The sequence below is a fragment of the Paenibacillus sp. HB172176 genome (assembly GCF_011947265.1).
Taxonomy (GTDB): Bacteria; Bacillota; Bacilli; order Paenibacillales; family Paenibacillaceae; genus Pristimantibacillus.
This window is the reverse complement of the sequence record NZ_JAATHD010000007.1, coordinates 92,070-207,412: the sequence shown is the minus strand read 5'-3', so window position 1 is coordinate 207,412 and position 115,343 is coordinate 92,070. Positions and strand designations below refer to the sequence as shown.

89 protein-coding genes (1 of these 89 only partly in view) are annotated in these 115,343 nt (G+C 52.2%); 27 read left to right on the top strand and 62 right to left on the bottom strand.

What is annotated here, in order from left to right:
• Window positions 1-1,957 carry the 5' portion of a glycoside hydrolase family 97 N-terminal domain-containing protein gene (locus HFP08_RS12325; RefSeq protein WP_168120895.1) on the bottom strand. 344 nt of this gene lie to the left of the window's left edge, so 1,957 of the gene's 2,301 nt are visible here — the first part of the coding sequence; the start codon lies at window positions 1,955-1,957; the stop codon falls past the left edge of the window.
• Window positions 1,958-2,297: 340 nt separating this feature from the next.
• Between HFP08_RS12325 and HFP08_RS12320 the strand changes: the two genes are divergently transcribed.
• The gene (locus tag HFP08_RS12320; RefSeq protein WP_240941321.1) at window positions 2,298-3,146 is read left to right on the top strand and encodes a DUF817 domain-containing protein; all 849 of its coding nucleotides are present in this window, start codon (window positions 2,298-2,300) and stop codon (window positions 3,144-3,146) included.
• Between the two features lie 89 nt (window positions 3,147-3,235).
• On the opposite strand, the gene HFP08_RS12315 is transcribed toward HFP08_RS12320, so the two are convergent.
• Window positions 3,236-4,006 (bottom strand): TerC family protein, encoded by a 771-nt coding sequence (locus HFP08_RS12315; protein WP_168120893.1) that lies wholly within the window; start codon window positions 4,004-4,006, stop codon window positions 3,236-3,238.
• A 213-nt stretch (window positions 4,007-4,219) separates the two neighbouring features.
• Between HFP08_RS12315 and HFP08_RS12310 the strand changes: the two genes are divergently transcribed.
• Genes HFP08_RS12310 through HFP08_RS12295 form a run of 4 tightly spaced genes read left to right on the top strand, consistent with a single transcriptional unit; the run spans window position 4,220 to window position 8,260 of the window.
• On the top strand, window positions 4,220-5,344 hold the full coding sequence (locus HFP08_RS12310; protein ID WP_168120892.1) for an iron-siderophore ABC transporter substrate-binding protein: 1,125 nt from the start codon (window positions 4,220-4,222) through the stop codon (window positions 5,342-5,344).
• Window positions 5,337-6,377, top strand: a complete 1,041-nt coding sequence (locus tag HFP08_RS12305; protein WP_168120891.1) for a FecCD family ABC transporter permease — start codon at window positions 5,337-5,339, stop codon at window positions 6,375-6,377. Before HFP08_RS12310 ends, HFP08_RS12305 begins: the two co-directional genes overlap by 8 nt.
• On the top strand, window positions 6,374-7,405 hold the full coding sequence (locus HFP08_RS12300; RefSeq protein ID WP_168120890.1) for a FecCD family ABC transporter permease: 1,032 nt from the start codon (window positions 6,374-6,376) through the stop codon (window positions 7,403-7,405). The genes HFP08_RS12305 and HFP08_RS12300 overlap by 4 nt, the downstream gene beginning before the upstream one ends.
• Window positions 7,406-8,260, top strand: coding sequence for an ABC transporter ATP-binding protein (locus HFP08_RS12295; protein WP_168120889.1), 855 nt, complete (start codon window positions 7,406-7,408; stop codon window positions 8,258-8,260).
• 282 nt (window positions 8,261-8,542) lie between these two features.
• On the opposite strand, the gene HFP08_RS12290 is transcribed toward HFP08_RS12295, so the two are convergent.
• From HFP08_RS12290 to HFP08_RS12280, 3 genes are all read right to left on the bottom strand, one after another.
• Window positions 8,543-9,166 (bottom strand): DUF2812 domain-containing protein, encoded by a 624-nt coding sequence (locus HFP08_RS12290; RefSeq protein ID WP_168120888.1) that lies wholly within the window; start codon window positions 9,164-9,166, stop codon window positions 8,543-8,545.
• Between the two features lie 41 nt (window positions 9,167-9,207).
• The gene (locus tag HFP08_RS12285; RefSeq protein WP_168120887.1) at window positions 9,208-9,519 is read right to left on the bottom strand and encodes a PadR family transcriptional regulator; all 312 of its coding nucleotides are present in this window, start codon (window positions 9,517-9,519) and stop codon (window positions 9,208-9,210) included.
• Between the two features lie 169 nt (window positions 9,520-9,688).
• Window positions 9,689-10,141 (bottom strand): helix-turn-helix domain-containing protein, encoded by a 453-nt coding sequence (locus HFP08_RS12280; RefSeq protein WP_168120886.1) that lies wholly within the window; start codon window positions 10,139-10,141, stop codon window positions 9,689-9,691.
• Between the two features lie 566 nt (window positions 10,142-10,707).
• Between HFP08_RS12280 and HFP08_RS12275 the strand changes: the two genes are divergently transcribed.
• A complete protein-coding gene (locus HFP08_RS12275; protein ID WP_168120885.1) occupies window positions 10,708-11,313 on the top strand; it encodes a DUF2087 domain-containing protein in 606 nt (201 codons plus the stop codon).
• Window positions 11,314-11,369: 56 nt separating this feature from the next.
• On the opposite strand, the gene HFP08_RS12270 is transcribed toward HFP08_RS12275, so the two are convergent.
• From HFP08_RS12270 to HFP08_RS12260, 3 genes are all read right to left on the bottom strand, one after another.
• Window positions 11,370-11,768 (bottom strand): DUF1398 family protein, encoded by a 399-nt coding sequence (locus HFP08_RS12270; RefSeq protein WP_168120884.1) that lies wholly within the window; start codon window positions 11,766-11,768, stop codon window positions 11,370-11,372.
• A gap of 120 nt (window positions 11,769-11,888) precedes the next feature.
• Window positions 11,889-12,650: a helix-turn-helix domain-containing protein gene (locus HFP08_RS12265; RefSeq protein WP_168120883.1), complete on the bottom strand. Its 762-nt coding sequence runs from the start codon at window positions 12,648-12,650 to the stop codon at window positions 11,889-11,891.
• Window positions 12,651-12,764: 114 nt separating this feature from the next.
• Entirely contained in the window at window positions 12,765-13,733 is a 969-nt protein-coding gene (locus HFP08_RS12260; protein ID WP_168120882.1) for a right-handed parallel beta-helix repeat-containing protein, read from the bottom strand.
• A 295-nt stretch (window positions 13,734-14,028) separates the two neighbouring features.
• Between HFP08_RS12260 and HFP08_RS12255 the strand changes: the two genes are divergently transcribed.
• Entirely contained in the window at window positions 14,029-15,576 is a 1,548-nt protein-coding gene (locus tag HFP08_RS12255; protein WP_168120881.1) for a right-handed parallel beta-helix repeat-containing protein, read from the top strand.
• On the opposite strand, the gene HFP08_RS12250 is transcribed toward HFP08_RS12255, so the two are convergent.
• The 15 genes from HFP08_RS12250 to HFP08_RS12180 all read right to left on the bottom strand — a co-directional run bounded on the left by HFP08_RS12250 (window position 15,570) and on the right by HFP08_RS12180 (window position 39,804).
• On the bottom strand, window positions 15,570-15,914 hold the full coding sequence (locus tag HFP08_RS12250) for a helix-turn-helix transcriptional regulator (RefSeq protein WP_206109236.1): 345 nt from the start codon (window positions 15,912-15,914) through the stop codon (window positions 15,570-15,572). The two genes, HFP08_RS12255 and HFP08_RS12250, sit on opposite strands and share 7 nt — an antisense overlap.
• Window positions 15,915-15,999: 85 nt before the next feature.
• Entirely contained in the window at window positions 16,000-22,824 is a 6,825-nt protein-coding gene (locus HFP08_RS12245) for a polysaccharide lyase family 8 super-sandwich domain-containing protein (RefSeq protein ID WP_168120879.1), read from the bottom strand.
• 113 nt (window positions 22,825-22,937) lie between these two features.
• The gene (locus HFP08_RS12240) at window positions 22,938-23,123 is read right to left on the bottom strand and encodes a hypothetical protein (RefSeq protein WP_168120878.1); all 186 of its coding nucleotides are present in this window, start codon (window positions 23,121-23,123) and stop codon (window positions 22,938-22,940) included.
• Window positions 23,124-23,261: 138 nt separating this feature from the next.
• The gene (locus HFP08_RS12235) at window positions 23,262-24,854 is read right to left on the bottom strand and encodes a type 2 periplasmic-binding domain-containing protein (protein ID WP_168120877.1); all 1,593 of its coding nucleotides are present in this window, start codon (window positions 24,852-24,854) and stop codon (window positions 23,262-23,264) included.
• A gap of 144 nt (window positions 24,855-24,998) precedes the next feature.
• Window positions 24,999-25,865 (bottom strand): carbohydrate ABC transporter permease, encoded by an 867-nt coding sequence (locus HFP08_RS12230; RefSeq protein ID WP_168120876.1) that lies wholly within the window; start codon window positions 25,863-25,865, stop codon window positions 24,999-25,001.
• Window positions 25,866-25,867: 2 nt separating this feature from the next.
• A complete protein-coding gene (locus tag HFP08_RS12225) occupies window positions 25,868-26,749 on the bottom strand; it encodes an ABC transporter permease subunit (protein WP_168120943.1) in 882 nt (293 codons plus the stop codon).
• 479 nt (window positions 26,750-27,228) lie between these two features.
• Window positions 27,229-28,029 (bottom strand): polysaccharide deacetylase family protein, encoded by an 801-nt coding sequence (locus tag HFP08_RS12220; protein WP_168120875.1) that lies wholly within the window; start codon window positions 28,027-28,029, stop codon window positions 27,229-27,231.
• Between the two features lie 8 nt (window positions 28,030-28,037).
• Complete coding sequence (locus tag HFP08_RS12215; protein WP_240941319.1) at window positions 28,038-28,937, bottom strand: carbohydrate ABC transporter permease; 900 nt, start codon at window positions 28,935-28,937, stop codon at window positions 28,038-28,040.
• Window position 28,938: 1 nt separating this feature from the next.
• A complete protein-coding gene (locus HFP08_RS12210) occupies window positions 28,939-29,892 on the bottom strand; it encodes an ABC transporter permease (RefSeq protein ID WP_168120874.1) in 954 nt (317 codons plus the stop codon).
• 26 nt (window positions 29,893-29,918) lie between these two features.
• Window positions 29,919-31,604: a type 2 periplasmic-binding domain-containing protein gene (locus HFP08_RS12205; RefSeq protein WP_168120873.1), complete on the bottom strand. Its 1,686-nt coding sequence runs from the start codon at window positions 31,602-31,604 to the stop codon at window positions 29,919-29,921.
• A gap of 127 nt (window positions 31,605-31,731) precedes the next feature.
• The gene (locus HFP08_RS12200) at window positions 31,732-34,452 is read right to left on the bottom strand and encodes a sensor histidine kinase (RefSeq protein WP_168120872.1); all 2,721 of its coding nucleotides are present in this window, start codon (window positions 34,450-34,452) and stop codon (window positions 31,732-31,734) included.
• Window positions 34,449-35,216 (bottom strand): response regulator transcription factor, encoded by a 768-nt coding sequence (locus HFP08_RS12195; protein WP_168120871.1) that lies wholly within the window; start codon window positions 35,214-35,216, stop codon window positions 34,449-34,451. Before HFP08_RS12195 ends, HFP08_RS12200 begins: the two co-directional genes overlap by 4 nt.
• A 55-nt stretch (window positions 35,217-35,271) precedes the next feature.
• Window positions 35,272-36,348, bottom strand: a complete 1,077-nt coding sequence (locus HFP08_RS12190; protein ID WP_168120870.1) for a sialidase family protein — start codon at window positions 36,346-36,348, stop codon at window positions 35,272-35,274.
• 100 nt (window positions 36,349-36,448) lie between these two features.
• A complete protein-coding gene (locus HFP08_RS12185) occupies window positions 36,449-37,975 on the bottom strand; it encodes a helix-turn-helix domain-containing protein (RefSeq protein ID WP_168120869.1) in 1,527 nt (508 codons plus the stop codon).
• On the bottom strand, window positions 37,972-39,804 hold the full coding sequence (locus tag HFP08_RS12180; RefSeq protein WP_240941317.1) for a cache domain-containing sensor histidine kinase: 1,833 nt from the start codon (window positions 39,802-39,804) through the stop codon (window positions 37,972-37,974). The genes HFP08_RS12185 and HFP08_RS12180 overlap by 4 nt, the downstream gene beginning before the upstream one ends.
• A 382-nt stretch (window positions 39,805-40,186) precedes the next feature.
• Between HFP08_RS12180 and HFP08_RS12175 the strand changes: the two genes are divergently transcribed.
• Entirely contained in the window at window positions 40,187-41,080 is an 894-nt protein-coding gene (locus HFP08_RS12175; protein WP_168120868.1) for an Rpn family recombination-promoting nuclease/putative transposase, read from the top strand.
• A 72-nt stretch (window positions 41,081-41,152) separates the two neighbouring features.
• Here HFP08_RS12175 and HFP08_RS12170 read toward each other — a convergent pair whose 3' ends face one another.
• Entirely contained in the window at window positions 41,153-44,479 is a 3,327-nt protein-coding gene (locus HFP08_RS12170; RefSeq protein ID WP_168120867.1) for a DEAD/DEAH box helicase, read from the bottom strand.
• Window positions 44,480-44,697: 218 nt separating this feature from the next.
• On the opposite strand from HFP08_RS12170, the gene HFP08_RS12165 reads away from it, so the two are divergent.
• Window positions 44,698-46,227 (top strand): MDR family MFS transporter, encoded by a 1,530-nt coding sequence (locus tag HFP08_RS12165; RefSeq protein WP_168120940.1) that lies wholly within the window; start codon window positions 44,698-44,700, stop codon window positions 46,225-46,227.
• A gap of 68 nt (window positions 46,228-46,295) precedes the next feature.
• Window positions 46,296-47,276: a helix-turn-helix transcriptional regulator gene (locus HFP08_RS12160; protein ID WP_168120866.1), complete on the top strand. Its 981-nt coding sequence runs from the start codon at window positions 46,296-46,298 to the stop codon at window positions 47,274-47,276.
• 29 nt (window positions 47,277-47,305) lie between these two features.
• Here the strand turns inward: HFP08_RS12160 and HFP08_RS12155 are convergent, their stop codons facing one another.
• Both HFP08_RS12155 and HFP08_RS12150 read right to left on the bottom strand, forming a co-directional pair.
• Entirely contained in the window at window positions 47,306-48,052 is a 747-nt protein-coding gene (locus tag HFP08_RS12155; RefSeq protein WP_168120865.1) for a type II toxin-antitoxin system Phd/YefM family antitoxin, read from the bottom strand.
• Window positions 48,053-48,148: 96 nt separating this feature from the next.
• Entirely contained in the window at window positions 48,149-49,114 is a 966-nt protein-coding gene (locus HFP08_RS12150; protein WP_168120864.1) for a DMT family transporter, read from the bottom strand.
• A gap of 177 nt (window positions 49,115-49,291) precedes the next feature.
• On the opposite strand from HFP08_RS12150, the gene HFP08_RS12145 reads away from it, so the two are divergent.
• Window positions 49,292-50,650 (top strand): aminotransferase-like domain-containing protein, encoded by a 1,359-nt coding sequence (locus tag HFP08_RS12145; protein ID WP_168120863.1) that lies wholly within the window; start codon window positions 49,292-49,294, stop codon window positions 50,648-50,650.
• Between the two features lie 173 nt (window positions 50,651-50,823).
• Here the strand turns inward: HFP08_RS12145 and HFP08_RS12140 are convergent, their stop codons facing one another.
• Window positions 50,824-52,581: a glycoside hydrolase family 35 protein gene (locus HFP08_RS12140; protein WP_168120862.1), complete on the bottom strand. Its 1,758-nt coding sequence runs from the start codon at window positions 52,579-52,581 to the stop codon at window positions 50,824-50,826.
• A 215-nt stretch (window positions 52,582-52,796) separates the two neighbouring features.
• Between HFP08_RS12140 and HFP08_RS12135 the strand changes: the two genes are divergently transcribed.
• Together HFP08_RS12135 and HFP08_RS12130 are read left to right on the top strand one after the other, a co-directional pair.
• Window positions 52,797-53,681 (top strand): AraC family transcriptional regulator, encoded by an 885-nt coding sequence (locus tag HFP08_RS12135; RefSeq protein WP_168120861.1) that lies wholly within the window; start codon window positions 52,797-52,799, stop codon window positions 53,679-53,681.
• A 640-nt stretch (window positions 53,682-54,321) separates the two neighbouring features.
• Window positions 54,322-55,983 carry a beta/gamma crystallin-related protein gene (locus HFP08_RS12130; protein ID WP_206109235.1) on the top strand — a complete coding sequence of 554 codons (1,662 nt, stop codon included), beginning with the start codon at window positions 54,322-54,324 and terminating at the stop codon, window positions 55,981-55,983.
• Window positions 55,984-56,190: 207 nt separating this feature from the next.
• Here the strand turns inward: HFP08_RS12130 and HFP08_RS29695 are convergent, their stop codons facing one another.
• The 16 genes from HFP08_RS29695 to HFP08_RS12050 all read right to left on the bottom strand — a co-directional run bounded on the left by HFP08_RS29695 (window position 56,191) and on the right by HFP08_RS12050 (window position 76,249).
• Window positions 56,191-56,571 carry a helix-turn-helix transcriptional regulator gene (locus HFP08_RS29695; RefSeq protein WP_481856566.1) on the bottom strand — a complete coding sequence of 127 codons (381 nt, stop codon included), beginning with the start codon at window positions 56,569-56,571 and terminating at the stop codon, window positions 56,191-56,193.
• An 8-nt stretch (window positions 56,572-56,579) separates the two neighbouring features.
• Complete coding sequence (locus HFP08_RS12120) at window positions 56,580-61,730, bottom strand: polysaccharide lyase family 8 super-sandwich domain-containing protein (protein WP_206109234.1); 5,151 nt, start codon at window positions 61,728-61,730, stop codon at window positions 56,580-56,582.
• 11 nt (window positions 61,731-61,741) lie between these two features.
• Window positions 61,742-62,623, bottom strand: coding sequence for a carbohydrate ABC transporter permease (locus HFP08_RS12115; protein WP_168120857.1), 882 nt, complete (start codon window positions 62,621-62,623; stop codon window positions 61,742-61,744).
• 15 nt (window positions 62,624-62,638) lie between these two features.
• Window positions 62,639-63,553, bottom strand: coding sequence for an ABC transporter permease (locus HFP08_RS12110; RefSeq protein WP_168120939.1), 915 nt, complete (start codon window positions 63,551-63,553; stop codon window positions 62,639-62,641).
• 149 nt (window positions 63,554-63,702) lie between these two features.
• Window positions 63,703-65,361 carry an extracellular solute-binding protein gene (locus HFP08_RS12105; protein ID WP_168120856.1) on the bottom strand — a complete coding sequence of 553 codons (1,659 nt, stop codon included), beginning with the start codon at window positions 65,359-65,361 and terminating at the stop codon, window positions 63,703-63,705.
• 179 nt (window positions 65,362-65,540) lie between these two features.
• Window positions 65,541-67,895 (bottom strand): AraC family transcriptional regulator, encoded by a 2,355-nt coding sequence (locus tag HFP08_RS12100; protein ID WP_168120855.1) that lies wholly within the window; start codon window positions 67,893-67,895, stop codon window positions 65,541-65,543.
• Between the two features lie 416 nt (window positions 67,896-68,311).
• Entirely contained in the window at window positions 68,312-69,241 is a 930-nt protein-coding gene (locus HFP08_RS12095) for a metallophosphoesterase family protein (RefSeq protein ID WP_168120854.1), read from the bottom strand.
• Entirely contained in the window at window positions 69,238-70,032 is a 795-nt protein-coding gene (locus HFP08_RS12090) for an MgtC/SapB family protein (RefSeq protein WP_168120853.1), read from the bottom strand. The genes HFP08_RS12095 and HFP08_RS12090 overlap by 4 nt, the downstream gene beginning before the upstream one ends.
• Window positions 70,033-70,060: 28 nt before the next feature.
• Entirely contained in the window at window positions 70,061-70,831 is a 771-nt protein-coding gene (locus HFP08_RS12085) for a DeoR/GlpR family DNA-binding transcription regulator (RefSeq protein ID WP_481856561.1), read from the bottom strand.
• 23 nt (window positions 70,832-70,854) lie between these two features.
• The gene (locus HFP08_RS12080; RefSeq protein WP_168120852.1) at window positions 70,855-71,667 is read right to left on the bottom strand and encodes an HAD family hydrolase; all 813 of its coding nucleotides are present in this window, start codon (window positions 71,665-71,667) and stop codon (window positions 70,855-70,857) included.
• A gap of 562 nt (window positions 71,668-72,229) precedes the next feature.
• Window positions 72,230-72,673: an SRPBCC family protein gene (locus HFP08_RS12075; RefSeq protein ID WP_168120851.1), complete on the bottom strand. Its 444-nt coding sequence runs from the start codon at window positions 72,671-72,673 to the stop codon at window positions 72,230-72,232.
• 26 nt (window positions 72,674-72,699) lie between these two features.
• A complete protein-coding gene (locus tag HFP08_RS12070) occupies window positions 72,700-73,182 on the bottom strand; it encodes a MerR family transcriptional regulator (RefSeq protein WP_168120850.1) in 483 nt (160 codons plus the stop codon).
• Window positions 73,183-73,335: 153 nt separating this feature from the next.
• Window positions 73,336-73,707, bottom strand: coding sequence for a GntR family transcriptional regulator (locus HFP08_RS12065; protein WP_168120849.1), 372 nt, complete (start codon window positions 73,705-73,707; stop codon window positions 73,336-73,338).
• Window positions 73,704-74,360, bottom strand: a complete 657-nt coding sequence (locus HFP08_RS12060) for an ABC-2 transporter permease (protein ID WP_168120848.1) — start codon at window positions 74,358-74,360, stop codon at window positions 73,704-73,706. Before HFP08_RS12060 ends, HFP08_RS12065 begins: the two co-directional genes overlap by 4 nt.
• A complete protein-coding gene (locus HFP08_RS12055) occupies window positions 74,353-75,210 on the bottom strand; it encodes an ABC transporter ATP-binding protein (RefSeq protein WP_168120847.1) in 858 nt (285 codons plus the stop codon). The genes HFP08_RS12060 and HFP08_RS12055 overlap by 8 nt, the downstream gene beginning before the upstream one ends.
• Window positions 75,211-75,655: 445 nt before the next feature.
• On the bottom strand, window positions 75,656-76,249 hold the full coding sequence (locus HFP08_RS12050) for a pyridoxamine 5'-phosphate oxidase family protein (RefSeq protein WP_168120846.1): 594 nt from the start codon (window positions 76,247-76,249) through the stop codon (window positions 75,656-75,658).
• A 310-nt stretch (window positions 76,250-76,559) separates the two neighbouring features.
• On the opposite strand from HFP08_RS12050, the gene HFP08_RS12045 reads away from it, so the two are divergent.
• Complete coding sequence (locus tag HFP08_RS12045) at window positions 76,560-78,710, top strand: polysaccharide lyase (RefSeq protein ID WP_168120845.1); 2,151 nt, start codon at window positions 76,560-76,562, stop codon at window positions 78,708-78,710.
• 371 nt (window positions 78,711-79,081) lie between these two features.
• On the opposite strand, the gene HFP08_RS12040 is transcribed toward HFP08_RS12045, so the two are convergent.
• Window positions 79,082-79,876 (bottom strand): alpha/beta fold hydrolase, encoded by a 795-nt coding sequence (locus HFP08_RS12040; protein ID WP_168120844.1) that lies wholly within the window; start codon window positions 79,874-79,876, stop codon window positions 79,082-79,084.
• Window positions 79,877-79,997: 121 nt separating this feature from the next.
• The gene (locus tag HFP08_RS12035) at window positions 79,998-80,402 is read right to left on the bottom strand and encodes a CBS domain-containing protein (RefSeq protein ID WP_168120843.1); all 405 of its coding nucleotides are present in this window, start codon (window positions 80,400-80,402) and stop codon (window positions 79,998-80,000) included.
• Between the two features lie 178 nt (window positions 80,403-80,580).
• On the opposite strand from HFP08_RS12035, the gene HFP08_RS12030 reads away from it, so the two are divergent.
• Both HFP08_RS12030 and HFP08_RS12025 read left to right on the top strand, forming a co-directional pair.
• Window positions 80,581-81,015, top strand: a complete 435-nt coding sequence (locus HFP08_RS12030) for a MerR family transcriptional regulator (RefSeq protein WP_168120842.1) — start codon at window positions 80,581-80,583, stop codon at window positions 81,013-81,015.
• Window positions 81,015-81,776: an SDR family oxidoreductase gene (locus tag HFP08_RS12025; protein WP_168120841.1), complete on the top strand. Its 762-nt coding sequence runs from the start codon at window positions 81,015-81,017 to the stop codon at window positions 81,774-81,776. The genes HFP08_RS12030 and HFP08_RS12025 overlap by 1 nt, the downstream gene beginning before the upstream one ends.
• Before the next feature lie 55 nt (window positions 81,777-81,831).
• On the opposite strand, the gene HFP08_RS12020 is transcribed toward HFP08_RS12025, so the two are convergent.
• The 4 genes from HFP08_RS12020 to HFP08_RS12005 form a co-directional block, all read right to left on the bottom strand.
• Window positions 81,832-83,841: a methyl-accepting chemotaxis protein gene (locus HFP08_RS12020; RefSeq protein ID WP_168120840.1), complete on the bottom strand. Its 2,010-nt coding sequence runs from the start codon at window positions 83,839-83,841 to the stop codon at window positions 81,832-81,834.
• A gap of 201 nt (window positions 83,842-84,042) precedes the next feature.
• Window positions 84,043-84,507, bottom strand: a complete 465-nt coding sequence (locus HFP08_RS12015) for a phage tail protein (RefSeq protein WP_168120839.1) — start codon at window positions 84,505-84,507, stop codon at window positions 84,043-84,045.
• A gap of 47 nt (window positions 84,508-84,554) precedes the next feature.
• Window positions 84,555-85,442, bottom strand: a complete 888-nt coding sequence (locus HFP08_RS12010; RefSeq protein ID WP_168120838.1) for a hypothetical protein — start codon at window positions 85,440-85,442, stop codon at window positions 84,555-84,557.
• 298 nt (window positions 85,443-85,740) lie between these two features.
• Window positions 85,741-86,622, bottom strand: coding sequence for a MerR family transcriptional regulator (locus tag HFP08_RS12005; RefSeq protein ID WP_168120837.1), 882 nt, complete (start codon window positions 86,620-86,622; stop codon window positions 85,741-85,743).
• 123 nt (window positions 86,623-86,745) lie between these two features.
• On the opposite strand from HFP08_RS12005, the gene HFP08_RS29510 reads away from it, so the two are divergent.
• Window positions 86,746-87,678, top strand: a complete 933-nt coding sequence (locus tag HFP08_RS29510; protein ID WP_277345853.1) for a methyl-accepting chemotaxis protein — start codon at window positions 86,746-86,748, stop codon at window positions 87,676-87,678.
• Window positions 87,679-87,695: 17 nt separating this feature from the next.
• Here HFP08_RS29510 and HFP08_RS11995 read toward each other — a convergent pair whose 3' ends face one another.
• Together HFP08_RS11995 and HFP08_RS11990 are read right to left on the bottom strand one after the other, a co-directional pair.
• Window positions 87,696-88,013 (bottom strand): hypothetical protein, encoded by a 318-nt coding sequence (locus HFP08_RS11995; protein WP_168120836.1) that lies wholly within the window; start codon window positions 88,011-88,013, stop codon window positions 87,696-87,698.
• Window positions 88,014-88,199: 186 nt separating this feature from the next.
• Window positions 88,200-88,532 (bottom strand): winged helix-turn-helix transcriptional regulator, encoded by a 333-nt coding sequence (locus tag HFP08_RS11990; protein ID WP_168120835.1) that lies wholly within the window; start codon window positions 88,530-88,532, stop codon window positions 88,200-88,202.
• A gap of 126 nt (window positions 88,533-88,658) precedes the next feature.
• Between HFP08_RS11990 and HFP08_RS11985 the strand changes: the two genes are divergently transcribed.
• The gene (locus HFP08_RS11985) at window positions 88,659-89,105 is read left to right on the top strand and encodes a DUF2269 family protein (RefSeq protein ID WP_168120834.1); all 447 of its coding nucleotides are present in this window, start codon (window positions 88,659-88,661) and stop codon (window positions 89,103-89,105) included.
• Between the two features lie 49 nt (window positions 89,106-89,154).
• On the opposite strand, the gene HFP08_RS11980 is transcribed toward HFP08_RS11985, so the two are convergent.
• From HFP08_RS11980 to HFP08_RS11970, 3 genes are all read right to left on the bottom strand, one after another.
• A complete protein-coding gene (locus HFP08_RS11980) occupies window positions 89,155-89,760 on the bottom strand; it encodes a class I SAM-dependent methyltransferase (RefSeq protein WP_168120833.1) in 606 nt (201 codons plus the stop codon).
• A 54-nt stretch (window positions 89,761-89,814) separates the two neighbouring features.
• Window positions 89,815-90,825, bottom strand: coding sequence for a DUF7309 domain-containing protein (locus tag HFP08_RS11975; protein ID WP_168120832.1), 1,011 nt, complete (start codon window positions 90,823-90,825; stop codon window positions 89,815-89,817).
• Between the two features lie 101 nt (window positions 90,826-90,926).
• Complete coding sequence (locus HFP08_RS11970; protein WP_168120831.1) at window positions 90,927-92,354, bottom strand: MDR family MFS transporter; 1,428 nt, start codon at window positions 92,352-92,354, stop codon at window positions 90,927-90,929.
• Between the two features lie 141 nt (window positions 92,355-92,495).
• Here HFP08_RS11970 and HFP08_RS11965 point away from each other — a divergent pair, with 141 nt between their 5' ends.
• Entirely contained in the window at window positions 92,496-93,137 is a 642-nt protein-coding gene (locus HFP08_RS11965) for a TetR/AcrR family transcriptional regulator (RefSeq protein WP_168120830.1), read from the top strand.
• A gap of 38 nt (window positions 93,138-93,175) precedes the next feature.
• Here the strand turns inward: HFP08_RS11965 and HFP08_RS11960 are convergent, their stop codons facing one another.
• Window positions 93,176-94,072, bottom strand: a complete 897-nt coding sequence (locus HFP08_RS11960; protein WP_168120829.1) for a hypothetical protein — start codon at window positions 94,070-94,072, stop codon at window positions 93,176-93,178.
• A 119-nt stretch (window positions 94,073-94,191) separates the two neighbouring features.
• Window positions 94,192-94,872 (bottom strand): TetR/AcrR family transcriptional regulator, encoded by a 681-nt coding sequence (locus HFP08_RS11955; RefSeq protein WP_481856560.1) that lies wholly within the window; start codon window positions 94,870-94,872, stop codon window positions 94,192-94,194.
• A 154-nt stretch (window positions 94,873-95,026) separates the two neighbouring features.
• Between HFP08_RS11955 and HFP08_RS11950 the strand changes: the two genes are divergently transcribed.
• Window positions 95,027-96,379: an MATE family efflux transporter gene (locus tag HFP08_RS11950; protein WP_168120827.1), complete on the top strand. Its 1,353-nt coding sequence runs from the start codon at window positions 95,027-95,029 to the stop codon at window positions 96,377-96,379.
• Window positions 96,380-96,450: 71 nt separating this feature from the next.
• Complete coding sequence (locus HFP08_RS11945; protein ID WP_168120826.1) at window positions 96,451-97,131, top strand: DUF421 domain-containing protein; 681 nt, start codon at window positions 96,451-96,453, stop codon at window positions 97,129-97,131.
• A gap of 12 nt (window positions 97,132-97,143) precedes the next feature.
• Here HFP08_RS11945 and HFP08_RS11940 read toward each other — a convergent pair whose 3' ends face one another.
• The 3 genes from HFP08_RS11940 to HFP08_RS11930 form a co-directional block, all read right to left on the bottom strand.
• Complete coding sequence (locus HFP08_RS11940; protein WP_168120825.1) at window positions 97,144-97,536, bottom strand: type II toxin-antitoxin system HicB family antitoxin; 393 nt, start codon at window positions 97,534-97,536, stop codon at window positions 97,144-97,146.
• Window positions 97,533-97,802 (bottom strand): type II toxin-antitoxin system HicA family toxin, encoded by a 270-nt coding sequence (locus HFP08_RS11935; RefSeq protein WP_240941316.1) that lies wholly within the window; start codon window positions 97,800-97,802, stop codon window positions 97,533-97,535. Before HFP08_RS11935 ends, HFP08_RS11940 begins: the two co-directional genes overlap by 4 nt.
• A gap of 83 nt (window positions 97,803-97,885) precedes the next feature.
• The gene (locus tag HFP08_RS11930) at window positions 97,886-98,779 is read right to left on the bottom strand and encodes an AraC family transcriptional regulator (RefSeq protein WP_168120824.1); all 894 of its coding nucleotides are present in this window, start codon (window positions 98,777-98,779) and stop codon (window positions 97,886-97,888) included.
• A 169-nt stretch (window positions 98,780-98,948) separates the two neighbouring features.
• Between HFP08_RS11930 and HFP08_RS11925 the strand changes: the two genes are divergently transcribed.
• Window positions 98,949-101,879 (top strand): glycoside hydrolase family 2 TIM barrel-domain containing protein, encoded by a 2,931-nt coding sequence (locus HFP08_RS11925; RefSeq protein ID WP_168120823.1) that lies wholly within the window; start codon window positions 98,949-98,951, stop codon window positions 101,877-101,879.
• Window positions 101,880-101,901: 22 nt separating this feature from the next.
• Here HFP08_RS11925 and HFP08_RS11920 read toward each other — a convergent pair whose 3' ends face one another.
• Window positions 101,902-104,151 (bottom strand): helix-turn-helix transcriptional regulator, encoded by a 2,250-nt coding sequence (locus tag HFP08_RS11920; RefSeq protein WP_168120822.1) that lies wholly within the window; start codon window positions 104,149-104,151, stop codon window positions 101,902-101,904.
• Between the two features lie 334 nt (window positions 104,152-104,485).
• On the opposite strand from HFP08_RS11920, the gene HFP08_RS11915 reads away from it, so the two are divergent.
• From HFP08_RS11915 to HFP08_RS11895, 5 genes are all read left to right on the top strand, one after another.
• A complete protein-coding gene (locus HFP08_RS11915) occupies window positions 104,486-105,343 on the top strand; it encodes an ABC transporter permease (protein ID WP_240941330.1) in 858 nt (285 codons plus the stop codon).
• Between the two features lie 11 nt (window positions 105,344-105,354).
• Window positions 105,355-106,221 carry a carbohydrate ABC transporter permease gene (locus HFP08_RS11910; protein ID WP_168120820.1) on the top strand — a complete coding sequence of 289 codons (867 nt, stop codon included), beginning with the start codon at window positions 105,355-105,357 and terminating at the stop codon, window positions 106,219-106,221.
• Between the two features lie 48 nt (window positions 106,222-106,269).
• Window positions 106,270-107,802: an extracellular solute-binding protein gene (locus tag HFP08_RS11905; protein WP_168120819.1), complete on the top strand. Its 1,533-nt coding sequence runs from the start codon at window positions 106,270-106,272 to the stop codon at window positions 107,800-107,802.
• Window positions 107,803-107,867: 65 nt separating this feature from the next.
• Window positions 107,868-110,576, top strand: a complete 2,709-nt coding sequence (locus HFP08_RS11900; protein ID WP_168120818.1) for a LamG-like jellyroll fold domain-containing protein — start codon at window positions 107,868-107,870, stop codon at window positions 110,574-110,576.
• Between the two features lie 35 nt (window positions 110,577-110,611).
• Window positions 110,612-112,147, top strand: coding sequence for a sulfatase family protein (locus tag HFP08_RS11895; RefSeq protein WP_168120817.1), 1,536 nt, complete (start codon window positions 110,612-110,614; stop codon window positions 112,145-112,147).
• A 96-nt stretch (window positions 112,148-112,243) separates the two neighbouring features.
• Here the strand turns inward: HFP08_RS11895 and HFP08_RS11890 are convergent, their stop codons facing one another.
• Window positions 112,244-113,629: an FAD-binding oxidoreductase gene (locus HFP08_RS11890; RefSeq protein ID WP_168120816.1), complete on the bottom strand. Its 1,386-nt coding sequence runs from the start codon at window positions 113,627-113,629 to the stop codon at window positions 112,244-112,246.
• 55 nt (window positions 113,630-113,684) lie between these two features.
• On the bottom strand, window positions 113,685-115,343 hold a 1,659-nt coding region (locus HFP08_RS11885), incomplete at its 5' end, for an S-layer homology domain-containing protein (RefSeq protein WP_168120815.1).

The window sequence follows — 115,343 nt, the reverse complement described above, 5'->3', positions numbered from 1 at the left end:
GGGTAGCGCTTTCCGCTTCATAGTAAGTATAAGGATCATCAGGCATACTCGGTACGGTGGTCTTGGAAATCAAAACCGCGGCTCCTCCGGTTGCCAAAAGCGGGATCGTCAGCGTTGAAGCGGATGTCACCGTGCTTACATCTTTACTTATGGATTCTCCCGTCGCTCCGTCCTTATAGACATAAGCCGTGTAGCTGCCGGGATCAAGGTTCAAGCTTGAAAGGGGAATCGATAATGTTCTCGCGTCAACGGTCATCGCCCCAATATACCAGTCCGAACCGCTTCGCCTTGCCATAACAGCATGGCTCCCAGGGAAACCGTCAAGGAGCTTCGTCTCGTCCCAAGAGGCCGGCACAACCCGCAGAAGCTCAGTGCCTATCCAGTTTGCGTAGATGTCTATGGAGTCGGCATAGTTTTGAATTTTGGTCTCATAGACGATAGACATCGCGAGCTGGTGGCCCTGTGTCGTGTTTTTGTTCGTGTTGCTAAGAGCAACAGGCGTATAGTCCATGGAGCCCAGCACGTTTCTTGTGAATGGAAGCGTAGTATTGTGAACAGCGGTTGGAGCCGGCGGCCAATACAGCTTATAGCGCTCGGAGCCAAGCACCGCTTCCGAGCCTATTATATTAGGCCAAGTACGCTCTTCTCCGCCCGGTTTTGTGGCATTGTGAAAATAGACCATAAGCTCGAGCTCGGCGCAATAATCGGCTGTCGACTCCAGAAAGCTCATCCCGACCTGGGAATCATTTGCCGTCATGTCCACTTTTACGCCTTTAATGCCCCAGCTCGCCCATTTGCGTAAATTCATTCTGCTCGCGCCATAGGGGGTATGGACATACGGACTCGCCCATATGAATATGCCTACATCCTTCGTCTCGGCATAATCGACCAGATCCGCGATCGTGCCGTCGGTCCATTTCACCCATCCGGCGTCAACGGTCACATACTCCCATCCCATGGAAGCCGCAAAATCCACATAATCCTTTTGCCGCTCGTAGGAATAGGGCACTTCACGATAGCCTTCGGGAACATTCGGGTCGCCGTAATAGTCCTCACTCCACCAGGACCACGCGGCGATACCCGGTTTGATCCAACTGGTGTCGGCGATTTTGGACTCCGGGTTCAGGTTTTGCACTAAGGTTGAATTGACCAAATCATTAAGATTGTCGGTGACTACCACTGCCCTGTAAGGGGTCTGGAACGGCAAAGCGGCTTGCATCGTTGCTCCAAAGTTGGATTGGTCTTCTGCGCATGACAATCTCATATTCTGTCCCGAGCTTCCAGTGAGAATCGAGGGGCAATAAGTCCCATCGGCGTTATATACATTCGCTTCTGTAAATAGAGCCCAATAAGAGTTGTTGTCAATCGAGGCCAAAAAAGGCATCGAAACCGTACTGGAGTTTAACGATGTGGAACTGTAATATTCCCAGGTCCCCTCGTAAGTGTTTACCGGATCAAATCCCCATCCGCCTGTTCCGTCAGGGAAATTGTATTCGGTATATTCCTCTTCGATGATGGTCTCGCCCATCCCGGGAATATAATATCTGAAACCGAATCCATCATCGTATACCCTCATGTATATTTTTAGCTGTGCCGCGCCTTTCGAAACGACATATTCCCTTTGCACCGCGTTGTCCTGGTTTACGCTTTTTTTGCCCCCCGGTATCGAATAGGTATTGTTCCACGAGCTTGTGCTGGTTGATACAAACGACATTCCCGAGTAGAAATCCACAGCTTCGGTCTCCAGGCCCATCCGTGATTTCTCGACGATCGTATCGCCATTTTTGGTAACGGTGTAGAATAATTCCCCGCCTTCCAGGTACATCGTCGCCGTGAGTGTGCCATCAGGGGACGATGTGGAGTACTGCGTTCCGGCATCAATCGCAAAAGCTGAAGGAACCGACGTAAGCATAATAGCCATTACCATGATAAAACTTACTACTCTCTTAAATGACATTATTATTCCTCCTCCATTCATCATTCAAATCTAAGACCGATCACCTGACTCTATTATCGGGGGAAGGAAGAAATATATTCCATAACAATTTCCTCTGAATTCTATCCGAAACAAACGAACTTACCATCGGAACTCACTGTCGACTTTTCCAAATAGCAGCTCGGCAAACAAACTTTCAAATCAAATGTAATGATAAATATATCAATTATCGTTAATAATTTATTGTAAAACAATAATAATTATGCTAACATGATATTCACCATTAACCAACCGAGACGCTTATTCGTGAAGCGAGAAACACTCCTGTTGATGGCCGTTCAGAAAGGTGTGAATGATACTCATGCTTAGTCCCCTACGGGATCTCTCCCGTCAGCTCATTCGCTTCGGCTGGCAGCAGGCGCTGTCCTGCCTATTTCCCGTGGTCATCTTCGCCTCGCTTGCTTTGACAAGGCTGGCGCCTCTGCCCTGGCTTTATCGGTACGACTGGCTGCTCGTCATTTGCCTGGCCATGCAGGTTTGGATGCTGCGCTCGGGTCTCGAAACGCGCGACGAGCTGAAGGTCATTACCGTTTTCCATGGGATTGGCCTTTCGCTTGAGCTGTTCAAGGTGCATATGGGGTCCTGGTCGTATCCCGAGGAAGGCTGGACGAAGCTTGGCGGGGTGCCGCTCTACAGCGGATTTATGTACGCCAGCGTAGCGAGCTATCTTTGCCAAGCCTGGCGACGGCTCCAGGTTGAGCTAAGGCAATTTCCGCCGCTCTGGCTGGTTGCTCCGCTCGCCGCGGCCATCTATCTCAACTTCTTCACCCATCATTATTGGATCGACATCCGCTGGTGGCTGTCTGCTCTCGTGCTGCTCGCATTCTGGCGATCGTCCGTAACCTATACCATCGGACACCGCCGTTACGCCATGCCGCTGCCGCTGGCTTTCGCTCTGATCGGCTTCTTCATCTGGATTGCGGAGAATATCGCCACGTACTTCCATGCCTGGCAATATCCGAATCAAGAGCAGACCTGGCATCTCGTGCATTTGAGCAAAATAAGCTCCTGGCTCCTGCTCGTCATTGTCAGCTTCCTGATCGTCGCCTCGCTCAAGCAAGTCAAAGAGCAGCGACCGTCGGTTAACCCGACGGCCGCTGCTCCATCTGAAAAGCCTAAATTTATAGATGGGATTGAAACGGGCGTTTGAATGCCTTCATCATAATCCGTCCTTTAAATAAGAACAACTCGATGCGTTCCGTTCTGTTCGCGTTCTGATCAACAGCCTTAAAAAACATCTTAAGCGCTGCCCGCCTTGGACCGCTTGTTGCTGGGAGCGAACCAGCCGAGCAGAGCGATCGCCACCAGAACGATATAGAACACGGAAGTCCATCCCGTGCTGTGAGGGAAGTGATGATCCAGCACCCCGACATCCTCATGGGCAAGCGTAATGACGGCAAGCTTGACCCCCACCCAGGCTACGATAGCGTAGGCGGTCGTCTCGAGCGACGGCCGCTGCGCCAGCAGCTTCACGAACCAGGTCGCGGCGAATTTGATCAGAATCAAGCCCGCGATTCCGCCAAGCAGCACGACAATGAATTGCCCGCCGTCCATGCCGCCGAACTCGCCAAGCGGGGAATCCGGAAGTCCGAGCGCAAGCGCCACCGCCGCCAGAATGGAGTCGATCGCGAAGGCAAGATCCGCCAGCGCGATCTTTCCCACGGTAGGCCAGAAGCCCGCTCCCGAGCCTTCCTCCTTCGCCCCGTGTTCCCCTCCGTTTTCCTTCGAAAGCTTCGTCTGAATAATATGCTTTAACCCCAAGTACAGCAGATACGCCGCTCCGACGGCTTGTACCAGCCACATATCCGCGATGAACGAGATCGCGAAGAGCGCCGCGAAGCGAAAGCCGAAGGCCATCAGAATGCCGTAATTAATCGCCCTCTTCTTCTGTTCATCAGGCAGCGGCTTCGCAATGACCGCCAGCACCAGCGCGTTGTCCGCCGATAACAAGCCTTCAAGTCCAATAAGAATAAGCAATGCCCACGCATACTCTAACCACATCGTATCCAACTTGATTCTCTCCTCTACAAGCTTAATAAGTATAATCAGCCGTAGTCTACAGTAACATGTACATACTCGGCAATAGATATACGCATAAAGCGGCAATTTGATTTCATCTTTTTTTCAAAATAAGATTGACTGCCCAGGAAAGAGGAAATATAATATTTGATATTGATAATTATTATCAATGATAAAATTCATATTAAGGCAGGTTACTTACTCATGCACACGAAACATGCGGCTTCATCCAAAATATGGTTCATTTCCATCATTCTCATTCTGTCTCTCGTCGCATTAGTCGGATGCTCGAATAACAATTCGAATAATACTACGAATGCCAGTACAGAACCGACAGCGACAGCCGATGCAACAGCTCCGGCAACCGACAAAACAACAGCAACGGAAACGCCTGCTTCTAACGAAGAAGCGACTTCATATCCGATTACCATCAAACATGCTTTCGGCGAAACCGTCATTGAAAGCAAGCCGGAGCGCGTGGCGACCATCCAATGGGCGAATCATGATGTCGCGCTAGCGCTGGGCGTCGTGCCCGTAGGCTTCTCGGCGGCGAACTACGGCGTTCAGGACGACAGCGGGCTTCTGCCTTGGACGGCTGCGAAGCTGAAGGATCTGGGCGTCTCGGACCCTAACATCTTCCAGGATACGGACGGTCTTGATTTCGAAGCGATCTCCGATTCGAATCCGGATGTTATCCTTGCCGCCTATTCCGGCATTACGCAAGAAGATTATGACACGCTCAGCCAAATCGCTCCGGTTGTCCCTTACCAAACCAAGCCTTGGGTGACCACTTGGCGCGAGCAGGTGCTCTTCAACGCGGAAGGCATGGGCATGAAGGCCGAGGGCGAGCAGTTAATTAAAGACACAGAAGATTTGATCAAGGAAAAAGCAAGCGCCTATCCGCAAATTCAAGGCAAGAAGGTCGCATTCGCCAACTTCTCGGCCAAGGATCTGTCCAAGATCAATATCTATACCCCTGCCGATCCGCGCGGCGCGTTCCTGGAAGAGCTCGGCATGACTTATCCAGACGGGGTAACGAAGCTCATTACAGATGACACCAGTTACAATCTCAAGCTTAGCGCCGAGAATGCGGATGCGCTGTACGACGCGGATATCCTGGTCGGCTATGGCGATGACAGCCTGCTCGAAGCGGTGAAAGCCGATCCGGTGCTTGGCAAAATCCCTGCAATCGAGAGAGGCTCCGTCGTCTTCATCGGCAATGGCACGCCGCTGGCCGCCTCCGGCAATCCGAATCCGCTTTCGATCGCTTATACGATTGACGAATATCTGAAGTTAATCGGGGACGCTGTCGACAAAATAAATGAATAATCTCACGGAAACAGAACAAAAGCGGCTGCATTCCACTATTCCGAAGCATTTCAAAACGGTTCTGGCCTTATGCCTTCTCCTGCTCGCGCTAAGCGTAATCGCTTCGCTCGTCTTCGGCTCCAGGATGGTAAGCTTCCAAGGGCTTATTGACGGAATCTTCCACAAGAACGCGGACAGCTTCGAAGCAAGCATCATCCATAAACGGATTTCCAGAACCGTGTTCGGCTTGTGCTGCGGCGCCGCGCTTGGCGTGTCCGGGTCGCTGATGCAGGCAGTCACCCGCAATCCAATTGCGGATCCGAGCATCCTTGGTGTGAACACCGGCGCAGCCTTGTTCGTCGTATGCGGCATCGCATTCCTGAACATCTCCACGGCGAATCAATATATATGGCTGGCCCTGGCCGGAGCTGCAATAAGCGCCATATTCGTATTCGGAATCGGCTCCATGGGGCGTGGCGGAGCCACCCCCATTAAGCTCGTTCTGGCGGGAGCGGCTACCAGCGCCGCTCTCGCTTCGCTCGTCAGCGCTATTATGATTCCACGCTCTTATGTGATGGATCAATTCCGATTTTGGCAAGTCGGCAGCGTCGGCTCTGCCACCTGGGATGGTCTTGCCACGTTCGCCCCGTTCCTGATTGTTGGCTTGATTGCAGGCATTGCCTCCGCTCCGGCGCTTAACGCGCTCGCGCTCGGAGACGATGTCGCGACGGGACTCGGCGTTCGGAAGGGAATGCTGCGCCTTGTGGCGGCATTCGCCGGCGTCGTCTTATGCGGCGCGGCGACGGCGCTGGCCGGACCGATCGGATTCATCGGGCTGCTGGCCACCCATGCCATGCGCCTTGTGCTCGGTCCCGACCTTCGCTTCATCATTCCGATGTCGGCGATTGCCGGCGCCGCCATCTTGACGATATCCGATGTAATCGGAAGGGTTATCGGCAGCCCCGGAGAGGTTGAAGTCGGCATCGTAACCGCATTTATTGGAGCTCCGATCTTGATCTTGCTGGCCATGAAGTCGAAAGGGAGTTCCTTATGAAGCAAGATACTGTTGCCTATATACAGGCAGGAAGAAGACAGAGGCGCCGCCGATGGCTGCTCGTTACTTCACTGCTTGCGCTCCTGTCGATCCTGCTTTGCTGCGCCATGCTTCTGCTTGGCAACACGATCTATCCGGTCGACGAAGTCGTTCGCACGCTGATGGGAGAACAATTGAAAGGCGTGTCCTTCGCCGTGAATACGATACGTCTGCCGCGAATGCTCGCGGGATTGTTCGCCGGCTTCGCCTTCGGCCTTGCGGGCAATACGTTCCAGACGTTGCTGCGCAACCCGCTCGCCAATCCGAATGTCATCGGGATAACCGCCGGTTCCAGCGCGGCTGCCGTATTCTGCATCCTTATCTTGCATGCCGGCAGAGCCTATGTGTCTGCCGCCTCCCTAGCAGGCGGTCTGATTACCGTCATCATTATCTATCTGTTATCCAAGGGCAAGTCATTCTCGATTGGAAGATTGATTCTGGTCGGCATCGGCATACAAGCGATGCTGAACTCAGTCATCTCCTATCTGCTTCTGATTGGCTCGCAGCAGGATATTCCCGCAGCGTTCAGATGGCTGAGCGGAAGTCTCAACGGCGTGCAGATGGATGAGCTTCCGCCGCTCATGATCGCCGTGCTGATCTTCGTTCCCGTTACCGTCCTGCTTAGCAAGTCTCTAAGCATACTCGAGCTTGGGGAGAAGTCGGCGACAACGCTCGGCGTAGGCACGGACAGAACCCGACTTCTTCTTATTCTAAGCGCCGTCATCATGATCGCTTTCGCCACTTCGACGACAGGTCCGATCGCCTTCGTTGCCTTCCTGTCGGGACCGATCGCGAAGCGGCTCGTCGGAGTCGGCTTCTCGAACGTTATTCCTGCGGGCCTGGTTGGCGTCGTCCTGGTGCTGGCATCCGATCTCATCGGGCAATTCGCATTCGAAACCAGATATCCCGTTGGCATTATAACAGGCATACTCGGTGCGCCGTATCTGATTTTCTTGCTGATTCGAATGAATCGAAAGGGGGCTTTCTAAGTGACGAATACACATGTCTTTCAAGCAGAGGAAACTGTAGCGGGCTATGATCACAAGACGATTGTGCATGGGGTAAGCCTGACGCTTCCGAGCAATCGGATCAGCGTCATTATCGGGGCGAACGCCTGCGGCAAGTCAACGCTTCTGAACACGCTCGCCAGACTGATCAAGCCCACCTCGGGCCAAATCACGCTCGACGGCAAGCAAATCTCCCAAATTCCGCCGAAGCAATTAGCCCGGGTGCTTGGTCTGCTGCCGCAGTCGCCAATTGTGCCGGAGGGCATCTCCGTCGCGGACCTGGTGGGACGGGGCAGATTCCCGCATCAATCCTTGATCGGCGGATGGTCGAAGAAGGATTACGAGGCCGTTGCCGAGGCGATGGAGATTATGAAGATTACCGAGCTCGCCAACCAGCATATCGACGAGCTATCCGGCGGTCAGCGTCAGCGCGTGTGGATCGCCATGGCGCTGGCGCAGCAGACCGACATCCTGTTCCTCGACGAACCGACCACGTTCCTCGATATTACGTATCAGGTCGAAATTCTCGATCTGCTCACGGACCTGAACCGGAAGCACGGCACAACGATTGTGATGGTGCTTCACGACATCAACCTGTCCGCGCGCTACGCCGATTATATCTTCGCGCTTCGCGCCGGCAGGCTGGTAGCGGAGGGCAAGCCGTCCGAGGTCATCACCTCCTCGCTCATCAAGGACGTATTCGGCATGGATTGCGCCGTAATCGATGATCCCGTGTCGGGCTCGCCGTTAATCGTGCCGAAGGGGCGTTACCATGTGAATAAGGACGAACAGTCACGGCCCAAGACGGCGGATGACCTGCTGTTGTCCACGATTTAAGTCGCTGTCATGGCCTTCCCATTGGCCCAAGAAATAAACAGGCGGACACAGAGGACGCTATTTTTGAAAAATAAGAAATTTGTTCGTTTTGTCGGACACAGGAGACACTATTTCCTCAAAAACCCCCAAAAAAATGCTTTCTTATCGCATATAGAGTCATCTGTGTCCGCGAAATCATGAAAACAGCTCATTTTGTTGAAATAACGCATCTACGGTCCGCTGCGATCATGCGCAACCATAGACAGGCCCCTATCTTGTCCGGACTCTTCCTGCAACGCCGGCTTATCGCTCCTCCTTCGCCAGCTTATGCTGCCTATGCGCCTTCATAGCGAAGTACAGATACAAGATGATCATAATGGGAAATACCGTCCACACTAAGCCGCGAAGCAGAGCGAACGGCGTCTCGAAGAGGAAGGCCCGCCAGAAATCTCCGCCGCTGCGCTCCCACAGCCCGGGCGTGTAATACAACAATTTCGGATTCTGAAATACAGCCGGGTCGATCGCCTCGGTGGAGATAAGCGCGGCCATTATCGGGATGAAGCAGCACGCCAGCGTCACCCACATATCCATGAGACGCTTGTATCGGCCAGCCTTGGAAGCGGCATCCGAGAAGATCTCTTCGCTTCCGAGTGGATCCGCTCTCCTGAAATACTGGTAGCCCGAGCTCTTCGTGCCCGCGACATGCTCCCAGCCGCTGTCCTCGAATAGCGCTTTATAATCCTCGAAGTCCTCCCGCTTCTTGAAGCTGCGATAATCCATTCTAATCTTGGCGGGAGAAGAAGAGCCGTCCCTTTCAAAGCGATAACCGTACAGCTTCTTCTCCGCAAGGAGGCAGCCTCGCCCTGCCATTTCATTCAACCAATTCTCTTCCTTCTCCAGATTCGTAAAAAACTTATATACGTTCATTCCCGATTCCTCCATCCTCTTGTCCATGCTATTCCCAAGGCTTAAGCCAATTGATCATTGGCCGCGTTTATCATATGCTTCATCCGTTCCATATCCGATTGCAAAATATTCAGCCCCATGCCGGTAATGGCATAAACCTTGCGTCGTCCGTCTTCGCTTGCGACGGGCTGGATGAATCCGAGCTTCAGCAAATTCTCGATCGCGCCGTACAGCGTGCCGGCCGCCATTCGCACCTGTCCGCCGCTCAGCTCCTCGACCTTCTGCATAATGAGATACCCGTGCGCCGGCTTGATCAGGGCGAGCAAAATGTAATACACCGTTTCCGTCAACGGCAAATGTTTGTCTCTCTTCATATTCATCCTCCAGGCAGATAATGATGTTCTTATTCAACTATATCGTTAAAATATATCGTCAAACTGTATAGTTAAACTATATACAGTTTCGCGATATATTGCAACAAAAAAGAGAACAATCTCTCCAAATGGATGATTGCCCGCCCAACCCCTGCTACCTGTCCCATGTTCAGTCTTGTTTATACTGATCCTTCACAATCCCCGAGCCGATGCCCGCTCCCACCATGAGAATCAGCGATCCGAAGTTCCACAGGAACGAACCTCCGGCCAGCGTCACATCGAGCGAAGTCGTCTTGTTCAGGAAGAGAACAATGAGCTTGATCACCAGCAGCAGGACGCCCGCCAGGAAGAGGATATCGAATAATGCCTTAAGCCTCGGATAAGCCAAATGCTTGCTCTCCTCAATCACCTTATTCGTCAACTCCTTATCGCTTCTTAGCAGCTCATCAATCGACACCTCGAACAGGTCGCTTAATTTAATAATGATTTCGATGCTCGGGTAGTTCTGGCCATTCTCCCATTTCGAGACCGACTGCCGGCTAACGAACAGCTTCTCCGCCAGCTCCTCCTGCGACCAGCCCTTCTTGTTCCTCTCACTCTTCAGCTTCTCGGCAAAAATCAATGCAGCCCCGCCTTTCTGTACGGTATACGCCTATCTTGATTCAAACGCATGTAGAAGTAAAGAACGCGTTGGTTGCCCCTTCGCCGCATGTTCGCGGCACCGTCCATGTTACCGCCGATTCCCTCCGCAACACCTGGTTGCGGGCCCGTCCTACCGTCAGTTTCATAGAAAAAACGCCAGATGGCGTTTTTGAAAACAACGATCTGCTCTGTAACGGACATCTGTTCCTCTTACACGGCTTTTGGGGCTGTCTGATTGCTCTAAGGGACATTTGGTCACCTTAGCGACTCCATCTAGGGAACAAACAACTGATTTTACCCGCTAAGCGGATCAAATGTCCGTTACAGCTGCAAGCCGATTCGTCCATCTCATCAATTTCTGCCGGAGCATATTGTATTCTACTCGGTGACGGCATCGATTTTCCTCCTCATTCCCGCCATCACTTCCTCCCTATCAAGCAATACTTCTCCCTCGGCTGCCTGCCCATTGACTTGCGAATCTAATTATATTATTATCTAATTAGTTAATTATCTAATTTACATTAACAAAGGCGGTGAATCCCCCACATGCAATTAGAAAAAGCGGTCGCTTACCATAAAGCGCTTGGAGATCCGACGCGGATCAAGCTATTGATGCTGCTGGCCGAGGGCGAGCTCAGCGGCCAGGAGCTGGCGGAGAAGCTGGGCGTATCTGCAGCGACGATCACTCATCATGCAGCGAAGCTTCGGGAAGCAAGCTTGCTGAATGAACGTCGCGACAAGAACACGATCTTCTTTTCGCTGAATCATTATTTTGTGAAAAATGGCGCCCTGGCTTCTACGGAACTGATCTATCGAAACGCAAAAGGAACGGGAGGTGAATCGATTATGGAGGACAAGAACATGCGGCTGAAGGAATCCGTGCTGAAGAACTTCTTCACGCAAGACGGGAAGCTGAAGCATATTCCCGCGCAATTGAAGAAGAAGCTGATCGCGCTCGAGCATATGGTGTCGCAAGTGGAACGGGGCCGAACGTATACCGAGAAGGAGATCAACGCGTTCATTGGGCAATTTCACGAGGATTCCTCCACGCTGCGAAGGGAATTTATTATGCATCAATATATGTATAGAGACAATGGAATCTACGAGCTGAACCCGACTGAGCTATGGACGAAGTGGGAGACGCTGTCCTAATGACCGAGGCTGCGCGAATAGTCGCGCAGCACGTCTCCCCGAGCAATTCATTCCAGTTAATTGAGCAGCGGGATGGTCTCACTATAAGATTCTTCAGCCCTTCCGCTGGTATAACAAATGGCCCGAGCGCTCATATTCACTTCGTAGAACTGAACGCCGGCTTCCGCCATGTCCTTAAGGAAATCGAAATAAGAGGTGCGGTGCTTCTGATGATGCTCAAGCCCCTTCCTAACGGCATCCGCTTGGAACAGCTCCGCTACTTCAAGCGTGGAAGCCAATGCGCCATCCCTGTCCTCATACTGACTATTCTCCCCCTCATACACCGTATGATTATTGGATACGCTTGTCCGGTAGCTCGTCACGCCCGCTTCGAGCAAGGCATGAAATGTTTTGGGATAAGGCCATTTATCCCGCTTCGATTCTATGCTGATTCGTTTCACTTCTTCTACATTCATCTCATCATCTCTCCTTTCACAGTTAGGATAACCCGGAAGAGATGGCTTTCATTGTACAAATGCGACATGCCGCTCCAAACATTCATGAAGCTGTATATCACCTTGCGCATCCTGCAAATTTCAAAAATCCCGCAGTTGGCCCGGCGTTACTCCGCTTTTCTTGCGAAATTCTCTAATGAAATGGGCTTGATCGTAATAATTCGCTTCATGCGCCAGGTGAGTGAGTGCTGAGGGCCGATTATCGGCTTTCAGAGTCTGCAGGGCATGCTGGAACTTCACTATCTGCGCCAACGACTTGGCGGACACCCCGATCCTCTCAATGAACCGTCGTTCGAACTGCCTTCTGCTCAGCACCGCTTCTTCTGCTAATTGACCGATCCGTATAATCCCTCTCGTGGATTGGATTTGGTCTATCGCCCATACAGCCCAGCGGTCTGTCTCCGTATCCGCAAACATACGCCAGAGCAGCTCTTCAATCACGACCAGCCATTCCCGAGGATTGGCTGCCAGTCGAGGATCCAGCACGCGATTCCATGCCGAAACGGGCTTACCCAGATCAATCAGCGAGACGCTCCGAGCCGCTATTTCCCTTGGGCTGCACAAGCTCCATCTATATAAGGCAGCCGGCTTGAAATAGATAAGAACGGAGGACAACGAGGCGCTAGCCTGGAACAGCTTCTGATTATGATGAATCCCGGTTAGTCCGGCAGAATCGAGAAGCTGCTGCTGCCCGTCATTCACAATCGTCATATGGCCAATATTCTGAATGCCCATGACATGATGAATATCCGGATATACGATGAAGGGTTCAGCGGAACCATTCCCTATCCAGACCATCTTCTCTACATAAGGAGCTAACCGCTCGGGCCGCCATGTAATCATATTTCCGCCTCTTCCGTTGTGCGTGCTGTTCAGCTTGATCGGTTTGCTGCCAGTCCTTCGCGAACAGCCTCATTATCTCTCATATTGAAATAATACCAGCATTCCTCCAAACAATCATTCGTTCTGAATACTATTATTATTGACGCCGTCATCCTTCAAATTCTGCGGGCGGTTATGCTGCAGCCGATTCTCAAATACGAGATTGGCCGTATGCGGAGCCTGAATCCATATGCCGTTCTTGTTGTTGCGAGCCACTGCATTCTCTAGCATATCGTTAAAATCGGATATTACGATCATTCCGCTTTGCTCGTTAGCCTGAATATGATTGAACCCTGCCAGATTATAGTTGGAATCAAGCAATAGTCCGTTGCCATGGTTCCCTTGCGCGCTGCCGTTCAAAATGTAGTTGTTCGTGCTCTGCGCATGGAAGCCGTTACGACCATTGTTATGGAGTTGATTTTCAAGAATTAGATTATTATCCGATCTTCTGATGACGATGCCATTCCCCTTATTTCTCGAGATGCGGTTACCCGCGATGGCGTTATGATGGCTGACCAGAATCTCAATGCCGTGCGAGGCGTTATGCTGCAGTTTATTTTGAACAATCCAGTTGCCCATGCCGCCTCTGAGCCCGATTCCCCTGCCGCTGAGAACATCCGAACTCGCGCTTCCAATCTGCTCGATCGTATTCCTCATGATCAAATTGCCCACCGAATGCTTGATCACGATGCCCATGGGCTGCTTCTCTCCGTCAATCGCTTCTATTTCGTTATGAAGAATGCGATTGGACTTGCCGCGGCATACGCGAATGCCGCTCGATCTGTAGCTCGAGATGCGGAACCCTTCGATAACCACACCGGCAACCCCTTTTAACGCGAAGGCTTCAGATAGAGAGGAGTTTCCGCTCAGAACTGCCCGATGCCGCTCCTTCGCAAGGATGCGGATATTGTTTTTCGCGCCTGAAATTTGCACATTTTCACAGTATACACCTCTATGCACCAGAAGCACATCGCCTTCATTAGCAGCGGATACCGCATCCTGTATTGCTGTCTTGCCGCCCGGATACACATCAATAATCGCCAATTTCGATCACTCCAATCTGCGCAAGCTCATTCCTCTTCTCTAATGCAGTACATGCATGTCATGCAGGATTGGCAAGGAACACGAGCGGATTTGCCAAGAAATCTTCAATACATGACGTTGATGGCGGGCGGTCCAACCTCCCTCGTTGCAGCCTTTGAAATATTGGAATTTACGTTGCCTCGCTGACCGTTTATCGTAGAAGGTGATTCACGATTCATACTTTCAACTGGCGAAAGGGGAAATGATGATGCTCGCAAGGATGGTAACGCAATTGGGATTCAGGAGAGAAAGGCGAATGAACAGCGGTATAACGAATAACGGCAATAGGAGGAGCGGCACGACAAGGAGCAGTACGAGAAGAATCAGTACGAGAAGGACAATGACGCCGCGAAAAGGAACAACCTTTGTTTCATGCTTACTCGTTTTCGTATTGACCATTTTGATAGCGCTTCCAATTCAAGTGTTGGCTGCTGCTCCGCCGACGGGCAAGGCTCGCCTCAGCTTTGGCAGCACTCCCTACTATGCCGAATTAACGTCAACGGCAGACTGGAGCAACGTGAACAATTACAGTTACGATGACACGCAGGGCGGCAGCGTATGGGAAATCACCAGTCTCGGGAGCGGCAAATACAAGATTGAATCCGCAGGCGGAGCGCTCACCTTGAACAGCTCCACGGATTGGCAGCCCGTGAAAACTGCCGCCTACAGCGGCTGGACCACGCAGCAATGGACGATCACGGATCTCGGCAGCGGGAAATTTAAGCTTGAATGCAATGGCAAGGCGCTGACCGGGGATAACGCGGGCAATGGCAGCACGGTCAAATCAGCCGCATACAGCAGCTACACGACCCAGCAATGGAGCATAGCCTCCGTGGATACGTCGTCCTGGCCTGCCGGCACGTGGGATTGGGTCTATCAGAATGTGGACAAGTCCTCTCGTCTCGAAGTGGCGGACCGGGAGAACATTCTCATCATCGGCACGACGATTCACGATGTGATCAATGATATGGGCATGTATATTGCCCGCTCCTCCAATGTCCGCATCGAAGATACGATTGTGGAGGATGTGACCGACAGCGGCTCTTACGGCATGGCCGTCTATCTGTATCGATCCGACGAAATTATTATGAATGAGTCGATCATCCGGGAGCAGGTGTGGATGGGCACAACGGAGCATGCCCACGCGCTTCACATCTATGCCGGAAGCGATATTACGATCGAGCATTCGGATATCTACAATGTAGACGGGAACGGTATTACGATCGAAGCCGAGAATGACAATATCGTCATCGACGACAATGATATCTATAACACCGGGAGCAGACCGTACTCCGCCAGCGCGCCTTATCACGGCATCTACTCCAAAGCGCCCGATGTCCTCATCGAGAACAACCGCATTCACGACAGTCTGGACGGCTCCGCAATTTCGATGCGCAGCACGGGCGTTGTGCAAGGCAACACGTTGTACAACAACAAGCATGCCTCCATCGCGTATTGGCCGGATTACGCCAAGGGCTCGAGCAACGCCTTGACCATCGAGGACAATACGATCTGGCAGGACAACTATACGACGTCGAACTCCAAGGCTTCCGGCATCTCGATCAACTATACGACGGGCAAGCCTGCCGAGAATTATTTTGACAACTTCTATCTTACAGGCAATGATCTGACGATCTCGGACGGCAACAGCTACGGGGTCATCACCTGCTTCGAAGCCACCGGCACCTGGTCGATCGCCAACGTGCAAGTGACGGACAACACGATTACGGACCTGAGAAGCTCCACGAACTATCTCGATGGAGAGACGCTGATGAATGTCATTTCCGGCAATGTGTATCAATGAGCTTTCATAACCAGCCAGCGTCTATATTGACCTGGAGTAACCTCCATCCTTTCCTTGAAAATATGGATAAAATATCTCGCGTTGCGAAAGCCCGTCATCTCCGCAATCTCCTGTACCGTTAACGGGGTCTGTCGCAGATAGGCGCAAGCCTTGCGAATTCGGATCTCTCTAAGAGCCAAGGTGAAGGTCAAGCCGGTCCGGCTCTTGAGAATCCGGTTAATCGAGGTCGCGCTTAGCGACATCTCCAGGCAGAGCTGCTCCAGCGACAGATCAGCAGTATAATTCACCTCCAATACATGCATAATTCGGCGGAAATAATGTTGGTCTCTGTCCATCATGCTCCCTCCTCCGCAGAGAATGAGCCGCATCTTGGTTGACAAGATGCGGCTCTTCGCTTTTCTACTTATAAGACAAATGCAGTCGTTAGTTAATAAAATTCAGCTTCTGCAGCACGCGCAGCAAGGTTGTTGCCGTCTGCGCTCTGGTTGCTTGCGCCGAAGGAAGGAACGCATTCTCGGCCATGCCGTTCATTAGGCCCATCGCGACAGCCTTCTTCACGGCCGGCAGCGCCCAGCTTGAGATGTTCTCGCGATCGCCGAATGGCAAGAGCGTCGCATCGCCAGCTTCGACTGCCGTGTCGCCCGAAACCCAATCTACCGCGCGGATAAGCATGACTGCCATCTGTTCACGAGTCAATGTGGCATCGGGTCTGAAGGCGCCGTCCTCATAGCCTTGAACCAGACCGGCTCGCACAGCCGCTCCAACCGCACCGGCATACCACTCATCGCCGACGATATCCGTGAACGCGGGCGCGTCCCCGTCCTCTGAAAGTCCGAGACCTCGAACCAGCAAGGCGGCGAATTCGGCGCGAGTTATCGTTCGCTCAGGCTCGAAAGCCTCCTCGCTGACGCCGTTCACGATCAGCTTTGAGGCAAGCTGCTCGATATCCCCCCTCGCCCAGTGCCCGATCAAATCCGGAAAGCTGCGAGGATTCTCGCCAATCGCATAGATACTATTGCCATTTCGAATGAGAGTGGCGATTGTCTTGCCATCCTCTTCCGTGAACGTTGCCGGCACGAAGGAGAAGGTTCCGCTCGCCGGGTTATACAGATAAGCTCCGGCTTGCGAGGCATTGACCGTGTCGTCCAAGACGATCGTTCTTGCTACATACGCGCTGCCGAAATCGTCGATGATTCGCTCCTCCCCGTCTCCGACCAAGCTGAGACGGAAGTCAATCGGCGTGTGCAGCAGCTGAATGCCTGCCTCTTGCGCCTGATTGTTAATCGCCTGTCCATCCGCCTCGCCGACAGTTTCAATGGAGAGAAGGAGCTTGGGCTCCTCCGAGCCGCCGAGCGTCAGCCAACCTGCTTCGACCGCCTTGCGCAGCGCCTGCAACGGCAGCTTGTAAGCGAACGCTCCCGCTTCAATCGACAGCACCGCATGAGGCGCGCGCTCAAGCGCATCCTCGATGGATGAGGCCGGCATTTCCAGATTCAAGCCCGCTTCGCTTGCATGAGCTTCGATGGCAATGATCTGATGCTCTTGCCCTTCAATCATCTCGAGTGCTTGTTCCAAAATATCGGCGTCGACCTGTAATTTGACCGCTTCGCCTTCGACGGTCTCCGACTTCATCGCGGCCTTCAGGCTTACGCCATTCCCGTTCGCGACAGGAGATTGATCAGAGTCGCCGTCGTTGTCACCCGGGTCCTCCCCGGAAGAGCCGTCTGAATCCGAGCCTGATCCGGGATCGGAGTTATCATCTTCAGAGCCGGTACCCGAATCTGTATCCGCCGCCTCAATGTCTATCGCAAGCTCCGCATTCGCCCCCGCGTTGAACGCAAAAGCCAGCTCCAACGCTCCCGCTGACTGTGCGGCGAGATATTCCTTCGTCAGCGTGATCCGATTGCCGACAACCGTATAATCCGTCCCTTCCTGCAGGCTTGACGAGCCTTGCATGATGCTCTCCAGGCTGTTGCCGTTCCAGGATACGGTCACTACGATATCCTTGTAGTCGGCTGAATTCGTGTCCTTACTAAAGTCCTTCGTCGCTGGATCAATTGAGGAGTCCTGCTCATTCGCCGCGAACTGGTGGGTGATAATCTCCAGATACGGCTGCTTGCCTGAATTCTCGCTGGCATACACATACATCTTCCGCCCGACAAGCACATCCTGCGCCAGCGCAAGATCAACCGTCGCGCCTTGCTTCATCTGCTCTCTGGCGTATTCGGTAATATCGAAGCTTGCCTCGCTATCCGTGCCCGTGAAGGTTGCGGGCTCGCCCAGCGCCTTGCCTAACAACGGCTTGTTCGCATAAGCGGTCGCTCCTTCCTCCCAGCCGCCGAGCACCGGCTTCACGACCGTGTCGACGAAGGTGCCGCCCGAATCCTCCAGTTTGCCTGTCGCATGGAAGCGAACCGCTTCAATCTCGCCTTCAATACCGCTCAGATCGAAGGTGAAATAGGCTTCCCGGTAATCATCGCCTCCGGCATTCTTCACATATAACTTCGTATCATTATCGTAGCTGTCTTCTTTGTAAATGCCTGAGCGAACGAAGGTGTCCTTCACCGGCTGCAGCGTCGCAGTGGAAGGCTCCTCTGTAGGAACCATGATCTGAAGCATCGCCGTCTTCGTGACGCCATTCAACGTTATGGCCGCCGTAATCCGGGCCTCGCCCGGAGCAACTCCCGCGACAGTGCCGTTCGAATCGACGGTCGCCACGCTCTCATTGCTGCTCGAATACCATATGCTCGCCGCGCTGAGCTCCGCTTCGCTATTATCGTCCATCTTCGCGATGAAGCCCGGTTCCGCTTCACTGCCGGCAGCCACTACCGCGAACGCATCCTCGAAGCTGACCGATTCCAGCACCGGTACCGAGAAATCCGCCGCTTCCGCCGCCGGATCATAGGCGAATACGACATGATGCGTTTTTCCCGGATCCCCTGTTACATCCACCTTGAATTTAATCGTAGGCGACAATTGAAGCACCGTCACCGTGCTGTCCTTGCTAATCACACTGGCGCCCGGCTTCTTAATCTCGAAGGAGATCGCGTCCTGCTTCTGAGTCGGATCGGACACTGCCAGTTTCAGCGTATTGTCCCCCTCCTCCATCATGATCGAGGACGGCTGGTTCGCCTTCACGCTGTCCAAAATGCCGCTTTTCCAGAAGTTCATGCCCGTAACCCCGAGCGTCGTATCTGCTGCAGCCTGCACCTCGTCCGTATTGGCCAGAATAACGGCATCCGGCTGCGCGCTGTAGGCGGCAACCTCCGCAGCGTCCTGCTTCGGAAGCTGAATGTAGCTGTAGGTCTCATCCTGAGGCTGAATGCCATGCTCCAGCCACAGCGTCATGTAGTTGCGGGTATGCAGCAGATGGAAGTAGTCAAAGCTTGCTGTCGCTTCCGCCGCGCCTCCGCTTCCGTTCTGCGCATAGAGTCCCATCATCAGGCCCGTATTCAACCGGTCGTCGCCCGCCATCCCGTTCGTGAAGGTGTATAGCGGCTCGCCCCATGAAGCCTCGCTGTCGCTCCCATAGACGGTATAACGATCGCCGCTCTTGTCGAGCTTCAGGAACAGCTCCCCGCTTGCAGGGAGAGGGAAGTCCATGATTTGTGCGATTCCGTCGACTTCATTCACGGCGATGATGCGATCTTCATTCGCCGCCGTTCTGCCCATGGCGAGGGATACATAGTTATCATCATCCTTGCGAATAAGGATTCCCGCTTCCTGCTCCGCCTGCGCTGGAGCGAAATCCACGGCCGTCGTCACGTAGAAGTCTTCCTTCGGCGCGGAGGTCTGCAACAGGTTCGAGGTGGAGTTCGCGCTCCCCTTCAGCGTTCCCGGCTGCGCGGCGATTTGCAGCTTGCTGCCCGTCAAACCATGATGCGAGCCATCCTCGCGAATCCAAGACCAGGAGGTCGATTGGACGGTGCTGTTGAATTCGTCATTGCCGGGAATGATAAACCTTTGATTAATGTCGGTCGACTTGCCTTCCCGCTCCTCGCGCAGCATCTGCACATCCGCGCCATTCGGGAACACATAGCCTCCCGTGCCTTCGAGTTGAATCCAATTGGTGTCGCCAAGCGTTGACTGCACGCCCATTGGCGTTCCGTCGATCTCGCCGTCCACCGTCAGCTTGTTGTCTCCGGCCGAGTTCAAGGTGCGGTTCTCGACGATCGTCTCGATCTCTCTGTCCGACGAGCTGTTGATGCCGGCGCCGAGCGCCACAATCTCATCATCGAACATGAACCAGGATTTCTTCGCGGAAACATCCATGTCCGAGTAATCATGCTGCTTGAAGTCCATGCCGGCCGTGCCGTACAAGCCGTCCAGCGAAACGCCCCCGGTCCAGCTGTTCTCCATCAATTCCCCATCGCCCGCATACTTGCTGCTGTCGACGTAAGGACGATTCTCGTTTGTCGCAGGGGGACGGTTCTCATCCCGGTCGACGGTAATGCCGGGCAATCGGCTCGGATCGACCGTTATCCAGAACAAGGAGAGATAATCGAGCGGATCGAGATACAGCTGCGTCATGCCGTCCGCCTCGTACCAGCCCTTCAAATTCTCGTTGTTCACCGTTTCATAATTGGCCATCCGATCGGAATGCATCGAGATGCTGTACAGCCAGTCCTCCCCCCTCTGAACGACATTATCCTGGTTGTAGAACAGGAAGTTGCCCTCAGGCGGTGCATAGGTCTGAACATCCGGATCGTTCAGCAGCTTTTTCGCCTGCTGGATATTCCAGATCGTCCCCGTGCTGAGGAAGGAATCAACGCTGCCGCTCTCCAGATGATGCTTGATCGCGCTGCGCTGCTTCTCCGCATAAGGATTGCCCGCCATTTCCGTCTGCAGCAGCAAGGCGTTCATAATGGCATAGCCGCCGAAATTATAATCGCGGGAAATTTCCCTGCCGTCGATCGCGTTAATGATTTGCCCGTTGAACAGATTGGGCTCGAAGGCGTTGAAATACCAATCGAAGATATTCGTCTTCTGCGGGTCGACATTATCCCACGGACTGCCGCTTACCAGCCACAGCGCTTCGGTCAAATCCTGAAGAAGCGCCTTGCCGTAACCGCCGGCATAAGGGAAATAATCATGCTGAATGAACGAGCCGTCGTCATAGAAGCCGTCGCCCGATGTCACATTTGGGAAGACCTCCGACAAGCCGGCCGAGCCCGCCGCAATCTTATTGCTATCCTTGCCGGTAATTCCTCTCAGCATCATCACTTTGCTGATATAGATGCGATTGGCTCCCGTGCGCGTCACGACGGGATTGAAGGTATCAATCGCCCGGTTCAGCTTGTCGATGAGATCGGGATGCTCGCTGTAAGGGATCGCGTCATACATTAGAATCATCGAATCATTAATGTTGTTCGGCACATTGACCAGGAAGTCGAACCAGTTGCCGGACATGCTCGTATTCTCGTTATAATACGTCGTATAGAATCGATTCCAGGCCTCAAGCATGTCGCCTAGCATCGCTTCGTCAAGGTACACGGAGGTGCCGTACGTAGCCCAAGCCTTCGCCATCGCTCTCAGCCGCGCCGCCGCCGTCGACAAATCGCCGGATTTGGTCGCGGGGGACAGATCGCCCCACATAAAGCTGGTCTTGTCCATCGCTTCCCAATATTTGCGGGCATCCCCGTCCAGCTTCTCGATTACGCCTCGCACATCCGGGTCGAACACGCTGTACGGCTCATCGGGATCATAGCCTGTCAGGCGCTCTCCGTACTTGATCCGCAGCGCGTCGAATTCGTCTTGCGCGGACGGATAGACGCGCACCAGCACGGGCGCCGATTCACGCGTCACCCCATCCAGCGTTGCAACGGCATGAATCCTCGCCGCTCCCGCATAGACCGCGTCGGCCACGCTCGCGCCGCTGTCCGTGAAGACCAGACTGCCGCTGTCGCTGACATAGGCGACTTCGGCAGAAGACAAATCAGCCTCCTGGCCGCTCTTCATCGTCCCCGTCACCGAGAAGGAGACAGACTCGCCCGGCTTCACAACTCCGGCGCTCGCTGTCAGAGTCACTTCGTCCAGCACATTCGGCTCCTCGTAGACGAATGAATAAGGCGTGCCGGTCGAGAGATTGCCTGCCTCATCCAACGTTCGGAACAGGAAGGTGTAGGACTCGCCTGCTGTCAGGCCAGTCGGCATGAACGACGTCTCGCCCGCTTCGGCGGAACCGACGAGCTCGTCCCCGTCATAGATGCGCACTCCCGCAAAATCATCATCCGAAGGATTCGTCCAGCTTAGCGTATATTCGCCATTGCTTACGCCTCCGGCGAGATTCGCTAACTCCCCCGGAGGAAATCCGTCCGCAAGAAGCGTTAGCGTTGCCGTCTTCGTATATCCGTCCAATGTGACCGACGCGGTTATAACCGCGCTGCCGCCAGACACGGCTCTGGCCGCGCCTGCTGCCGCGTCGTCAATGACGAAGCTGGCATTGTCGCTGGCGTAAGTAATAGCCGCTTCGGACAAGTCTGCCGCCGCATTCGTATCCAGCATGCCCGAGACGGACAGATTGATCGTCTCTCCAAGGCCTGCCGACGGCCTGTCCGCGGTCAGCACGACCGACTTCAAGGCAGGCGTGCCGTGTATCACGAGATAAGGCTTCGCTTTATTGCCCGACGAATCATTAATATAAGTGGATCGCGATTCAATCCGCGTTAATGCATCCGTGCCCGCCACCGCGAAGGAAGCGATTTTGTCTGAGCCAAGCTGACTTTGAATGTATGCGGTTACATCAAGGGCTGTCCAATTCGGGCTTGCCTTGCCTGGGAAGGTCATCGTTCCCAATTGATTGCTGCCAAGCCCCGGCTTTGTGTTCCAGGTGACCGTGCTTTCGTTCCAATCATCTGCTCCCGGCATATCCAGCCCGTACACATTAGCCGTTACCGTATTCGTCGAGCTCTCTCCGTTATTTCCATATAAGTACAATTCAGCCGAGGTAATATGCTCGGGATAATCGGCGAGATCGAATTGCAAATAAGCTTCCCTTGGCGACGATGTATTGATTCCCTTCACATTCAGGTAAGCTGCCTTGGCGGTCTCGCCCCCATTGGTCATATTGCTGTAATCGGGACCTGTAGACGCTGATTTTCTCACAAAATTGTCCTGTGACGCGATTACCGTATAGGATTGCTCGGCAGCCTTCGCTGCGGGAGTCCCGACAGAATATAGCAAATTGCTGATCAGTATCATTGCGAGCGCGAGAGACAAGCCTCTTCTCCCAGACCTTGTCCTTGCCATTGGTTCATCCCTGCTTTCATATGTTGTATAAGGCTATGTTACAAGTGTTGCTTTTCTTCCGGTGTTGCTCAGCGGCTCCACTTCAAGTGTTGCTAGGTGTTACGTTGTATGTTTCAGTGTTTCAATGTTTCAGTGCTGCCGCTAGTGCATAACCATAAATTGTAAGCGTTATCACCTTGAGTTGTATCGGCCTTTCCAAATTCTCCAACGCTGGTTTTCAGCTCTGGCAGACATTCGACCGACTCCATTTCGCCCTCCAACGCTGATTTCCAGCTCTGCAGGTACTCGACCGACTCCATTCCGCCCTCCAACGCTGGTTTCCAGCGCTGCAGCTCCTCACTATCAGCGATCTACTCTCCAAAAATCCATCAACTGCCTTGCCTTGGTAAAGGGAGAGGCAGTCCAGCTTGCAGGACCGCCTCCCTATACGCTTCAAATTAGTTCTTCACCTTCGCATACCATTCTCTTGCGCGCTTGGTGACCTCTTCGCCGCCCGACTCGTTCCACTTCTTCACGAATTCATCGAACTTGTCGATCGAATATTGCCCCAGAATGATCTTCGTCGCATACTCGACATACAGCGTGCGGTTGTTAATATCCGCGTATCCGTCATAGATGCTCGCTGGCAATCCATCTCCGGCAATCGTCTTCACATACTTCTGATTTTCTTCCATATTGCGAATGTTCTGTCCGAGCGCCCATTCTCTCTCCTCGGACATGGCGTTCTTCAGCAGATTCGACTTGTACTCCAGCGTATCGAGATCGTTGAACGGCTGGAACAGCTTGTTCTCCTGTGTACTCTTATCCGGAGCGATCGACACCTTCTTGCCATCCTTCACCGTATGATGCATGCCTTCCGCGCCGTAGAACAGATCCTCCCACTTGCTCTTGTCGTACAGATTGTTCAGCAGCTTCATCGTGGCGAGAAGCTTCTCCTCATCCTTGTTGTTCTTCACGACCCATACCGGACTCTGCATCTTCTTGAGCGTATAGAAGCCTTGCCCCTCGTAGCCCGGCACCTCCGGAATCGGCATAACGGCATAGTCGCCCTTCACGTTCGTGTTTTTGAAAATTTTCTCGATATGTCCGCCCGCATCCTCGGCCCAGTGATAGTAGTTGCCCACTTTGTCGGAATCGATCTTGCCGTCCCAAGCCGCTTTATTGTTCAGCAGCGTCTCCGGATCGATCAAGCCTCTCTTGTACAGATCGGCGATAAAGGCCAGCGCGTCCTTCATGTTCTGGGTCACGGCGGAATAAGTCAGCTCGCCGTTGTAAATATCCCAGTCGGGCTTGCCTTCATTCATCGCAATGCCGTACATCGCGAACAGATGATCCATCCATTTCGCTTCCTCGCGGCCGCCCGTCGGAATTTCATCCTTCACGCCATTGCCGTTCGGATCCCCATCGCGGAATGCTTCGAGCACCTTCACATACTCCTCCTGCGTCTTCGGCATCGACAGGCCCAGCTTCTCCAGCCAGTCCGTGCGGATCAGCCCGCCCATTCTTCCGTAATCGAGCACGCCCGGCACATAATAGATTCGGCCCTGGCCCGTCGGATCATTCGCCTTCACGATATTCCAGACATCCTGCGGAATCGCGTTCCACAGGTTCGGCGCGTACTTCGGCAGCAGCTCGGTCAGATCCGCGATGGCGCCGTTCTTCGCGAGGCTCGCTTCAATGCCTTGCTGCGGGTAGAACAGATCCGGCATTTCATTGGCTGCGATCTTCATATTGAGCTGATTCAGATATGTCGTACCGCCATTCCATTCCACGTACGGATGAATAATGCCGACGCCAAGCTCATCCTTGTAGAAGTTATAGAGCACGCTTCCCTTCTCAATCGGCTTATAGCCCAGATTCGTGTACCAGACTTCCAGATCGACCACTTCATCCGAAGCGGTCCCTTCGCCGGCAGCGTTCGCGTTTCCCGTATTCGTCGTCTCGTTGTCGTTCTTGCTACCGCATCCGCTAATGACGGACACCAGCAGGACTGCCGTTAAGATGAGCGTAGATAATTTCCTCCAAGACATGATGTAATCCCCCTACTATCATTTTTTATAGCCCCGCCGCCAAAGGACGGCGCAGCCGTTTCACCTTGCTATTTCAAAAGCCTCTCGGCCTCCAAAATCAGAATGGATTGAACCCCGTACCGCACATTAGCCCTTCACTGATCCTTAACCCTTCACCGAACCGATCATAGCGCCCTTCACAAAATACTTCTGCAGGAACGGGTAGACGAGAATGACCGGAATGACGGCGAATACGACTGTCGCGGACTTCAGCGTGCGTTCATTGTAGTTGATATCCATAATGGATTCGATAAACGGCATTTCGTTCGGATCCGTAATGAACTGTCTGATCTTCAACTGAAGCGGAAACCAGTCCGTATCCTGAATGAACAGCAGCGGATGCTGGAACTGATTCCAGACCACCACGCCATAGAACAACGCCAGCGTGGCAAGCACCGCCTTGGACAGCGGCAGCACGAATTGGAACAGCAGACGGAAGTATCCGCAGCCTTCCATGAACGCCGCCTCCTCGAGCTCCTTCGGAAACTGCTTGAAGAACGTTCGCATAATGATCAGATTGAACGGATTCAAGACATGCGGAATGATGAGCACCAGCGGATTGTCGTACAGCCCGATGCTGCGAACCGTCAAAAAATACGGAACAATCGGCGCCTTGAACACCAGCGTAATCACGACAGCGACCATGAGAATGCCCGCCGGCAGAAACTCCTTCTTCGACAACGGATACGCCAGCAGCGCGGTGACCAGCAAGGCTAGCACCGTAGCGATCACGGTCGTGCATACCGTTATGGCAAAGGATTTCCAAAGATCCGCGCGTCCAATCAGATAGCTCCACGAATCGAACGTGAACTCCTTCGGCCAGATCGTCACCAGATTCAGATCGACGGCCCGACTCGAGCTGAACGACACCGAGATCACCGACAGAAGCGGAATAAGCGCGATGAGGGACAGTACGCACAGAATGATAACCACGCCAATTTCCCAGGCCTTCTCGCTTTTGGATATCGACATTTTCACCATAACCCCCCATCGGAAACCTTCTTCGACACTCGGTTGAACGTATAGACGAGAACAAAGCCGATAACGGCCTGGAACAATCCCACGGCTGTCGCAAAGCTGTACTGAGCTTGCTGGATGCCCGTTCGGAATACATACGTGTCGAGAATATCGCCCTTGTCGTACGTCATAGGCGTAAGCAGATTATACACATGCTCGAAGCCAAGCTCCATGAAATTGCCGATCTCCAGCAAGAACAGGATAACGACCGTCGGCAAGAGCAGCGGGAACGTAATATGCCGAATCTGCTTGAAGCGCGAAGCCCCGTCCATCATAGCCGATTCGTATAATTGCGGATCGATCGAGCTGATCGCCGCCATATAGACGACCGTTCCCCAGCCCGCGTCCTTCCATAAGCCGGTCAGCACATAGATCGGTCTGAAATAGTCGCTGTCCTGCATGATGAGAACCGGCGCATGACCGAACCATCCCATTACGACATTGTACAAGCCGCCGATCGCGAACAGATCGAAGGTAATGCCCGCCACGATAACCCAGGACAGGAAATGCGGAATGTACAAGGCGGTCTGAATGCCCTTCTTCAGCAGCGCCTTCCTCACCTCGTTAATCATGAGCGCGAGCAGCACCGGAACCGGGAAGACGAACACCGTCTTCAAGACGCCGAGCACGAAGGTGTTGACGAACACACGCCGGAAGCCCGCATAATCAATCAAGGCCTGAAAATGCTTAAAGCCCACCCACGGGCTGTGCAAGAAGCCTTGAAAGACGTTGTAGTCCTGAAAGGCGATAACCGAGCCGGCCAGAGGGATATATTTGAAAATAACAAGAAAGATAACTCCCGGAATCGCCATGATATAGAGCGGCCAATATCTAAGCATGTTGCTCCAAATTCTGCTCCCCGTTCGCTGTCTCGCGCGTGTGTCCAATCCCCCCCTGCTTTGAGCGGAAATCGTGTTTTGCATGCTTGCTCCACATCCTTTTGTTTGTCTGTTTCTAGAGGTTGTTCAAAAAGCCCAATTTCAATAACGAAGTGAAACTGTAAGCAACTCGACATCGGATATTGAATTCAGCCGAAAGTTCCGTTGCTCACGTAGGCTCACCTACGCTCCGCTACTCACTTTCTAGCTTCATCCAATCTCCTCGATTCTTGAAACCAGACTTTTTGAACACGCACTTCTAGTGAATCCGTTTTCATGTTTATAACTATATGCTCTTTCAAGAGAACGCTCAAAGGGGGGAATTTAAGGTTTCTCCATGGTTCATTTTAGGTTTCCTGCAAAATGCACAGAAAAAAGCCCCTTACCCATTGCAGGGGAAGGGACGTTGCTTGAGATATTCGGACTGTATAAGCTTCACATCATTGGATTTGCATCGTTTCTCCAGGTTTCACTGCTACGATTTCGCCATCCGCGCTGAACCATACGGCAAGAGCTGACGGATTGTGGACAATCGTTCCGCAGACCGAGAAGCGCAAGTCGTGGAGCGCTTTCCTGTATTGCGCCAATTCCATGTTCGTCGCGTACCAGATGTCGGGACGACCGCCGATGGATTCGCAGAATCGTTCCAAATCTGCCCAGTTGCCCTGGTTGTCGAATTCATAGCTGTGCCCCCATACATACAGCAGGGACATCGCGGAATGCCGCGGCCGATCATCGAGAAAGCGTTGGCCGACAGCCAGCATGTCGCGATGATGGCAGGTGGGTGACCAGGCCAGCAGTTCGTCCGGCATATCGAATCGTCCGTGACAAATCGTCGTTCTCGCGTATTCAATGCCCAATGCGGGCAGCATGCCGACTACGCGATCGTTCCAGGCCCCGTACGGATACGACATTCCCTTGACGGGATAGCCCGCCAGCCGTTCCAATTGTTCGCGGTCCCGCAGCACCTCGTCCGCAATTCTGTCCGCCGGGCTCCTCGTCAGGAACGGATGCGTTGCCGTATGGGCCGATATCTCGTGTCCCGCATACAACGTCCCGACCTCGGAACGCTCGACATAGCCGGGCTTCCCCAGATTTGAGGAATTGAGATGGAAGGCGCCGCGTATCCCGGCTGCATTCAGGATTTCGATCAACCGGCGGTCCTGCTCTCTTCCGTCGTCATAGCTTAGCGTTAACGCTTTTCTCTTCCCCTCCGGGAAGCAGTCGAACACGATCTTCATGTCTCTCTTCACCCTTTCACGGAGCCCAGCATGATTCCTTTCACGAAGTACCGCTGCAGCCATGGATAGACCAGCACGATAGGTCCGATAGACAGCAGCGCGATTGCCGAACGGACATTGTTCATCGCAAGCTGCGCCTGCTTGGTGCTGTTATTGTTTATGATCAGTTCGTTGCTGACGTCGCTGACCGAGGTAAGCATCTCTCTCATAATGACTTGAATGACGGTCAAATTCCGGTCCCTGATGTAGATCATCGCGTCGAACCAGGCATTCCAATGCTCGACCGCCGCCCAGAGAGCGATCGTCGCCAGAACCGGCGTCGAGATTGGAAGGATGATTCGGAACAGCATTGTGATATAGCCGGCCCCATCCATCAGAGCCGATTCTTCGATGGCGGCGTCAAGCGACATGAAGTAGTTCCGCATGATAATGACGCTGAATACGGCAACCGCCCCGGGGAGCAGCAGCACCAGGAAGTTGTCGAGAAGCCCCAGGCTGCGAATAATCAGGTAAGTCGGAATCAGCCCGCCGCCGAAAAACATCGGAATGAGAAAATAAGTCGTCAGCCATCCTCGAAACGGAAGCTCCCGTTTCGCCAGCGGATACGCCGCCAGGATGGTGAACGAAACCTCCAATACCGTGCCGAAAATCGTCCGCAGGACGGAATTCCAATACGGCCGAACGATCTCTCCCGATGACAGCAGGAAGCGGTACGCTTCGAACGACCAGCTCTGCGGCCACAAATGAAAGCCAAGCGTTGTGGCTTCCCTTCCGTCGGAGAAGGACAACAAGAACACCTGCCAGAACGGATAGAGGATGAGCAGCGTGAACAGAATCATGAACGCGCCGTTTAGCAGATCGAACCAGGCTACTTCTCGGCGCGCTTTCCGCAATTGTATAGCTCTCATTTCACCACACTCCGTAATCATTGTATTTCCGAACGATCCGATTCACCGTAACGAGCAGGGTGATGCCCACTACGTTCTTGAATAAACCCACCGCCGCGGAGTAATCCATCCTGAACTCGACAAGTCCGGTGCGGAACACGTACGTATCGATAATATCCCCGACCTCATAGACCAGGGGACTATACATATTCAAGATCTGATCGAAGCCCCCCGAGAGTATATGCCCCAGCCGAAGCAAGAACAGGATCGTAATGACGGGCACGAGCGCAGGCAACGTGATATGAAACATTTTGCGAAATCGGTTCGCCCCGTCCGTTTCAGCGGCTTCGTAAATTTCCGGCGAAATCGACGAGATGGAAGCGAGATAGAGAATGGAAGCCCAGCCAACCTCTTTCCATGCATCCGAAATGAGCAATATCGGTATGAAGAAGAGCTTGCTTGACAAGAAGTTGATCGGGTCTCCGCCGAATAAGGTAATGATGTAATTGACAATGCCGCGCTCGGGCGAGAACACCTCCACAACCATGCCCGCTATAATCACCCAGGACATGAAATGGGGGAAATACGATATGCTTTGCACCGTGCGCTTAAATCTCGCCGCCCGTATTTCATTGATCAGCAAAGCGAATACGATCGGAAATGTAAAGCCGACGATCAGCCTCGACACGCTGATGATAAGGGTATTGCGGAGCGCGCGCAAAAACACGAAATCATGATACATGCTTTTAAAATGACCGAATTGATTCCATGCGCTGTCCCAAATGCCGAGCCCCGGTTTGAAATCCTTGAAAGCGATAATGACGCCATACAACGGCGCGTAATGAAAAACAGCCAGATTCAGCGCAGGCAACAGCAGCAGCAGATAAAGCATTTTCATGCGTTTCATCTGTTTCCAGAGATGCGGTCTGGAGGCGCCTTTCTTCCCAATGGATGTTGTTTTGACCAGATCGGCCATGCGTAAACCGCCTTCCTCGTCCGATCTTATTTGCGCAGATCGGTTACTTTGGGCGCTTTTTCAAGCTCGGCAAGAATTTTGTCTCCTCCGCTGTCGCGCCAGTTCTTCACGTAAGCATCCCATCCCGCATTCACGTCCACTTCGCCGGTAATCGATTTGAACAGGAATTCATCCGTGATCGTTTTCAACTGCGCGGCATAAGTCGCATTCATCTCCGCGTAATCCGTTTCATTGAAATAATCCCAACGATACGGGCGGTAAGCCATAGCCTTGCCTTCATCGGTGCCGAATAAGAGCTGGGTCAGCTTTTTCACCCCCGCATTCGAAAAATAGTCGGCGACGTTTCCATGTTGAATCGACAGATTGTAGTACCCGATGCCGTCCTTTTCGCCTTGGGTCGTTTCGGTTGGCACGACGGCAGATTCGTAAGGCTCGCCTTCCCATGTATAATCCGTGCCTTCATCGCCAAATTGAGAAAGCATCAAACCCTCTTTGTCGAAATTGATGTAATCGAAAATTTGCAGAATGCGGGCCAGCTTCTCGTCGGATACGTCCTTCTTGACCACCATGGCGTAGCCAAAGCCGTCGACCTGTCTGTAAGCGGCCGATCCCTGCTGCCCGTCGGCCCCGATCGGAGGCGGGGTGAACAGGAATTTGGCATTCGGATCCTTCTGGATCAGATTGCCCGGGGGACGGTTGAACGTGAAGGGCAGCAGCCCTGCGGCTTGAACCTGCACCTGAGCAACGCCGTATTTCCCCGCCGCGAATTTCTCCCAGCTCTTGGCCAGATTGAGCGTCGTAAATTCAGGATCGATATACCCTTTCCTGTACAGCGATGCGATATAGCTCAGGAAGCTCTTGTAATTGTCGCTGATCGCGTAATCAACCACGTTCCCGTTTGCGTCCGCGAGATTATAATCCCACCCGAATCCGAAGGCCCCGGCCTCCGAGTTCAAAGCCCAGTTCGCATTGCTGTTGTTGAGCAGCAAGCCGTAAGTATCCTTCTTCCCGTTGCCGTCCGGGTCATCGTGCACGAATTTCTCGAATATCGCTTGCTCTTCGTCGAGCGTGAACGCTTCCTTCGAATAGAAAATGCGTTCCAATCCGTCGGCGTCTCCGACCTGCACAAGCTCGCCCTTCGGCGCTATGCCGAGCTTCTCCAACCAATCGAGCCGATACACCTGGCCCCAGATGAGATTGTCCCACTCTTCCTTATATCCGGTAAGGGCGTAATATTCTCCGTCCTTCCCTTCAATCCGATTGACTTTCCAACCCGTTGATTCGCTGTCCAGCATCTTCGCGTAATTCGGGGCATACTTCTCGATCATCGCTCTCGGTACGCTTCGCGTCACCGCATCGTTATACAGCTTGACCGGGTCGTCCATGTACGCCACATCCGGCAATTCGCCGGAGGCCAGCATCAGATTGCGCTGTTCCTTGTTATTCACGTCGACTTTCAGATTGGACAGCTTCACATTGAATTTCGATTCGATGGCTTGCTGCACTTTATTATTGTCCTCTATCTTGCCTCTGGCGCCTTGGCCGATCCAACTAATATCGAGCGTCTTGCCGGACTCTTCGGTCGGGCTTGCGCCCGGAGCTCCGGTGGAGCCGCCTTCATTCGCCGCGTTGCCGCCATTGCCCGAGCATGCCGCCGCCGTCAAGACAATAACGGACGCAAGCAGCGCCATTCCTGCTTTTCTGATTGCCATGTTCATCCCCCATACCTCTCATATTGGCCTTGCATGTTCATTATATAAAAGGAACCCCTGCGACTCGTAACAGAATCATCAGGGGTTTATAATACGATTCTCAGCGATTTGAATACGCTTCCATACTTTATGCTTCCCGGCAGGGAAGATGCAAGGTCACCGTCGTTCCGCCTCCGCTTTCTCCGCATTCGATCCGCAATCCGTACGGCTCGCCGAAATGAAGCTTGATCCGGCTGTTAATGTTGTAGAGACCGACTTGTCCGCGATCCCTTCGCTGCAGGCGGCTGCGAATTTCTGCCAGCTTGCGGGCGTTGATGCCGGGTCCGTTGTCATGGACGGCAATCTCCATTCCGCCAGCCGTTTTTTGGCAAGCGACCCCAATGACAACATGCCCGGCTTTCGGCATGCCGTATTGAATGGCGTTTTCGATAATCGGCTGAAGCAGCATCTTAATGACGACGCATCCTTGCATCTCCGGGTCGATTGCCCAGTCGCATCGTATCCGATCCTTGTATCTGCCGTTCATTATTTTCACGTACGATTTGGCATAGGCCATCTCCTCTCCGAGCGTCGCAAACGGACTCTCCTTGCCCATGGCATACCGGAAGAGGCGGCTTAGCAGCCCTATTGTTTCAACGGCCGGCTCGCTGTCGCCCTTTTCGATCATATAGATGATATTCTCCATCGTATTATAGAGGAAATGAGGCGATATTTGCGCTTGAAGCGCCTCAAGATGCAGCTCTTTCTTCTCGAACTCCAGCGCAAGCCGCTGCTCTCTGGCGTCCACCGTATCCTGCACAAGCTGATGGATTCGGCCCATCATCGCATTGAACGACAGCCGCAGCTGCTCCACCTCGTCGACCGAATAGGCATGCTCTTCCCCTTTATGCCAAACATTCTCCGTTTCGATGTTCCAGTATCGGCTATGCAAGGAAGCGAGCGGCTTCACCAGGTATTGGGACATCGAATAAGAAAAGAGCAGCGTAAGCAAAAACAATATCAACAGCAAATAAATATCGTCGAAGAATAGCCGAAGCACCTGATCCTGAATCGCCGAGACATCATACTTCGCAACCAGATACCAAGGCAAAGAGCTGATTCTCGCCGTATAATAGACGGCGTCGCCCGTCAGGATCGCGTTCTTCGACATTTCGTCGATCCGGAATGGAAGCTCCACGCTCTGCCCGATTCGCTCCGCGTCGGGATGGGAGATAACCAGGCCGTTCCCGTCTACGATGTACGCCTCGCTGCCATCTCCCTTTAATTCTCCGTACAAGTCCGTCAGGAAAACGCCGGCAATATCCGTTTTGATATAGCCGAACGACCGGGAATCCTGATTTAGATCGACGATTCCGACGGCCAGGCTGACCGTTGAGGATACGGAGCCCGACGGCAGCCAGTAGAACATGTTTTTGCGGCTGCTCTGCATTTTCCCGAAAAAAACGGGATCGATCTGAGGCGCTTGCTTGAAGCGATTGCTATAAATGAGCTCATTTCGAATGCTGTACAAGCCGACGGCATCCTCGCTCAATGTCGGAAACGTCGTATCGAACAGAAATTGATCCATTTCATCTCGCCGCGCGCCGCCGGAATCCGACACATAGGAAACCGTAAAGGGGTCATAGGCCGCGCGCGCCATGGCCGATTCCTTCTGATCGACGAACCGTTCGATCCGATGCGCGGTCTTGGTGAACAACACGGAGAAAGATTCCTCCAATTCGCGAGTCATAATGCGGGAGGAATTCATGTAGGTCATCGTAACGAACACCGTGACGGGAAGCAGAATCGTCAGCAGGAAATAGATCAGGAAGCGGTCTCTCATCGTCAGCTTCCGTCGATCCCCGCCCTTGTCCTCCTTTGGCATCCACCTGTCCTCGAGCGAGCGATGCCTCCCGATCCATTGAACCAGGCTATGCAGCGGGAACAGCGCCTTGCGGCTGATGGCTTGGGACAGGAAAAAAGCCAGCGCTGCGCTGACGGTCAGAATAATGAGCATATTGCCGACGAGAGAGAGAAGCTGCGTGTTGCGAAAACGCTGGTTTTCGAAGGCCAACGCGACCTGAATGCCTTGAAATCCGATCTCGCGGACGGAAGCCCCTCCCGTGTCGATTCGACTCACGGCCCGTGGACCGCTGAACAGCAGCTTCCCGTCGGCATCGAACAAGGACAGCGAATCGCCATAAGGAAGAATGTCCAGAAGCGCGTCGAGCCTCAAACTCATGCGCAAGACGCCAAGCACACCCTCGGGGCCTTCAACGGGACACAAGAAATAACTGGAGCGATTCCAGTCTGCCAGCAGCTGCGACAGCGCCTCATCGTTGATATGTCCGGGATAAAGGTCATCGAATGTGCGATTCTCGGCTATGAATTGTATGCCTTCGCCAAACTGCTCCAGCGACAGCCGATAGCCCTCGAAGTAGTAGGAGGCATAATCCGACTTGGAGCTGTACTCTCCGTCTCCCGTCCAAACGACGATGCTGTCGATCAAATCATTCCCTTTATTCAAATTAAACAAGGAGGATTCGAGATTGCGGGACTGCAGCACCTTCTCGTAGGACGTCGTTTGTCCTCCGCCCAGCTTGGCCAGGGTCTCAATCAATGTCGAGGAATGGCTGAGACTGTCCATGATCTGATAGACATCCTCGAACTGCTTGCGAACATCAGCGGCGTTCTGGTTCATCTGCATATCCTGCATTTGCTCGGTTATGGCCCCAATATACCTTTCGGTCTTGACATAGAGCAGGCAGCCGGTGGCGAAAATCATCAGAAAGACCGCCGACAGGGAGAAGAGCATCAGAAACCGGTTCAGCTTTATCGTTTTTCGTTTCGCCGCATCGCTCTTTCTCATGAACGGCTCGAGCCTTCGCGTTCCCTGTACGTTTGCGGCGTCATGCCGTTCAATCGCTTGAATATTTTGTTATAATACGAGAAATTGCCGTAGCCGACGAGCATCGATATTTCGAATACTTTATAATCCGTTTGAAGCAGCAATTTACGGGATTCGGCTATGCGGACTTCGTTCAAATAATCAATGAAATTTTTTCCCATTTCCCGTTTGAACAAGGAGCTGAAATAATTCGCGTTGACGTGCAGCAGCTCCGAGACATCCTCAAGCCTGATTTTCTCCGCATAGTTGTCCGCGATAAATTGTTCGGCCCTCGCAATGTAAGCATTGCGATCCTTCTGAACGGCTGTGGAGGCTAGCGCCGTCCTTGCTCCCGGCCGCCGATCCGTCTCTTCCTCGATCGACCTTGCCACCTCGCGGAATAAATCCAGAAATTCATCCTTGATTACCGGTTTGAGCAGATAGCCCTTCACGCCATAGCGAATCGCTTCCTTGGCATAATGAAAGTCGTCATACGCGCTCATCAATGCGACCTTAATCCGGGGATATTCGGTCTTCAGCCGCTGCGCGAGTTCCAGGCCCGTCATATTCGGCATCCGGATATCGGTAAGAACGACATCGGGAGGACAATGCCGCACCCTGTCCAGAGCCGCCTCGCCATCCGCCACGCAGCCTGCCACTTCGAATCCGATCTCCTGCCAGGGCATATTGCAGCGGACTCTCTCGCGAATCAATTCCTCGTCGTCGGCAATCAATACCTTAATCATGGAACCCCTCCTTAAAAGCGCTTTCATGAATGAGAAACCGCTATCGTTCATGCCGCTATTCGCTCGCATTCAACAGCTCTTCCGTTTCCATTAAAGCCGCCTTCAGATGCATGCCGTCCCGTTTGAAAGGGGGATCGCCCTCCAGCTCGAACGCCGGATCTTCGACTTGCGTATAGGTGATAATCGCTCGTCCCGAACGCGTAAAGCTGCAATTCAAATTCATATATTCATATGGGCCGCCGGCAATATCGCCGATCTTCCTCCAGGATGCGCCGCCATCCCGCGAAACTGCAGCGCTTAGCGGCGTACGTCGGCCGAAATGATGCTTGCCCGGCTCGTAGAGGCTGTCATTCCACAGAAGAAGGAGGGCGTTCGTGCCTGGAATTCTGCGCAGGGATGTACAGGACTCGGGCGACTTCAATCCGCTTGCCTGCGGCAAGCTCCAGTTGTCCCCGCCGTCGAAGGAATGGCACAGAAACACCGAACCAAGCTGGGATCTTAGCGACATCAAGAGCGATCCGTCCTCCCGTTCGGCGACGGACGCCTCCATCGCGCCTCTCATGGGCAAATCAACCGTATCCCCTGAACGCGACCATGTAAGCCCTTGATCGTCGCTGAAGTAGCAGCCGACCGAATTATGCTGATCGCCCTGATGGCCGCTGCCGAAGTGGAAGGGCAGCAGCAAGCGGCCGCCGGCCAACCGATTCATATGATTCGCCCCTCCTTGCAGCCATTGGCCTTGCGTCCGTTCCCATATCCGCGATCGCAGCGCCCAGGATTCGCCTCCGTCAGCCGAGGCATACACCTCCATGGTCGAGCTGGAGCCGCCCCGATGACCCCGCAAGCAATGAAGCAGCAGCTCGCCTCCGGGAAGCGCGCAGAGCCCGGGGGCTTGTACATTATAATCGTCTCCTTGCCGATCGATCAGCAATCTCTCCCGTCCCCATGTCTTCCCGCCGTCGCAAGACGATTTGGCATAAATTCGGCACAGACCGAAATCGCTTCCTTCAGAACCTTCATATTTCTGCCAAGCCGCCAGTAATGTTCCGTCTTCCAGCTCTGCGACCGAAGCCGTATCATTTCTCGGATTAGCGGCGGAAGCCTCCGCAAGCATCACAATCGTCGAACGCATGATGACCTTCCCCCCGTTGTCGGTTTGCTTCTATTATAAGGCAAGAACCCGACCGCTCCATAACAATATTCACAGCATTCCGCTAAGACAAATCTCACATCTATTTCCGATACTCGCTCGGAGTCGCCCCGAACATTTTCTCGAAAACCTTGCTGAAATGATTGGTATCGGCGTAGCCGACTTTCCTGCATATCTCGTACACCTTGAGATCCGTCTCGCCCAGCAGCTCCCTGGCTTTGTTCATTCGGATTGCCGTCAGATAGCTTTGATAGGTTTCTCCGGTTTTTTCCTTGAACAGCTGGCTTAAGTAGAAGGGATTGAGGTAGAACTTGGCCGACAAATCCGCCAGCGTAATCTTGCTGTCATAATACGCCTCCATGTAATTCTTAACCTCCGAGATGACATCCGTCTTCTTCGCCGCGCCGCGGGATCTCTTCTGCTCAATCACGCCGAGGATGACCTTCTTCACCCACTGCTCCAATTGGGACAGCGTCTGGAAGCGCGATATGCCGTCCAGCAACAGGAGCTGCTCGCTCAGATCCTCGTTCGACTGCAGCTGCAGGATAGACATTCGGCGCATGCTCGACAGAAGAATGATCAGCACTTGATTCTGAAGCTCGGCAAGATGAAGCTCGCCATGCTCCCCCAGCCTCTGGAAGATAGCCCCGATGAGAGCCTCAGCTCCCTTCTCATCCATGCTCTCGATACATTTATCGAGCCGACTCATCTCCTCCTCCGAGACAATGCCCGAGCTGCCGACCAGATGTGTTGTCTCCTGATAGGCCATTACGGCATTTGCTCCCTTGATCATCTTGTAACGCAAGGCCTGCTTCGCCTCCGTGAAAGAAGCCGCAATGCCGGACAATGAAGCATAGGTCTGTCCCACTCCGATTGACAATGGCAGCTCCCATTCCCGATTAAGGCTTGACCGCAGCTTCTTCAGATGCTCCACGAGCTCCTCGGTGTCGACACTCCCTTCATGCAGGACGAGGACCGCATACTGCGCCCCTTCATAGCGATAGACATGAATACTGCTGAAAGCCTTTAGACCGTTCGCGCATTTGATGCGGATCATCTCCTCCTGCGACTCTTCGAGCTCATGACTGAATTCAAGCAGCGCGCAAGCGCAATGCAGCTCCTTCACAGGCAGCCGCAGCGTATGCAGCATATGCTTCTCATGCTGTGCCGGGGAATAGCCGTTCTCCATCATCTCCCTGAGCATGAATTCGTTCCATTGCCTCGCCTGGGAATGCTCGGTCTCAACCTCAGCCTCGACTTTATTCATGCAGGCAATGAGCTCCTCCACCTCGACAGGCTTGTTCAGATAGAACCTTACGCCCAGCTCCATGCCCTTGCGCGCGTATTCATATTCGGCATAGCCGCTTAGCATGATGAATTTGGCCTTGCAGCCATGCTCGAGTAACTCCCTGATCATGTCGAGGCCGTCCGACTGCGGCATCCGAATATCCGTCAAGACGACATCCGGCATGGTCTCCAGAATGATGCGGCAGCCGTCAATTCCGTTGTAGGCGACCCCAACGACTTCATGCGCGGGCAGGTGGCGGCGAATAATCGCCTTGAGGCCGTCTATAATTCCCTTCTCGTCATCCACGATAACCAGTCTCATTGTTCACTCTCCCCTTCCGGCAAATAAGGCAGGAGCAATTCGACAAGGGTGCCGCCGCCCCGCCGCGAATCGATCGTGAGGCCGTATTGATCGCCGTAATGCAGCTTGATTCGCTCCGCGATATTCTTGAGCCCGATGCTTCCGGTCGCGCTATCCGCTCTTTCATTCAGCTTGCGCTTGTCCGTTTCCGCTTCCGCCAGACTCTGTCTGAGCTCCTCCAGACGCTCCGGCTCCATGCCGCTTCCGTCATCCCGAATTCGAATCCGCAGCAGCTCCCCGTCTTCCGACCTGTCGCCCTCCAGGCTTATATTCATCGTCCTGCTATAATCCACGAAGCCATGATTGATGCTGTTCTCCACGATAGGCTGGAAAATCAGCGGGAGAATGGCGCATTGCAATGCTTCCTCCGCTATCGCTATATGCAGCTTGAAGCAGTGATCGTAACGGATATTTTGCAGCTTCATATAGTTCGTCGTATATTCCACTTCGTGCTTCACCGAATGTCTGTGCCCTTCCTTGCCGAGCGACAGCCGGAACATCCGCGCAAGAATGGTGATCATGTCCGCGATCTCGTCCTGCTCCTTCACAATGGCCTTCATGCGGATCGATTCAAGCGTGTTGTAGAGCATATGGGGGTTAATCTGATGCTGCAGCGAGAGAAACTTGGCGTGCTTCTGCTTGATCTCGGCCATATAGACCTCCTCGATGAGCGTTCGAATCGTAACAACCATCTTGTTATAGCTGTGCACCAGGCTTCCGATCTCGTCGCTCGGCATTTGAACGTCGATCGGCAGATATTGCCCTGCCTCCGTCTGCTTCATGCTCCGTCGCAGCTTCATAATCGGCTTGGTGATATAAGAGCTCATGGCATAGGAAATCGCCACGACGAATACGAGCGTGCATGCGATCACAATAAGGGTCGTCACTCTCATATTGCCGATCTTAAGCAGCAGCTTGTCGCGCGGAATCTCGGTTCTCACATTCAGCTGCCCGGTTTCTGTCCTGCCGGTAAGCACGATTAAATCATCGTTGTTCCGATTCGCTTCTATTTGATCATGAGTGCTGGTATATTCCTTCCAATTCGTCTTCCCGGTCGTAAGATCGGAATGATAGACAATCCCTCCTGCTTGCGTACTAATGATGACACGCATATCATAGCGATCTCGCGCCACGAGGAAGTCGCCGCTTAGCTTCAGCAGCTGCGAGGGGTCGAGATCCATGAGCAGCACGCCGGCATAGGTGCCGTTCGAATGGAGCAGCACGCGCCCCACCGTGAACACCGCCCCTTCGCCTTTGTCCTCGTAATAGGAACGGTCATGCAGCGGGGTAATGAACAAGGTGTCCTCCGGATTCCGCCCCAGGTTGTACCAGTTCTCTTCAAGCAACGCCTGCTCATTCACTATGCTCGACGAATTGGAGAATTGATACACATACCCCGCTCTTGAGATCAGCATCAGATTGCCGATCTCCGGCTTCAATACCGAAATTCGCATGAGCAGACGATTCATCGTGTTCTTGTAGAGAATCCGATCCACCATGGGAAGCTGGTTCTCCTCCCCGAGTCGCGCGATGATATCATTGTCGATAAAGACGGATTTGGTTATGCGGTCATATTCGTGAATGAATTCGTTCATGGAGGACTCGATCTCGGACGTATACAGCGACGCGAATTCACGTGAAGCGCCTTCGAGACTGGTAGCCGCTTGATGATAGATTATAACGCTTACAAACAAGAGAGGAAGCAGACATACCACCAGATAGCTTGTCATGAACTTGCGATTCAGCTTCATATTCTGAAGCTTCGACAGCAGGGATTGGAATCGTTTCATAGGCTCCTCCGGGCTTTCTCTAAGACATGGATGACAGGCCGAAATTTGTCACCATCGTAACACAGGCTGAATGAAGGGCACAATAAGAAGGCGGCGCATCTGCAATCCTGCAAATATCCATTAATTTTACGCTTATGCCCATAATGGGGAAAATTGCTGCGAAAATCCATGCTTTTTGTGCGATACCGACATTTGAACGCCCACACTCTCTAAATGGATGGATTTTTGCATCTTTCCTTCCCATTCCAGGGAATACGGCAATAATTGCTGTATATACGCATCAATTTATACTTTCAAGCCATCTCTCCATATGTGCTGAGCTGCGCGCTGTGTCTAAGAACCTTGCTGCGTGATATAATAAATAAGAAAGGAGTTGCTGCGGATGAACGATCTGCTCGATCCGCGAAATGATTTTCTGTTTAAGCGCATCTTCGGCAGCGAAGAGAACAGGGATGTGCTGCTCGCGTTCCTAAACACGGCATTTATTGATGCTGGAAGGCCGCCGCTAACAGAAATCATTTTGCTTAATCCTTATACTGAAAAGGATTCTCCCCGCGATAAACAATCCATTCTCGACATCCGTGGAAAAACAGCTTCAGGAGAGCTTATTAATGTTGAGATGCAATTATTTAATAAGTATGATACCGAGAAACGAACATTGTTTTACTGGAGCAAACTATACAGTGGGCAATTGCAAGAGGGCCAGTCCTATAAGATGTTGAAGAAGTGTGTTACCATCAACCTATTAAATTATTCATTTCTTGCAAACGATCATTACCATAATGTGTTTCGATTACGCGAGGATCGTACTGGCATTCCTCTTATTGATGATATAGAACTGCATTTTCTTGAATTGCCAAAGCTCAGTGAACATGCCGCCCCGATTGAAAGCGGCGGGTTGGTGAACTGGCTGCTATTCCTGAAAGGTGTAGATAAATCTAATTGGGAGGTATTGAAGATGAACGAACCCGTTTTGAAGAAGGCCATGGACACTCTGGAATTTCTTAGTCAGGATGCTGAAGCTCGCCGGCTTTATGAAGACAGACAAAAGTTTTTGCATGATGAGGCTTCCATGATTGAGGGTGCGCTAGCCGAGGGCGAAGCTCGCGGTGAAGCCCGCGGTGAAGCTCGCGGTGAAGCTCGCGGTGAGCGAAAGAAAGCAGTTGAAATGGCGGCAGAGCTACTCGCTCTTGGTGTCGAAGTCTCTATTATTGCCAAAGCCTCCGGGTTGCCGGAGTCTGAAATTTCAGCCATGAAGAACAAGAAGGGGACCTAACCAGGTCCCCTCCTGCATACGCTATGGGGCTAAAAACTCGAATTAATGAACATGTGCTTATAGCGGTGCTCTTTAGAGCGCCAGCAACTCACGAATATCCTGCTCGGACAGGGAGGACAGCTGTTCCTCGCCCGGCTGCACCACCTTGTCGATCAAATCCCGCTTCTGCTGCTGCAGCTCGTACATCTTCTCCTCGATCGTTCCTTCGGTCATCATACGAATGACTTGAACGACATTCTTCTGCCCCATCCGATGCGCGCGGTCGGCCGCTTGCTGCTCGACGGCGGGATTCCACCAAAGATCATACAGAATGACGGTATCCGCTCCCGTCAAATTCAGCCCCGTGCCTCCGGCCTTGAGCGAAATAAGGAACATATCCCTCTCGCCGTCATTGAATTGCTTGCACAGCTCGACTCTCTCGCTCGACTTTGTGGAGCCGTCCAGATAGAAGTACGAACGCCCCCGCTTGTTCAGCTCTTCGCGAAGGATAGACAGCATGCCCGTGAATTGGGAGAAAATAAGCATTCTTCGACCCCCATCCTTGCATTCTTCAACCAGCTCCAGCAGTTGCTCCAGCTTCCCCGAGCCTCCGTCGTAATTCTCGACGAACAAAGAGGGATGGCAGCATAGCTGGCGAAGCCGCGTCAAGCCCGCCAGTATTTTCATCCGGCTCCGCTGGAAGCCTTCCGCTTCAAGCTGCTGCGCGGTCTCTTGCTTTAGCTGCAGGAGATAGGCCATATACAGCTTCTTCTGCTCGGGAAGCAGCTCCGTCGTTTGCAGCGTCTCGATCTTGTCCGGCAGCTCTGTGAGCACGTCGCGCTTAAGCCTTCTTAGCATGAACGGTCGAATCTTGCGCGCCACCTGCTCCGGTGTGAGATCCGAGAAGGACTTCTTGCCCGCGAACAGCTCCGGGAATACGGCGCTGTAGATCGACCACAGCTCCTCCAGCCTGTTCTCAACGGGCGTGCCGGTTAAAGCGAAGCGATGCGCCGCAGAAATGGCTTTAACCGATTGAGCGGTTTGCGTCGCATGGTTCTTAATCGCCTGCGCCTCGTCCAGAATCATGCAATGAAACTGGCAATGTTCGTACAAATCCGCATCTCTGCGGAGCAATGGATACGAAGTGATAATCACGTCGGCGTCAATGCCCTCTCCCAGAATCGCTTCCCGCTCCGAGCGGGAGCCCGTCATGACCAGGCAATTCAGCTCCGGTGCGAATCTTGCCAGCTCATGCTTCCAATTATAGACCAGCGACGCCGGGCAAATAATAATGGAGCTTCCCTTCCGCTCGCCCCGCGCCTCTCGCTCCGAGAGCAGGTAGGCGATGCTTTGCAGTGTTTTGCCGAGTCCCATATCATCTGCCAGAATGCCTCCGAAGCCGTAATAGCTAAGCGTCTTCATCCACTGGAAGCCTGCCGACTGATAGTCTCGCAGTATGCTCGTCAGTGTTCCCGGCGGCTCGAAGTCCAGATTATCGGGATTATTCAGATTGCTCAGAAGACGCTTGAACGATTTGCCAAGCTTCACATGAGCCAGCTCCCCCGAGGTTGCCTCTGTCAAAGCAAGCCCGCGAACCAATGGCAGCCGCATCGCTCCGCTCTTAAGCTCCGATTTCGTAATGCCAAGATTGTCGAACAGCTCTCCGATCTGCCTGAAGCCTTCATCCTCAAGCGACACGAATGCCCCGTCAGAGAGGCGATGATATGTCTTCTTCTCCCGAATCGACTGCAGCAGACGCAGGAGCTCCTTCTGATCCACATCCTCCATATCGAAGGTCACATGAAGCCAATCCATCCCCTCATCCATATCAACAGAGAGCTTTGGAAGAACGCTTCTTGGCACCTGCATGGACTTCACAGCATTCGTGGCGAACACTTCGGCGATTTCTTGAAGCGCCTCCAGCCTTTCATACAAGAAGCTGTATTGCTCTTGTTCGGTATGGAGCAAGAGCATGCTTCCCGATTCCTTGAAGCCCGCTTGCTTCAGCAGTAGAAGCACCTCTAGCTCTTCCTCCTGCTGCCGCATGACAACCGCGCCGCCATCCATCTTCTCATTCGTTCGCCCCGGATGAAGAATATGTCTGCCATAATGAAATTCCACCTTGGCCGTAAGAGCATCTTCCCTGGCGTCCAGATATACCTTCGCCTGCAGCGGCTCGCTGACGATAGCTTCCTCCACGCTCGGGTCGATGGTCAGCTTCCCGAAATGACGCAGCTCCGGAATCACTTGATTCACATAATCGTTCACATGAGACGCGGCGATAGCGATTTTGCCTTGCTCTGCCGGCTGGATAATCTTCTTCATTCGTTCGAGCTTGTCAATCTCGGATTTATTCATTCTGTACCATTTGCCCTGATTCGATAGGACAAGCCCGTACGCGGGAAGAGATTGGAGCCGATCAAGCCCTTCCATCTCCAGTAAGTACTGATCGGGTGTGCGGCCTTTGGTCAAGCGAAATTGCGCAGGCAGCGAATCATCTTGTTCATCGAGCGATGGACAGCTCTGGCCATTCAACAGGAAAGTGGTCTCCGTGCCTCGAAGCCGCTCAAGCAGCGTATCCCAGAAGGCGGGCGGAATATACAGCGAACGTTCGTTGTGACGGGAACCGTAATAATAGCCTGAGCGCTGTCTGTAGCTTTGCTCAACATTTCCTATGCTCTGCAGAAGCTGCAGCGCCTCCTCGTCCTGCTTCCGAAACCGGTGCTTGGAGGGATCGAGGATGAACAGCTTCGTGAATGAATGAGGTTGACCTTCCGACAGCTTCGTCAGAAAGTCCGTTATCTTCTGCACGACGTACACTCTGGACGGCCCCACTTTCAACTCAACCGATACCGCAGCCGCATAGCCCGTGCTAATATGACAAATGAATTCTACTTTCATCTCTTCATGCTCATTCTGCGCGATTGCCGCTGATCTAGATAGGGTCGCACTATTCGAGCCAAACAAAGAGAGCAGTTCATTGGCTATGCGCTTCTCCTGTGAAGAGAGTCCATGACTGGACGAAGGAGTGAGAAAACCGTCAACAGCCTTAGCCTTTGTCTTTGTCATTGCTTTCGCTTGCGAGGACTGATATTTGCTCGCTTGTCCCATTGTGCCTTGCAGCCGCACCAGCTCCTCGATTTCAAGCAGAACAGCCGCCACATGCTTGCAATAATAGTCATATTCGAAATAAGCCGGACAGTTGCAGACGATCTCATGAGCTTCTCCATCTTCATCTATAATCGCGGACACTTGGTAAGTCCTGCTGCCCTTCACCTCAGCTGTGTACTCGCATAACTCGGGATTATAGCTCAGCTTGCGCACCTTGCGCATCAGCTGATAATTCTGACCTCTCGTATAGAAGGTCGAACCGCAAATTTCTTTAATTTCGCTCTTTGGAAGCGACGCTCCCATCAACATTTCTTTCACAACCTTTGCAGAAAAATATTTCAGATTCCGTTGTCATCCTTTTTCTATATTGTAGCATAGCTCGTTACAGTCGGACTTCACCATTTATTTCAACATGGTATATCTCCCTGACATACAGTTGTCAACAATGATCCCTTATGATGGTTTCAAACGGTTGCTGCGCAATCCAAAACGAGAACAAGGAAGGGAATGGGATTAGAATGACAAGAATGCAAAACAAGCTGGGAGTTATCGTTGTCGGACTGCTGCTCGCGATACTCATGGCATCGATGGACAACACGATTGTTGCGACAGCCATGGGAACAATCGTCGGAGAGATGGGGGGCCTCGACAAGTTCGTCTGGGTCACCACCGCGTATATGGTTGCGGAGATGGCGTGCATGCCGATTTTCGGCAAGCTGTCGGATATGTACGGACGCAAGCGCTTCTTCATCTTTGGGATTATCGTATTCATGATCGGATCGGCCTTATGCGGGATGGCAGGCACCATCGTGGAGCTCAGCTTATATCGGGCGGTTCAAGGCGTCGGAGCCGGGGCGATGGTATCGATCGCCTTCACGATTCTGTTCGATGTCGTCCCGCCCAAGGATCGCGGGAAAATGATGGGCGCATTCGGAGCGGTGTTCGGCCTGTCGAGCGTGCTGGGGCCGCTGCTAGGCGGGTACATTACCGATCATGTCAACTGGTCGTGGATCTTCTACATGAACTTGCCGCTCGGCATCCTTGCTTTGCTGATGCTTGCCTTGTTCTACAAGGAGTCCTCGGAGCATTCGAAGCAGAAGATCGATTGGGCGGGCTCGTTGCTGCTCGTCGGCGCTGTCGTGTGCTGCATCTTCGGGCTTGAACTTGGCGGCAAAACCTATGCTTGGGACTCACCGCAAATTATCGGCTTGTTCGCCGGCTTCGTCTTGCTTGCTCTGCTGCTCCTCGCTGTGGAGAAGAGGGCCGCGGAGCCGATCATTTCCTTCCGTTTGTTCCGCAGCAGATTGTACACAACGAGCAATCTGGTCGCCATGCTCAGCGGAGCCGCTTATATGACGGCGGCAATCTTCATCCCGATCTATGTGCAAGGCGTACTTGGCGGTTCGGCCTCGAATTCGGGCCTGACCCTGCTGCCGATGATGATCGGTTCGGTCGTGACCGCGACGCTAGGCGGCTTCCTTATGACGAAGCTGCAGTACCGCACCATCATGATGGGAACTCTGGCCCTGCTGCTGACAGGTCTTGCTCTTCTGTCGCAAATTGATGTAGACTCTTCTCGACTTCTCATTACGATTATTATGATTCTGATCGGTCTTGGCATTGGCGCTTCCTTCTCCGTATTAAGCACGGCTGTGCTTCATTCCTTCCCTGCGAAGGAACGCGGGGCGGCAAGCTCGACGCTCAATTTCAACCGATCGCTCGGCATGGCGCTTGGCATTACGATCTTCGGCATCGTGCAGAGCCACAGCCTGCTGAGGAAGTTGAGCGATTCGCTAGGCGGCAACGAAGACGCGCTTCCGCAAGGACTTACTCTAAGCGATCCGCATGCCTTGCTGAATCCTGCGTTTCGCGAATCGGTGGATGCTCAGCTTCTCGACATCATTTCAGACGGATTGTCGAGCTCCATTGGCGCAACCTTTGCCTGGAGCCTCGTCCCCGCCGTGCTCGCGCTGATCGCCGCAGGGCTGATGACGAAGGATAAGATGGAGCCTGTCGCGGAGGAAGAGACCGGAGAAGCATACGCGGCAGCGCATTGATTGAGTCGAAACGCACGGTCCGCATGGAAGCTGGGCCGTGCGTAAATTCCGTTCCGGGAGAGATGGCAATGAAGCTTGAACGATTAATGACGATTACGATTCTGCTGTTGAATCGAAAGCGGGTACAGGCTCAGGAGCTTGCCGAACGTCTCGAGGTATCTCTGCGCACCGTGTATCGCGACCTGGAGACGCTCGGCCAAGCCGGCATCCCCATCGTCTCCTATACCGGCATGGATGGCGGGTATGAGATTATGGAGAGCTTCCGGCTCGATCGGCAATTGCTGTCCTTCGAAGAGCTGACTGCGCTCTCTACCGCTCTTCGCGGCCTTCAATCGACGAGAGCCTATGATCAATCGCCCATGGATCTTCTTCTTGGCAAAGTAGGCGCGATGGTCGCGCAAGCGGAGCAAGGGCGAATCGGTGTAAACGAAGGCGAACGCATTCAAATTGATTTCACGCCTTGGCAGAATAGCAAAGAAGCACGAGCGCGGTACGAGACGCTTCGCCAGGCGGTGGATGAGCGGAGGCTTATTCGTTTCACCTATACGAGCAGGCAGGGAGAGAAGCACGAGCGCGAGGTCGAGCCGATGGCGCTGGTGCTCAAGAGCTATTCCTGGTATCTGCAAGGCTACTGCCGCTTGCGCGAGGATTATCGCATCTTCAAGCTGTCTCGCATTCGGGAGCTGGACGTACAGCTTGGCCGCTTTGAACGACGGACGGGATCGCTGCCGGAGTTGAATGACAAATGGAGGACCCCTGCGGCGCGTCAAGAGAAGCTCCCCGTTGTCCTGCAGTTCAAGACATCCGCCGCCGTGTCCGTGATGGACCGTTTCGATGAGAAGGATATCGAGCGGCTGACAGATGGAACAATCATGGTGAGGATGACCTGTGGGAATGAGCAATGGCTGATACGGAATCTGCTCCATTACCGAACGGACGTGATTGTGGTGGAGCCGGCCGGGTTGGCCGCGAAAGTGCGGCAGGCTGCGCTGGACATTGCGGCGCAATATGCCTGCCCGCCTCTAACAGAAGGACTTGTAATGGAGTAACCGCCTCCCTCAACCATTAGAAGTATTCATCAAGACTCGAAGATGTCACCGACCGGAATCCGCAACGCTTTGAACGTAACGGATTGCAAGATATCTCCTTCTTTATAAGACATATACTCCTCAATCGAGCAATCCTGAAAGCCGTATACGATAACGGTGCGTTTGTCAGGATCCACAATCCAGAATTCCTTCACGCCGGACAACATAAACGTATTCAGTTTGTCCACCATGTCTTTGGTCCGGGTGCTCTTGGACAATATTTCGATACATAGTTCAGGCGTGCCCATATACCGCCCTTTTTCATTCACGGTCTTTTCCGTATCGCAAGCAATGAGCAAGTCGGGCTGCATCACATCAGGCGTATCGAAATCTTTTTTGAAAAAATGAACATCGAACGGCGCAAAGAACACCTTGCACGCGCCGCCCTTCAAGAACGATCGCAAAATGACATGCAAATTGCCGGCTATGTCCTGATGAAACGTATTCGGGGACGCAAGCAAAACGATTTCGCCGTTAATAAACTCCATTCTCAAATCGCTTTTCTCATAAATCTCCATAAATTCTTCATAGGAAACTTTCTTGCCTCCGTATTGATAATCCAAGGATCGTTCCTTGACCGTAAAATATCGTTCGATATCCGTCAAATACGGGGTCAATCGCACGAACTTATTCCCGTTTTTCGTGATGACGACTTCGTTGTTCTCCGCGACATAATCGAGATATTTGCCTAGATTCGTTTTGAGCTCTGTAGCCGTTATTACTTTTGTTGTATCCATATTCTCCATCACCTCGTACGATAATCATATAATATCGTACGATTTATATCAATATTTTATTTTTTTCGTACGAAATATTAGGCACCTCTTTAGCAATTAGCGAAGGGTCAGCCCCTTGCCGACTTTCTCTGCCAATACTGCTTCTCCTCTTCGCATGCGCCCCGCCAGGTTCACGCCCACCACGCCGACCAGAACCATGCAAGCTCCAATTATGTGATAATAAGCGAGCGATTCGTCCAGGAAAAAGACTCCGGCGAGAATCGTAATAACGGTGGCTGCATTGTTGAAGAGACTCATGCGCAAGGCCTCCATTCGCGTCAGAATAAAGCTGGTCAGCAATGCGGTGCCCGCCGTCGAAGGAATGCCTAAGTACAGGATGGACCATAAAAAGCTCGGCGTCCCCAAGCTGTCGAAGTAGCTCGGCAATGTGCCCTCGGCGGCATGGTGCGCGACCGACAGCGCATTAAACACGATGAATCCAGCGAGCAGAATCACAAACGTCAGATCGAGAAAGTGATGCCGAAGCGTCAGCTTGCGCGTCAGAATGCTGTAAGCCGACAGCGCAAGCGCCGACAGCATAATAAGCACAATGCCGCGTATGCCCGATGCTTGAAAATTCGCGCCCTTCATCAAGAAAATAAATACGACCCCGCTCACCGTAAGCAGCGTGAACAGCTTCTGCAGCAGACTGGCTCTCTCCCTCAGGAAAAAAGACGCAAGCAGCATCGTGAATATCGGCACCGTGGCGTTGACGATGCCCGCCTCGCCTGATGTGGTGTACTCTAGACCGTAAGTCTGCAACAAGAAAAAGAGGAACGGGTAGAAGAGGACGAGCGGCAGCAGGGACAGCAGCTGCTTCCCGCCGATCAAGCTTATTCGGCGGCGCAGAATGAGAAACAATATTGAGATAGCGGCGAAAGCCACCGTGAACCGATGCGCAAGCGCGTCAATCGGGTCAGCCGATTCCAGCGACAGCTTGATAAACAAGAACGCAAATCCGATAATGAGCATGTAACAGACAGCCGCAGCATACACGATGCCCGCAGTTGAACCTTTTCCCATACGAAAATCTCCCTTCCCTCGCGAAACGACGCCTCTGCAGAGCGGCTGCTCCTCCAGAGAAAAGCCGCAGCCGTTTCGTCCTTCTCTATCGTAATGCCTCTCTCTATCTGCTACAATTGACTTTATAGCCATCTGTACCGGTACAGAATAGGCATCATCAGAAGGGAGAACGAGACGATGCACAAATATGAACAGCTGCTCGTCCGATTGGAAGCTCAAATTCAAAGCGGGGCGCTAAAACAAGGCGGAAAGCTGCCCTCCATTCGCAGCCTGTCCCGGCAGTACAGCTGCAGCAAGAGCACCGCCATCGCCGCGCTTGAGGAGCTGGAGCGCCGGCATCTCATCTACTCCATTCCGCGCAGCGGCTATTATGTCGTTCAAATCAGTCCGACGAGCCCAGAGTCCAATCGCAATCCATTGATCGACTTTGTCGCTTCGGCGCCGGATCCCGCGCTATTCCCTTATCTCGACTTTCAACACTGCATCAATAAGGCGATCGACACGTACAAGAATGACTTGTTCGCCTATGGTTCAACCGAGGGTCTGCCTTCTCTGCTCTCCGTCCTAACGAAGCAGCTCGCTTCCTCGCAAGTGTTCACGACGGAGCGGAATATCGCCGTCACATCCGGCGTTCAGCAAGCGCTGGCCATTCTTGCGGCAACCGAATTCCCTGACGGCAAGTCTGTCGTGCTCGTCGAGCAGCCCACCTATCACCTATTCATCGCCCACCTGCTGGAGCTAGGCATTCCGGTGCGCGGAATCAGGCGAACGGCGGACGGAATCGATCTCGATGAGCTGGAGCGGCAATTCCGTTTGGGGGACATTAAGTTCTTCTACACCATTCCGCGGTTCCACGCTCCGCTCGGCTCCTCCTACACGACAGCTCAGAAGAAGCGCATCGTCGAGCTTGCCCGCAAGTACGAGGTGTATATCGCCGAGGATGATTATATGGCGGATCTGGAGACGGACAGCAAGGGGGATCCGCTTCATGCTCTCGATGTTCACGAGAGGGTTATCTACCTGAAGAGCTATTCCAAAATTATTTTTCCAGGCCTGCGAGCCGGAGCAACCGTCCTTCCCCAGGCGCTCGTCAAGCCCTTCGAGCGAATCAAGCGTTCCTGGGATATCAGCAGCTCCTTGCTGTCGCAAGGCGCGCTGGAGATTTATTTGAAAAGCCGCATGTTCGAGCGCCATCGGCACATGATTCGGGATTCGTACGCAAGGCGTGCGGAGAAGCTCGCAGAAACGCTGCGAGAGGAGGAGAAGCTCAGCGGAGACGCTTTCCGCTTTCCGCAGACGAAGCATCCCACCATCCACATGCATCTGGTGCTTAATAAGCGCGTTTCGGTGCCGCAAGCCATTCATAGACTTCGCAAGGAAGTCGTTCTGGATAAGCTCGACAAGCACTGCTTGCCTGGCATGATGGAGAAGCATTTGCTCAAGCTGAACGCGACGACAGTGCGGGAGGAAGACATCGAGCGAGGCATTCGCTTGATCGGGGCGGAGCTTCGGAGGCAACTCGGCAGGCGGGGATGAGGGTTGGGTAACGTTTGCATGCGGAGAGGAATGCTGCGGTGACTAAGCCCCACAAGGTCGATGTAGGTATCTCCTAATTACACTGTCCAATAGACCATACGGATGGTCACCCTGGCATTCCAACCCTTGTTGTCATGATCTTTGCACATATTGTGAAAAGTAAAATTCAATCTTCATTGGGATGCGATGCTTAATACAGGACGATCCTGCAATTCAACAGCTGCGGCCGCGCATCCGTGCAATTCAAATAGGATAAGCACGTTGCGGCCCGCATTCAGAAGCGGAGCCGGAATATACAGGGCGCATTGCGGCCCACGTTCCCAGTATCGTCCGAGATTGAAGCCATTCACATAAGCAACGCCCTTGGTCCATCCCTTCATATTCAGGAACGTATCCGCCGGCTCATCCACCTCGAATTCCCCCCGGAAAAACGCCGGTCCGCTCGGGGCTGTCTCATCCTTCTCGAAGATAAGCTTCGACAGGTCATCCAGCGGCAGCGGATAGATCGTCCAATCAAATAAAAACTGCTGACCATGTAGAACGCCCTCCGTTATTCCCTTGGAATCCTTAAGAAAAGGCCCATAGTTGACACGTCCCATATTCTCAACGAGCAACGTCAGCGTGCAACCCTCAGCAGGAACAGCAAATGAAATGCCTTCTCCCTCGTTCCATCGTTCAATAACGCCCCGATACCCGCCATCAACGTAAACCATCCCACGATCATGCATATCTCGCACATGAAGCTTGGCCTCCTGACGAGGGCCCGAGATATAAGTTGTATAGACTATAAAACCGTAGTTCTGCCCCACCCGCTCCATCGGCTCCGGACAAGCCCGTTGAACCGGAGAGGATAACTGAGGCAACGAATGAAACAAGGACACTGTTTCCGTAAGCGCGACTGTGCCATAGCTTCTCTTCGCAATCGGCTCTGGAAGCTCCAGCGGTCCGAGCTCCTGATACCTAGACAATACATCTCTCACCGCGTAGAACTTCTCAGTCACATCGCCGCATTCGCTTAAAGGCGCATCATAATCATAGCTCGTAATAGTCGGCTCGTATTGCAATTGATGATTGGCGCCGTTATAAAATCCGAAATTGGTGCCCCCATGAAACATATAAAAATTTACCGAGCCCCCCGCCGCCAGCATATCATCGAATACTTGCGCCACATCAGCCGTTTCTCTCGTGTGATGCTCTTCCATCCAATGATCAAACCAGCCATTCCAATATTCCATGCACATCAGCGGTTGTCCCGGCTGATATTCCGCCAGCTTCTCGAAGCCCTCCTTCGCCCGCGCTCCGAAGTTGGCGGTAGCCCATACTCCATCAACCATCCCGCCTTGAAGCATGAAATCCGTTGGCCCGTCCGATGTGAATAACAACACATCAATGCCGCCTTCTAGCATACGCTGCTTGATATGATTCAAATAAGTCTTGTCATTGCCATAGCTGCCGTATTCATTCTCAATCTGCATGGCAATGATCGGACCGCCGTTCGTGGACAGCCAGGACCTGAATTTAGGCAACAGCACCTCGTAATACGCATCCACCTTCTCCAGAAACCTTTCGTCCGCGCAGCGCAGACGCATATTGGCATCAGCAAGCAGCCAAGCGGGCAGACCGCCAAATTCCCACTCGGCACAAATATAAGGACTGGGTCTCACAATAACATACAATCCCAGCTCGCCGGCCGTTCGAATGAAGTTCTCGATATCGGCTATGCCCTCGAATACAAATTGCCCTTCATTCGGCTCATGAAGATTCCACGGAACATAGGTTTCTACCGTATTGAAACCGCAAGCCTTCAGCTTCTGCAGCCGATCCTTCCAATATTCAGGAACCACCCTGAAATAATGCACAGCTCCGGAAATAATACGTACGGGATCGTTCCCCAGCATGAGTCGATTGCCTGATATGCTTAGATTGTCCATTTGCCGAACCTCCTATATGATGAATACCTTCATATTAGCAATCGAAGCAGCGGCTGGACAATGCACAAAAGCATTAATTAGTTAACCTTTTGTGCATGAAACATCTCTGAAACGAACCGTTATGATATAATTCATTTCAAATCAAGCATACTTCCACAACTTCCTGCATGGAATAGGAGCTGTTTACCCTGGATACCACCATCGGCTTTCAGAATATGACGCAAACGCTGCAAATTTCAGGATGCCATTTCGGCATTAAGCCGAAGCATTGGTCCTTTCCAAAGCATCATCATCACTTGTATGAGCTTCTGTATTGCATGTCGGGCGGAGCGCAGCATGACATTAACAATCAACAAGCTGAGCTTCAGGAGGGGGATTGGATTCTGTTGAAGTCGGGAGTCAATCATTCCGTAGCGAATGCGCTGCCCACTCCTTACAGCTTCTTCAATATCCATTTCGATCTCGACGACCATGATATCCATCATCATCTTGGCGGTTCTGCATTCCGCATTATCCCGAAACGCTATGCGGAAGAAAGCAAGCTTGATTCTTATGTTGCAAGCCTGGAAGAGCTCATGCAGCACGAAATCGTTCGCAACGCCAGCATAGACGCCGACATATCCATGCGCAACAAAATCGAGCTTTCGCTTCCTCTACAAGAACGCCTGCATCTGCACATAAATGCGCTCCTGATTATTCAAGAGATTCTCCTGTTGCTCGATCGCCTGAATGCTGATGTCGATGCGCAAGCCGTCGTCTTGACTTCAGCGTATGAAACGGATATTGCTCATACCGTTGAAGCGAGGCTCTCAGCGGATCTCGCTGCTCCTCCCTCTATTGCAACCATCGCCAAGGAATTAAATATTAGCCGGAGTCAGTGCTCCCGAATATTCTCCAAGGTCTACGGCATATCTCCACGGCAATACCTCAGTCGACTGCAACTGCGCAGAGCGAAAGAGCTGCTAACCACATCGAATTTGTCCATTCAAGCGATAGCGGATCGGCTTGGCTTCAGCTCCGTCCATCATTTCTCCAGACAATTCCGCCGCTGGACGAGCGTATCGCCCAATCAGTATCGACGCGGCATTTCCTCGCATTAAAGTCCTTCGCCTCACCGCTCCCTCGGCCATGTCGCTTTCTGCTACGATAATAGCAGAAGCGAATACACCATAGTTCAGCTGTCCCTAAATGTATTGAATTAAGAACTTCCTTAGAAAAAAGCATCAACACGGGGAGGGGAAAGGCATCAGCAACCTACTACTCCGTAACATCTAAATTACAGGGTACTTGTAGAACAAGTTCTGCAAGATGTATTGCTTCTCACGTATCAAAATCAAGAGTCAATTGAAAGCGTATGCATTAAAGACGCTTGAGGAGTGACGCTTTGTGTGTAGTAATCATAGCCGAATGATTGGCATATTTCTTGGCACATAGAACAGCAGACCAACAGCATAAATGGGAGGTGAGTAGCTAAGCATGTCAAATCCAATTCAATTGCACAAGCATGAATCGTTTGCATATCTAAAATTTACACATGTAAGGATCTCAGTTACTCTGTGTAATGAGTCCAGATCTCAAATGCGCAGCAAGGCCGAATCTAAGCCTGTTTATATTCAAGGCATTAAGAATGATGTTATTTCCGTATTAAGCGTTCTGGCGAGAGCTCCTCCGTGCAGTGGAATGAGTCAGAACAGGATACAGTTGGAAAAAGAGATCCTATTTTAAAATAACGGAGGTTGTATGATGTTTAGACGAATTAGTTTGACACACAAAAGCATCATGTCCATCTTGCTTGGAACAGTATTACTGGCATCCGCCATTGTATATCCGGACCCGGTGCCTGTACAGGCCGCCGTATTCGTTCATCCCGGATTGCTGAATACACAAACGTCGCTCGAAAGAATGAGAGATATTGCGAATGCTGATAGCTTCTCCGCTATGAATCAGGGCTATAGCAAGATGACGGAAGATAGGCATGCGAAAACTTCATACGCACAACAGGCATATGCCGTAGTGGATGCCGTTGCAGCGGGATCCAGTTCGTCGGAAATTCGTTTCCGCGACGATGCGCAAGCAGTGTATGCCATGGCCCTGGAATGGGTCAAGACGGGCAACAGCACTTATCTGAACAAAAGCAAGCAAATATTGAACGACTGGGCAAGCACATTTACACAAATGACTTCCACGTCTACTGTGCAGCCGGCTTTGGAGGCATCCTGGGCATTACCCATATGGGTGAATGCGGCAGAAATAATAAGACACTTCGGCAATGGTTCAGGAGGGTGGTCCTCCTCTGAAATTGCGGCTTTTGAAAGTTTCGTCCGCAAAGTCATGACTTATGTCGATGGGCCTTATTCAAACGTGCCCAACTGGAGAGCCTCCATAGCGTTGGCTCGCATGAGCGCCGGGGTGTTCCTCAATGACACAACGATTTATAATAGAGGACTGGGCAACATGGAAGATGAAATCAATATTATTGGCAGCGATGGAACTCCTCCGGAAAACACCCGTGATCTTCCACATAGCCAAGCCAATATTATTGCAACGGCGCAAGGGGCAGAAACTGCGTATAACCAAGGGGACAGTTCATTGTTCTTGCAAGGGGCGTCTTCAACGCAAATGCCGCTTCTGTGGCGGCAATCCGAATATTATGTCAAGGAACTGATGGGAACCGGAGGCGCAGTCAATTATTCAAGCGATGTTGCGACACTGAACAGATTTGGCGATCCGCCGTACGAGATCTTACTGTCTCGTTACAAGCATACATTTAATATGCCAATTCCCGATACCGAAAACTGGGTGCTTCAAGCTAATCGGCCGAACTATATGGGGGAATCTTATTTTATTAACTGGCTCACTGCAACGCATGCGGCAGTTCCCGCAAAAGTATTCGTCAACGTGAATTACACTGGGACCAGCGCGGAATTGCCGGCCGGCGCCTACACATTATCACAATTGCTTGCATTGGGTATTCCTAATGATTCCATTTCTTCGATCATGGTCTCACCAGGTTACAGACTTATTGGATACCAGAATTACGATTTCTCGGGCACTTCAAGTACATTCAATTCCGATGATGACTCCCTGGTCGATGATGGATACAATGATGAATGGAGTTCAATTAAAGTAGAAGTAATACCGCCAAGAGTATATACCGATGTAAACTATTCGGGGAATAGCATTGAACTGCCAATCGGTACCTATACGATGTCTCAGCTTATAGCACGTGGAATTGCAAACGATTCCATTTCTTCGCTGCGGGTGCCTTACGGCTTCCGAGTAACTGGATATGCCAATGACAACTTTACTGGAGATGTCATGGTATTTACCCAGAACGACTCAACTTTAGTGGATAATGGCTTTAACGACAAGCTAAGCTCAATTCGCGTCGAGCCCTTGTAATCTAAAGCTATTCTTTGGGAACTTGATTCTTTTAACCTATATCTATTCAAGAACTAATAGCTAAACAGATAGCGGTTTCATTCATATTAAATTCTAAGACTGCCGCTGTCCTTCTGAGGTGGATAATCTAGACCTATACCAAGAAACCTTTCCTTTGGACCGAATGGGTGAATAACCTGCCATTTTGCCAAGGAAAGGTTTATTTTTTCACGTTAAGTTTCTTCCTACACGTGAATGTTCTATTCGATGTTCATTCCATCGAGCCTTACAATAGTCGGAAGGCGTAACGCCTGCATACTGCTTGAACGCATGCGTAAAATATCTTCTCTCCTGATAGGAGAGCGACTCCGCAATATCCTGTATGGATCTCCCTTCAAGCAGCATAAGCTTGGCGCATTCCATCCGCTCGCACAGGATGAAACGCTGCACCGTACAGCGTTTCACCTTCTTGAACAGTGCAGCGAAATAGTTAGGGCTCAGATGGACATGTCTAGCGCAAAGCTCTACTGTTATTCTACGAGCAAGGTTCTCTTTGATGAAGCTGACAGATTGATCAATGATCCGCTCCGCATCAGACCGAGTCCCCATCTCTCGCATCAGTCAGCAAGCATTCTATACAGCAATACAGCCGCCTCTGCTCGTGTAGTGGTACGCAACGGCGCAAGTTGCTCGTTATAGCCCTGAATATAGCCCGAGCTTATCAAGGATGCAACCGCCGATTGCGCATAGTTCGCTAACTGATCTACATCCTTGTAGGCTTGCAAATCATTCATTTGACCACTCTCAAGACCTTTGTCCGCAAGCAGGAGGGCTCGATGAGCAAGGACCATCATCTCTTGTCTCGTTATCTCCTCCTCTGGAGCAAAGCGATTATCCCCTCTGCCGTTCACCAAACCGGCAGCTCTTGCAATGCCTAGCTCTTCATAATAATAATCTCCTGGCCGAACATCCGCGAATGGTTCCGATTCTTCAGCCTGAAGCTCCAGCGCTCTGACAAGCAGAAGAACGAAGTCAGCTCTTGTAATAGCCTCGCCAGGAGCAAAGGAGCTTGCCGTAACGCCATTAATGATTCCTTTCGAAGCCAACACTTCAATTTCCTTCTCTGCCCAAGCATACTTCCCGGTATCCAGAAAGGATTTCTGCACAAAGGCCACGGCGTATTGACTGAAGTGAGTCGTTGTGAATGACATTTCCTGCTTATCCGCATCATATTTGCCATTAGGGACAGGAATGGCTTCGCCTTGCTCATTTAGATACAATACGACAAGATGCTCATGCTCCACCAATTCTTGCGGACTCGGATCGAGCGGAAGCATGACCGTTACGGCAGCGTCCGGGTTCGTCCATGCAACCGGCTCCGCTCCCAGTTCCACATGCAATTCTATTACAGGCTTATCGCCAATCGACGTGAGAAGCTGCGATTCAATTACCGACTTATCTACCGCGTCAATAACGATGCTGACAAATGGTTGGCCGCCAATATCCATTCCCGCAAGCATGTGAGCAGGAATGACGACCGCCCCAATTGGAGTCTCCAGGCGAATTCTCTTATTCCATTCGTTTGAGCTGAGCCACTCCGCCGGTAATTGCTGAACATATTGCGCTGCTCCATCTACAGTCGATACCTTGACAATCGTCTCCAATATCCCTTTTGAATCCGGAGTCGCTTGCTCGAATGCTTCCTTCAGGATATCATCGGTCAATTTCGTTACAGCTCGACCATCCGTAAGCTCTGGTATGGACCTGATTGCGCCTTGAGAATACGTCAAGGAGGAAGAGCCTGGCGTATTGACCACAGGATTGGAAGGCGTGCCGGAGCCTCCATCCGGGTTCTCTCCAGATTCTGAATCCGAATCTGCAACCAACTTAAGCTTGCCTGTCAACGACTCTCCCATAGCTCCTTCTACATCAACGGAAAGCTTGATTGTCGGGCTCAACTGAATGACTTCGATCCTCGAATCCATACTCACGACGGATGCCGCCGACTTATCCAGTTGAAGCTCGATCGTCGTTTGCTTCTGCGTAGGATCCGATACCGAGAAGCTTAAGCTATTATCAGATGTTTCCTGAACCATAACGGATGCAGGATCATTGGATGTAATAAGGCCAGCCTTACCCGCCGTCCAGAAATTGGCCGCTGTGATGCCGAGGCTGCTCTCTTGCACAGCATGGACCTCGCTTGTCTGGCTTAGAATCGTCACATCCGGATGTTTGCTGTAATTCGCCGTTTGCTCCGAGGATTTGCCTGGCAGCAGAATATAGGCATAAGAGCCGTTAACCGGACTGTCGCCATGCTCGAAGGCCAAACTTACAAAGTTGCTGTTCACTTGAATGTCTGTTCCGTACTTGTGATTCAGCTCATAATAGGAACCGGTTCTCGCTTCTCTTATAGCTTTGATGTTCTGGTTGTCGGGGAATACATATCCGAATTCTGAGCCCTCCACATTGCCATCGAGATGCACCCATTCCGGATTGTCCAGCGTCTCCGACGATCCCAGCTCCGAGGACTTGACAACGCCGTCCACCATCCATTCATTGGAGCCGTCGTCCTTAATTTTTCGGTTGTCCACAATGGTCTCTACTTCGCCGTCATCCGTCGAAGCAATATCCGTTCCCATGGCAAAAACCTCGTCATCGAACATAAACCATGACTTCTTGCCGCTCAGTGAGCTGCCCGTAACCTTCGACATGGAGAATGCCATGCCAGACGCCCCGTACAAGTCCTCGATGGAAGAGCCGCCGACCCAGCTTTCGTCGTCCGCATAATTCCCCCATTCGACCGGTGTCACACCTTCGCCTGACCGATCCGTCGTCGTTCCGGGAAGCCGGAAGCTGTCCACAGCCGGCCAATAGCCATCGCCGTACTGTTCTTTGTCCGCATCGTACAAGTAGGTCATGCCCGCGCCGGTAAACCAACCTTTGATATTCTCGGTATTGCCGTACTCGAAAGCGCTCACTCGCTCAGAGAACAGGCTTAAGCCAAGCTTCCATCCCGCTCGTTCATGCAGCACTCTGTCCATATTGGCAAACTGCGTATACTTGATGCGCTCATCTCTTGGCACAATCTTTGGATCATTCATTAATTGATCGTATAAGCTTCGCTGATACACGGTCAATCCCGTTTCATAATCGTTTGTCTTGTCTTCAAGAAGCCAAGCCTTGATGATTTGCTTGAGTGGCAATGCCTTCTCCGGTGAAGCGCTTTCGGCCAACTGAAGAGCTGCGAGAATGAATCCCTTGGCATTACCCGCTCCTTCTGAAGAGCCTCTTCCATTCACCATCTGCATAAAACGTCCGTTAAAGATAAACGGGTCGAACACAGATTCGATGGAATCGTACACATTCTGAATTAACGGATCCGTCAATTCCCAAGGCGAATCATGGAACATATAGAGAAGCAGCTCCGCTTGGCTGATGTACGATTGCCCATATCCGCCGGTATACGCCACATTGGTATGTTGAATAATGGAGCCGTCAGCATACAAACCCTCGCCTTCGGTCACGTAACGATACTCGTTACCAACCGGCGCCAGCGCTTGCTCAATCTTCTCGCTCGAATCACCCACCAATCCGCGCAAAGCAACTGCATAGCTTTTGTTCAGTAAATTAGCGCCTGTCTCTCTAAAATCTGGATTAGTAAGAGAAACACGCTTTGTAGGATCAGGTAAGAAATGATCAATTGCACGAGCATAATTATTTAATTGCTCTTGAGATAGCTCATCATACATTAGAATCATTAATTCGCCAAAAGCTTGAGGAACGGCGATTTCCCATACGAACCAATTTCCTACAACAGGCTTATCTTCGTTGTAACGGTTCAGGTATAACCAATCGATCCCTCCGAGTATATCCTCACGCAAATCTGCATCCCCGTAAAGCGGGCTGCTTGGAACGGAGTATACGAACGCCATGTCCTTCAGTCTACCGAAGCTATATAGCGTCAAATAAGGATCCGATTCATCCGAGCGATCCTCCCACAAGTAGGTTCGATCCTCAGAGCGATCCAATTTATCCAGGAAGCCTGTGTTTTGATCGTTATGCATCAAAGCCATTTTCTGATCAACAACTTGTTTTACAATATCCGAGTCCGGGTCGACGCCGTCGGGGACTGTCACTTTTTTGAACATTCGCTCGCGCAACGACGTAAATGACTGCATATCTGCCTCCGGTATAACGCTTACACTTGTTTCTGCCGTCAAATCGCCATCTTCAGATACGGCCTGGATCAGCGTCCTCCCTTCGGCAATGCCGTGTACAACTCCGTCCGTTACAGTCGCAACAGCAGAGTCTGAGCTGGTCCAAACAAAGCTATGCTCCGGTGCTTCCGGATAAACAAGAGGCGTAACCGTCAAATCCTGACCTGGACTTATCGATACCGACCCTTGATCCATTCGAACAGTCTGCAGATCGGAAATATTCCGGAGTGAGACATCGTCCATCCACACCGTTCCCGTCCCTGTCTCGAACATCAGCTCAACCCTTAGCGTATCGGTATCTGAAGGAACAACGACAGATAGCTCATTATACGTCCAGTCCATCGTTCCGCTATATAAGTAAGCTCTAGGACCGTCCGCCACCTTCGTCGATCCATTGTAATAATAAGTTCTGAGTAAAACACCTGTATCAGATACGATATTCTCTTTCTTAATCCAAAATCCGAGCGTATATTGTTGTCCTGCTTCAACCGCGACTCCGCCATTAATCGATACATTGGTTCTGGCAACGATCGGCTGATCGATTTTCAGCGCTTTATTACCACTGTGATATTCATCTTCACTAACCGACACAATGCCCCCGGCAGTCGCGAACCATACACCCCAGCCGGCAGGCGCCGTATTGTTCAACCAATCCGTATCTTCCACCGTATTCTCAAAACCGGGGTTGGGTATCACTCCGACCTCCGAAGAGGCTACTACATTAACTGTACATTCATCATACAGTACGCCGTCCGTTGTCGACACTTTGATGATAGCGCTTCCTTCACTCTTGGCCGTAAGCGTGCCATTCTGATCAACCTCAACAATACCAGAATCGCTGGAACTCCATACTACCGTCGTATCGACCGCCTCTGCAGGCGTAAAGGCTACATCCAAGGTATACTGCTCGTCTACAGCGAGCTCCAGAGAGGTGGTGTTGAGCTCCACGTCGGTAAGAAGCACATCAGAAGGTGTGAGAGAAACATCATCCACCCATACCGTTCCCGTCCCTGTCTCGAACATAATTTCAACCCTTAGTACATCGGCATCTGTTGGAACATCGATGGACAACTCCTTGTTGGTCCAGTCGATCGTTCCCTTCAAATACACTCTTGGACCATCCGCCAACTTCGTCGATCCCTGATAATAATAGGTTCTAAATATAACCCCGCTGGCCGATACAATATTATCTGTCTTAAACCAAGCGCCGAGCGTATATTCTTTCCCACCTTCAACAGCTACGCCGCCATTAATCGATACATTGGTTCTAGCTTCAACCGGATGATCGATCTTCAGCGCTTTATTACCGCTGTGATATACATTTTCGCTAACCGACAAGATTCCTCCGGGAGTTGGCATCCATTCGCCCCAATTGGATGGAGCCGTATTGTTCAGCCATTTGTCGTTTGTCACCGTACTCTCAAAGCCGGGGTTAGGTATGAGATTATTTGACCCTTCCGTATCAGCCGCATTAGCAACAGGACCTATCCTAGCCAGACTGCTTACCAGTAAGGCAAAGATTAACAACAGACTTATCCGCTTCATCATCATTAACACTCTCCTTATTCCTTAATGGCTCCAATCATGACTCCCTTGACGAAGTACCTTTGCAAGAAAGGATACAAGAATAAAATAGGTATAGTAGAAATGATAATTGTTGCATACTTTACCGTTTCCCCAATAGGCATCTTATCCCCCGAGGACACACCGGTCAGCATATTCTCCGTATCATTCGTAATTAGGATTTCCCTTAAAATTAATTGCATAGGATACAAGTCTCTGGATTGCAAATAAATCAGAGCAGAAAACCAGGAATTCCAATGGAAAACGCCATAAAACAACACCATCACTGCAACAACCGGCAGCGATAACGGCAGAATAATCCGGAACAGGATAGTCCAATCATTCGCTCCGTCGATGCGCGCGGATTCCTCCAGACTGACCGGTACCGTTTGAAAAGAGGTTCGCATAATAATCAAATTAAAGGCACTCACCGCAGTTGGGATAATTAGCGCCCATCGTGTATTGATCATACCCAAGTTGTCGATTAAGATGTACACCGGAATCAAGCCGCCCTCGAAAAACATCGTGAATACAATCATAAACATAACGGCGTTTTTCCACATCAAATTCCGTCGAGAAAGCGCATAAGCTCCGAGTGAAGTCATAAAGATATTAAACACGGTTCCCACCACGACATAAAACATTGTGTTAATATAGGCTGTTTTGATATTCGGATTGTGGAATACCAAGCGATAGGCCTCCAACGTAAAGTCTTTTGGATATAAGAACAGACCCCTATTCTGCATCACTTCCATTGGACTGCTGAAGGAGGCGAACAGGACATAGAGCAATGGATACAACGTACCCAGGGCAATTATAATCATTAATGCCGTATTGGAAACATCGAATACACGCTCACTGATTGATTTCTGATTCAACATATCATGTCACCTCCCCTACCATAATTTACCTTCTCCTGTTCTTCTGGCAAGGCCATTCGCGAGAAAGAGCAGAATAAAGCTGATAATTGCGTTAAACAAACCAACAGCTGCGCTATAACTATAGTTTGCCTCAAGGATCCCTTTTCGGTACACATAGGTCTGGATTACATCCGAGGTCTCATACGTTATAGGGTTGTACATCAACAAGATTTTCTCCATCCCCACATTCATGAACTTCCCAATAAACAAAACCAATAGAATAGTGACAGTAGGCAGAATACCCGGAAAGGTAATATGCATGGATTGCTTCCAGCGTCCCGCCCCATCCATTCTGGCAGCTTCATAAAGCGACGGATCAATCGAGCTGATGGCCGCAAGGAATATAATCGAGCTCCAGCCAATATTCTGCCAAATATCCGAGCCTACATATAGTGTGCGAAACCATCCAGCCTCATTCAAAAACGCAATAGGCTCCATTCCGAATATTCCGTTCAGTAAATCATTCACAAAACCGTCTCTGGCCAAAAAATCGAACATGATTCCAACAATGACAACCAGGGATACAAAATGCGGCATGTACGTAATCGTTTGAATAGCCTGCTTAAATCTCGTATTCCTGATCTCATTGAGGAGCAAGGCAAGAACGATTCCTGCCGGAAAGAAGAATAGCAAACTGTAGAAGCTGAGTATCAATGTATTCTTCAATATTCTCCAAAAATAGAAGCTGTCGAAAAAATCCTTAAAATGAACAAAGCCAACCCAGGCGCTGCCAAGAAACCCTTTGGCAGGGGAGTAATTCTTAAAGGCAATTTGCAGCCCGTACATCGGGCCATAATGAAAGATAAGATAATAGAGCACCACCGGGAGCAACATGAGATAAACATGCTTGTTCAGCTTTAAATCACGTTTGGCCCTGGTGAAAAATCCCATTGGCCGGCGAAGGCCGGCAGATGTCTCTTCGCGAGTTAACTTTGTGTATGTTTGTGCCATCTTCCAAAACTCCTATCCTACAGTTTCATACGGCTATGAGAAATAGCATGCCGGGAACGAGTCCCGGCAGCTATAATCGCCCTAAAACCTTATCTGTTGTTATAGCGGTCAAGAGCCGCTTGTTGTATGGCAATCGCTTCTTCAATCTTGAATTTTTTCAGATTCGCAACGAAATCATCAAATTTCTCAATCTTCTCAGCGCCCATAATAAACTTCGTGATCATTTCCTCGGCATAGGTGTTTACATCGTTCATAATGTTGCCAAACTTTTGACTTTCCTCCGCAGTCAAGGTAACAGGAGGCATTTGAATTTCGTTTTTCGCTTGACTCCAGGTTTCCAGTGCTTCTGACTGAGCGTCCAGATTGTAATATTGTTCAATGTAACGACGATCCTGAACAAATGGTCCGTAGGAAATGGATCGAGCGTACTCCGCCAAAGCCTGAGCCATTGGCAAACCATCGGCATTTTTAGTGATTTGATCTGTGAATGTCGGATAACCGTCTACCATTTCATAGCTCTCGCCTTCGATTCCGAAATTGAAGAGCATATGACCCTCTTCGCTATAGCCCTGATCCAGCCACTTTACAATGGCTTCCGGATTCTTCGCATTGCCCGAGATTGCCGCTCCGGTTCCGTTGAAGATTTTATCCATTTGTCCCAGTGCCGGAGTATCCCCTTTATTCAAGGTCGGGTTTAGAATACCCACGAGATTGAAGTCAGGATTGGTTTCCGTCATAAGTCCGGTGTATTTGCCAATTCCACCTCCATTGTAAGCATACAAGGCTCCTAATTGATTGCCCGTCATTCTCGCATCGATTAGTTTGCTGTCGTTGGCTGCGAAATCCGGATCAATTAATCCTTCCTCATACCATCTTTGCATAGTCGTTAGGAACTCCTTATATTCAGGCTGGATTTCCCCATACCTCACTTCACCGTCTACCTGATAGAATCGGGAAGCGATTCCCCATGCTCCTATCAACGCATTGGTGCCCTCGCTTCTCACTTCACTCAAGCGCAGAGTGAACGGAATCTCATCCTTCTCTCCATTTCCGTTCGGATCCTGATCTCTAAAGGCGATGAAGGTGTTCTCCCATTCCTCGATTGTTGTAGGCACTTCGAGATTTAACTTATCCAGCCAATCCTTCCGAATAGTCGGCCCATAGAATACTGTCAAAATTTTATCACCGCGCAGAAATGGGAAAGCGTAAATGCTGCCTTCATCCGTCTTGATCAAATTCTCCATTTCAGGATTCTCATCCAGGTACTTCCTCAAATTAGGAGCATATTCCTCAATAAGCTCATTCAATCGAATAATAGTGCCTTCGTCGATCGCGTTCTGAGGGCCTCTAGGTACATTGAGCCAGTTCGTTTCCACCACATCAGGCAAATTGCCGGATGCGATCATAATATTCAATTGCTCCGTCTGCTGATTTCCATCCTCACTCGGGTGTGTAAACTCCACCTTCGTTCCCGTAAGCTCCTGCAGCTTCTGATAGACGCCAACCTCGCTTAAGCTCGACTTTGTAGAGGATGCCGTTCCAAGCGGCACCCAATACTTCAGTTGATCCGGAAAGCCCACTTCTTCTGTTTTGTTGTCCACTTGCGTTTCGTTGCCGTCAGTGCTGCCCGTTGAAGCCTGCGGCTCGTTGCCCCCTTGATTGTTTGAACAGCCTGCAGCCAGCGATGTGGCTAACAGGATGCTTAGCAGCATGCCCATCTTTTGACGTTTCGTTGTCCATTGTTTCATGGCTGGATCATTGCCTCCCTTGTTTTTTTCGTTCTTGACCGGTTCTTGTCCGATCTATTCTTACGATAACCGGGTAATGCCCATTCGAGAAGAATCCGCTTTCTTGATTTGCTGTCCGCCTTTCAGAAATTCGCACTATCATTTTTCTATATACGTTAACTCTTATTGTGTTTTCAGCCCTATTTCTCTGCATTGGCGCGATATTGGCCCGGTGTGACACCCTCCACTTTCTTGAATAATCGGATCAATCCAATATTGCTGGAGTATCCCACATGACCGGCAATTTCCACAATCGTCATAGACGTTTCCGCCAATAATCGCTTGGCCTCCTTCACGCGAACCTTTGCGATATAGTCGGTTATATTCTCGCCGCTGTAATTTTTGAAGAAGGTGGACAGGTAGGAGGCATTCAGCTCAAAGTGGTTGGCCATCAACGCCAGGCTAAGCATGCTGTCGCCGAAATGCCGATCGATATATTCCGTAACGCTCCGATAGAGCTGCTCGCTGTGATCGGTCCGCTCCTCTTTAATCGCTTCGCAAAACTTCATGAAATATCCCTGAATCTTCTTATACATTTCCTCCGCCGTTTTGCTTTCCGCAATTTGTTTGATCGGATCATGACCATCGTTCACCAGAAGATTCTTCTCGATATTCAATGACGCCGGCAGCTTCAGCAATGTGCTCAGCATATCCGAGAATAAGCAACGCCCTAGCTCAGGCGTCATGCCGTCAGCATGAAAGTTCACATCGTAGATTTGCTGCAGCAGCCGTTTCACCTGATTAAAGTCCCCATTGCGAGTATAGTTCATCAATTGAGTCTCGATTTCAATCGGATAGTGATACATCCCTGGATTCAGAGCTTGCACTTCTTCATAGTTCAGCACCGAACTCGGCCCCTGTAGCAATTTATAATCCATAGCGATCACCGCTTCGCTATACACTTCTTTAATATGCTCAATACCGTGATGGACCGTGCTATAGGCAACCGTAATCTTGGTTCTGAATCGTTCTTGCATAATCGCAATGAGCTTCAGGGCGAAGGCTTGACAGTTGCCTTTCTCAGTCGCAACATCCGCTATATTCAACAGCGTCACCGTCCGATTCCGTTCCATCTCTATGGTATACGCATGCGATTCGAGCAGTTCATGGATAACATTCGTCAGCACGAAGCGGATTAATGCGCGCTCGCGTTCATTCTCCTCTTTGATAAATTGACTGCAATCATCAATATCCACCATGACCACTGAGAAATAGGGATGCGGTAGCGACAGTCCCATAAATTCCAGATCTACCTCTTTCACTGCGCCAGCATCCACATAACCTCGGATCAATCGGGATAAATAATCTGCTTGTATGACGGGGAGTTGACGCGATATGGTCGTTTCCAGTTTTTTTTCTCTATTAAATAGCGTAGATACCGTTTCATTAATAATTTGGAATTCATTTTTCTGGAAATCCCTTCGATTCGACTTGTCTTTCAGAACAAACTGAACCAGATTTCGTATAGGCATGTAATTACGGTAAGCCATAAGGTAACATACGACGCCTCCGAGAACGAAGCAGATAGCAACCGCGATGATCGCCAAGGTTTTCGTGTTCTTCACCTGTGACAGCACCACCGATTCGAGCATGACCGATACATACGTCCAGCCATTCTGGTCTGATGTCGTATAAGTCACCCTCAGATCTTCTCCCCGGTCGTTCGTCAGAGCCACGGACCCGCTCCCCTTCCACGCCTGAGCCTCGCTCATGGCTTGCAGCGCATCCCGGTAGAAGGGGTTCCCTTCATCATCGGAGGTATGCATTAATACCTTCCTGTTTTGATCGAGAATATAAACGACGCCGTCCTGCATGCCGTCAATGTTGGCCAACAGCTGCTTAATTTTCTCCTCATCAACAAGGATTACTAAATTGCCCAGCACATTATTCGACTCGCCTGAGGGCAGCGACTGCATGAAGGTGAGCATGTTGTGATGCCAATTCCCGCTGATGACATCCTCTGCCGGAAAAACAGCCCGATGATGATTGCTCTGAAGAAATTGGGACATATACTGCTCGTAGCTGTATTGGCTATACGTATAATAATGATCAAAGAAGAGCCTGGAATTCGTTTTCGTAGTGGGCGACAGAATAACGTCGGATTTGGCAAAATAGATATAATAATCATCAATGAATGTGTTAAGCGTATTGAATCGCTGCAATTCCTTCATGAAATTGATATAGGGATACGACTCCGTCGGACTATCGTATCTCTCCTGATTTAATAGCCACGGAAGCTTGGCATGTATAGATATTTGCGAGGTCAGGCTCTCCACTTCCTGCATTCGGCTGTCTATTATTCTCCTGGCTTGTTCAAGCATGGCCGCATTAGCCTGATCTGCGTTGCCTACCATGATATCATCCACCTTGGAATACAGCGCAGCTCCAATTACAATAGGCAGTATGAGGATAATCATGTATGAGACAAACAGGGTGACGAATACGCTTGTCCTGCGCTTTGATTCGAAGACATTTATTTTTTTCAAGTGATCCAAACCGAATCCCCCCCTTGTTATCTACCTGTGACTCTTCATTAGCTCAACATCATTCGACATATTATCCTTTCATTCTTATTATTTCGACAAATTTCAACAAGATACCCCTTCTTATTTTCATTAAATATATACGAAAACGTCCCTGAATAGGGACGTTCCAAATCATTCCATGCATTCCGTGTGAGTTGTATCTATCTTTCCCTCCTAACCATATTCTATCTAATGCCTATATGCCTAGTGTACGATTTCTAGGGTCGTTATCATTTTTTTGGGTATCAAGAAAACAGGATGCTTTCCGTTTAATCACGGATAAAGCATCCTGTATATGATAGCGAGGTTGTATCCTACTTACTTCGCTTCATTAAGGGAGGGTGATTTATTGAAATCATCTGCGCCTTTCTGGACTTCATCAACATTTACAGCGATGGCCTATGCTCCGGCTGTTCCCTAATGACCGAACCATCATCCAGACGGAGCCATGATTCAAACTGACGTTCCCCTGCGGTCAGGCGGATAACCCGCGCTCCACGCGGGAATCCCTCTTGGCCATAGGTATTGTACCCTGTGGCTCGACCATAACATAGACGGATACCGTGCAAGCTCCCCCAGTAATCGTTCGTATGATCATGTCCAACGAACGTGCCTGCAACATCGCCCATTTCGACCATTGCGGCGAATAGGCCGGTATTAATTGGCGGGCAGCATACGTTCTCGAACTTATTTCCGTAACAAACCTCCCGCTCCCACACCTCCCGGTACTCCGGCAATGGAATATGGAAGAAAGCCAGGGCAGGAATTGGCGTTCCGCCATTGCTCGCTGTAATCTCCCTTGATTGTTGTACGTACCAGTCGACTTGATCGCGACGAATCCAATCATAGCCTTTCACATGCGGAAGACTTGAGAAGCTTCCCGAATCGAGGAAATATAGCGTTGCTGCGCAATGACCTACTCCGTCTTCAATCTGCAGCACGTAATTCCCATAACCGCTTATCTCTTCTGGGCCTTGCTCTGTAACAGAACATTCACAGCCAGTTACCGCATCCATGAATTGCTGCCTGGTTATTATCTTCTCTGTATCATGATTGCCGAAAACGACAGCCCACGGAATCCGCCGCTCTTCAACGACTTTAACGGCCTCATGAAATGCAGCAATCGGATCCTCACAGTTGTATCCGCCGACAACATCCCCCGTAAATACGACAAGATTCGGTTGTTCCTGCTCAAGAACTTGCTTCATTAGTAGACGAGAGTTTCTATCGGATTCTCTCCCATCTTTCCAATGAATGTCCGTAAACTGAACAATTGTAAAAGTGCCGTCTTCCCGGAATTTCAAGGGGTTTTTCATAATTTTACGCTCTCCTTCTCTGCTATAAAGTTCATTTCCTTAACTTTCATGTTATGAATCGACTCCTCGCTGTTTCCAGCTGTTTTATCTACTCGAATCACATTCGGCAAAGCCGCAAGCGCAGCCACTGCTTGATCTAACATTTTTGTCTTTGCTCTCACAGTCATTTTCATATAAACCGCGCTCCTGATTTCGCCGCCGAAGGACCTTTCCCGATTTTCAATATGTGTTTCGCGGATTTGAATACCCAATTCCCTAAACTTGGCGAAGATCATACTTACATTTCTCTTATCATCCCATACTTCTAAGGTTAGACTCACCTTACTACTGGAATTCAAGAACCTTCTTTCTACTTTGTTTAGAAGAAATAAACTGACTAGCATCGCAGCCGTTGCCAATGTCGCGCCATAATAAAAACCAGCTCCAACGGCAAGGCCAATGGCTGCAACTACCCAAAGTGAAGCCGCTGTTGTCAAGCCGGACACAGAAATGCCTGTTCGCATAATCGTGCCCGCTCCGAGAAACCCAATCCCGCTTACGACTTGAGCAGCCAGGCGCGATGGGTCCAACCTTACATTAGGCTCATATGCAAATTCGGAAAAACCATAAATCGACAGTAACGAAATAAGCGCGGAGCCCAGGCATACTAGAATGTGAGTGCGAAATCCGGCAGCATGATCGCCCAACTCCCGTTCGAACCCGACAATACCGCCAAAAATAACTGCAATGACTATGCGCAGGCTTAATTCCAGAAAATCGATTCGCCAGACCTCGGGATTTAAGGCGACCATAAATTCCACACTCCCGCTTTCGTTTTATTTAATCAGCTATCCTCACGTCAATATTTTTTTCATTCAAAGCATTGATCCACTCTGGCGGACAGTCTCTATCCGTAATAATCAACGACACATCCTGAATAGCAGATATTTTCGCAAAAGTCGTCTTTCCCATTTTCATATGATCCGCCAGTACAATCGCTTCGTCCGCCCGTTCTATCATTTTTCGAGAAACGCTCGCTTCGTTTACGTCGTAGTCGGTAATTCCGTCAACAAGCGAAATGCCGCCAACAGAAATGAATGCCTTATGTACTTTGAAGTGATCCAGTATCTTTTCAGTCATTGTGCCCGAAGCAGATTGCAGATTAGCATTGATTTCACCGCCGGCGAAGATAATCTTGCCTTTAAACATTTCCGCAGCAAGCTGCAGCGCCGGCATGGAGTGTGTTATAATCGTCACATCCGTCCGTTCTCGCAGATGCGAGATGACTTCAATCGTCGTCGTCCCATTGTCGATCATAATGGTCTCGTTTGCTTGTACAAGACTAGCTGCCAGCTTGCCAATAGCTGTTTTTTCCTTGTGATTGATTTGTGCCCTCTGGATGAATGGCGGCTCCCAGCTATCTGTACTCAACACAGCGCCCCCGTACACCTTTTTGAGCTTCCCTTCCTTCTCCAATCGATCCAGGTCTCTACGAATGGTTTCAGGAGATACATTTAATTGTTCGGCCAGCCAGTCCACTTGGACTTTCCCATCTTTTCTTAGCTTCTCTACTATCGTTCTCTTGCGGTCTTCGAAGGTTAACGACATCATTCCATACCCCTTTCTTCAGTTGCTTATTCGCCCATTCCATGCTGCAAGCGTTCAATGAGACCAGGTAATTCAAGCAGGCTGCCAACTTCAAACGACGGTGCATGGTCGACAGAACAGGCTGAAGCATGATGATTAATCCATACATTTCTCATACCCACTCCGTTCGCGCCTTTAATATCCGTGTTAGGGTTATCCCCAACCATCAAGCCCTCTTCCGGTGAAATGCCAAGCAATGACATTGCGTATAGGAAGATCGATTCTGCCGGCTTCCCTGCGCCGAAATCGCCCGAGATTACAATATGATCAAAATACGAGGCTAACCTCGGTATGGACTCCACTTTCTCTCGCTGCAAATCAGGAGCTCCATTCGTCAATAACAGCAATTTATATTTGTCCTTAAGCACGTCAAGAACAGGGAACGTCCCCTCGTAGATAATAGGCCTGGCCCGTCTCTCCATTGGGAATCGCTCAGCAAGCTCTTCGCCCAGTTGCACATCATCGACGCCTACTTCATGCAGGCCGCGTATCCATGACTCTCTTCGATAGCCGGGTGATAGCAACTGCAACTCGCGGAACTGCGGAAGCGCTCCTTCATCAAATCGTGCCCATAATGCCTCCAAATGTGTTATTTCAATCATCTTGGCGAAGGGATACACCTCGAATGATTCATATAACGATAGAGCCTGCATTCTAACCGCCGCCTCCAAATCGAACGGATTGATTTCTGGATGCCGAGCAACTGCATGGGCACAGGTCGCGGAAAATGCTTCATCAATCCCGCGATCATCCCATAGAAGCGTATTGTCCAAATCAAATAAGACAGCTTTAATATCCATAACCAAGACCCTCCGTGTACTTTACTCTATTGGTTTTGACCACTTCGCTCACACAAATTTCTTGTAAAAATTGAAATAGACTGCCAATTTGTATGTTGTGGAATATCATTTCTTTCTTGCTTATGCGCCATTACATCATATCTTAAACAACAAACATGCAACAGTAAACATAAATATTAAAGAAACAACAACTTAAATCAACAAACCACATAAAAAGAGAACAACCAAAAGTGCTGTTGTTCTCCTCGCTTTGTATGAATATCTATACCGTTATCCAGCCCTTTTGCTCGATGAAAGAGCTGTATTGGGCACAATAGCGCTACCATTCTTCGTTAGATCTTCGGAACAGCTTATTTTGCGAAAATAACGTTAGCATTCTTCGTTACATTAGGCGCTTACTCCTCTTCATTACCATTATTCGATGCAGACTTGTTCTTGGTTGCATGGAAGGAAATTATTCTCCAGCAAAGCGTTCAATCGGCTGAGGTTCCATATGTTGTCAAAATTGTAATCTGGTCCGCGTCGATATGACCTCATTCTCGGCAAGGATGGCGCGTGATCGTCAAGCCTCTTCTTCGATCGACTTGCCAAGCGCGTCCAGCATAATCGTCGTGCCATGCTCGCGCATCTCCGGCGTGTCATGTCCGTCGACAAACGAACCTTGCTCGGTGAAAATCAGCTTCGTTCCTCCTTCGACCGGGATGAGCTCTACCGTCGTAACAGAGACGGAGATTCGCGTATCATCGGAGTCGAGCGTATAGCTGTAGATAATGCGCTGCTCCGGAATGATTTCCTGGTAGCAGGCATCGAAGGTGAATACAGGACCTTCAGGCGGACCGCCTTTGCTGTATTCGCGTCCCCCGACCCGGAATTCGAAGCTGTCCGCTTTCGAGAACCATTTAGCCTTGGCAACGGGATCCGACCAGGCCTGGAACACCTTAGCGGGCGTTGCCGCATACGTCCGCTCCACGACGAAGGTAGCATGTTTGACAAATCGTTCAGTCATTGAAATTCCTCCTACTAGTTCGATTGTTATTCCTCATTCGGGTCAGCCAGAAAATGGCCCAGAGCTCCCAGACGATGCTCCCAGCTCTTCTGCCGCTCGATAACCAGCTTCTCATGGTTCTTCTTCATCGCCTGCAGCAGCCCCGTAAAGTCTTCCACAGTCAGCGGAGCCTTCTCCTGCATCGACCGCGACACATGTTGGAGCTGCTCGAGAAGCTTCTGCTGCAGCTTGATTTGCTCGTTTAGTCGCTCCATCTGCAGATTAACGATCTCCAGCGGACTGAACTGTCCGTCATGCAGTGCCGATTTGATCTCCTCCAGAGACAAGCCCAGCTCCTTAAGCGACAGGATCTGCTGCAGGCGCGACAGATCGCCTTCATCGTATAGCCTGTGCCCGGAATCCGTCTGGCTGGATGGCGAGAACAAACCGATTTGGTCATAGAACCGCAATGTCCGCACGGTGAGGCCCGTCAGCTTGGCCAGATCTCCCACCTTCCAAAGTCGCTTCATCGCAATCTCCTTCGTTAGCGCTAACTCCCTTACCGGTAAACCTAGTATAAAACATGACGTTGCGTAAGGCGCAAGCTTATTTTTGAATGAATGGACAACTCCGCCTCAAAATTGTACGAGGGCTGCTCCTTAGGGAGCAGCCCCGATGTCATTTCAATCCGAATAAACCTTCCGCAGCAGAGCAATCGCCTCTTCGATCGTAAGACCAAACGATTTGTAGTAAGAGGCGTCGACAGCCATCTGCTTCAAAATCATTTCTTCTCGAATTCGCAGCTTCTCCTGTGGAGAAAATTCCGCTACGAAACAGCCTTTCCCCGTTATGGTGTTAATTAAGCCGCAACGCTCGAGCTCCTCCCAAGCTTTCTTCACAGTAATGATGCTGACACGCAGTTCCTGTGCCGCTTGGCGAATGGGCGGCAAGCAATAGCCGCTCTCTAGCTCGCCTTTCAAGATTTGAGCGCTGATTTGCTCGAAGAGCTGCTGATAAATCGGTTTCTCCGAGGTGTTCGAGACGGCTATGTTCATTGGATTTCCACATGCAGGAACCGCTTTACCCCAATGCGATACGCAATTGCCGTGCATGCCGCGAAGATTGCGAGTCCAATGATCAGAAGGAAAGCCTGCAACAGCGTATCATGGGCCCCGGAGCCGTAAAACCAATCATGCACATCAGCGTTCTGAATGCCGAGCCACTGAACAGCTCCGGCGAACAGCACTGCCGCCGTAATGGACGCGACGGTCGCCCAGCCGTATTTATAAGCTGTTTTGTAATACATGATGATGAAGACGAGATTGAAGAGCCCCAGCATAATCAGGCAAAGTCCCCAGAAGCCAAGATGCGGCGGGAAGAAATAGTAAATGATATTCGGAAACAGCTCCAGCGTGAAGATGCCGGAGATCATGGCCGTGACAATATGCAGCAGCTCGAGAAACACAATGGCCGCCACCCTCGCTCGCACCATATCCTTCTTCGCAACAGGCAGCATCGCCATAAACATCAGATCGTTCTGAGTCTTGTAGCCAGCAAAGATGTTCGGAATCGTAATCCAGAAAAAATACATCGGAACAAGAAAATAAACCCAGCCGGGAATGAGCATCAACACGGCGGTTATAAACGGCATGACGAAAAACATCGGAGGTATGCCTAGTTTCAACTCTTTCATGAACAGATTATACATGCGCCGCATCCTCCTTCTTCGCAAAATAAATCATAATTTCCTCCAGGCTTGGAACGGCCGCTTTCAGACCGCATGAAGGGTTGAAGTCTTCGGAACGTATGAGTCCCGTAAAGCCGAAGGAATTGACCTTGTAGGAAATCAGCTTATCCTTCACCTGGCTCAGCTCGCTCTCGCTGCCGTTCAGCAGGCGGTAGGCTTCCATAAACGCATCCTTCTCGGAGCTGCGAATAATGGTCCCGTCGGCAATAAACGTAATATAATCCGCGCATTTCTCCAGATCGGAGGTGATATGGGTCGAGAACAGAATGCTGATCTCTCCGTCCATGACGAGCTCCTGAAAGATGTCGAGCAGTTCGTCTCTTGCGACCGGATCGAGCCCGCTTGTCGGCTCGTCGAGAAGCAGCAGCTTCGCCCCATGCGACAAAGCGAGAGCAAGACTGTATTTGACTCGCATGCCCGTCGACAGCTCGGATACCTTCTTATTTTCATCCACTTTGAATTTCCGCATATATCTGGTATAGGCCGCATCGTCCCAATTTTTATAGAAAGCCTTGATGACATCGGTCAACTTCTTGATCTTGCTTCTCGTATAATAATCAATGCCGCCAAAGGTATAGCCGATTTCTTGCTTCAATGCAATCTCTTGCTCAGCCATGTTCCGCCCCAGAATACGAACCTCGCCGCTGTCCGGACGAACCATGTTCAAGACGGATTTGATCGTCGTTGTCTTGCCCGCCCCATTAGCTCCGATGAAGCCCATAATATAGCCCTTCTCCAGCTGAAACGATACGTCGTTCAACTCGAAATTGGCATACTTCTTATTCAAATGCTTAATGTCTAAAGCCAGCATATCGTACCTCCCCATTAAATTGTGTATGTTGTGTATGCACAATATATCATGAGGGCATAATCCAAGTCAACTTTCAATTGCTGCGTCGCATATTTGATGGCAGAATCGTCGATCTTGGTGCTTGGACATGGGATCCTAACGAAAACTCATAACGTTAAACACCTGAATCTCGGGCCAGCGTAAATCTAACGAAGATTGGTATCTTTATGTCATCAAAACGAGTATGATTGCGCACGAAACCATGAAATAAAACGATAGATCTTCGTTAGCTTTGAATGGGGTGCCTTTTTAGGACAATAACGTTATCAGGCTTGTTAGTGCTCCTCCTATCTCCATCAAGCCACTTATCGAGATCGTATGTTTTCGTTAGCCCTGAAATTTCACACGCTATTATTGCAAAAAAGCCGCTGATAGCAGCGGCCTTCCGTCGATGGTCGATATGCGGTTAGTCGATCTTGTAGCCGTTGATTTTCAGATGCGCTTGGAAAATATCCTTCGAGGAGGGAAGCTCCTCCTGCGGCGGCCAATGATCATGCTCCCAAATGCCGGCATGCTTTAAGGCTCTCGGACAATGAATGAAGCATTCCTCCACATCCACGACAATGCCAAGCAAGGGCGCTTTGCCCTTGAAGCTCAGCTCCTCAAGAACCGAGTGACCGTGAATGATCGACGCCCTCCCGTTGACCCGCAACACCTCCTCCATGCCCGGAATGATGAACAGAAGCCCCACATGGGGGTTGCCAAGAATATTGCGCAAGGAATCGACCCGCTTATTGCCCGGTCGATCCGGAATGACAAGCTGATACGGATTGGCGACATGCACGAAGCCTGCTCCGTCTCCCTTCGGAGAGACGTCGCAGCGTCCATCCTCGCCGGAGGTGGCCATAAACATCATCGAGGACATGGCGATATAGGCGGCAGCCTGTTCGTCGATCATCGCGATGCTCTTCATCACGACCGCTTCATGCGGCTTTCCCACCAGTTCCCTGAGCCGCTCTTGCGACTCTACCAAATGATTCTGTATATCGAGTTTCTCCATTTCGATCTCCTTCTGCGGCAAAGCCGTGCATCATTTCTCCTCTCTACTTCGACGGCAGGAGGACTAATTCCTATGTCAGCTTTGCATATCCTGCCCGGGAAAGGGAATTCATACGCGAATTCGCGAACAATCCCAAGAACGGACAAGTTCTGCCTATCTATTTTCTTAATATAAGAAAAATTTCGAAAAATCGGGAAATGGACGGTCGACAAGGCCCCAAGTACTCTCTTAAGAGAGGGCGCGGGGGAGGCGGAACAGGAAAGCGGCAAGACAATGAAAATGGAAGCATGATGCTGGGAGGGAAGAGTTGATGAGGGTTTTGGGAAAAAGGCTTGGCATGTTGGCGGGAATGGGCTTGATGCTTGTTCTCGGCTCCGCGGCAGCCTCGGCTGCATCGTTGGATAATTCCTTCGAATCGGGAACGGCGGGCGGAGCCTATGGCCTTGAGGACTGGATGGACGCGGATTGGAGCGCGCCGTGGCTGCTCGGCGACGACAGAAGCGAGGTCGATGACGAGATCAGCCACAGCGGCTTCAAATCTTTGAAGATCCTCTATCCGGAGGGCAAGATCGGACCCCAGGATTCGGGCTATCAGGCTCCCTTCGAGCTTGCGCCTGCAGATGAATATTATTTGTCCTATTGGGTAAGATTCGACGAGGATTTCAGCTGGGGATCGACGCAATTCGGCGGTAAGCTGGGGATTGGACTTGCGGGCGGAGCCTCTTGCTCCGGCGGACAGATCTGCACGGGCGAGAACGGCTTCAGCTCGCGTCTCATCTGGCGGAAGGACGGACAAGCCGCCGTCTATATCTACTCCATGGGGAATGCCGGTCAATACGGGGACGAAGCCGATCTGACGTATTATAACGGATCGCCCATCTATTATCCGAAGGAGGAATGGTTCAACATCGTTCAGCGGGTGAAGGTCAACACGGTTACGAATGGCGAAGCCAATCCCGACGGCGAAATTCAAATCTGGTACAACGGACAGGAAGCGACGAAGGTGACCGGTCTCCGGTTCGTGACGAATTCGGACAAGGTGGACAAGGCTTACTTCTCCACCTTCTATGGAGGCGCTACCGAGGATTACGCGCCGGCGAATGATTCGTACATCTGGTATGACGATGTGAAGGTTTCCTCTCTCCGCTCCGACATGTGCGAACTGGATAAAGGAGGATGCGACTACAAGGATCCGATGATGGACTATCGCATTGCGCCGATCAGCGTTACGGCCAGTGTCTATGAGGAAGGCAACGGACCCGAGAATACGATCGATGACGATTTGACCACGCGTTGGTCGGCCGAGGGAGAGCAGTGGATTCAGTATGATCTGGGCGAGAATCACGAGCTGTCGCAGATCTCGCTTGCTTTCTACCAGTCGAGCATTCGTTCGACGATCTTCCGAATCGAAACCTCCGAGGACGGCGAAGCATGGAGCACGCAGTTCGACGGGCAAAGCTCCAGCCGCTTCACGGAGCTTGAGCCGTTCGCGCTCGATCATGTAACGGCGAAATATATTCGAATTTCCGGCTCCGGCAATACAATCAACAACTGGAACAGTATTACGGAAGCGGTCATCTATGGAACGGAGAAGAACGGCGGCAGCGGGGAAGATACTGATCCAGGGACGGAAAATCCCGGCAATGGCGACCCTGATGAAGACGGCGGTTCAAGCGGTGGAGATTCAGGGGAAGGAACGCCGGACGGGGGCAGCGGGGGCTCCGGAAATGGGAATTCCGATGATGGGGGTCATACAGGCGGTGAAAATCCGGGGACAGGGACGCCTGACGACGACGGAAATAACGGCAGCGAAACTCCCGGAACTGGAGCGCCTGACGACGACGATTCCGGCAACCAGGATTCGGGCACGGAATCATCCGAAGTGGATCTGACGCCTGTTAAATCCGCCATCGCCGGTCACTGGGCGGAAGCAAGCTTCATTCGCGCAGCTGAGCTGCGTATCTGGGATGTGCCGCAGGCCGGCGAAGCCTTTCATCCCAATAAACCGATTACAAGAGCGGATTGGGTGCGGCTGCTGGTTCGGGCATTGGATCTTCCCGCTCCGCCCGCCGGAGCCGGCGCCTCAGCCTTCGCCGACCTGGCGGGGCTCGATGAAGCGCAGAAGACCGCCATCGCCTCCGCCGCGCAAGCCGGCATCATTAACGGCTTCGCGGACGGCAGCTTCCGTCCGCAAGCGGAAGTGGCGCGCGCACAAATGGCGGTCATGCTCGCCCGGGCGTTGAAGCTGGCCTCTGCTGCCGAAGCGTCGTCGCTTTACGCCGACGACGCGGCGCTGCCGGATTGGTCACGCGACAGCGTATATGCGCTAAGCGCGCAAGGCGTCTTGCAAGGCCGCGGCGGCAAAGCATTCGCTCCCGAGGCTGCTACCTCCATCGCTGAAGCGCTCGTCGCCTTGCTGCGAGCGGTGGACTTGACGGCGGCGGCTTTGCCGTCCTCGTAGCGGACGAAACTTGATATTTTTTCTAATCTGCTTGCCCTAAAGCTCTAAGCACGTCTGCGTCCTTTAAACGCACTCTGCAGGCCCTTCAACAACATTGCTAACGGTCGTTCGTGAAGCTGAGCGCTGCTTACCAGCGTTGCAGCTTCGGATGACTCTCCGGTTGGCGCTCTAGCGCTGATTACCAGCACTGCAGCTTCGGATGACTCTCCGACTGGCGCTCTAACGCTGCTTACCAGCACTGCAGCTTCAAAAGCGGAACCAACTGAGGTGTTCTACAAGTTGGTGATTCACAGTTAATCGACAGCCTCATCGGGATCTTTGAACTCACAGCTATCGAAAAGACATTTGAACTCGTTCCTCCGTCGCGCCTCTCAAAGATAGAAATCCCGCAATACCGGCGCCAGCGACTGCGGCTTGACGATATGCGTTTCTCCCGGCAGAACATGCAGACTCGCCCGAGGCAGTGTGGCGGCCAGAGCCTTCATCCCGTTCTGCATCCACGCCGGGCTCTTGCCGCCGCAGACAACGAGCGTCGGGATGCCGACGGATGACCAATACTCGGCCGGAAGCGGCTCCCCTTGCTGGAAGCGCTCCGTAAGCAGCGTGTCGTAGGGAAGCGTGTGCGCGACCGCCTTAAGCTTCGACCAAGCCGGCATAAGCGGCATGATGAGCATTGCAATTGCGGGAAGACCAACACCCTTCCTCATAAAATGCTTCACGGCCGCGCTGCGACGATCAGAAGCAAGCAGCTTGTCAAAGACAGCGGCATAGTCTCTCGGCACCGGCAGCCGGCTGCCGTCTACGACGAACGGCGCTTCGTACAGAGCGAGCTTCGTCACGGAAGAAAGCCGCTTCGCCGCCTCCAGAGCGAGCGCCGCTCCAGAAGAGATACCGTACAAACAGGCGGAGCCGCCTGCTTCCTCGATAATCGCAGCCACATCCTCCACTTCCCGTTCGATCGCGTAAGGCTTCGCATCGCTGCTGTCTCCCCGCCCTCGGCGGTCGTACGTGTACACTGTGAAGTAAGCCGACAGCAGTTCGGCGAGCGGTCCGTTCGGGCCGGAAGCCCGATAGCAGAGCGCCCCGTCGACCAGAATCAAGACCGGCCCTCCTCCGATCCTCGTGTAACCGATTGATGTTCCGTCCTTCGAAATTACACTTTTCATTGCTTACCCTCCCGCTTTCAGACTATTGTTTCGCCTGTACTATGACGACGAACGCCAGCCTTGCAAATCGACATGATCAATACGTCGCGAAGCTCGCGTTTGAAGATATATTCGGACGAATCTAATCTACAATATTCCTGGTATAGTACGCGATAATATCCTTGCGGCGAATAATGCCGAGGAAGACGCGATCAGCGTCTACGACGGGAACGAAATTCTGATCGGCAGCCAGCGCCAGCATGTCGTCCAAATCGGCGTTAATCTCCACGCATTCGACCTTCATCCGTTTTTTGATGGAGAGGACGCCTATTTCATGCATCGTGTCGAAGCCGAGGCCGGGCGTGGCTCTCATCTTCCATAACAAATCGCCCTCGGAGAGCGTTCCGAAGTATAAGCCATTGTCATCCAGAATCGGAATGGCTGTAAAATGGCTCGCTTCCAATTTATCCAAAGCTTCCTTCATCGTAGAGGATGTCTTAAGGTAAGAAACCTCGTTCTTGGGGTACAAAAACGATTGAATGTCCATTCCATCACGCTCCTTGCATAAATTAAACCATATTTCGCGGCATTTCGCATGCGAAGGATTTGCTCGCGGCATACCAGCCTTTTTTCCAACTTTCTTGCATGTAGTATTGACTTAAACCATGGTTTAAGTCGTATCCTATACCTGTCGACAGATTGAGATTTCTATTGGAGGACTCCATATGAACTATTATTCCATCAGCGAGGCGGCCGCCAGGTTCCACATACCAGAATCAACGATTCGTTATTATGAGAAAAAAGGACTGCTTCCGCTCATGGAGCGCGATGAAGCCGGACGAAGATTGTTCTCGCCGAATCAAATGACCATGCTTGAAATCATTATTTATTTGAAAAACACGCGCATGCCCATTCGTACGATCAAGCAATATGTCGATCTGGTAATGGAAGGCGACCACACTACGCCTCTCCGGCTTGAAATGATGCGGAAGCACAAGCAAGCGGTGCTGGATGAAATGGCGTTAATGTCGGAATCCCTCGCAGGGATCGAGAAGAAAATCGCTCGCTATACGAAGCGGCTGCAGGATAAAAAGCAGGTCGTTCACGAAGAAGCAGGGGCAACGGCATCGACCAAATCAATTAGAAAAGAGGAACCATGATGAAGCTTACAGGAAATACGATTCTCATTACAGGAGGCAGCGCGGGGATTGGACTCGCCTTCGCGGAGCGTTTTATCAAAGGCGGGAATACTGTCATCGTGTGCGGAAGACGCGAGCAAATGCTGCAGCAAGCAAAGGAGAAGCTGCCTGAACTCATTACTCATGCCTGCGACTTGGGTACGGAAGAAGAGAGAGTCGCTTTGTTCGAGTGGGTGACTGCGAACTATCCAGACGTAAATGTGTTAGTGAACAATGCCGGCATCCAGCAGAGATTCGACGTGTTGAAGGCCGATTCGAAGAAAGATTGGCCCTCTTTCAACAAAGAAATGACAACCAACTTAGAGGCGCCGATTCACCTCTCCATGTTGTTTGCTCCCAGCTTTGCGGCGAAAGAAGCGGCTGCGATCCTGAATGTGACCTCCGGCCTCGCCTTCACGCCGTTTGCCATCGCCCCGATCTATTCGGCAACGAAAGCCGCGCTGCATTCCTTCACCATGAGCCTAAGACATCAGCTCTCGGAAACAGCCGTAGAGGTTATCGAAATTGCGCCGCCTGCCGTGAATACGGATCTCGGCGGCAGCGGACTGCATGTCCACGGAGAACCGCTGGACGCTTTTGCCGACGGCATCTTCAAGGGGCTCGAGGAGGGCGCGCAAGAAATCGGGTACGGCACATCAGCGGAACGCCTGCGCATGTCGCGGGACGATATCGACGCGTACACGGAGAAGATGTATCAGGCCACCAAGCGTATGGTGGATTGAAATCCCTTGCCTCGCCCCCTCCTTGCAACAATTGCCCGGCGGGACGCCAGTCCGCTTACACCTTGAAGCTGGAGACGATGTCCCTTAATTGATCGGCCAGCCGCGCGAGGGATTGCGTGGCCGCCGCTCCTTCTTCGGAGATCAGCGCCGCCTCGCGACTGGCAGCCTCCATCTCTTGCAGGCGAAGCCGCACCTCTTCGACTTGCGAGAGCTGCTGTCCGTTATGCTCGGCAATGCTGCCTGCCAAGCCCGACAGCTCATTGGCCTGAGCGGCCTGTTGCTCGCTTGCCGCGGCGATCTCCGCAATCATGCCGGATGTGTGGCCGATACTGTCGAGTATGGTCGCGAACCGCTCCCGTGACATTGTGGCGCTGTCCGTGCCGGCCTCCACCTCTGCGACGGATTGCGCGATTTTCTCTTGCGCTCCGCCTATCAAGCCCGCGATTTCCTCGGCCGCCTGCTTGCTGCCGTCGGCCAGCTTCCTGATCTCCCCCGCCACGATCGCGAAGCCTTGGCCGTGCTCGCCCGCTCTCGCGGCCTCAATCGATGCGTTCAGCGACAACAGATTCGTCTGAGCCGTTATGCTGCTTATCGTAACGGTAATATGACCGATTCGCTCCGAATACTGGGTCAAATCACTCATCAAACCGTTAATATGGTTCATCAGCGACAAGGTCGCGTTAATCGTGCGCTCCCCCTCCTTCGCCGCCGCAATCATCTCGGCGGATGATCTTGAGGCGTTATCCGCATGGCTGGCGATGCTCGCAATGGAGCTGTCCATCTCCTCCGTCATGAAGGTGAGGGTTTCCACCGTTTCCTGCTGTACGACTGCCGATTCCGCAATTGCCGAATAGCTGTCGTTCACCGCCTTTGCGATTCCGGCATGCTCCGCGCTTCCTGCCGACGCTTCCTCCGAGCTGGCGGCAAGCTCCTCGGCCGTAGCCGCCAATTGCTCGGACGCGCTCTGCGTTTGCGCAATGACTGCTTTCATGTTCGCCTGCATGACCGCGATGGAACGGGCCAGAATGCCGAGCGCGTTATTCTGTTTGCTGTACCGGTCCGGTACCGTCTCCGTCAGCGATCCCTCCGACATCTTCCTCAGCAGCGCGGACAATTTCTCGATTGGCGAGATAATTCGGCGCCTCAGCAGAAGCACGATAAGAAGCAAGATAACAAGTCCGATTAACAGCGTGATAACGCTGAACGCGAACAAGTCGCGATTCACCTTGGCGCTTTCGATGAACTGATTCTCCGTGTAGATGATCCCGACAGGCATCCGATCGATGCCCGCAACGGAGGCATAGACTTTGCCAAGATCGTAGGAAGCCGCGCTTGTCCGTTCGAACAGCAAGAAATCCGGATTGCCGGTTGCCGCGCCGAGCCGGGCTTCCAAAGGCTCTCTCTCCAGAGTGGAAGAAGAAGCGATGAAGGCGCCGGAAGGCGTCAGCACCGCAACCTCCGTATGTATGGTATTGCGGACTTGTTCCAAATCCTCGGCCTCAAGCAATCGGCCGAAGATCAAGACACCCGTAGGCTCCGCCTCGCCGTCGTCGTCCGTGACCTTGGAGACCGCTGCCACAACCAGCCCTCCAGACGTATTGACGAGGCCGTAGAAGCTGTCCTCATTCTGCAGCCTCTCCATAATTCCAGGCCATTCAATACGATTCATAAGCTCCTCGGATTCACCAGCCAGGGAGATGACGCTTCCGGAGAGATCGGCCGTCGCGATGAAGCTCAAGCTCGGGACGGTATCGAGAATGCTGTTGACATTCTCCTCAATCCAAGCCGAATCGCGATCGACTATCGCCGTGCGGAAGTCGCCCCAATGAGAGTTGGGCAATTCAATATCAAGCAGATTGCTGCCCAATCCGTCGATCAACAGCTTGGCCGATTCGTTCGAATGGCCGGACGTCTCTTCGCCGACCTTCGTAAGATCCGTTGCAATTGCATGCTTAAGATAACCGCCTAGCGCAAGCATCGGCAATACCGCGAATAGAATGGCCGCGCCGACTATTTGCACGGTCAGTGAAGATTTCAACTTGCTTGATTGTTTCGGATTAAACAACAGAATTCCCTCCACAGAGCAATAAGATTTGCTGAATCATGTCGAAATGAAGCAATATTTGACAGCAACCCCATTATATCCGGATTGTTCACCGCCATCCACTAAAATTTCGCGCAGCGCGAATAACCCGCTGGGGCGCCTTATGAAAGACGCCTCGCTTGCGGGCCGCCGTGCGATATGGGAATAGACGCTTGCTCGTCCTTAATATTCTCCCTTAATGACGAAGAACGAGCCTCGAATGGTTCCAGCCAGCTTCGACTTCTGCCTCGCGAATTTGAACTTCTCTTCGAGCTCCTTCGGCACTTCCATTCCTTCGGAAAGCTTGAAGCCTACAGCCCGCTTCTTAGGGTCGTCCACCGTATACATCACATTGATCGAGAGCCCATCCTCGTAGAAGACATAGGTGAACTTAATGTTCTCCACTTGAAATTGCGAGGTTTCCAGGGGCTTCGACGCAAATTCAATATTGCGTTCTTCTTTCAAGATCCGGTTCGCATAAGCAAGGCTGTCCTCGCTTTCGCTTGCGGGCACCACTGTGAATTCATGCTTGTATTTGTTCATAAAGTAACGGGCTTCGTTCGCGCGCAAACCGGCAAGCGCCTCTGCTGCAGGGGAGGATTCCAAACCAACCGTGGACACATTTTTAAAATCAACAATATAGGACATGTTCATTCCTCTTTTCCCTTCCAATTGGACACCATTTGGTGACGTTTTTATTGTAGGACACCGCTTGGTGTCGTGTCAACATCATTTCGTGATTTAACAGGAAGGTTCCATAAGTATCGATGCGCAAGGCTGCTCCACATAATCAACAAAGTCGCCAGAAGCATGTAGACTAAGGCATACTGCCAAAATGGAATGAGAATTTCAAGCCATCCCGCGGCGTATATTGGCATATCCAAAGCAAATACCGCCAGCGGCGCCAGCATCCGCCATCCGAGTCTGCTGCAGCAAGTAACGAATACAGAGAAAACACCTGATTTCAATACACCCATAATCGAGGCTAAAAACAAATCATCCCGATATATATCTTCGAATACGCCAAGGTGATAATGGCGCAAGCCAAGAACAGACAGTCCGTACATCACAGTTCCCGCGCCGCTCCAGGCTTGCATCCATAAACTGGTAAAGCGATAAAACACGCCTCCGGCATAAAGCCTCCCTACCCAAAAACGAGCCAAGAAAAAGAAGAAGACCAGCACGGCCCCCGTATACGACAAATTCCACCAATGCTGCTCGAAGATATGCAATTGATCAAATAAATACTCTACCCCCACCATTGCTCCTGCCAGCGCCGCGATTCCCCCTAATTGAAGACGATACAGGGAACTCAGCAGGCCGAGTGCGGGCAATATCATTAAATTGGAGACGACGGCTCCGAACGCATTGTCATAATAGCGAATGCTTAAAATTCGGGGGAAATACGCATAGCCGTCAAACAAAATCAGAACAAAAAACTCAGCGGCGTAGACGATTCCCGACAAGGTCATGAATACAAAAATAACGCCAAGCTGCCGTTGATGAAGCATGATTGCGGCAAGAAGCATAAGCGAAATTAAAACCAGAATCAAATATGGCACATAGCTAGGCAATACCAGCATCCTTCCTCCACATTCAGATTTTAGAAGTCTGTTGGTTATTGTTTGCAAATGGCGCTTGAAATAATCGAATCAAGGCGGAACGGCTGTATCGCTTGTGGCGGGGATACGATTCAATTCGGCGAAAAAAGAACAGCCCTCCTGTGCGGAGGGCCTGCGTTTTCTTCTGATCTGATTTGTTCGGTCAGGAATGAAGCTCCACTTGGCTGTCGTCGAGCAGGCGTTCGATAAACCAATCCATGAACCGTCCGCTGTCGACAGTCCGCGCCACCGCCATTTCTTCATTATTGTCCAATTCCTCTCAGTCCTTGCCCCAATCCTCCCATTGCCCTTCCTCAAGATAACGCACATTCGCTTTCGCGGGCCGCCACTCCGCTCTCTCGAAAGCCGAACCCCCAAGCAAAAACCTCAAATGAGGAAACGCGATGTTCGCTGCATCGATCCACTCCATGAGCTTGTTCACATAGCGCCGATCGGTAACGGAAACGGCAACAAACGATACATTCTGGTTTTGAATAATCCCGTTCAAATCCTTAAGCGGCGTATCCGGACCAAGATACAGCACGCTCGCGCCCCGTTTGCGCAAGAAAAGACTGAACGACATGAGTCCGAGATGATGACGTTCTCCTTCGGGACAGAAGGCAAGCACAATCGGCATCGCTTGATTAACGGGATAAGCTCGGAACAATGCCGATAATCTCCTCATAATCATCTCCGACGTGAAATGCTCCTGAACAACGGTAATATTCCCTGCCTCCCATTCTGCTCCGATTCGATACAGCAAGGGAATAATAATGCGTCGGAACGCCTCCTCGAAATCGTACAAAGCAAATGACAAATCTATCGTTTGTTCCGCTTGAGCGGAATCGAATCTCATACATGCGGCATATAGCTTATCGAGCAAGCCCTCATAAGATCGGCCGACTGCCGCGGGCTCCGCAGATGGTGCTAACGAAGACGAAAGCTCCTTCTGCTCGAGCAACTTTGCCGCTTCGCTGATTTTTAATCCATTCTTCTGAGTATGCTCCTTCAGAAAACGAAGTCTGGATAGATCCTCAACACTCAGCATTCGATGTCCGCCGCTGCTTCGGCTGGGAGAAATAACCCCGTATCGATTCTCCCATGCCCGAATCGTGACTACTGGTATTCCCAGAAGCTCAGAAGCTCGCTTCATGCTATACATACTTGAGTTCCCCCCTCACAATAATTATACATAATCAATACAAAATAAAAACTATTGTTGTTTTTGTATAGTTTTTGTATAATTATTTCATATAAATCTATACATAATAGAGGAGACTTCCAGATGGATTTTTCGAACGTGACAGCACACTTGGAGCATAGCGAGGAAAAGAAGCGTTTAGCCGCAATGGCGGCTATTAAAAGTCATCTGGCCATAATTGAATTTGATCTGGACGGCTTCGTGCTTGATGCCAACGATCTCTTCGCGCAATCCATGGGATATACTCCGACGCAAATGCGAGGTATGCGCCATAGCTCGTTCTGCACGCCAGAATATCGAAACAGCCCTGCCTACCTTGAATTGTGGGAAGGGCTGCGGCAGGGAAGAAGCTTTCAGGACAAGATTCAAAGAGTTCGCAAGGATGGCCGACTGCTATGGCTTGAAGCCACCTATATGCCGGTTCTCGGCGAAGACTCGCTGCCCGCTTCCGTACTGAAGATTGCAACAAACATAGATGAACGAGAGCAGACCGCCTCCCGATTGACGAATGATCTACTGCAAATGTCCAAAGAAACATTGGATCGCGCCTTGGAAGGCATAACCCGCAGTCGGACAATTGAGTCGGCTGTCGATCATGTTGTTGCCGTCTCTAATGAGAATATAACAGTTCTGCTGGAGCTGGAGCGCCAGTTCAAATCGATTTACCGTATTGTCAAGTCCATTAAGGACGTCGCCGCACAAACCAATCTGCTCGCCCTTAACGCAGCAATTGAAGCCGCCCACGCAAAGGAATACGGCTTGGGTTTCTCTGTGATCGCCGGCGAAGTGCGCAAGCTTTCGGCGCAGGTCGAGCAAGCAACGAAAGAAGCGAACCAGTATGTGTTTGAAATTAACGCTTCAATCGAGGAGGTCGGGGATTGCACGAAGCGCTCGCAACAGCTAGCCTCTGAAAGCAAAGAGCAACTGCTGCAAGCGATTCGGGTTTTCGAGCAAATGGAGGAAGCAGCCCATCAGCTTGATAAGAAGGCAAGCGAAGTTAAATTGATTGTCAATTAGTCGAAGCTTCGGCTAACTTATCTCTTAGAAATTCCAGACACCTCCCGGCTTAGAAATTGGCGAACCGCAGCGTCTTGGCTCAGACCAATAGCACGGCTGTATGCAGACTGAGCCAAAGCCGGCCGATTCAATCGCTTGTAGAGATGACCGGCGAGCTCCCAGTAAGGCTGATAATTCAAGCTATCCGTTGAGAGGATGGCCTTCATTAAAGCAAGGCCGCGCTCTGCTTCGAACGCCTCCGCAACCGCCGCGACTCGGCCTACCCGTATGCCTGGCGCAGGACGCAGCCGCATGATTTCAGCCCAAAACCATGCAATAAGACAATCAATCTTCATTAGCGTGCCGCCTGGCTCCATCCAAGCCTCTTATCGAGGCCTTTCCCTGATGTTCAACCTGCAGCAGCTTTGTGGAACTAAGCAACTTTCAAAAAATTTTCGAACTACTCCCTTTACGAAAAAAACAGCCGATCTCCCGGACCGGCTGCCTGACTCGCATATTCAATAATCCTGCATCTTATAGCTCTAGGACACAGAATCTTCTCGTTTCCGCTCGTTATGCATTTCTCCCCATGCGCACATCGCTTCCGCTACAGGGATCAAGGTCCGGCCATATTCGGTTAGCGAATATTCAACCTTAGGCGGAACGGTGGGATAGATCGTTCTTTCGACGACGCCTTCCCCCTCCAGGTCCCGAAGATGCTGAGTCAGCATTTTCTGCGAAACATTCGGAATCAGCTTCTCCAGATCGCTGAATCGCCTGGTCGAGTCCATCAACTGCCACATAATCGTCGGCTTCCACTTTCCGCCCAGCACATGAATGACGGTCTCAATCGGGCATTCGCGCTGATGATTCATGATTTCTTCACTCCCTTACTTTTAAGTAAGTGCCGTACTTTTAAGTGCGTTCTTAACAGTAGATTATTACCGTTGTACAATGGAGTCAACAAAAATGATTCCAAATTCAAGGAGGTCCACGCAATCATGTATACGTATCTGTTATTCATCCATATCGCATCCGCCATAACAGCCATTGTCGCCATCATGGGCTATCCGCTCATTATGAGCGGCATTCGAACGACCGCTCAAGCCAAATTCGGGTTAACCCTGCAGAACAAACTGGCTATTCTGCCCAAGATCGGGGGAACTCTGCTCGTCGTCTCCGGTCTCTGGCTCGGCTTTCTTCAAACGTATCTCTTTCACCAAACCTGGTATGTCGTCTCCATTGCGTTATTCTTAGTCATTCTGTTCATCGTTGCCGTCATGCTTCCCTCCGGCATGAAGAAGCAGCTTGACTCCCTTCAACAAACGCAAAGCGATGCCTTGCCCGATGCCTACCGCCATAGCCGCAGACGCTCCGCGTGGCTGGAGGCAGCTGCCCATCTGGCCGTGTTCGTCTCGCTTATTCTTATGGTGTTCAAGCCTTTTTAGTCGCAGCCGATTAGCACTCACATAGACGGAAGAGCGCGATAGCTCGCCTTCACTTCCGGGCATCCAGAATGAACATCGAAGCATCCTGCCCCATGAATATTTTTTCCCCCGAATAGAACGTCTCGGATTTAATATTGTCGTAGCCTATGCGAGTCATGATGGCCTTCAGTTCCGCCTGGTCGAATCCATTATGGACCATATCCGAGACGACCTTCTCGTTCTTGTCGAAATCCACAATCAGCAAATGTCCGCCGGCATTCAGAGCATCATACAAGCGGGTTAATACCAATTGAATGTCAGGGATATGAAGGAGGACCTGCGCCATGAAGATATAGTCGACCTGAAGCTCCGACAGGCCTTCCTTCTCAAAATCAAAGCATAAGGTATCCGCGTTCCGTACGCTGTTCTCTGCAATTTTGCGCTTCACTTGATCGATCATATTCGGAGAGGTGTCGAGAAACAGCAGGGATTTGAATTCGTTCAGCAGTCCCATGCCGACCAGACCCGTTCCGCAGCCGAAGTCAATCGCAGTCTTAGTCCTCGCATCCTCCTCCGCATATTTACGAATCGCATCCCTTGATACTTTGCCAATACGGATTCTCTCAGGAGTATCATACATGTTAGCAATCATTTCGAATTTATCGGTGTTTCCCATTCGCACTCTCCCATCTGATGTTCTTCCAATAAAATACGCTTTGCGCCTTGCCTGTCACTGATGGAAGCTTCCGATCAACCCGTTCTTAATCTCCTCAAGAAGGGGCTCATGCTCAACGACATAAACTTCAATGTTCAACGTATCCAGAATCGCGCCCAAATACTCGACCGCACTTTCACGAATAATTAAAATCTCCTTGGGAATCACCTTCACCTGCTCGATTAGATTCAGAAACTGTTCGGCAATCTCCTCCGTAACCGCGGTTCCATCGAATAAGTGAAAATGCAGAATTTGGCCGGAATTCCGGTCGGCGAGCAGGAACATCATCGGAAAATAGGGTCTTCCGTCTTCTTTCACAGGGAATGGCATATAAAAGCAATCCATGACCCAAGCCTCCGTTATTCCCTCTAGCGATTTTCTGATTTTTGCCAAACGAAGCTCATTGATTTTGAATTCCGGCTTCGACTCATTCTTCTCAGGCTTTGGCGTCAGCCATTGATCGGACCAGACAAGATTCGCCCCGTCTTCAGCCGAAACTCTGGTAAGAATCCGCTCGTCTTCAGGCTCATGCAAGGCGTCGGGATCGCTCCTGTAGTCACGGGAAACCTCGATGGCCTGCTGCAGAGCATGCGTAAGAAATTGCACATGCTCCCAATCCTCGATTGGCCAGGGATAATATCCCGGTTCATAAATTCGGAATGTGGGCCATGCGTGCGCCCCTCTGAATTTAAGTCCCAGCTCTTTGATCCGCTTGTATTCCTCCGGATGAAGATCATCGCGGGAATCGAAGGACAGCATCAGACAGTCCTGGGTGAACGGGATGTCGTCGGAGTCCCCGCCGCTCGCCGCTTCGATATAGGAGTCGAGGCCTCTTGTCCCCCGATACACTGCAATGCCATACATCTCGCCTCCATTGCCCATAATGCAGCAATAGCCAATTTCCTTGCTGACCGGATCCTCTACCCCGAACAGGTGAGAGTTGTCCATCCACTTCCAGCACGCCGCTTGCTTGAATTGTTCTGCGGCATGAAACAAGTTCTTCCACTGCTCCAATGTTGCGTTCACGGATACTCCTCCTCGCATATACAGCCCCTGACGGGCACTGCTTCAATTCGTCTACACCCATGTTAACAGAATTGAACGCGAGAATGAACAGCGGCCGCTCGTCAGTTCCCGTTCTTGCGATTGGACAAGAGCATGGCAGGCAGCAGGGAAAACGCGGCAAAGCCGACCGACCACCAGAAAGCGAGTTGATACGCATCGACAACTAGAGCAAGATTCGCCCCCGTCCCGTTCGGCAATTGATGACCGATGACCGTCGCCAGCACGGCCGAGCCGAATGCGCCTCCGATGGTTTGAAAAATTCTGGTGGAGATACTGGCATGCGGGATTTGCTCCTTCCGCAAGCCTTCATACGCCGAAACCATTATTGGAATGAAGATGCCGTTCATGGCCGCGCCGCGCACAAGCTGCGCCGCTCCGAGCAGGATGTGGCTGGTATCGCCTCCAGCATAAGCGAACGGAATGGTGGCCGCCATGGTAACCAGCAGGCTTGCGAGCACAATGCTGCGCGAGCCGATTCGGTCCGACAAGCCCCCGATCCAGCTCCTCGTGAGCAGCATTCCCACGCCCTGGGGAATTAAGAGCAGCCCGGTTGTTAACACGCTCTCGCCGCGAACCTGCTCGTAATACAACGGAAGAAGCAGCAGCGCACCGTTCATGACCATCCCCGAGAAAAACAAAATCATATTCGATGCCACAAAATGTCTGGACCGGAAAAGCTGTAAATCAAGCAGAGGAGCACGTCGCGTACGTAAGGCAAACACGATATAAGCAGCCATCAACAGAAAACCGGCCGCCAATGGGACGAGCGTTCCCGCCGACGCAAGCTCTCCCGTGCTCATCTCCGAGATGCCGTAGATCAGAGCCGCGAACGCCGGAGATAGAAGCAGAAGCCCGATGATATCAAGCCGAGGCCTCACTGCGGCAGCCTCTCCCTTCGGAACGTAGCGCCAGGACAGCCAAATCGCGACCAGCATGATCGGGATATTCACATAGAAGATCCAGCGCCAGCTCATGTTGTCCATAATCAGGCCGCCGATAACCGGACCGAGAATCGGGCCGATCAGCGCCGGAATGCTGATGATTGCAATCAGCCTGCCCAGATTGCGACCTCCCGACGATTGAACGAGCACATTCTGTATCGTCGGGACGAGCAGACCCGCGCCCGCTCCCTGCAAGAGCCGGAAGCCGGTCAGGCTGCCGGTATTCCAAGCTAGAGAACATAAAATGGAAGAAACAAGAAACAGCCACAATGAGAACAGATACACATTCTTCCCGCCGAACCGCTGGCTCGCCCATCCCGACACCGGAACCGCCAGTCCCATCGCTAGCACATAACCCGTAATGACCCATTGCGTCTTTGATACTGTGCTGTCGAGATCCAGCGTGAGCGAGTGGATCGCTACATTAATCATCGTCGAGTCCAATAACGGAACAACCGCGCCGAGAACAAGAATAAGCGCCACTTTCAATACACTGGGATCGATTTTTTCTTTTGGCGGCTTGACCGCTTTTGCCTGATTGTTAACCATAGACATTCACCTCTTCATCATTTAAGGTACGGTACGTACCGTACCTTATAGAAATACAATATTATAATTCTAGCAAAAATGCAATATACTATTGAGAAAGACTGGACGCCGACCTGACTTATCGGAAAGAAGGTGCATGCAATGCCGGAATCACCGCGCAATCGCAGAGAAAACAAGAATGAGGAAGGAGCGGGCGGATCTCGCAGACGCGGAGATGTACTGGAGAATGCGATTTTGACAGCCGCATGGGAGGAGCTTAGGGAGACGGGCTATTCCAAGCTGACGATGGAGGCCATAGCCGCTCGGGCGAAGACAAATAAAACTTCCGTCTACCGAAGATGGCCCAGCAAGGCGAAGCTCGTGATCGCCACGATGATGAAGCATGTACCCAAGCCTTCTCTCGACGCTCCCGATACAGGCAGCCTGAGAGAGGATATACTCGCTCTTCTGGAGCGACTGATCAAACCGATGCAGCTCATTGGAGCCGAAACCATTCACGGCCTGATGGTCGATCTTCATGGGGACGAGCTTCACGCCAAGCTGACATTGCCGCCGAGAGAGAAAGATCCGCTTGCCGCGGCCATGACGAATGTACTGGAGAACGCCGAGCAGCGCGGCGAGGTCGAGCTCGATCAGTTGTCCGAGCGCGTCATCACCTTGCCCATTGACTTAGTACGCTTCGAGGTGCTTACGACTCACACGCCATTGACCGATGAGGCCATCATCGAAATCGTGGACAATATCTTCCTTCCGCTCGTGCGGAAGCAAGACAAAGAAGGCTGAACCGATTATCTCGGTTCAGCCTTCTTCCTGCCGCTCTGCTAGCCGGGCGGCAGCATATGATAGATAAAATCGACGCCGCTTCTCGTTCGATGGAACGAAACGCCGCCGGAGAAGCTGTCCGAAAAACGCCAGGTTGTGCCCTTTACGCGTTTCTTGAGCTCCATAATTACGTCATGCGGCACCGATCTCGCTCCCGTCGTCGAGCCCGGACGAGGGGAGCCCCACCAGGCCCCCCGATCTCTCGTGCTCCCATTCCACGCTTTATATTGCGTGTTCATATCCGAGAACACCGACTCGCATTCCGGGCTGAATACCCCTTCGCCGCTTGTGTCGGTTTCTGACGCTTCCTCTTCCTTCGGCTCGCTTGCAAGGGATAGGCTGACGAACGTATCCCAGTGCTCCATGCCGCCGCCAGACCATGCCGAGGTTTCCGTCCACTCGGTAAATTCCTCCCAGACGCCCATTGGATTATCCGTTTCCCTGAGGCGCCCATACAAGACGGTAAGCTTCGTCCAGCATTTATCCAGGCTCTCTTGATCGCCAAAGCTGAGTCCCTTCGCTCTTTGCAGGGTGCTGATCTTCTGACGCTGCGATTCAACCAGTGTCAATAGCGGTTGAACCTGAACCTCCGTCACCGGATCTGGCAGCACCTTCTCACGTTGAATAGGCGCCGCCGTGCTTTGAAAATCTGTGTTTGATTCCATGCCGGCACGAAGCAGTTGCATCGTCGCGCGATTGCCAAGCGCCTGTTGCATCTGCAAAACCTGAGAGGCGGCAGGCATAGCGGATAATCCATCGAATGCGCTTTGCCGCTGGATCACTCCGGAGAACAAAGCCGGCTGCCCCGAGCGATTGCCGCCGATTGGGCTTGATTTCGCAGCAGAGCCTGATTCCTTGCCATCCTTGCCCGTTTGCGCTTGCATTTGCGATTTCATGGCGATTACTCTCCATTCGTTCAATGATAAACGCGAGACACGAGATCTCCTTCAATCCTTGTTCTCATCTTATCAGAAGATTTGGAGTCATACTAGAATATTCCAATAGCGATCGTCTTCTACTTCTCTTGTTCCTTGATCACTTGCTCGATCCCGAGCAGAATCAGCTTCAACCCAAACCCGAACGACTCGTCGCTCCCCATCAGCTCGAACAGTCTGTTCTCGAACATTCTCCTGAACAATCCCGCCTCCGACTCGCTCATATCCTCCAGAAGACGAACCATCTCCTCGCCCGGCTGCGCGTTCTTATTCTCCTTCAGCATCTGGGAGACATTCCGTTCATGCTGATAATGGTCCAGCACGAAGTAGAAGACATAGTTCACGAGCGTGTTCACCGCCTGCAGCTTCTGCTCTTGCGTAAGCGGCGTCGACTCCACGCACAGCAGCATCCGATTGGTGAACCGGATAATATCCGGCTCATGCGGCAGCGTCATCATCATAAGCTGCGTCGAGCAAGGATAACGGCTGAGCACGCTCCGCTGCGTGACCGCAAGCTCTGTCAACTGCTCCTTCCAGTCACCCTCGGAGCGGAACTCCTCCAGAATAACCTTCGACACCTGGTTCGCCAGACGCTGATAGAGCTTCTGCTTGCTCTTGAAATACCAGTAGATCGAGGGGGCCTGTATGCCGAGCCGATCAGCGAGTCGCCTCATGCTGAATTTCTCAATCCCTTCCTCTCCCAGAAGCTCCCATGAGCTCTCCAAAATTTTCTCCTCCGAAATCTGAGGCTGTCTTTTCATGCTCATTCCCCTTTTATCTAACAGTGTAAGTTTTCGCTTTACAGATTCATAAGTCCATGATATCATCTAACACTGTAAGGTTCAATCTAACACTGTAAGATTGACGATCTGAGCAACTAGGCCTCCACAATTCACGAAGAAAGAAGTGATCCGCATGGAAACAGAAAACCTTCATTATTTTGAAAAAGCGCCAATTGTCAAAGCAGTCGCCCATTTCGCCGTGCCCATGATGCTCGGCATGTCGATGAGCGTCGTCTATTCAATCTTGAACGCCTTTTTCCTTGGCACGCTGAACAATACCGCTATGTTAACCGCGCTCGCGCTTACCTTGCCCTTATTCGCAGCCATTATGGCGCTGGGCAATTTGATCGGCATGGGAAGCAGCACCTTCATCTCCCGATTGCTGGGGGAGAAGAACTATGACGATGTAAAGCATGTTTCTTCCTTCGCCTTCTACAGCTCCCTTTCGCTCGGGCTGATCTTGATGGCTATCGGCCTGCCTCTGATTGATTCCATCGTTCACGGTCTGGGAGCAACTCCCGATTCCTTCGTCTTCACGAAGGAGTATGTCACGATTATGATTGCCGGGTCGCCGTTCGTCGTCTTGTTCTTCGCGCTGGAGAACATCGTTCGATCGGAGGGAGCCGCCATAAAGTCCATGATCGGCATGATGATCAGCGTTGCGGTGAATATTATACTGGATGCGCTTGTCGTCTTCGTCTTTCATTGGGACGTTGTCGGCGTGGCGTCAGCCACGGTCATAGCCAACCTGGCTGCAAGTGTATACTATGCTGTTCATATCGGGTACAAGAGCCCCTTCTTGACCCTATCGGCCAAATGGTTCAAGGCGAGCAAAGAAATTCTCGGAAATGTCTTCAAGATAGGCGTGCCCGTCTTCATCATGAGCCTCTTCCTCGGAGCTATGTCGCTCATCTTCAACCGTTATTTGATCGAGTATGGCGAGCAGGCCGTGGCGGGCTTCGGCATTTCATCGCGATTGCTGCAATTTCCTGAAATTATACTGATGGGGTTATGCGAAGGAGTCGTGCCTTTAATCGCGTTCTCGTTCACGGCGAACAAACTGCGCATGAAGCATACGATCAGCTTCACGGTCAAAGCAATCGCAGCATTAGCCGCCGGATTCGGCGTTATCGTCTATTTTATATCCGACAACTTAATCGGATTATTCACGAATGATCCGCAGCTCATCGAAATGGGCACCTATATTCTTCACGTGACCTTCCTGTCCCTATTCATAACCGGAATGACCACCTTGTTCATCGGCATCTTCCAAGCGACAGCGCAAGGCACGGCCGCTTTTGTCATGTCGATCATTCAAGGCGTTACCCTGATTCCCGTGCTGTATATCGCCAATCGAATGAACGGCTTTCACGGCGTCGTCTGGTCGCTGGTCATCTCGGATGCCGTCGCTTTCCTGGTTGGCGCCATCATGCTGTACGTTCTCCGGAACAAGCTCCAGCCGGATTTGGAGCAATTGGCGCATTAGACATGCAGTGGAATAGGCGGAAGGGATACGGGCCACCTTAACGATATCTGCACGATAAGGAGACAGGGCCCATGACTTACGGGGATATATTATTTCGCACGGCAACATCCTTCGTTGCCCTGCTCGTGTTAACGAGACTGCTCGGCAAGAAGCAGGTCGGGCAGCTGACGTTCTTCAATTATGTTACGGGAATTACCTTCGGCTCAACGGCTGCCGAGATTATCGTCAACAGACAAATCACGATGCTGCAGGGATTGTCCAGTCTCATCCTGTGGTCGCTCATGGCGTTCCTCCTCGCCCTGATCGCCTTGCGCTCGGTCAAAGCGCGCGAGATCTTGGACGGCCAGCCCACCATCCTCATCAAGCAGGGCAAAATTCTCGAGAACGCGCTGGCGAAGCAGCATCTCAACATCGATGATTTGAGCATGATGCTTCGCAACAAAAATGTCTTCTCGCCCGAAGAAATCGAATTCGCCATTCTGGAGCCTGACGGCCAGCTCAGCGTGCTGAAGAAGACAGAGCTCCTCCCCGCAACAAAAAGGGATGTGCAAGCAGCTTCTGAGCCTGTGCGCAACATCCCCATCGAGCTGATCGTGGACCGCAAAATCGTCGAAAAAAACCTTGGCAAATTGGAGCTCTCCTCCGCCTGGCTTCTCCAACAATTGAAGAAAGCCGGCACTTCCATCGAGCAAGTATTCTACGCGGAGCTCCAGCTCGACGGGACGCTTTATATTGACAAATACCGGGACTAGGAAAATGTCCGCTTACGGTTTCAGCTTATAATCCGTCAAATTCAGAGATGAAATTCCTCGTTCATTGAGTTCCTTTTCTGCATCACGAGATAAATGCTCTGTTACCCATGCATTTATACTACTTCCTGCAGATAACGCAGCTATTGATACTAACCTGTGTTGCTCCGCTGTCAGTCTGACAATAAATTTTCCTGAAAACGGCTTCTCCGGTTCTTCTCCTTCTGATTCACAGAATTCAAGATAATCGTCGACTGAATCACGGAATGCTTGTTGAACCTCTTCCGTAGTCACACCTTGGAAAGTAATCACATCTCTGAGATACATCACTTCTCCATGAAGGATTTGCGCATCAAAATCAATTTCAATTTTTCCAACATAACCTTTATACTCTAAAAGAGTCGTCATAGAGTAACACCTGCCTCTTCTAAAAATCGCCTAACTGACTTTACTGCTCCTTTGTCCGTAACATTTTCGGGATGGGGTCGATGGAAGATCGCTTTTCTGCCATTCAATTTAACGCGAACACGAGACCCTCTGCCTTCCGAAATCGCTCCTCCAAGTGCCCGAAATAAAGACTCGATATCATTCCACAAAACGTCTGCCTTAACCGGTTCATCATAAATCTTTCTTAATGTTCTTTGCTGTTTATTATTTATATTCAGTAGTATCACAAACTGATACTATTATATGTCCCATTTTCATCTTAAGTCAAAAAAAATTTCAGACTTGAATGTATGCGAATATCCGCCGATTATCACCGCTCCCAATCGCCGAGACCTTCCGCCGCCGGAGAGACCGCATGCCGATACTGGGCCGGCGTCATGCGCTCAATGCGCTTGAATACCTTGCCCATATGGCTCTGATCGCAAAAGCCGGAGCGCCCGGCAATGTCGGACAGGGACAGCTCGCTGTTCGACAGCAAATGCTTGACCCGCGTAATTCGCTGCTTGACCACATACTCTTGAACTGTATAGCCGGTCATCCGCTTGAACATTCTTGCGAAATGATAGGGGCTGAAGGCGGCGTGACTCGCAATCTCTTCGATCGTCAGCGGTCGCTGCATATTCCCCTCGATGAAAGCGACCGCTTTGGCGATATCCCCATGGCACAGCGTACGGGAGCCGCTCATCGCTCGCGAGATTTCGAGCCTGTCCGCAATCAGGTCCGTGAGCAACGCGATTAGTTGCGATGCGGCCATCAGGTCGAAGACGGAGCGTCGCCCTTCGAAGCAATCGAACAAGCCGCGTATTGCCGCCTCCGTCCGTTCGGGACGTGTCGATGAGATCATGGGCCTCGTCTCCCCGAACAAGCCGTAATAATGCTTAGCCTGCGGTCCGTCGAAATGAATCCAGACGGCTTCCCACGGATGCTGCGGATCCGCGCGGTAATGATGGGCGCGGCCGAGATCGATGAAGAACAGATCGCCTGCCTGAAGAGCATAGATGTGATCCATCCAAATCAGACTTCCCTGTCCTCGCAACACATATTGGAGCTGATAGCCGTAGAAATCCCCCTCTTCGCGCCTATTCCCCATATCTCCTTCATAGACGCGCCAACCCATCGCATGAATGTAACAAGGCAGCTGCTTGGCCTGCTCGCTCGGCGAATGGTGAACCAGCTTCTTTATGCCAAATTTTGCATCTAACATAGAATGATTCCTCCTATCGAACGAAAATTTCCCATCCATAAAGCCTCTTATCGACGGAGCCTTCCCAAAGCAAAACCGCACGAATCGACCAAAACGGAGCAGCTCTGTAACAGATAACGGGGCGGTCTTCTCTCTACAATGGGAAGAGAATAGAAAAAGGAGCGTTCCTATGGAAACGTCAATACGCAAACGCATGAATATCGATATCGACTGGAAATTCCGATTGGGCGACCCGGCAGGGGCGGAGGCCGCCCAGTACGACGACAACGGCTGGAGAAGCGTCAGCCTCCCGCATGATTGGAGCATCGAGGGCGACTACGAAGAAGGGAATCCCACCGGCCCGCGCGGAGCCTTCCTGCCCGCGGGAATCGGCTGGTATCGGAAGACGTTCGAATGGAGCGGCGACCCGGCAGCGAGGCGCGTCTTCCTCTCCTTCGACGGCGTCTACATGAACAGCGACGTCTGGATCAACGGCAAGCATCTGTCGCTCAGACCGAACGGATATATCGGCTTCGAGCTCGACGTTACGGATGCCATCATGCAAGGAAGCAACACAGTGGCTGTGCGAGTAGACAATTCCCTTGCTCCGAGCGGCCGTTGGTATACAGGCTGCGGCATCTACCGCCATGTCTGGCTGATCGAGACCTGGGACGTGCACGTAGAGCATTGGGGAACCTGTATCACGACGCCCGAAGCGAGCCATGACCGGGCCATCGTTCATATTCGCACGCGAATTCGCAATGCGAGCTCACAGCCGAGAAATATTCAACTCCACTCGAGCATCCATGACGACAACGGCGAATGCTCCGGTGAGACGTTCGTCCCGCATGCCATCGCGCCGTACGAATCGATCGAGCTGGAACAGAAGCTGCCGCTCGCAAGCCCGAAGCTCTGGTCGCCGGATACTCCCCATGTATACGGCTTGCATACGGTCGTGACGGAGAACGGACGCGAGCTCGACGATTACGCCACTTCCTTCGGCGTTCGATTCTTCTCGTTCGACAGCGACCAAGGCTTCGCGCTGAACGGAGTCCCCTGCCTGATTCGGGGCGTATGCCAGCATCATGACGGCGGTCCCGTCGGAGCGGCGGTGCCGGACAAGCTGCTGGAGAAGCGATTGCGGCTGCTGAAGGAGATGGGCTGCAACGCGATTCGCACCGGCCATCATCCAATGGCGCCGGAATTCTACCATCTCTGCGACCGGATCGGACTCATGGTGATGAACGAGGCCTTCGACGGTTGGGCGGCCGCGAAGGCAGAGTATGATTACGGACTGTACTTCGAGAAGTGGTGGCGGCGGGATCTGACCGATATGATGCGGCGAGACCGCAATCATCCCTGCGTCATCTTCTGGAGCCTCGGCAACGAAGTGCTGGACATGGAGCCCGACATGACGCGCGCGATGGTCGAATTCGCGCATCGTCTGGACGACACCCGTCCCGTCACATGCGGCGTGCAGCAGACGGGGGACGTTCCGGACGCGAACCGCTCGGAGCTCGACATCGCCGGCTACAACGACGGCGGCGGCGCATGCTTCGGCTACGAACGCGATCACGCGAACCACCCCCGGCGCGTGATGGTCGCGACCGAAGCGCCGCATACGTTCCAGACGCGCGGCTTCTATCGCACGCGCACCTGGTGGCGCGACAAGAACAAGCCGCGCATCGAGATTGAAAACCTGACCGAGGAGGAGCTGTTCTCGGACGGCGCGCTTGCCTACAATTCGTCGTACGACAACAGCGGCGTTCGCACGTCGGCCCGCCATTCCTGGGGCTTCGTCTTGAAGTATCCCTATCTCATCGGGGAATTCCGCTGGACGGGCTTCGATTATCTCGGCGAATCATTCGGCTGGCCGGCCCGCAGCGCGAACTTCGGCATTATCGACCTGGCCAACTTCCCGAAGGATCATTACTATTTCTACCAAAGCCGCTTTACGACCAAGCCGATGATTCACATGCTGCCTCATTGGACGCATCCGGGACTTGAGGGCAAGGCAATTCCCGTATGGGTCTATACCAATTGCGAGGAAGCCGAGCTGCGATTGAACGGCCGTTCGCTTGGCCGCAAGCGAATGGGAGCGGACATGTACCTGTCATGGGATGTGCCGTACGAGCCGGGCACGCTGTCCGCAATCGGCTATTCCGGCGGCGTGCGGCTTGCCGAGGCCGCCGCGGCCACGGCGGGGACGCCCGCAATGCTTCGCCTTGAAGCGGACGGGGACGAGCTCCTCGCGGACGGAGCGGATGTCCGGCAGGTCAGCGTTGAAGTCGTCGACGAACGCGGAACGATGGTTCCCCATGCCGGGCACGAGATCGCCTACGCGATAGTAGGTCCCGCTCGTTGTCTCGGGACAGAGAACGGGGACCCGCTCGATCTGACGCCGTCCAAGTCCATGAACCGCAAGGCGTTCTACGGCAAGTGCATGGCGCTGTTCCAGTCGACGCCGGAAGCCGGTCCCGTCGAAGTGATTGTCGGCGGCGTGCTGGGCGAGCTCTATTTCGCAGCATCGACGACAGTCTCGATCGTAATCGAGCGTCTGCCGCTGCGCGGCGAATGCCCGCGACTCGCATTTGAAATTCGCTATACGACGGACGGATCGCAGCCCACATCTGCCTCCGCGCTATATGAAGGACCGTTTGAGATCACGGCCAGCACGCTGGTGAAAGCAATCGCGATGGAGAACGGCCTGGAGAACGACTCTGTCGCGCTGGAGATGCAGAGTGCTTTCACTCGAGGAGAGCCCCCCAAGGTGGAGGATCTTACGCATGGCAACGAGCCCTTTCATCCGCAGGATGGCTTTCCCGGTCCGTTCGCCAGGGAAGTGTGCGGGCGGTGGACGGACGGCGGGCAAATCTTTCAGTTTAATCCTGAAGGGAAGCTGCTCCGCTCCATTGGCACCGAGCCTCCCATGGAGATCGGCGCCTGGTGGTATGATTATCCCGCCGATCCCTTCGAATCCCCCGACGATTCGGGAACGGGCGAGGTTCTTCTGGAAGAGGGAGTCTTGGCCGCCCTCGCCCTGGACTCCCAGAAGGCGGAGCGGCTGACGATCCGCCTGCCAGGGCGGCGATTGGAATTAATTCGCGCGGCGAAGGCTTAAGGCTCGCGGCATGCCGTCCGGTTCACAGCTTCCGGCTTCGGAAAGCGCCCGGCGTCATGCCCAGCTCGCGTTTGAACGAACGGATAAAATTTTGCGCATTCGTATAATTCAGTTTCAGGGCAATGTCGTTCACGCTCTCGTCGGTTTCGAGCAGCAGCTTCTTGGCCGCTTGAATCCGCTTGCCGGTCAGATAGTCGGTGAACGGCATGCCCGTTTCTTTGCGGAACACCTGACTCAGATAGGCCGGCGAATAATGAAGCTCCATTCCGAGGGATTCAAGCGTGCTCTCGAACTTCTCGTCCCGCTCGACCCGCGACAGCATCTCGTCGGAGATTCGCTTGTACTGCTGCTCCGTCTCCTCCCGGATCAATTCCGTGACGGGACCGACGACGCGGTGCTTGAACCAATGCGAGATGCTTTCGGGCGTCTGAAGCTCCAGCAGCTCCTTCGGCAGCGATTGGCCGTTCAGAACCATGGAAGCATTATCGTTCTCGACGAGATGCAGCTGCAAGATTTCGCTTAATAAGCGAATCAGCACGACCTGGAAATCCGTCAGGCTTCCCTCTTGTTCAAACAACGCGCGGATGAACGCTTCCAGGCTTTCCTCCGCCTTCTCCTCATCGTTCAGCTTGACGGCTTGCTTCAATTGGCTGGCGAGAGCCGCGGGATAGCGAATTCTTCTGGCTTCCTGCCGCGGTTCGACCTCCTCGATGAACAATACCGTGTTCATCCCGTATCTGACCCTGTATTTCAAAGCGTCCGATCCTTCTTCGCATGCTTCCGCCGCGTCGCTTAACCGACTGAACACCCGGCTTACGCCGATGCTGACCGACAGTCCCAGGTATTGCCTGATATTACCAATCAAGGCATTGGCTCGATGAATCAACGAAGGTTGCTGCTGCGCCTCGGCCGCATGCTCGACGCCAAGCAGCACAACAAGCGAGCGATTCATCGCGACCGGAGACAACCGCTCGTCGTCCGGTAGCGTCTCCTGAACGATATTCATCATGGCGAACAAGAGAAGATCCCTGTCCGATTCTTCGAATCGGGTATGCTCGAGCGTATCGATTTGCACAAGGAAGATTACGTAGCCCGGCTGTTTACGGAATTGCGGATGCGTGCCGTGGATTTTCTCGTCGAGCTCGTTCGCCGGCAGCTCGCCGTGGAACAGACTGAGCACATAATATTTGTTGAGATCCTTGCCCTGCGAATGAATCTGCTGCTTCATATTCGCCACGAGCCTTCCGATCGTATCGAATTCGTCGGCGCCGCTGATCTTATCCTTGGATATCGCCTTGAACAAGGCCCGCACGGGCGAATACATGCGCTGGGAGCCTCGGATTGCGAAGATGAGCAGCAAGGCGATAACGCCGACCGAAATCATTAGCGTGACCCAGCCGATCGTTCGGCTCTCCTGCCGAATGACGGCGCTTGGCACGAGATCGAGATAAATCCAATTCGTGTAATCGGACTTTTGATAGAAGAGATAGACCTTCTCATTTCCCAGCGAGGTCGCGAGATAGCCGCTCCGCTCCACACTGCTCAGCTTGTCCGCCGCCAGCTCCTCCAGCTTCGAATAATCCGTTCCCGAGCTCATGTTCGATCCGATGACCCGCAAGCCCTCGTCCAGAATGAGCGTATTCCCCAAATTCTCCGATTTGGCCACCCATGTATGCAATTGGCTATAGCTGATTCGCGAGATGATCAGCTCGTCCGGCGCGATGGAATTCAGCGGAATTTGCTTCATCATGAGCAATCCGTCTTCAATGCCGAGCTGGGCAAGCTCCGGGAACAGATCCTTCTGGTTCTCTATTATGAGCGGCAGAGGAGCGCCCGCTTCCCTTCTATCCGCGTATGTTGCACGAAATTCAGGATCAATCGGAGCAATGCGATCAGGGAAGATTCCCCAGCTATGCTTCAGGTTAATGAAATAGAGCGCGTCGATCCCGATTTCCTTGGTCATTGTATATTCCATATATTGATTCACATAGCGAAGACTTTGGAAATTGGACGCATCCAGCGCCGTATCGATCGACTCCAGAATGACGGGAAGCGTCGTGAATTGGACGAGGGATTGGTCGATAAGATGAATATTCTGCTCGACGGTCAGCTTGGTCTGATCGAGCAATTGCAGCTTGCTGCGAGTCACCTTGTCGAGCAGGTTGGCGTTGGAATAGAAGTATGAGAAGGCTCCCACGCACAGGACGGGAAGAATGGAGATCAACAGAACGAACAACAGCAAGCGTTTAAAATAATGAGGGAATTTCGGCAACTCTCCCGACCTCCGTTATCTGCAGAATGATTCCTTCCTATTGTAGAGGAAGGCGCTGCGGAAGGAAATGATCATCTTCTGCGCGCGCTTCTCGCCATCTTCTATAATGATTATCGCCCGGCGGTTCTACGATGCGGATTATATTCGGTTATCACTGCAGAGCTTATGATAAGGCTGACAGTTTCGACCGAGGAATTTCACTTAAGGGCAAAGGAGAGCAATCATCAACATGGACATAACAAGCGAAGTTCGCAACTCGAGAGGGCAGCTGCATCAGCAAGTCCCCTATCGCAAAGCCGCACATCATGTGAGGGAGCATTTCTGGCTGTACCTTATGGTGCTGCCGACGCTGGTCTATTTTTTTCTATTTAAATATTTGCCCATGCTCGGTCTCGTCATCGCCTTCAAGGACTATCAACCCTTTCTGGGCTTCATCGACAGCCCGTGGGTCGGTCTGGAGCATTTCCAGCGGTTTTTCACCGCCGACGAATTCGGAACATTATTCCGCAATACGATGCTGATTTCGTTCTATCGTCTGCTGTTCTTCTTCCCGTTCCCGATCATCATCTCGTTAATGCTGAACGAAGTCCGCTTGCACTGGTTCAAGCGCACGGTGCAGACCGTTATCTACATTCCGCATTTCCTGTCCTGGATCGTCATTGTGGGCATCACGTATGTGTTCTTCACGACGGAGGGCGGACTGGTGAACGAGCTCATCGCCGCAGCGGGCGGGACCAAGATCAATTTCCTCGGCGGGGCGGAGTGGATTCGGACGATGCTGACGGCCCAATCCATCTGGCATGACGCAGGCTGGGGCACGATCATCTATCTGGCGGCAATGAGTAATCTCAACCCGCAGCTTTACGAAGCGGCCAGAATCGACGGTGCGGGACGGTTCCATCAGATGTGGAATGTGACCCTTCCGGGCATTCGCAGCACCATCATTATTCTGTTCATTCTGCAGCTCGGCCATTTCATGGATCTCGGCTTCGAGCAAATCTTCAACATGATTAATCCGTCGAACCGCGTAAACGGCGACGTCTACGACACCTATGTGTACGTAGCCGGCATAACGCAGGGGCAATTCAGCTACAGCACGGCGGTCGGCTTATTCAAGTCGGCGGTGGGCCTGGTGCTCGTCGTGGCGGCAAATCGCATCGTCAAGTGGTTCGGCGAAGAAGGCGTTTATTAAGGGAGGATTCCATGAGAGACAACAGCATTGGCAGCCGCATCTTTTCCATCGTGAATGTTGCCGTCCTGGCGGCAATCGCGTTCATCTGCGTCTTCCCGTTCATCGAGATCGTCGGCGGGTCGTTCGCTTCGAATCAGGAGCTTATCGCTCGCGATATCGTCATTATCCCGCATCAATTTTCGCTGGACGCGTACCGCTATATCTTCTCCAGCGACAAGATTCCGCACAGTTTGCTGATTACCGTTTTTATTACCGTAACCGGCACCATGATCAATCTCGCTCTGACGGCCTCCGGCGCGTTCGCGCTGGCTCGTCCGGGTATGAAGGGACGCGGCGTAATCCTGTTCCTTATCGTGTTCACGATGCTGTTCCAGGGAGGACTGATTCCCACCTATCTGGTCGTCAAGGAGCTGCATCTGCTCAATACGCTTTGGGCGGTTATGCTGCCGGGCGCCATATCGGCGTTCAATCTGATCTTGATGCGGAATTTCTTCATGCAGCTGCCTGAGGAGATTTACGATTCCGCGAAAATCGACGGCTGCAACGATCTGGTCACCTTCGTCCGGATCGCGCTGCCGCTGTCCAAGGCGTCGCTGGCCACCTTCACCTTGTTCTACGCGGTTACCCATTGGAACAGCTTCCTGATGCCGTTCCTGTATCTGAACAATTCCGACTTGTGGCCCATTCAGATCTGGCTGCGGGACATGATCGTGCTGGCCAGCGGAGACTTCCAGGATCCCGGCTTTAGCATCGAGGTGGCGACCCGAAGCCTGCAGAGCGCGACGATCGTCGTGGCGACGCTGCCGATCCTGCTGTTCTACCCGTTCGTTCAGAAGTATTTCGCGCAAGGCGTTACGCTCGGTTCGGTTAAAGGATGATAGAATCATCTTTAACATAATGAATATCAGCAATGGAGGGGCAAATCGATGAAAAGCAAACCATTCGTTACGACAATCCTGGCGACGTTCCTCGCTTCCGCGGCCGTATTAACCGGCTGCAGCAACAACGGCGGAGAATCGGCCAAGGGGACAACAGAGCCGACGCAAGCTGCTCAGAACGGCTCGCAGAATGCCGGAGGGGAGGACGCGAAGTCACAAGAACCTATTGAAATCACGACGCTGGAGCCGTACTGGGGAGATATGCCGGACGTGGACGGCAAGATGTTCCAGCAGTTCGAAGAGGCCATGAACGCGAAGCTCGAGCCTACATTCGTGAACGGGCCCAGCATGATGGACAAGGTCAACGTAGCGCTGGCATCCGGGGACCTGCCCGATATTCTCGTCGTTTTCCAAGGCAGTCAACCGCCGATCGTGAACGCGATTCGCGCCGGCGCATTCTGGGAGGTCGGGAAGTACGTCGATCAATTCCCGAATTTGAAAGCCAGCCGCAGCGAGCTGCGCGACAGCAATATCGCGGTCGACGGCAAGATCTGGGCGCTCTATGACAGCGCGGCAATCTCGCGGCTCGGCTTCAGCGCGCGCAAGGACTGGCTCGACCGTCTTGGCCGCGACATCCCGACAACGATGGATGAGCTGTACGACATGCTGAAGGCGTTCACGGAAGAGGACCCGGACGGCAACGGCAAAGCCGACACGCTTGGCCTCGCCACCTATCTGAATAACAATTTAATTGAAGGCTTCGACGCCGTAGCTTCGAAATTCGGAGCTCCCAACGTGTATAAGGTGGACAACGGGACATTCATTCCCGCGTTCACAACGAGTGAATACCGGGATGCGCTGAAATTTTACAGAGACTTGTACGCAAACAACATCATGAACAAGGACTTCACCTATGCGAAACGAGCGCAGGTCGAGGAGATGTATCAGAAGGGACAGGTCGGGCTGCTCACCGGCAACGTTGATTCCGTGTGGGAGCCTCTTGTGAAAGCCAATCCTGAAGCGGAGATCAAGGCATGGTCGGAGATGCAGGGGCCGAACCTCACCTTCGCCGGGCTAGGGTACTGGTCGACGCTGATGTTCCCGAAGAGCGCAGTGAAGACCGAGGAGGAATTGCTGTCCATCCTTGGCGCGCTTGACGCGCTTGCATCTCCCGACTACGAAGAGCTTCGCCTGTTCGGCGCCGAGGGCGAGAACTACACGCTCGAGAACGGAAAGCATGTCATTATTAACGCGAAAGGCCTGAACGGCATGAACGTGTTGGCATTAACGCCGCCGGAGTTTAGCGACGAAGGCAAGCTCGCATGGGCAATCGACGCAAACAAGGTCGTACAGAGCAACGAGAGCGCGCCCAACCTGGTCGGCAATCCCGCGAACGGCCTCATCTCCGACACCTGGAGCAAGATGGGCAACCAGCTGCAGCAATTGCAGATCGACACCGACGTGAAATACATCATGGGCGAGGTGGACGATGCCGGCTACGACGATATGATCAAGCAATGGATGGACAAGGGCGGACAGAGCGTTCTGGATGAATACGCCGCCGCTTATAAGAACAAGTAGAGGAGAACGAGGACGCGCCCCGGACAATCGAATCGGGGCGCTTATTATCGAAGGGAGCTGTGTGCATGAAGAAGATTGCGATGATCTGCTTGTCGATTATGCTCAGCCTGATGTTCGTTTCCACGAGAGAGATGCGGGTACATGCGGCGGAAAGCATCACGGTGGATGTCGCGAACGTCGTGAAGACGTTCTCCGCGTCCAACAAGCCGATTGGCTTGAACGCAACATTCCTGATGGATTCTGACCTGTACCATGTGAAAGACAAGAGCAGCGAAGAACAATACAGGGAAATGCAGGCGGGCTCGCTCAGATTCCCTTACGGACATCTCGCGAACAATTACTTGTGGGACGCCGACGGCACATACGGGGGAACCTTGACCCCGAAGGTGGCGGCGATGAGTCAAGCGCCGGGCGTCTGGGAATGGGCGGTCAATGCCGACGGAACCTTCAAAAGCGCCATGGACTTCGACGAATACATGGCCATCTGCGAGCGGAATGGCATCGAGCCGCTGGTCGTCGTGAACGTGATGGCGCATCGCTATGCCGACGGCCCGAGCTTTAGCGAACTGGTCGATTCTGCTGCGGCGTGGGTGAAATACGCCAAGGATAAGGGCTACAACGTCACCTACTGGCAGCTCGGCAACGAGCAGGATCATCATGCCGACGCGCTTCAGACACCCTATTTGCCGCTCAAGGATACGGATGGGGTTCTCGATGACGACAATTACGTGGATGTGTACAAGCAGATTGCCGCGGCAATGAAGGCCGAGGATCCATCAATTAAGACCGGTCCGGGCATTCTGAACAATCAAACCTGGTTCAATACGATATACAATAACGCTGCCGGATATGTGGATTTCGCCTCTGCCCATCAGTACTCGTTCGGAAAAGCCTGGGCGCAGGACGGGTACGAGGCTTGGCGAGATTGGACAGGCGATATGACGGACAACGTGACCGCCATGGAGACGAACGCTGAGAACAAGGGGTTGGATTTGTTCGTAACGGAGACGAACGCCTTCGGAAGCTGGCCTGAGGGACAAGGCGTGAATGATGCGTATCGCGCGCTGGCGCTCTTCGAGATGCAAATGCAGCAGATTGCCATGCCGAACGTTGCCTATACGTACATCTGGAATACAAGGACGCCCTGGGGCGGCGAGCATGGCGACGGCGGACTGGCCAACGTCCTGTACAACGACTCCACCGGCAATCGGACGCCCCTGGGCGAAATTGTGAAGATTATCAACGAGAATCTGTTCGATCAGCTCGTGGATGCCACGGAGCAAAGCGGCTATGTGCGCGCTTATGCCTCCTACGATTCGAGCGGTCATGACTTGAACGTGTTCCTGCTCAACAAGGACAGCGAGCCGGTGGACGTAGACGTGTCGCTGGACAACTACGATACGCCCTCCGGATACGAGCGTTTCGTCTTTAAGGGCTCCTCCTGCGGAGACTATTCGCCGCAATACGACAGAAGCGGTTCCATCGCGCTTAGCGGAGACGCCTTCTCCACAACGCTCGAAGGATGCTCGTTAACCGTGGTGAAATTCAGTCCCTCGCAGCTCGGGCTCTGGACATTCGACGAGACTGGGGGGACGACTGCCGCGGATGCGTCCGGGAACGGCAACGACGCGGCCTTGTACGGCGGAGCGGCCTTCGCAGCCGGCAAATTCGCCAATGCGCTGCAGCTTGATGGAATCGATGATCACGCGGAGCTTCCCGCAGTTATAGATCCCGGCTCTTCCGACTATACGGCAGCCGCCTGGGTGAAGCTGGATTCGGCGCAGGGAACGCGGCAGATCATTCTGCAGCAGCTCGGCAGCGGCGCGACCTGGCTTTTCCGAGATTCCGCCACGGGGACGCTGGGCTCGTGGGGCGGCTCGGCGCTTGCGTCGACAAGCCAGATTCCGCTTGGCGAATGGACGCATGTCGCCGTTACGAGCAGCGGCGCCGACAAGAAGCTCTACGTCAACGGTCAGTTGGAAGACAGCTCGGCGAGCAGCTCGCCGTATGCCAGCACGGCAGGCATGAGAGTTGGCATGCACAAGTCGCCGGATGCGACGAATGAGGAATGGGACGGCGAGATTGATGATCTGCGCATCTACGGCAAGGCGCTGTCCGAGGCGGAGCTTCTGGCCATGATCCACGAGGGCACGCAGGAAGCGCCGCATGCCGATCCCGTCGCGGCGGAGTACTTCGTCGGCATGACCAGAGGGGCAGCTCCCTCCGGCTGGTACGTCAACGCGCTGTCCGGATCGGCCTCCGTGGAAGGAATTACCGATTCCTACGACGCCGTCAGCCCCTTCAACAACAGCCTGAAGCTCTCCGATACGGGCACGGACAAGGTCTACGCCAGCTATTCCTTCTCGGCTCAATCAGGCAAGATGATGCTCAATTTCGGACTGAAGGTGGACTCCTTCACCGACGGCGCATGGGTATTCGTCTCCGATAATAGTACGGTCGCCTTGAAGCTGAAGGTGGATGATTCCGATTTGATCGCCTTCGACGGAGGGACGCCGGTTGTCGTGCAGACGGACTTGTTTCAGGGCTATGACAAATACGGCGTACTGGTGAAGAAGACCGTGAATCTGACGCTTATCGTCGATCCGGGCGAGAATACGTACAGCCTGGTAAGCGGCGGCAACGTCGTAGCCGAGGACTTCGCCTTCGAGCATGCGGTAAGCGATGTGTCGAAGTTCGCCGTCCAGACAGTCGAGGCCGACGAAGACTATGACGTATATGTACACTTCATGAACGTATTGCCCTACGTGGAGTAGACAGCATTTGACATCTAGAGGAGGAGGAGCTTCGCGTGAGCGCAAAAAAACCACCTAATATTCTATTAATAACAAGCGACCAACAGCATTGGAATACGATCGGCGCGTTTAATTCCGAGATTCGGACGCCTAATCTGGACCGGCTCGCGAGGGAAGGGACGGCGTTCCGACGGGCCTACTGCCCAAATCCGACCTGCACGCCGTCACGGGCGTCCATCCTTACCGGGATGTACCCGAGTCAGCATGGAGCATGGTCTCTGGGTACAAAGCTAAGTGAAGAGGTGCCGACCGTCGGACAGGAGCTGGCCGAGAGCGGATACCGAACAGCGCTCGTCGGCAAGGCGCATTTCCAACCGCTTGCCTCGACGCCTGAATATGAATCGCTGGAAGCGCATCCGCTCCTGCATGATTTGGAGTACTGGCGAGAGTTCCACGGCCCCTTCTACGGCTTCGAACGCGTGGAGCTGGCTCGCAACCATGCGAACGAGCGGCATGTCGGCCAGCATTACGCTTTATGGATGGAGGAGAAGGGGCTGGCGAACTGGCGCGATTATTTCGAGGTTGAGCCCGACAACGCTAACGGTAATGGCAAAGGCAAGGGCTGGTCCGGACATCGCTGGCACTTGCCGGAAGCCTTCCACCAGGACGCCTGGATCGCGGATCGTACGAACGGCTTAATGGAGGAATATGCAGAAGAAGGCGAACCGTTCTTCCTGTGGGCGAGCTTCTTCGATCCGCATGATCCCTATCTCGCTCCAGAGCCATGGGACACCATGTACGATCCGGCGGAGCTCACGGTTCCGGCGGCTGTTCCCGGCGAGCATGACCGGAATCCTCCGCATCTTCGCCTGACGCAGGAGATCAATCCGGACTTCTCCGATTATGAGGAATCGGGCAAGTTCATTCACGGCTTCCGTTCCCATGTCAGGGAGAGCGGGCAAGTTGCCAAGGATCTGGCTGTCTATTACGGTATGATCAGCCTCATGGATCGCTATATCGGGAAGATTCTGGACAAGCTCGACAAGCTTGGACTTACCGAGAATACGCTTGTCGTCTTCACGACCGATCACGGGGAGGTATGCGGCCATCACGGGCTGGTCAAGAAGGGCGCGTTCCATTACGAGGACCTGCTGCGCATTCCCTTCCTTGTCCGCTATCCCGGCCGCGTGCCGGCGAGGCGCGTATCCCCCGCTCTTCAGTCGCTGGTGGATCTGGCGCCGACATTCCTTCGTTACGCAGGACTGAATGTTCCCGGACGGATGACCGGGGTGGATCAGGGCGCCGTATGGGAAGGCCGGGACTCCGAGGCGCGCGATCATGTTCTCTGCGAGAACCGCCACGAACCGACCACTGTCCATCTCAAAACATACGTAGACCAGCGCTATAAGCTGACCGTATACTACAACCGACCATACGGGGAGCTGTTCGACCTCCAGGAGGATCCGAAGGAGCTGCGCAATTTGTGGGATGATCCTGATAGCGCGCCCTTGAAGACGGAGCTCCTGCAGCGAATGCTCTGGGCAGAGCTTGGCAAGGAAGCCATGCCGATGCCGCGAATAAGCGGAGCGTAGCGGGATAGCGGCGTAGTGGCGTAGCGGCCTCTCCTTCCCATGAAATATAAAAGAACGGCCTCAGTCATATTGGGGACTGAGGCCGTTTGCCGTTTATCAAAGACCCTGGGGGAAGCGGAATACCTGCAGCGGATCGTATTTTTGATTAATACGCTTCAATCGCGCCGCATTGCCTCCGAAATACGCCCGTTCATAGTTTCGCAGACGGCTGATTGGAAAGTTGACATAGGAGCCTTTCGTTATCGACCTCACATAGGTGAATCGCTCGCGAAGCCAAGCACGATTGTTCTCCGCGAATGCATCTTCCGTCCAGACCGACTGTATGCCCAGAATGTATCTGGCGTCTCTATAGTAGAAAGCCGTATCCCTTCTGTCCTTGTCGCTAATCTTCCCTCCCAGCGCATAGAAGGAAACAGCCGTGTATACGGAGCCCTCCGCAGGATGCTGCACCAAACCGGCAAGCCTCTCCAGCTCCTGGCGGGAATAAAGCTTGTAGACAAATCTTCCTGTTGATTGGAACTTCTCATAGGGAGGGTAGGAAGCCTCCACCTTTTTCACGGCCTCAAGGAAGGGGGAGGTTTCCAGCTCCAGTCGGAAGCCTTCCACCTCTGCAAATGGCTGTAAAATTCGTCTGGCTTCTGCGGCTGATCCGTAGAAGAAGCCCGTTGCAAAAATGCCCAAACCCTCGTCCTTCGCATTGTAAAAGCTTGTCATGAGCGTCATCCGAGGATCCAGCCCTGGCAACCACCGCTGCCAAACATTCATGACCCTGGCCTGCTTGGCTCTGGTTGTGCCGATATAATAGAACCTGAGGAGCGTCACCCGGTCGAGCTTCGGTTTCGAGAGGCGAAAGGTCAGGCCAACGACAACGCCAAAGTTACCGCCTCCAGCGCCCCGGCACGCCCAGAACAGATCCGGATTGCAAAACCGGCTTGCCTTGATAAGCTTTCCCTTATAGTCAACCAGCTCCAATTCCTCCAAGCTGTCGCACCCGAGACCGTATCGTCTGCTGGAGAATCCCCAGCCGCCTCCAAGCGTAAAGCCCGAGACGCCAACCGTGGGACAGGTTCCCCCTGGGAAGACAAATCCGTTAGATCCGACGAAATCATATACCTCTGTATTCTTCACTCCGGCTTCAACACGAAGCAGCTTTCTCCCGGAATCCAGCTTTAAGGCGTTCATTCGACTAATATCAATAACCAGCACGCAATTGCCGGTTGAATATCCCTCGTAATGATGCCCGCCAGACCGAATCCGTATTCCGACGTCTCGACGACGCGCCCACCGAATTGCATGGACAACATCCTGCTTTTGTTCGCAATAGACGATGACCACAGGAAATTTGTTGACTGCGCGGTTCCACTCCTGACGAGCTTCTTCGTACACCGGACTCCCCATGGTTACGACTACTCCCGTTAAACCCTTGAAGCAATTGGCCTCCACAGACACTCTACCACCTCTGTTATCTATGAATGCATTCATCCTATTCTATTCATAGATTTGAGACGGGTGAGAGGGAAGAAGCGGAGGGATCGGATTAATTAATCCATCCCGCTGCTTGCAGCATCCGACGAAGCATGGCCGTCATTTCTTCTCTGGAGACATTCTCCTCTGGGCGGATGCCCGCGTTGCCGTCCCCTAATAGAATGCCTTGCTCAATCATGCCGGCCATTGCTTGACGCGCCCACGCGGCAATAGAATCCGCATCCCGCCAGTGATCAAGCTGCTCCTCTGCTTCAACGTTTGTTGGGGCAGACGCAATTCCCATGATAGCCTGGGCACGAGCAATAATTGTCGCCGCCTCCTGACGCGTCAGCAGCCGCATCGGAGCGAAATCGCCGTTGACGTCTCCTTTGAACAGTCCGAATGCCGCCGCAACGGCAATGGAGTTCGCATACCAAGCCTCCTCTGGAATATCCGCGAAGCTGCCACTGGTGGAGCTGGCAGAAGGCAAAGCCAACGCACGAACAATTAATGTCGCAAACTCTGCGCGTGTCATGCTGCGTGTCGGCTCAAAGCTGCTTGCCGACCTGCCCTCCACCAAAAGCCGCTCAGCCATATCCTTCACATCCGACGCGCTCCAACGACCCTCGGTATCTTTGAAAGAAGCTGTGTTTGAGATTAACACGAAGATGCCTCCGTTCAAGGTTCGCAGCTCTGCCTCCTCTCCTTGCAGGTTGGTCGGCTGAGTCGCAAAGCCTTTTCCTTCGCTCCAATAAACAGCGGTTTTGGGTTCGCCGGCGGCTGCTTCATTCGAAAGCGGAAGCGTAAGCACTGCGTAATCCTTAAAACTCGTCAGTGCGATTTTTTCCGAGCCTCTTATAATAGCCGCGCTCGCTTCTATTGGCTCCGACATGATCATAAATGAATCAGCAGCCGCTTCTTTTTGAATTTGTTCCTCAATCTCGCTCGTAACCGCCTGGAGCGTCAAGGCCACCTTGATAGGCTGCAAGCTCGCATCCGCTTGATTACTGGATGTCCATTCCGTCAGGCCTAGCTTGGCCATTGCCACATGGAATTTCCCCTGCGCCGTATCAAGCTGTACCGAAACGTTATGCTCCACCATCCAATTGACCATGGAATAGCTAAATTCCAACGATATATTTTGGAACATGGACAAATCATCCAATTTGAAATGAAGCTCAGGTTTGTCAAATTTACCGAGCGCTGCCTGAAGCTGCGCTTCGTTCGCGACATGGACAACAAGCAGATTAACTCCATTCGCATAACGCATATAAGAAGTCAGCGATTGAGCAACCGCGCTTCCATTGATGGACATGAGAACATGATCCTCCGTATAATCCCTCGCTGGTCTGTCGTCGCTGTCGTCAGGAAGCGATGCCAACTTCACTACCGTCAGCGCGAACGTCTTTGTGGCGCTTTCGCTTCCCTTCGCGATCGTCGCCGTCAACGTCACCGATGCATCGCCTGTCGTGTAGCTCGGCCGCACTACCGCGCCGTCCTCTCCGACCACGCCCGGCGCATCGCTGCTCCATGTTATCGTCGTGCCATTCGCGCCGCTCGTCGGCAAGCCAACATCCTGCGTCACGCTCGACGCACTGTCTCCCGATGCGTACGCGATCTCCAGCGCCAGCTTATCTGCCGCCACCGCCTCAGCGTCGCTCTGCGCAAGCTTCACCACCGTCAGCGCGAACACCTTCGTCGCGCTTTCGCTTCCCTTCGCGATCGTCGCCGT

What these genes read in the sequence shown, in the direction of transcription:
- HFP08_RS12110 (WP_168120939.1), bottom strand. Translation starts at nt 63,553, where the DNA reads ATGGGATTTTTCACCAGGGCCAAACGTGATTTAAAGCTGAACAAGCAT.
- HFP08_RS12035 (WP_168120843.1), bottom strand. Translation starts at nt 80,402, where the DNA reads ATGGACATTCAATCGTTTTTGTACCCCAAGAACGAGGTTTCTTACCTT.
- HFP08_RS11930 (WP_168120824.1), bottom strand. Translation starts at nt 98,779, where the DNA reads ATGTTAGATGCAAAATTTGGCATAAAGAAGCTGGTTCACCATTCGCCG.
- HFP08_RS12105 (WP_168120856.1), bottom strand. Translation starts at nt 65,361, where the DNA reads ATGAAACAATGGACAACGAAACGTCAAAAGATGGGCATGCTGCTAAGC.
- HFP08_RS12140 (WP_168120862.1), bottom strand. Translation starts at nt 52,581, where the DNA reads ATGGACAATCTAAGCATATCAGGCAATCGACTCATGCTGGGGAACGAT.
- HFP08_RS11945 (WP_168120826.1), top strand. Translation starts at nt 96,451, where the DNA reads ATGACTTACGGGGATATATTATTTCGCACGGCAACATCCTTCGTTGCC.
- HFP08_RS11925 (WP_168120823.1), top strand. Translation starts at nt 98,949, where the DNA reads ATGGAAACGTCAATACGCAAACGCATGAATATCGATATCGACTGGAAA.
- HFP08_RS12240 (WP_168120878.1), bottom strand. Translation starts at nt 23,123, where the DNA reads ATGGAGTCGGTCGAGTACCTGCAGAGCTGGAAATCAGCGTTGGAGGGC.
- HFP08_RS12150 (WP_168120864.1), bottom strand. Translation starts at nt 49,114, where the DNA reads ATGGGAAAAGGTTCAACTGCGGGCATCGTGTATGCTGCGGCTGTCTGT.
- HFP08_RS12060 (WP_168120848.1), bottom strand. Translation starts at nt 74,360, where the DNA reads ATGTATAATCTGTTCATGAAAGAGTTGAAACTAGGCATACCTCCGATG.
- HFP08_RS11985 (WP_168120834.1), top strand. Translation starts at nt 88,659, where the DNA reads ATGTATACGTATCTGTTATTCATCCATATCGCATCCGCCATAACAGCC.
- HFP08_RS12225 (WP_168120943.1), bottom strand. Translation starts at nt 26,749, where the DNA reads ATGCTTAGATATTGGCCGCTCTATATCATGGCGATTCCGGGAGTTATC.
- HFP08_RS12300 (WP_168120890.1), top strand. Translation starts at nt 6,374, where the DNA reads ATGAAGCAAGATACTGTTGCCTATATACAGGCAGGAAGAAGACAGAGG.
- HFP08_RS12160 (WP_168120866.1), top strand. Translation starts at nt 46,296, where the DNA reads ATGAAGCTTGAACGATTAATGACGATTACGATTCTGCTGTTGAATCGA.
- HFP08_RS11970 (WP_168120831.1), bottom strand. Translation starts at nt 92,354, where the DNA reads ATGGTTAACAATCAGGCAAAAGCGGTCAAGCCGCCAAAAGAAAAAATC.
- HFP08_RS12210 (WP_168120874.1), bottom strand. Translation starts at nt 29,892, where the DNA reads ATGGCCGATCTGGTCAAAACAACATCCATTGGGAAGAAAGGCGCCTCC.
- HFP08_RS12175 (WP_168120868.1), top strand. Translation starts at nt 40,187, where the DNA reads ATGAACGATCTGCTCGATCCGCGAAATGATTTTCTGTTTAAGCGCATC.
- HFP08_RS12165 (WP_168120940.1), top strand. Translation starts at nt 44,698, where the DNA reads ATGCAAAACAAGCTGGGAGTTATCGTTGTCGGACTGCTGCTCGCGATA.
- HFP08_RS11960 (WP_168120829.1), bottom strand. Translation starts at nt 94,072, where the DNA reads ATGAAATCGCAAATGCAAGCGCAAACGGGCAAGGATGGCAAGGAATCA.
- HFP08_RS12305 (WP_168120891.1), top strand. Translation starts at nt 5,337, where the DNA reads ATGAATAATCTCACGGAAACAGAACAAAAGCGGCTGCATTCCACTATT.
- HFP08_RS12090 (WP_168120853.1), bottom strand. Translation starts at nt 70,032, where the DNA reads ATGGTCGCCTTAAATCCCGAGGTCTGGCGAATCGATTTTCTGGAATTA.
- HFP08_RS12080 (WP_168120852.1), bottom strand. Translation starts at nt 71,667, where the DNA reads ATGGATATTAAAGCTGTCTTATTTGATTTGGACAATACGCTTCTATGG.
- HFP08_RS12045 (WP_168120845.1), top strand. Translation starts at nt 76,560, where the DNA reads ATGAGGGTTTTGGGAAAAAGGCTTGGCATGTTGGCGGGAATGGGCTTG.
- HFP08_RS12005 (WP_168120837.1), bottom strand. Translation starts at nt 86,622, where the DNA reads ATGTATAGCATGAAGCGAGCTTCTGAGCTTCTGGGAATACCAGTAGTC.
- HFP08_RS12015 (WP_168120839.1), bottom strand. Translation starts at nt 84,507, where the DNA reads ATGTCCTATATTGTTGATTTTAAAAATGTGTCCACGGTTGGTTTGGAA.
- HFP08_RS12285 (WP_168120887.1), bottom strand. Translation starts at nt 9,519, where the DNA reads ATGAAGAGAGACAAACATTTGCCGTTGACGGAAACGGTGTATTACATT.
- HFP08_RS12155 (WP_168120865.1), bottom strand. Translation starts at nt 48,052, where the DNA reads ATGGATACAACAAAAGTAATAACGGCTACAGAGCTCAAAACGAATCTA.
- HFP08_RS11980 (WP_168120833.1), bottom strand. Translation starts at nt 89,760, where the DNA reads ATGGGAAACACCGATAAATTCGAAATGATTGCTAACATGTATGATACT.
- HFP08_RS12220 (WP_168120875.1), bottom strand. Translation starts at nt 28,029, where the DNA reads ATGAAGATCGTGTTCGACTGCTTCCCGGAGGGGAAGAGAAAAGCGTTA.
- HFP08_RS11965 (WP_168120830.1), top strand. Translation starts at nt 92,496, where the DNA reads ATGCCGGAATCACCGCGCAATCGCAGAGAAAACAAGAATGAGGAAGGA.
- HFP08_RS11900 (WP_168120818.1), top strand. Translation starts at nt 107,868, where the DNA reads ATGAAGAAGATTGCGATGATCTGCTTGTCGATTATGCTCAGCCTGATG.
- HFP08_RS12145 (WP_168120863.1), top strand. Translation starts at nt 49,292, where the DNA reads ATGCACAAATATGAACAGCTGCTCGTCCGATTGGAAGCTCAAATTCAA.
- HFP08_RS12025 (WP_168120841.1), top strand. Translation starts at nt 81,015, where the DNA reads ATGAAGCTTACAGGAAATACGATTCTCATTACAGGAGGCAGCGCGGGG.
- HFP08_RS11995 (WP_168120836.1), bottom strand. Translation starts at nt 88,013, where the DNA reads ATGAAGATTGATTGTCTTATTGCATGGTTTTGGGCTGAAATCATGCGG.
- HFP08_RS12050 (WP_168120846.1), bottom strand. Translation starts at nt 76,249, where the DNA reads ATGGAGAAACTCGATATACAGAATCATTTGGTAGAGTCGCAAGAGCGG.
- HFP08_RS12075 (WP_168120851.1), bottom strand. Translation starts at nt 72,673, where the DNA reads ATGACTGAACGATTTGTCAAACATGCTACCTTCGTCGTGGAGCGGACG.
- HFP08_RS12310 (WP_168120892.1), top strand. Translation starts at nt 4,220, where the DNA reads ATGCACACGAAACATGCGGCTTCATCCAAAATATGGTTCATTTCCATC.
- HFP08_RS29695 (WP_481856566.1), bottom strand. Translation starts at nt 56,571, where the DNA reads ATGGGGACTCGGTCTGATGCGGAGCGGATCATTGATCAATCTGTCAGC.
- HFP08_RS12120 (WP_206109234.1), bottom strand. Translation starts at nt 61,730, where the DNA reads ATGATGATGAAGCGGATAAGTCTGTTGTTAATCTTTGCCTTACTGGTA.
- HFP08_RS11990 (WP_168120835.1), bottom strand. Translation starts at nt 88,532, where the DNA reads ATGAATCATCAGCGCGAATGCCCGATTGAGACCGTCATTCATGTGCTG.
- HFP08_RS12290 (WP_168120888.1), bottom strand. Translation starts at nt 9,166, where the DNA reads ATGAACGTATATAAGTTTTTTACGAATCTGGAGAAGGAAGAGAATTGG.
- HFP08_RS12185 (WP_168120869.1), bottom strand. Translation starts at nt 37,975, where the DNA reads ATGAGACTGGTTATCGTGGATGACGAGAAGGGAATTATAGACGGCCTC.
- HFP08_RS12190 (WP_168120870.1), bottom strand. Translation starts at nt 36,348, where the DNA reads ATGCGTTCGACGATTGTGATGCTTGCGGAGGCTTCCGCCGCTAATCCG.
- HFP08_RS12230 (WP_168120876.1), bottom strand. Translation starts at nt 25,865, where the DNA reads ATGTCGATATCCAAAAGCGAGAAGGCCTGGGAAATTGGCGTGGTTATC.
- HFP08_RS12040 (WP_168120844.1), bottom strand. Translation starts at nt 79,876, where the DNA reads ATGAAAAGTGTAATTTCGAAGGACGGAACATCAATCGGTTACACGAGG.
- HFP08_RS12065 (WP_168120849.1), bottom strand. Translation starts at nt 73,707, where the DNA reads ATGAACATAGCCGTCTCGAACACCTCGGAGAAACCGATTTATCAGCAG.
- HFP08_RS12170 (WP_168120867.1), bottom strand. Translation starts at nt 44,479, where the DNA reads ATGTTGATGGGAGCGTCGCTTCCAAAGAGCGAAATTAAAGAAATTTGC.
- HFP08_RS12195 (WP_168120871.1), bottom strand. Translation starts at nt 35,216, where the DNA reads ATGATTAAGGTATTGATTGCCGACGACGAGGAATTGATTCGCGAGAGA.
- HFP08_RS11950 (WP_168120827.1), top strand. Translation starts at nt 95,027, where the DNA reads ATGGAAACAGAAAACCTTCATTATTTTGAAAAAGCGCCAATTGTCAAA.
- HFP08_RS12245 (WP_168120879.1), bottom strand. Translation starts at nt 22,824, where the DNA reads ATGGCAAGGACAAGGTCTGGGAGAAGAGGCTTGTCTCTCGCGCTCGCA.
- HFP08_RS12135 (WP_168120861.1), top strand. Translation starts at nt 52,797, where the DNA reads ATGACGCAAACGCTGCAAATTTCAGGATGCCATTTCGGCATTAAGCCG.
- HFP08_RS12275 (WP_168120885.1), top strand. Translation starts at nt 10,708, where the DNA reads ATGCAATTAGAAAAAGCGGTCGCTTACCATAAAGCGCTTGGAGATCCG.
- HFP08_RS11940 (WP_168120825.1), bottom strand. Translation starts at nt 97,536, where the DNA reads ATGACGACTCTTTTAGAGTATAAAGGTTATGTTGGAAAAATTGAAATT.
- HFP08_RS12180 (WP_240941317.1), bottom strand. Translation starts at nt 39,804, where the DNA reads ATGAAACGATTCCAATCCCTGCTGTCGAAGCTTCAGAATATGAAGCTG.
- HFP08_RS11910 (WP_168120820.1), top strand. Translation starts at nt 105,355, where the DNA reads ATGAGAGACAACAGCATTGGCAGCCGCATCTTTTCCATCGTGAATGTT.
- HFP08_RS12070 (WP_168120850.1), bottom strand. Translation starts at nt 73,182, where the DNA reads ATGAAGCGACTTTGGAAGGTGGGAGATCTGGCCAAGCTGACGGGCCTC.
- HFP08_RS12320 (WP_240941321.1), top strand. Translation starts at nt 2,298, where the DNA reads ATGCTTAGTCCCCTACGGGATCTCTCCCGTCAGCTCATTCGCTTCGGC.
- HFP08_RS12030 (WP_168120842.1), top strand. Translation starts at nt 80,581, where the DNA reads ATGAACTATTATTCCATCAGCGAGGCGGCCGCCAGGTTCCACATACCA.
- HFP08_RS12115 (WP_168120857.1), bottom strand. Translation starts at nt 62,623, where the DNA reads ATGTTGAATCAGAAATCAATCAGTGAGCGTGTATTCGATGTTTCCAAT.
- HFP08_RS12205 (WP_168120873.1), bottom strand. Translation starts at nt 31,604, where the DNA reads ATGGCAATCAGAAAAGCAGGAATGGCGCTGCTTGCGTCCGTTATTGTC.
- HFP08_RS12235 (WP_168120877.1), bottom strand. Translation starts at nt 24,854, where the DNA reads ATGTCTTGGAGGAAATTATCTACGCTCATCTTAACGGCAGTCCTGCTG.
- HFP08_RS12085 (WP_481856561.1), bottom strand. Translation starts at nt 70,831, where the DNA reads ATGATGTCGTTAACCTTCGAAGACCGCAAGAGAACGATAGTAGAGAAG.
- HFP08_RS11955 (WP_481856560.1), bottom strand. Translation starts at nt 94,872, where the DNA reads ATGAAAAGACAGCCTCAGATTTCGGAGGAGAAAATTTTGGAGAGCTCA.
- HFP08_RS12130 (WP_206109235.1), top strand. Translation starts at nt 54,322, where the DNA reads ATGATGTTTAGACGAATTAGTTTGACACACAAAAGCATCATGTCCATC.
- HFP08_RS12200 (WP_168120872.1), bottom strand. Translation starts at nt 34,452, where the DNA reads ATGAGAAAGAGCGATGCGGCGAAACGAAAAACGATAAAGCTGAACCGG.
- HFP08_RS12265 (WP_168120883.1), bottom strand. Translation starts at nt 12,650, where the DNA reads ATGATTACATGGCGGCCCGAGCGGTTAGCTCCTTATGTAGAGAAGATG.
- HFP08_RS12055 (WP_168120847.1), bottom strand. Translation starts at nt 75,210, where the DNA reads ATGCTGGCTTTAGACATTAAGCATTTGAATAAGAAGTATGCCAATTTC.
- HFP08_RS11890 (WP_168120816.1), bottom strand. Translation starts at nt 113,629, where the DNA reads ATGAATGCATTCATAGATAACAGAGGTGGTAGAGTGTCTGTGGAGGCC.
- HFP08_RS12215 (WP_240941319.1), bottom strand. Translation starts at nt 28,937, where the DNA reads ATGAGAGCTATACAATTGCGGAAAGCGCGCCGAGAAGTAGCCTGGTTC.
- HFP08_RS11905 (WP_168120819.1), top strand. Translation starts at nt 106,270, where the DNA reads ATGAAAAGCAAACCATTCGTTACGACAATCCTGGCGACGTTCCTCGCT.
- HFP08_RS12250 (WP_206109236.1), bottom strand. Translation starts at nt 15,914, where the DNA reads ATGATGGACAGAGACCAACATTATTTCCGCCGAATTATGCATGTATTG.
- HFP08_RS12270 (WP_168120884.1), bottom strand. Translation starts at nt 11,768, where the DNA reads ATGAATGTAGAAGAAGTGAAACGAATCAGCATAGAATCGAAGCGGGAT.
- HFP08_RS11915 (WP_240941330.1), top strand. Translation starts at nt 104,486, where the DNA reads ATGGTGCTGCCGACGCTGGTCTATTTTTTTCTATTTAAATATTTGCCC.
- HFP08_RS12255 (WP_168120881.1), top strand. Translation starts at nt 14,029, where the DNA reads ATGAACAGCGGTATAACGAATAACGGCAATAGGAGGAGCGGCACGACA.
- HFP08_RS29510 (WP_277345853.1), top strand. Translation starts at nt 86,746, where the DNA reads ATGGATTTTTCGAACGTGACAGCACACTTGGAGCATAGCGAGGAAAAG.
- HFP08_RS12010 (WP_168120838.1), bottom strand. Translation starts at nt 85,442, where the DNA reads ATGCTGGTATTGCCTAGCTATGTGCCATATTTGATTCTGGTTTTAATT.
- HFP08_RS12095 (WP_168120854.1), bottom strand. Translation starts at nt 69,241, where the DNA reads ATGAAAAACCCCTTGAAATTCCGGGAAGACGGCACTTTTACAATTGTT.